The organism is Microbacterium sp. NPDC055521 (assembly GCF_053619695.1).
This window is the reverse complement of sequence record NZ_JBSHJX010000001.1, coordinates 283,078-373,395: the sequence shown is the minus strand read 5'-3', so window position 1 is coordinate 373,395 and position 90,318 is coordinate 283,078. Positions and strand designations below refer to the sequence as shown.

Below are 90,318 nucleotides of genomic sequence, written 5' to 3'. Positions count from 1 at the left end.
GCCCGGAACACCGGGCGGCCGCTCTTCTCATGTCGGCGGACGCCGACTCAGCAGAAGAAGCCGGGGGTGAGGGTCACTGTCGTGCCTCGGGCGGCGCTGCCGGTCGGGTCGTAGCTGCACACCTTGTAGACGTCCCAGTACTTGCCGCCGAGCGGCAGCCCGATGTCCTCGATCGTGGGATTCACCTTGAATCCGGCGCCCTTGAGCGCATCGACCGCCTGCCGGACGGTCTTGCCCTTGACGTCGGGGATCGGCAGCGGCTGCGGACCCTTCGACACGGTCAGCGTCACCGTGTCGCCCGGGCGCCACGGCCCGCCCTCCGGTCGCTCGGCGCTCTGCGCGATGACGGATCCCCTGGCGACCGAATCGCTCCAGTCCTCCGGTCGCTCGTCCGCGACCTTCAGCCGGGCTTCCTCGAGCAGGCGCACCGCCTCGTCGACCGGTCGCCCGGTGACGTCGGGCACCGTGCCGAGGGAGAGCTGGATGAGCGCCGTGTCGTCTTCGAACACCTCGCAGCCGTCGGCGCAGCCGTACGCCTCGCCCTCGTCGCGCGGTGTGACGCGCACGTTCAGGACGAGACCTTTGTCGAGCTCGTCGAAGTACTCCTCGACATCGTCCGAGACGTTGACGCGGTTCTCGGCGAGGAGGCTGCGCACCTCGTCAGCGCTCTTGCCGCGCAGCACCGGCAGCTCGTGCTTGGCGGGGCCGGTGGACACGACGAGCGTCACCGTGCTGTCCTTCTCGACCCGCTCGCCCTCGCCTGGTGCCGATTCGATGATCAGACCGGGGTCGACGTCGATCGATGACTGCTCAGCCCTCTCAGGGACCAGACCCTCCGACGTGACCGAGGCGGCGGCACCCTCATAGGTCATGCCCGCGACCGCCGGGACGGGGATGAGCGAGCCCGGGCCCGACCCGAACCACCAGCCGATGCCGCCGGCGAGCACCGAGAGAAGCAGCACCACCGCGAGCAGCGCCGCCCCGGTCGAGCGTCGACGCGCCGTCCGGCGGCGCAGCCGCGTGGCGTTGTCGACCGACTCACCGGCCTCCTCGGCGGGGCTCGGCAGCAGGGCGGTGGCGGGCAGGATCTTCGTGACCGACCCGGAATCGTACTCGCGTGCTGGCGCGTCGGTCGCGGTGGGCGCGGGCGAGACGCCGATCTCGCGCTCGATCTCCCGCAGGCGCGTGAGCATCGCCTTCGCGTCGAGAGGGCGATCGTCGGGCGACTTCTCGGTGGCCCAGACGACGAGCTCGTCGAGCGGTTCGGGAACCGAGGGGTTGCGTGCGCTCGGTCGCGGCACCTGCTCGGTGGCGTGCTGGAAGGCGATCTGCATCGGCTGCTCGCCCTTGTACGGCTGCTCACCGACGAGCATCTCGTACAGCATGATGCCGAGGGCGTAGATGTCGCTGCGGGCGTCGGCCGTACCGCGGGTGACCAGTTCCGGCGCGAGATAGGCGATCGTGCCGAGCAGCTGGGCGCCGGTGGCCGTGTTCGCGGTCGTCGCCCTGGCGAGGCCGAAGTCGCCGATCTTGATCCGGCCGTCCTCGGCCAGCAGAACGTTCTCGGGCTTCACGTCGCGGTGCACGATCCCGGCGGCGTGCGCGGCCGCGAGACCCGAGAGGATCGCGTCCATGATCGTGATCGTCTGTGTGATGGTGAGCCGCTTCTGCTCGCGCATCAGCTCGCGCAGGGTGATGCCGGGAAGGTACTCCATCACCAGGTACGCGAGTTCGCCGTCCTGCCCCTGGTCGAACACGTTCACCACGTGCGGATCGGCGAGCCGGGCCGCGGCTCTGGCCTCTTGGATGAAACGGCTCTGGAACGCCGAGTCGTCGCTGAGATGCGCATGCATCACCTTGAGGGCGATCCGCCGCTCGAGGCGCATGTCGGTGGCGACGTAGACGGTGGCCATGCCGCCGCGAGCGATCCGCGCGCGAACACGATACCTGCCGTCGACAAGCCGCCCGATGAGCGGGTCGGCCTGCGGAGTGTTCACAGGTCGAGTCTATGAAGAACACGCCGGGTGAACGGGCAACGGCGCACCGCGGGCGGGTTTCGATCCGGTGACGATGGGCGCGTCATCGCAGTGCGGCGAGCCACTGGTGCGCCTGCAGCTCCCACGTCCCGTAGCGATCGGGGTAGGCCGACACCTGCACGGCCTGCGCCGCGGCGGTGAACGGCATGTCCTGCCACCCGGTGATGTCGAGAAGTCCTCGGGTCGTCGCGCCGTTCGGATCGCCGGGGCCGCCGTAGAACACCCGGATGCTGCGGTCGGCATCCATCGCCTGCTCTGGCGCGCCCCAGCCCTGGCTCGGACGCTGCTGGAACAGGCCGAGCGAGTCGCGGTCGCCGTGGTCGAGGTTGCGCATCGACGACTCGACCATCGCAGTGGCGAGCGCGATGGCGATTCCGCGATCCGGCACGCCGAGCTCGCGTCCGACCCGCACGATGTGCGCCGCATGAGCGGTCTGCTCGGCATCCAGCGCTGCCGAGCGCTGCCCGGTCGTCGCCGCCGGTGCGGGGGCCGGGACTGTCAGTCGAAGAGCCTGGCCCGGGTAGATGATGCTGCCATCGCCGAGTCCGTTCGCCTGTAGCAGCCCGGCCACGCTCGTGCCGTACTTCCTGGCGATCCCGAAGAGCGTGTCTCCCGCTGTGACGGTGTGCGAGTCGGGCGCTGCGGCGGCGGGAGGGGCGGCGGGTGCGGCGGCGGAGACCGGCGCGGCCGCGGGTGCCGTGCCGGCCGCGATGCGCAGCGTCTGACCGGGCGTGATCATCGCGGAGCCGCCGAGGCCGTTGAGCGACATGATCGCCGAGACCGTCGTGCCGTACCTCTTCGCGATGGCGAACACGGTGTCTCCACGCACGACCGTGTGCGCGGCCGTCGGTGAGGGAGCCGCGGGAGGTGCGGGAGCCGGCACCGCGGCCGGCGGTGCGGATGCGGGGGAGACGCGCAGTGTCCGGCCGGGGAAGATCACCGATCGCCAGCCCAGGCCGTTCCACGCGAGCAGGTCGGCGGCGGTGACGCCGTGGCTCGCGGCGATCGACCAGACGGTGTCGCCCGGTCGGATCGTGTAGTCGGAGGGCGGTGCGGCGGCCGGTCGAACCGCGGTGTGCGCAGCGCTGCCCACGACCGAGAGGGAGCGCACGCCCGGCGCGTGGCTCGCCGCCGCGGTCGCGCGGACCTCCCCGGCGCCGGCGGGCGCGGCGGTCAGGACGGCTGCCAGGGTGCCGACGACGGCGGCCGGTGCGGTGATCCGCATCGTCGCGGTGCGCGGGTTGGTGATGTGCATGTCGTCTCTCCCAGAAGCGCTTGAGGATCCACGGAAACGCTGACACGCATGTAAACGGATGTCAACAGGTGTGAACCTTGTGACTGGAGTGATGCGTGTCAATTCGTGCGCTGCGTCACGTCGCGGATGAGATAGTGGAGGGGTGTCTGAGAACGCTGCTGATCCCTCCGCCTGGCTGACGATTCCCGAACTCGCCGAGGCGCTCCACGAGACGCCGGGACGCGTGCGCCGGCTGCTCGACGAGCACTACCTGATCGGCTCGCGCCGCAACGGTGCGTTCGCGGTGCCCGCCGTGTTCGTCGTCGACGCGCGCCCGCTGCCGTCGCTGCGCGGCACCATCATGGCCCTGCAGGACGCCTCGTTCTCGGACGACGAGGTCATCGACTGGCTGCTCGCGGAGGAGGAGACGCTCGGCCGCACGCCGATCGCCGCGCTTCTCGCCGGGCACAAGAGCGAGGTCCGCCGCGTCGCACGAACGCTCGCCTGACGGGCTGCCACCGCTCGCCGCCGCGTCGGCTCAGGCCGATCGGGCGATCGCGGCCTCGGCCAGTCCCTGCAGCGCGCGGGATGCGGTCGCATTCAGCTCTGCGTCACGGAGGGCTCGCACCGCGGCATCGCTGTATTCGGCGATCATCTGCTCGACCTGCGCCGCGGCCCCTGTCTCGCGGATCAGCTCCTGAAGCTGCGCGACCTCGGCTGCGCTGAGTTCGGGGTCGCCTATGCGCTCGTCGAGATGCGCACGGGCATCCGGTGTCAGAGCCTCGCGCGCGATCGCGATCAGCGCGGTGCGCTTGCCCTCGCGCAGGTCGTCGCCCGCCGGCTTGCCCGTGATCACGGGATCGCCGAAGACGCCGAGCATGTCGTCGCGCAGCTGGAAGGCCATGCCGACCGGATGCCCGAACGCGCGCAGCCGCGCGAGCAGCCGCTCGTCGGCCCCGCCGAGAGTCGCGCCGAGGAGGATCGGCTGCTCGACGCTGTAGCGCGCGGACTTCAGAGCGACCACGCGCAGCGCGCGTTCGAGCAGGGAGGCGGGCGGGTTGACGCTCCATGCCGACTCCTCGGTCACGTCGAGCATCTGCCCGACGGTGACGTCGCGCCTCATCCGGGCGTATTCCGCCCGCGTCGGTGCGGCATGCGGATGCCCGATGAGGCACTCCTCGAGCAGGTCGTCGCTCCAGGCGACGAGGAGGTCTCCGAGCAGCACCGCCGTCGAGCGGCCGAAGGCCTCGGCATCGCCGTGCCACCCGGCTCGGCGGTGGGCGGCTTCGAGCGCGCGATGCGACGCCGGGCGTCCGCGGCGCGTGTCGGAGTTGTCGATCAGGTCGTCGTGCACGAGCGCTGCGGACTGGAAGACCTCCAGCGCCGCGCCGAGACCCCACAGTGCGGCATCCGTGGTCGCGACATCGCCCGCGGCTGCGAGCCAGCCCGCGTGCGCGAACCTCGCACGAAGGCGCTTCCCGCCCTGCAGCGTGGCGGCGGCGGCGTCCAGGAACAGGTCGGCGTCGGGACCGTACTCGGGGCTTCGCGAGCGGATGCTCTGCACGAACCGGCCGAGCCTCTCGGCGACGGCGTCGGTGACGAGGGAGGAAGACACGATTCCCAGCCTAGATGCAGACAATCGGGCGACGCTCGGCTAGCCGACCGCCCCGCGCGCGGGTAGACTTGAATGACCGAACCGAGGGGGTTGGACATGCCTCTTTCCGAACAAGAGCAGCGCATGCTCGATGAGATGGAACGCCATCTTCTCCAGCACGACGCGGACGTCGTCACGGCGCCGTCCGGCGACCGGTCTCTGAGCTATCGAAACCTGGTCTACGGCGCCCTTCTGCTGCTCGCCGGCATCGGCGGTCTCGTCGCCGCGGTCGCCGCCGGCGGCAGACTCGGAGCGGTCGGCAGCATCATCCTCGGAGTCGTGGCCTTCCTCGCCATGCTGGGAGGGGCGATCCTCGCGTTCACGCCGGTGCGGCGCACCGTGCCGTCCGGTGCGCCGGCGAGCCCCCGCGGTGCGAAGGCGACCGACTCCTCCTTCATGGATCGCATGAACGACCGCTGGGATCGGCGACAGGACGATCGCTGAGCTCACCCGCTGACCTGCCCCACTGAGAGACCCGGATGCCGTGCATCCGGGTTTTTTCGTACCTTCCGACGTCGGCGTGGCGGCGAGCCCTCCACTGGCCCTCCACCCACGCTCCACCGTGCTCCACCGCCCCGATCCGCGGAATCACGCGTGTCGCGGACGACATCGCTGCTGCCCTCGCGAGATCCGCAGGGATTGGTCGTAGGCAAGTGGAGTGAAGTGGAGTAAAGTGGTGCGCACCTCGAGTTGGCCGGACGCAGAGGGGGTGATGGCCGGTGCTGCTGGGTACTCACACGCCGAAGCTGGACGACAAGGGCCGCGTGATCCTTCCTGCGAAGTTTCGCGAGGATCTCGCCGGCGGCATCGTGGTCACCCGCGGTCAGGAGCGCTGCCTGTATGTCTTCAGCACCGCCGAGTTCGAGGCCAAGCACGAGCGGATCCGCGAGGCTCCGCTCACCGACAAGCAGGCCCGCAGCTTCCTGCGCATGTTCCTCTCCGGAGCGAGCGCGGAGATGCCCGACAGCCAGAACCGCATCACCATCCCCGCGCACCTCAGGCAGTACGCGGGGCTGGAGAAGGAGCTGGTCGTCACGGGAGTCGGCGCGCACGCCGAGATCTGGGACGCCTCCGCCTGGAACGACTACCTCGAGAGCAATGAAGAGTCCTACGCCGATCTGGAACAGGAGGTGATTCCCGGCTTGTTCTGACCACGGCTGTGATGCCTCGCCGCTCCGCCCCGACACACTTCCCCGGTGCCGGGTCGAGCGGAGAGGAATCAGAGCCGGAGGTCACGGGAGAAGATCATGAGCATCCGCGACATCCACACACCCGTGCTGCTGGAGCGCTGCATCGAGCTGCTCGCGCCGGCGCTGCAGCAGGACGGCGCGGTGCTCGTCGATGCCACGCTCGGCATGGGCGGTCACTCCGAGGCTTTCTTGGAGCGCTTCCCCGGCATCCGACTGATCGGACTCGACCGCGACACCGACGCGCTCCGCATCGCGGGCGAGCGCCTGGCGCCCTTCGGCGACCGAGTCACTCTCGTGCACACCGTCTACGACGAGATCGGCCTGCACGCGCTGGGCGCCTCGGCGATCCTGTTCGACCTCGGCGTCTCGTCCCTCCAGCTCGACGAGGCGGAGCGTGGGTTCGCGTACTCGAAGGACGCGCCGCTCGACATGCGCATGGACCAGACGAAGGGTCGCACCGCCGCGACCATCCTCGCGGAGTACAGCGAGGGCCAGCTCCGCCGGATCTTCGAGCGCTTCGGCGAGGAGAAGCTCGCCGGCCGCTACGCCCGCTTCATCGTCCAGGCGCGCACCGAGCGTCCTCTCACCCGCTCGGGTGAGCTGGTCGACCTGCTCGTCGCCGCCACGCCGGCCGCCGCACAGCGCGCCGGCCATCCCGCGAAACGCGTCTTCCAGGCGTTGCGCATCGAGGTCAACTCCGAGCTCAGCGTGCTCGCCGACGCCATCCCCGCCGCGATGGACGCGCTCGTCGTCGGGGGGCGGATCGCCGTCATGGCGTACCAGTCACTCGAAGACCGCCTGGTCAAGCAGGCGTTCTCCGCGGCATCGTCGTCGACCGCGCCCGCCGGCCTGCCCGTCGAGCTTCCCGAGCACGCCCCGCGCTTCCGCACCCTCACGAAGGGCGCAGAACTCGCGAGCGATGAGGAGAAGGCGCGCAACCCGCGCGCGATACCCGTGCGGCTGCGCGCCGCGGAGAAGCTGAGGGAGTCGGCATGAGCCTGCAGACCGCGCGCGCGCTGCCGCGCCCCACCCCGCCCGTCGACCCGCCACGCCGGCTGACCCCGGTCGCCGCACCCGCCCCCGGACGCCGGCCGCGGCTCGCGTACGCCGCCCTCGCCGTCGGCGGCGCCCTCGCGATCGGCGCCGCGCAGATGGGCTTCTCGCTCGCCACCACTCAGGACGCCTTCGTGCTCGCGGGGCTGAACACCCAGCAGCACGAGCTCGGCTTGCAGAAGCAGGCGCTGCACGAGCAGCTCATCGGCATCAGCTCGCCCCAGTCGCTGGCGAAGAAGGCGGATGCCATGGGGCTCGTCGTCGCCGGTTCCGCCTCGTACCTGCGCCTCAGCGACGGGCAGATCCTCGGCGCCGGAGACAGCGCGAGCGGGGCATCCACCGTCAACCCCAACGGGGGGACCGCGGTCGGCAACGCCCTCCTCGTACCACCGCCCGCACCTCCCGCCGACACGGTGCCCGACGACGGCATCCTCGCCGACGGGGTGTCCGACGCCACCGTCGTCCCGCCCGAGCCCGCAGGCCCTCCGGTCGTCACCGGCGGCCTTCCCACCCCTGTCACCCGATAACCCACCGCACGGAGACGCGCATGACGACTCGAGCCACTCGTTCACAGCGGCGACGCACAGTCGTCGCCCTCGCGGTGATCCTCATGGTGCTCGGCGCCTTCGTGTTCCGCCTCGTGGACATCCAGGTGGTGCACGCCGACGACCACGTCGCCGAGGGCGTGAACACCGGCAACCTCGGCTCGACGCAGGTGATCGCCGGTGCGCGCGGCGACATCACCGACGCGGCCGGCACCGTGCTGGCCTCCAGCGTTCTCGTGTACGACGCCGAACTCTCCCCGGTCCTGATCCGTCAGTTCGAAGAGCAGACGGACAAGCGGAAGAAGCCCAAGCTCGACTGGGACGCGGCCAGCGAGCGCATCGCCCGCATCGCCGGCCTCAGCGCCGACGACCTGCGCGGCAGCCTCGCCGAGAAGCTCGCGGAGGATCCGGACTCCCAGTACCTCCCGCTCGCCCGCGGGTTGAGCACGGAGCAGTACCTCGAGCTGCGCGCGCTGAAGGCCGATCAGGGGCTCGCGTACATCGCGATGACGCCGCGGTCGGTGCGGGTGTACCCCAACGGTGCCGTCGCAGGCAGCGCGCTCGGCTTCCTCGACGGCTCGGGCGCCGCCCAGTACGGCGTCGAGCGCATCGCCGACAAGTGCCTCACGCCCGAGAACGGCGAGATGACTTACCTCCGCGGGCAGGGCGGCGTGAAGATCCCCGGCAGCGAGCAGATCACCCCGGCCACCGACGGCGGCACGGTGGAGCTCACCATCAACAGCGACCTGAACTGGTACCTGCAGCAGATGATCGCCGAGGAGGCGCAGAAGCAGGGCGCGCAGAGCGGCACGGTCACCGTCGTCGAGGTGAAGACCGGGAAGATCCGCGCGATGGCCGAGTGGCCCACCGTGGACCCCAACGACGTCGACGGCGTGTCGTCGAACCTGTGGAAGTCGCAGATCTTCACCCACACCTACGAGCCCGGTTCGACGTTCAAGCCGATCACCGCAGCGACGCTGCTCGAGGAGAAGGCGGTCACGTCCGACACCACCGTGTCGGCGGCCAGCCGAGAGCGCTTCCCGAACGGCGCCAACATCGGCGACGCGTTCTCGCACCCGCGCTACGACTACACCCTCGCCGGCGCTCTCATCGACTCGTCGAACGTAGCGCTGTCGAAGTTCGGCACGATGGTCTCGCCCGAGACGCGCTACGAGTACCTGAAGAAGTTCGGCGTGGGTGAGAAGACCGACATGCGCTGGCCTGCGGAGGAGCCGGGCGGCGTGGCATCGCCCCAGAAGTGGGACAACCAGACCCTGTACACCACAACCTTCGGACAGGCGTTCACTGTCACGCCCGCACAGGTGGTGCGTGCCTACCAGACCCTCGCGAACGACGGCGAGCGGATCGGCCTGAGCCTGATCGAATCCTGCACCGGCAGCGACGGCGAGGTGCACAGGACGCACAGCGAGCGCGAGCGGGTCGTCTCGGCCGAGACCGCCGCGCAGGTGCGCCGCATGCTCGAGAACGTGGCCGTGCAAGGCGGTCTCGCCGACGCGATCGCCGTTCCCGGCTACCGGATCGGCTCCAAGACGGGCACCGCGCAGAAGCCGGACGGGCACGGCGGGTACAAGGCAGGGGTGTATTTCACGAGCATCCTCGGGGTCGCGCCGATCGAGGATCCGCAGTACGTCGTGATGGTCACTCTCGACGAGCCGACTAGGATTACATCATCCGCGGCCACTGCGCCTGCTCTGCAGAAAGCGCTCACCCAGGTGCTCAAGACCTACCGCGTCGCCCCCTCTTCGCAGCCCATGGACGAGCTGCTCCCGAAATTCGACTAGCCGGCACCCCGCCGCGCAAGGAGATGCAACATGATCGCCCTTCCGCTCGGCGAGATCGCCGAGATCCTCCGCGGCGAGCTGCGCCTGCACGCCGCCGACACGGCTGACACCGTCGTCGACGGCGTCGTCGACACCGACTCCAGGGAGATGGGCCCGGGCGCGATCTTCGTCGCCAAGCCCGGTGAGACCACCGACGGGCACCGCTTCGTGCCGGCCGCCGCCGATGCCGGCGCCGTGCTCGCCATCGTGGAGCGCCCCGTCGAGGCACCGATCACGCAGATCGTCGTCGCCGACGCCGTCGCGGCCCTGGCGGATCTGGCGCGAGAGGTTGTCGCGCGCGTGCGCGCCGCCGGTCGGCTGCAGATCGTGGGCATCACCGGGTCGAACGGCAAGACCACGACGAAGAACTTCCTCGCGCGCATCCTCTCCGACGAGGGCGAGACGGTCGCCCCCGTCCGCTCGTATAACAACGAGGTCGGCGCGCCGCTGACGATGCTGCGCGTGACACCGGACACGCGCTATCTGGTCAGCGAGTTCGGCGCCGCCGGCCGCGGCAGCATCGCGCACCTCGCCGGTCTCGTCGAGCCCGACGTCTCGGTCGTGCTGATGGTCGGCCTCGCACACGCCGGCGGATTCGGCGGCATCGAGCAGACCGCGCTGGCGAAGTCCGAGCTGGTCTCCGCGGCACGCGCCGACGGCACCGCGGTGCTGAACGTCGACGACCCGCGGGTCTGGGCGATGCGCCGCATCGCCGAGGAGCGGGGCATGTCGGTGGTCGGGTTCGGCCAGCATCCGGATGCCGAGGTGCGCGCCGACCGCATCGAGGTGACGTCCGAGGGCACGACCGCGGCCGTCGTCGCCGACGGCGAGGAGACCCCGCTGCGGCTGCAGGTGCTCGGCGCACATCACGTGAGCAACGCCCTCGCCGCGATCTCGGCGGCCCGCGTGCTCGGCGTGCCGGTGCGCGAGTCGATCAGCCGTCTGGAGACGGTGCGGATCGCGGAGCGCTGGCGTATGGAGCCGATGGGCTCCGACCGCGTACGGATCATCAACGACGCCTACAACGCGAGCCCCGACTCGATGGCTGCGGCTCTGCGCACGCTCGCGCAGATCTCCGGCCCCGGCGAGCGGACGGTCGCCGTGCTCGGCGCGATGAGCGAACTCGGCGAGACGGCAGGGGAGGAGCACGACCGCATCGGGCTGCTCGCCGTGCGGCTGAACATCCAGCGCATCGTGGTCGTCGGCGCGGACGCGAGGCGTCTGTACCTTGCCGCGGTCGGCGAGGGATCGTGGGATGGCGAAGCCGTTCATCTGCCCGATCAGGACGCGGCCTTCGACTATCTGAGAGACGAGCTGCGCGACGGGGATCGGGTGCTCGTCAAATCGTCCAACTCCGCCGGGCTCCGGCACCTCGGCGATCGTCTGGGAGAATCGTTCTCGTGAGGTCCTTGTTGATGGCGACTGCGATATCGCTCGCCTTCTCGCTCTTCCTGACCCCGGTCTTCCTCAAGGTGTTCCGCCGGATCGGCTGGGGGCAGGTCATCCGCACCCCCGAGGACATCGCCAACCCGAGCCACGAGGCCAAACGGGGCACGCCCACGATGGGCGGCGTGATCTTCATCCTCGGCACGATCGTCGGGTACTTCGCCGGCAGCTTCTTCGGCGGCACGACCCCCGCCCTGTCAGCCATCCTCGTGCTGTGGCTGATGGTCGGCTTCGGCATCGTCGGCTTCATCGACGACTACATGAAGGTGCGCAGTCAGCGCAGTCTGGGGCTCTCGGGCTGGCGCAAGATCGTCGGCCAGCTGCTCGTGCTCGTGCCGTTCGGCATCGTGGCGCTGAACTTCCCGAACCGCCTCGGCCAGTACCCCGCCAGCGGCTACGTCTCTCTCTTCCGCGACATCTCGTGGCTGAACCTGTTCGCCTTCGGTGCGGTGCTCGGCTGGATCCTCTACCTGATCTGGGTGTCGGTCATCGGAGTCGCCACGTCGAACAGCGTGAACCTGACCGACGGGCTCGACGGCCTCGCCGCGGGAGCGGGCGTCTTCGTCGTGGGGGCGTACAGCCTCATCGCGTTCTGGCAGTTCAAGCAGTCGTGCGTGGGATCGCTGATGGCGCAGGCCGGATGCTACGAGGTGCGCGAGCCGCTCAACCTGGCGACGGTCTCGGCCGCGTTCGCCGGCGGGCTGGTCGGATTCCTGTGGTGGAACGCCCCGAAGGCGAAGGTCTTCATGGGCGACGTCGGCTCGATGGCGATCGGCGGCGTCATCACCGCCATGGCGATCCTGACCCGCACCGAGCTGCTGCTGCTGGTCATCGCCGGCATCTTCGTGCTCTCGTCGGGATCGGTCATCCTGCAGCGCGCCTACTTCAAGATCACGCGCGGCAAGCGTCTGTTCCTGATGAGTCCGTTCCACCACCATCTCGAGATGCGCGGCTGGGCCGAGGTCACGATCGTCGTTCGGCTGTGGATCATCGCCGGACTCCTCGCGGTGTCGGCCGTGGGACTCTTCTACGTCGACTGGCTGATCCAGGCATGAGCGCCCGGCTCGACTCGCTCACCAGCTGGCGCGCCGACTGGTCGGGGCTGCGGGTGGCCGTGCTCGGCCTGTCGATGACAGGATTCTCGGCCGCCGACACCCTCGCAGAGCTCGGCGCCGAGGTCCTCGTGCTCTCGGAGAGCGCGTCGGACGAGTACGCCCGCCTCGTCCCCGTGATCGGCGCGCGCCTCGAACTCGGCTCGCTGACGGAGGTGCCCTCGGCGCTCAGCGACTTCGCCCCCGATGTCGTCGTCGCCTCTCCCGGGTTCGCGCCGTCGCATCCCGTGATCCGCTGGGCGCAGCAGAACGGCCTCGCCCTGTGGGGCGACGTCGAACTGGCCTGGCGGGTGCGCGACAAGGTGCTGCGTGCCGACGGGACTCCGGCCGAATGGGTGCTCGTCACCGGCACGAACGGCAAGACCACGACGACCCAGCTCACGGCGACTCTGCTGCAGGCCGGCGGCCTGCGCGCCGCACCCTGCGGCAACATCGGCATCCCGGTGCTCGACGCGGTGCGCGATCCCGGCGGTTTCGACGTGCTCGTCGTCGAGCTGTCGAGCCACCAGCTCTGGTACATCGGGCAGTCCGCCGCGGCCGGCCAGCTCGAGCCGCACGCCGCTGTCTGCCTCAACCTCGCCGACGACCACCTCGTCTGGCACGGCAGCGCCGACGCGTACCGCGAGGCGAAGTCGTTCGTGTACCGGCACACGAAAGTGGCCTGCGTCTACAACAAGACCGATGCCGCGACCCTGCGCATGGTCGAGGAGGCGGATGTCACCGAGGGCGCCAGAGCGATCGGCTTCGATCTCGGCACCCCCGGCCCCAGTGATCTGGGCATCGTCGACGGGATCGTCGTCGACAGGGCCTTCCACGACGACCGCCGGCACAGCGCCCTCGAGCTCACGACCGTCGCCGAGCTGCGCGAGGTCGGACTCGACGCGCCGCACATCGTCCAGAACATCCTCGCAGCGTCCGCGCTCGCCCGCTCGCTCGGCGTCGCGCCGTCCGCCATCCGCGACGCCCTGCAGGGCTTCGCGCTCGACGCGCATCGCATCCAGGTGATCGCCCAGCATCGCGGCATCCGGTGGATCGACGACTCGAAGGCGACGAACCCGCACGCCGCGGCGTCGTCGCTGCGCGCCTACCCGGGCGCGGTGTGGGTCGTCGGCGGCGATCTCAAGGGCGTCGACCTCGCCGCGCTCGTCGCCGACGCCGGCCGCACGGCCGCCGCCGCGATCATCATCGGCGTGGAACGCGATCCCGTTCTCGCGGCATTCGAGCGACACGCATCACAGGTGCCCGTCTTCGAGGTCGTCCCCGGTGAGACTGGGGAGGTCATGGATCGCGTCGTGGAACTGGCGACGGGGATCATCGACGGTGAGGGCACGGTTCTGCTGGCCCCCGCCGCGGCATCCTTCGACCAGTTCTCGAGCTACGCGGACCGAGGAGAGCGCTTCGCGCAGGCGGTGCGCGCATGGATCGAGCGATCCGGATCGTAGACGGAGAGGGCGGATGACGCAGACGACCAGCCCTCCGCGCACCGGCGACCGCGGTCTCGCCGCCCGAGTCCTGCTCGGCAGGCGGTTCACGCCGCCGACCACGGAGTTCGTGCTCATCGCCTCGACCGCGCTCGTGCTCACCGTCTTCGGGTGGGTCATGGTGCTCTCCGCCACCAGTGCGAGGTCCGATCCCTGGGACGGCGCGCTCAAGCAGGGGATCTTCGCCATGCTCGGCATCCCGCTGATGCTGCTCATCAGCCGGATGCCCGTCGCCTTCCTCGGCCGGATCGCCTGGCCCGCTCTGATCGGCGCCACCGGGCTGCAGCTGCTCGTGTTCGTGCCGAGTCTGCGTGTGTCGTCCTACGGCAACACGAACTGGGTGAACATCGCGGGATTCCAGCTGCAGCCGTCCGAGTTCCTCAAGCTCGCCCTCGCGCTGTGGATCGCCTTCGTCCTGCTGCGCAAACGCGCACGCCTGGGCATCTGGCACCACGTGTTCATTCCGGTGGTGCCGGTCTCGATCATGGTCATCGCCACGGTGCTCGGCGGTGCCGACCTCGGGACCGCGATGATCCTCGTGCTGATCGTGCTCGGCGCCCTGTTCTTCGCCGGCGTCAAGCTGCGGCTGTTCATCCTTCCCCTCATCGGCGGTGTCGTGGCGGTGCTCGGCTACGCGCTCACCAGCGACAACCGGATGAGGCGCATCCTGTCGGCGTTCGATCCCGAGTCGTGCGACCCGACGAAGGAGTGCTACCAGGCGGTGCACGGCATGTGGGGGATGGCCAACGGCGGCATCTTCGGCGTCGGGCTCGGCAACTCGCAGGAGAAGTACGGCTGGCTGCCCGCCGCCGAGAACGACTACATCTTCGCGATCGTCGGCGAGGAGCTCGGCCTGATCGGCTGTGTTCTGGTGCTCGCCCTGTTCGCCGTGTTCGCGATCGGCGTCTTCCGCATCGTGCGCCGCTCGGCCGATCCCTTCGTGCGGGTCGCCGCCGGCGGCATCGGAGTCTGGATCCTGGGTCAGGCACTGGTCAACATCGGCGTCGTGCTGCGCGTGTTCCCGGTGATGGGCGTGCCGCTGCCGTTCATGTCGCAGGGCGGCACCGCGCTCATCTCGGTGCTCGCCGCGTGCGGCGTGCTGCTGGCCTTCGCCCGCACGCTCCCGGCTGCGAAGGCAGCCGACCCCGCTCAGCCGACGCGCGGTCGAGGCGCGGCGGCGCAGGGTAGGGTCACGAGGTGACTTCGTACCTCCTCGCCGGCGGTGGCACCGCCGGCCATGTCAATCCGCTGCTCGCCGTCGCCGATCTGCTGCGCGATCGCGCTGACGGCGACGTGCTGGTGCTCGGCACGAAGGAGGGGCTCGAGGCGCGTCTGGTGCCCGAGCGCGGCTACGAGCTGCTCATCGTCGACAAGGTTCCGTTCCCGCGTCGCCCCGACGGCGCGGCGGTCGTGTTCCCCGCACGCTTCCAGCGTGCGGTGTCGCAGGTGCGCCAGCACATCCGCAGCCGCGGCGTGGATGTGGTGGTCGGCTTCGGCGGTTACGCCTCCGCCCCCGCCTACGTCGCCGCCCGGCGCGAGCGCGTGCCCTTCGTCGTGCACGAGGCGAACGCCAGGCCGGGCCTGGCGAACGTGCTCGGCGCCCGCACCGCCGCCGCGGTCGGCGTCGCCTTCGAGGGCACGCCGCTGAAGCGCGGCGAGGTCGTCGGCATGCCCCTGCGCCGCGAGATCGTCGACCTCGACCGCCGGGCGACGCGGGCCGAGGCGGCCGCGCACTTCGGTCTGGACGCCGATCGCCCCGTTCTGCTCGTCTTCGGGGGATCGCTGGGGGCGCTGCGACTCAACGAGGCGATCGCCGGCTCGTGGGCCGACGTGCTCGCCGCCGGCTGGCAGCTGCTGCACGCCACCGGTGAGCGCAGCGACCTGGTCGACCCTGGCGTGGCGGGGTACGAGATGCGCCGGTACATCGACCGCATGGACCTCGCGTTCGCGCTGGCCGACCTGATCGTCTCCCGCTCGGGCTCGGCCACGGTCAGCGAGGTCAGCGCCCTCGGCATCCCCGCCGTGTACGTGCCGTATGCGGTCGGCAACGGCGAGCAGCGGCTCAACGCAGCGTCCGCCGTCGAGGCGGGAGCCGCCGTTCTGCTCGACGACGCGACCTTCGACGGCGACGTCGTGCGCGAGACGATCGTCCCGCTGCTCGGCGACCGCGCCCGCATCGACGCCATGGCGGCCGCAGCCGAGCGCATCGGCTCGCGCACCGGGGCCGAGGATCTCATCGCGCTGATCGATCGCGCACTCGCCGAAAAGTAGACTGGGAGCGACATGATCAGACCCGACCTCTCCCTTCCGATCCCCGAGACCATCACCTCCGCGCACTTCATCGGCATCGGCGGATCCGGCATGAGCGGGCTCGCGAAGATGTTCCTCGACGCGGGCATCCGCGTCTCCGGTTCCGACCGGGCCGACAGTGCCAGCCTGCGTTCCCTCGCGGCCGCGGGGGCGACCGTGCACGTGGGGCATGACGCCGCTCACCTCGGCGACGCCGACACGGTGATCCACACCGGGGCGATCTGGCCCGAGAACCCCGAGTTCGTCACAGCTAAGCATCGCGGACTGCACGTGATCCACCGCTCGCAGGCGCTGCACTGGCTGATCGGGGGCCGTCGCCTCGTCTCCGTGGCCGGTGCGCACGGCAAGACCAGCTCGGCCGGCATGCTCGTCACCGCCCTGCACGCGCTCGGCGCCGACCCGAGCTTCGTCAACGGCGGCGTGATCGAGCAGCTCGGCGTCTCGAGCGGCACCGGAGCAGACGAGCTGTTCGTGATCGAGGCCGACGAGTCCGACGGCACCTTCCTGCTCTACGACACGTCGATCGCGCTGATCACCAACGTCGACCCCGACCACCTCGACTTCTTCGGTTCGGAGCAGGCCTTCTACGACGCCTTCGTCCGCTTCGCAGACGGAGCACGCGAGGCCGTGGTGATCTCGAGCGACGATCCCGGAGCGCAGCGCGTGCGGGCAGGCCTCAGTCACCGCAGGGTCGTCACGTTCGGGCACGCGGCCGACGCGGATCTGCGCATCGACGACATCGTCACGACCGGGGGCGTGTCCGCGACCCTGGTGCACGCGGGCGAATCCGAGCGCATGCGGCTGGCCGTGCCCGGCGCGCACAATGCGATCAATGCCGCCGGCATCGTCGCCGTGCTGCTCACGTTCGGGCACGGTCTGACCGAGGCGGTCCGCGCGGTGGAGGGCTTCGCGGGAACCGTGCGCCGGCTCGAGCTGCACGGCGAAGCCCGCGGCGTCCACGTGTACGACGACTACGCGCACCACCCGACCGAGGTGCGCGCCGCCCTCGAGGCGATGCGCGGGGTCGCCGGTTCCGGCCGCCTCATCGCGATCCAGCAGCCGCACACGTACTCGCGCACTCAGCACATGTTCCGGGAGTTCGCCGCGGTGCTCGAGGAGCTCGCCGATCACACGGTGATGCTCGACGTCTACGGCGCGCGTGAGGACCCGGTGCCCGGTGTCACGGGAGAGCTGGTCAGCGGCGCGTTCGCCGACCAGGCGAACGTGCACTACGTGCCGGACTGGCAGGAGGCGGCCGACTACACGGCCCGCATCGCCCGCGACGGCGACTGCGTGGTGACGCTGGGCTGCGGAAACGTCTACCAGATCATCCCGCAGGTGCTCGACGCGCTGCGCCGCCCCACCGAGGACTGACGTGCGGCGCCCGGCACCGCTTCCCGCATCGCCCGAGGAGCCGACTCCGGGTGATGATCCCGACATCGCGTCGCCCGAACCTCGCCGGCGCCCTCTGCTGCGCTTCGGCGTCGCGGGGGAGCGGGATGCCCGCGGGCAGGAGTCCGGAACAGCGGATGCCGACGTCGCCGACGGCGACGATCCCGTTGCCGCCGATCGGGGTTTCGACAGCGGCTCGGAGGCCGGCGGACACTCCGCGACCGCGCCGATCGCGGAGGAGGATCGGGATGCCGCGCCCTCCGCCGTGCGCAGCAGCGAGGTCTGGCATGCCGCACGCGCCCGCCGGAAGGCGCTGCGCGCCGAGATCCGACGCTTCACCCAGCGCTCCCGACGGAGACGATTCGCCGTGTGGGGAACGACCGGCGCTCTCGTCGCCCTCGTGCTCGGCAGCGTGATCGCCGCGTACAGTCCGCTGTTCGCCGTGGAGAAGATCACCGTGGCAGGGGCGACGAGCATCGACCCGGCCGTCGTGCAGCAGTCACTGGGCGATCAGATCGGCCGGCCGCTGGCCCTGGTCGACGCCGATCGCGTCAAGTCGGCACTGGCGGAGTTCCCGATCATCGAGTCGTACGCTCTCGAGATCCGCCCGCCCCGCGAGCTGCTGGTGCGCATCGTGGAGCGCACGCCGGTGGGCGCGCTCCGCGACGGCGACGCCTACGCGGTGGTCGACGCCGCGGGGGTGGTGCTCTCGTCGAGCGAGGAGAGGCCCGAGGGCACACCCGAGCTCGACATCACCGGCGGTCTCGGCTCGGCCGCCTTCCGCAGCGCCGGCCTGGTGATGAGGTCCCTGCCGGCAGACCTGCGGGCGACGGTCACCGAGGTGCGGGCCACGTCGGGCGATGACGTGACGCTCAGTCTGGCCGACGGCAAGACCGTGGTGTGGGGGAGCGAGCGAGACTCAGCGCGCAAGGCGGCGGTGCTGGTGCGCCTGATCGCGGCCGCGCCCCAGTCCAGCACCTTCGATGTGTCGTCTCCGACCGTTCCGGTCGTGGGTTGAGAGCAGATCGCGGCGACACGCCGTGTCGGTGCGGGCGCACGCCGATGTTGCGCTTAGCGTCGTTGACGAGAACGCAATACCGGGAAACAGTTTAACCCTCTCGTTGAGGTTTAAGGTTTATCCCTCGTCAGGCTCGAATAACGGAGGCCGGCCATGAGCCAGAACCAGAACTACCTCGCCGTGATCAAGGTCGTCGGCGTCGGCGGTGGCGGCGTCAACGCCGTCAACCGCATGATCGAACTCGGACTCCGCGGAGTCGAGTTCATCGCCGTCAACACCGACGCGCAGGCGCTGCTGATGAGCGACGCCGATGTCAAGCTCGACGTGGGTCGCGAGCTCACTCGCGGTCTCGGCGCAGGCGCCGATCCCGAGGTGGGTCGCCGCGCAGCCGAGGACCACGCCGAGGAGATCGAGCAGGCGCTCACGGGAGCCGACATGGTCTTCGTGACCGCCGGAGAGGGTGGCGGCACCGGCACGGGCGGTGCACCCGTCGTCGCGCGGATCGCGAAGTCGATCGGCGCGCTGACCATCGGCGTCGTGACCAAGCCGTTCTCGTTCGAGGGTCGTCGCCGCCAGAGCCAGGCCGAGGCCGGGGTCGCCAAGCTGAAGGAAGAGGTCGACACCCTCATCGTGGTGCCGAACGACCGACTCCTCGAGATCAGCGATCGCGGCATCTCGATGATCGAGGCCTTCGCCACCGCCGACCAGGTGCTCCTCGCCGGTGTGCAGGGCATCACCGACCTCATCACCACACCCGGGCTCATCAACCTCGACTTCGCCGACGTGAAGTCGGTCATGCAGGGGGCGGGTTCCGCTCTCATGGGCATCGGCTCGGCGCGCGGGGCCGACCGCGCCATCAAGGCCGCCGAACTGGCGGTCGAGTCGCCCCTGCTCGAGGCATCCATCGAAGGCGCCCACGGCGTGCTGCTGTCGATTCAGGGCGGATCGAACCTCGGCATCTTCGAGATCCACGATGCCGCCGACCTCGTCAAGGAGGCCGCGCACCCCGAGGCGAACATCATCTTCGGAACGGTCATCGACGACACCCTCGGTGACGAGGTGCGCGTCACGGTGATCGCCGCCGGCTTCGACGGGGGCCAGCCCGCCCCGCGGCTCGAGCCGATGGTGATCGAGCGTCCGGCCGCCGACCCGCTGCCGGAGGTGCGCCTGGACGAGAGAGTCGCCGAGGAGCGTCCCGAGCCGGTCAGGCCGGCCGTGGCGCCCGCCCCGGTGGCATCCAGCATCGAGCCGGCGTTCTCGGACGACGACATCGACATCCCCGAGTTCCTGAAGTGACGCTCCGCGCGCGGCTGTCGGCGATAGACGAGCGCATCGCCGACGCCGCGCGCCGGGCAGGCCGGGATCCGGGTGAGATCACCCGGATCGTGGTGACGAAGTTCCACCCCGCCTCCCTGGTGCGCGAGCTGCACGATCTCGGTGTGACGGATGTCGGCGAGAACCGGCAGCAGGAGATGACGGCCAAGCGCGCCGCCCTCGAAGGGCTGGACGTGCGCTGGCATTTCATCGGCCAGGCTCAGACCAACAAGGCCTCCGCCATCCGCCGGGACGCCGACGTGGTGCACTCCGTCGACCGGGTGAAGCTCGCCGACGCACTGCACCGAGCGGATGCCGAGGGCGACCCGCTGGACGTGCTCGTGCAGGTCAACCTCACCGAGGATGCAGGACGGGGCGGCAGTGCGCTCGGCGATGCCGAGGCGCTGGCCGAGCACGTGCTCACGCTCCCGTCGCTTCGGCTTCGGGGGATCATGGCGGTCGCTCCGCTCGACGAGGAGCCGTCGCGTGCCTTCGCCCGGCTGCGGGACGTCGCCGATCGCGTCCGCGCGCTCGCGCCCGGCGCCGGCTGGATCTCAGCCGGGATGACCGGAGATTTCGAAGCGGCGATCGCCGCCGGCGCGACACACCTGCGGATCGGTTCCGCAATCACAGGACCCCGCCCCGACCGGGGTTAGCCTTTCAACAGACCAGCCCGAACGTTCGAACCGGAGGACACGATGGGTAACCCGCTGAAGAAGACCATGGTGTATCTCGGCCTCGCCGACGAGGAAGAGGTCTACGAGGAGGAAGTCGCGCAGACGCCGGCTCGAGCCTCCCGTGACAAGCACGAGACGCCCGAGCGAGACGAGGCCGCACCCGCGCCCGTCACGCCCCTGCGTCGTCCGACGGCTGTGCGTCAGCCGGCGGCGGGCGCGGTCAACGAGATCCTCACCGTGCACCCCAAGCAGTACCGCGACGCGCAGATCATCGCCGAGAACTTCCGCGAGGGCGTGCCGGTGATCATCAACCTGTCGCAGATGAGCGACGCCGATGCGCGCCGTCTCATCGACTTCGCCAGCGGACTCTCGTTGGGGCTGTACGGCCGCATCGAGCGAGTCACCAGCAAGGTCTTCCTGCTCTCACCCGAGAACATCGCGGTGTCCGGGCAGGGTGGCCTGGCGCAGGCGGATTCCGCCTCGTTCGACTCCTGACCCGTGGGAGCGATCCTCAGCATCATCGGTGGCATCGCCGAGCTGGTGCTGACGCTGTACGTGCTCGTGCTCATCGCGAGACTCGTGCTCGAGTACATCCCGATGTTCAACCGGTCTTGGCGGCCGAGAGGCGCAGGCCTGGTCGTCGCCGAGATCGTCTACACCGTCACCGACCCGCCGATCCGCTTCTTCCGCAGGATGGTCCCGCCGCTGCGCATCGGCACCATCGCGCTCGATTTCGGGTTCATGCTGACCATGCTCAGCGTGTTCATCCTGATGGCGGTCATCCGCGCTCTCACCTGAGCCTCTGAGCAGGCGTGCATCGCGTCGCTCAGCCTGGGGGACTATGCTTGGCTCCCAGACGCGCGCCCCGGGTACGCGTCTAATGAACCACATCGCCGGCTCTCAGCGACTGGCAACCGAACTCATCGAAAGAGGAGCCACCCATGGCACTTACCCCGGATGACGTCGTCCACAAGGAGTTCCAGCACGTCCGATTCAAGGACGGCTTCGACCCCGAAGAGGTCGACGACTACCTCGACGAGATCGTCGTTGAGTGGCGCAAGACCATCGAGGAGAACAACGAGCTGAAGGCCAGGCTCGCGGCGTTCGAGTCCGGCGAGAACGCTCCGGCTCCCGCCGCCGCGCCGACGCCCGCTCCCGCTGCGGCCGTCGAGGGATCGCCCACCGGCACCTCCGCCGGCATCATCGAGCTCGCACAGCGTCTGCACGACGAGCACGTCGCCGAGGGCGAGGCCAAGCGCAAGCAGCTCATCGACGAGGCCGAGACCGAGGTCGCCCGCATCCGCACCGAGGCCGAGGCGAAGCAGCGCGAGGAGTCGGCACGACTCGAGCGCGAGCGCAACATGCTCGAGGGTCGCATCACCGAGCTCCGCGAGTTCGAGCGCGACTACCGTGGCAAGCTCCGCGCGATGATCGAGGGTCAGCTGCGCGACCTCGACCAGAAGTCTTCGACGGACTCGACCCCCGTCTCCGCCATCGGCCTGTAGGTCACTCTTGGCAGGACGTCGTCCCCTTCGTCGGTCGGCGGCCGGCACTATCGTCGCTTCTCTCGCGGCGATCGTGCTGGCCGCCGATCAGTTCGTGAAGCACCTCACCATCGAGAACCTGCCCAAGCACGAGGCCGTGCCCGTGCTGGGCGAGTTCCTGCAGCTGTACTACGTCCGCAACTCCGGCGCGGCGTTCTCGATCGGCTCGAGCATGACGTGGATCTTCACGATCGCGATGTCCGTGGTGGTCGGTGTCATCGTCTGGAAGACCCTCGAAGTGCGCTCGCGGCTCTGGGCGACCGTTCTCGGTCTGCTGCTCGGCGGGGTGCTCGGCAACCTCACGGACCGCCTGCTGCGCGAACCCGGGTTCGCCGTCGGCCATGTCGTCGACATGATCTCGATGCCCTGGATGATGCCCGCGATCTTCAACGTCGCCGACATCTTCATCGTCTCCGGCATGATCTCGGTCGCTCTGCTGGTCGTGTTCGGTCTGCGACTCGACGGGACCCGAGAGCGGGATCACGCGCAGAGCGCGGACTACGCGACAGCGGACGGCGCCGAGGACGCGGCTGCGTCCGCGGGGGTCTGATCGTGCAGTCCCGCAGCCTTCCCGTCCCCGACGGGCTCGACGGTCAGCGCGTCGACGCGGCTCTGGCGAAGATGCTCGGCTTCTCGCGCACCTTCGCCGCCGAGGTCGCCGAAGCGGGCGGTGTCACCCTCGACGGTGCTGCGCTCGGAAAGTCCGACCGCCTGCGCGCAGGCGGCTGGCTCGACGTGAGCTGGGCACCGAAGGAGGAGCCGCGGATCGAGCCGATCCCGGTGCCCGAGCTCGGGATCGTCCACGACGACGACGACATCGTCGTGGTCGACAAGCCGACCGGTGTCGCCGCCCATCCGTCGCTCGGCTGGGAAGGGCCGACCGTCGTCGGCGCTCTCGCGGCTGCGGGCTTCCGAGTCGCGACCAGCGGAGCACCCGAACGGCAGGGCGTCGTGCACCGCCTGGATGTCGGCACCAGCGGTCTCATGGTCGTCGCGAAGACCGAGAGCGCCTACACCGCGCTCAAGCGCGCCTTCAAGGAGCGCACGGTCGAGAAGATCTACCACGCGGTCGTCCAGGGGCATCCGGATCCCCTCGCGGGCACCATCGACGCGCCGATCGGCCGCCACCCGAACCACAGCTGGAAGTTCGCCGTCGTACCCGACGGCAAGCCGTCGGTGACCCATTACGAGACGCTCGAGGCCTTTCCCGGGGCTTCTCTGCTCGAGATCCATCTCGAGACCGGCCGCACGCATCAGATCCGCGTGCACATGGCCGCGCATCGGCACCCCTGCGTCGGCGATCCGCTCTACGGCGCCGACCCGACCCTGTCGGCGAGACTGGGCCTCACCAGGCAGTGGCTGCACGCGCATAAGCTCGCGTTCACGCATCCGGCGACCGGACAGTGGGCGCAGTTCGAGTCGCCGTACCCTGCGGACTTCCGGCACGCCCTCGACGTGCTGGACCCGGGACGCGAGTGGGACTGAACCGACTCGATCTCAGCGACTGACGCGGCCGCCGCGGAAGGTCGCCGGGTCGTCCTCCGCCATCGCCAGAGCGATCTTGCGCAGATGCGCATCGTCGACGTCGCCCATGGCAGCGAGGTCGTAGAACCCCACCTCGGTCAGCTCCCCGTCGGCGGGGTGCGGATCGCCCGACACCCAGCTGCAGCGGAAGACGAGGTCGAGATAGTCGACCTGGTCGCCGTTGTCGTAGGTCACCCGCGGCATCTGCTGCACCAGGGCGAGCCGGTCGACCGAGACGACGACGCCCGCCTCCTCGAGGCACTCGCGTGCCGCGGCATCCGCCGGCTCCTCACCCGGCTCGACGATGCCCGAGATCGCCTGCCACGACCCGTTGTCGGCGCGCTTGCCCAGCAGCACCTTCTCATCGCGGAAGACGATCGCCGTGGCGCCGACAAGAGCAAGCGGTGCGGTGCCGATGTGCTCGCGCAGAGCGAGGACGAACTCAGGAGTGGCCATGGCATCAGCGTATCGAGGGTGCGTCGACGCGGGTGTCGGAGGGGCCTCGTAGACTCGATGCATGGCCTCCGATTCCTTCGTGCACCTGCATGTCCACAGCGAGTACTCCATGCTGGACGGTGCGGCGAAGATCACCTCGATGACGCAGGCGGCGGCCGATTACGGGATGCCGGCGATCGCCGTCACCGACCACGGGAACACCTTTGCGGCGTTCGAGTTCTACAACGCCGCGAACGCCGCGGGAGTCAAGCCGATCATCGGCCTCGAGGCGTACGTGACCCCGGGAACGCACCGCAGCGACAAGTCGCGGGTGGCCTGGGGAACCGCGGATCAGAAGAGCGACGACGTCTCGGGATCCGGCGCGTACACGCACACGACGCTGTGGAGCGAGACCACCGCCGGCATGCACAACCTGTTCCGGCTGAGCTCGCTCTCGAGCATCGAGGGGTACTACTTCAAGCCGCGCATGGACCGCGAGCTGCTGCAGACGTACGGCAAGGGCCTGATCGCCACCACGGGATGCCCGTCGGGAGAGATCCAGACCCGGCTCCGGCTCGGCCAGTACGACGCGGCGCGCGCGGCGGCGGCCGAGTTCCAGGACATCTTCGGCAAAGAGAACTACTTCGCCGAGATCATGGACCACGGACTCGCCATCGAGCGGCGGGTGATCAGCGATCTGCTGCGGCTGTCGAAAGACCTGAACATCCCGCTCGTCGCGACGAACGATTCGCACTACACCCACCAGCACGAGGCCGACGCGCACGAGGCGCTGCTCTGCGTGCAGTCCGGTTCGACGATGGACGACCCGAACCGGTTCAAGTTCGACGGCGACGGCTACTACATCAAGACGGCGCAGGAGATGCGGCAGCTGTTCCGCGACCACCCCGAGGCGTGTGACAACACGCTGCTGATCGCCGAGCGCTGCCAGGTCGAGTTCGACACCAAGGCGAACTACATGCCGCGGTTCCCGGTGCCGGACGGCGAGACCGAAGACAGCTGGCTGGTCAAGGAGGTCGAGAAGGGACTGCACTACCGGTACCCGAACGGCATCCCCGACAGGGTGCGCAAGCAGGCCGAGTACGAGACCGGCATCATCCTGCAGATGGGCTTCCCGGGCTACTTCCTCGTCGTCGCCGACTTCATCAACTGGGCCAAGGACCACGGCATCCGCGTCGGACCCGGCCGCGGTTCGGGCGCCGGCTCGATGGTCGCGTACGCGATGAAGATCACCGACCTCGACCCGCTCGAGCACGGACTCATCTTCGAGCGCTTCCTCAACCCCGACCGCGTCTCGATGCCCGACTTCGACGTCGACTTCGACGACCGTCGCCGCGGCGAGGTGATCGAGTACGTGACCGAGAAGTACGGCTCCGAGCGCGTCGCGCAGATCGTCACCTACGGCACGATCAAGTCCAAGCAGGCGCTGAAGGACGCGGGCCGCGTGCTCGGATACCCGTTCAGCATGGGCGATCGTCTCACCAAGGCCATGCCGCCGGCCGTGATGGGCAAGGACATGCCGCTCAGCGGCATGTACGACAGCGCGCACCCGCGCTACAAGGAGGCGAGCGAGTTCCGGGCGCTGATCGACACCGACACGGATGCCAAGCGCGTCTTCGACCGCGCGCTGGGGCTCGAGGGGCTGAAGCGGCAGTGGGGCGTGCACGCGGCAGGCGTGATCATGTCGTCGGATCCGCTGCTCGACATCATCCCGATCATGAAGCGCGAGCAGGACGGCCAGATCGTCACGCAGTTCGACTACCCGTCGTGCGAGGCGCTGGGTCTGATCAAGATGGACTTCCTGGGCCTGCGCAACCTCACGATCATCTCGGACGCGCTCGACAACATCCGGATGAACAGGGGGGAGGAGGTCGATCTCGAGCACCTCGGCCTCGAGGATCGCGCCGTCTACGACCTGCTGGCCCGCGGCGACACCCTCGGCGTCTTCCAGCTCGACAGCCCGCCGCTGCGTTCGCTGATGCGGCTGATGAAGCCCGACAACTTCGGCGACATCTCGGCGCTCATCGCCCTGTACCGCCCGGGACCGATGGGGGCGAACTCGCACACCAACTACGCCCTGCGCAAGAACGGCCTGCAGGAGATCACGCCCGTCCACCCCGAGCTGGAAGAGCCCTTGGCCGACATCCTGCAGGAGTCCTATGGTCTGATCATCTATCAGGAGCAGGTCATGGCCATCGCGCAGAAGGTCGCCGGGTTCAGCCTCGGCCAGGCCGACATCCTGCGTCGCGCGATGGGCAAGAAGAAGAAGTCCGAACTCGACAAGCAGTACGAGGGCTTCTCAGGCGGGATGAAGGAACGCGGCTACGGCGAGGGCGCCGTCAAGGCGCTGTGGGACATCCTGCTGCCGTTCTCGGACTACGCGTTCAACAAAGCGCACTCCGCGGCGTACGGTCTGGTGTCGTACTGGACCGCGTATCTCAAGGCGAAGTACCCGGCCGAGTACATGGCGGCCCTGCTCACGAGCGTGGGCGACTCCAAAGACAAGATGGCGCTCTACCTCAACGAGTGCCGGCGCATGGGCATCCGGGTGATGCCGCCGGACGTGTCCGAGTCGATCAACTTCTTCGCCGCCGTCGGCGAAGACATCCGCTTCGGCCTCGGCGCGGTGCGCAACGTCGGCAGCAACGTCGTCGACGGGATCGTCGCCTCCCGCGACGACGGTCCGTTCACCTCGTTCCACGACTTCCTCGGCAAGGTGCCGCTGCACGTCTCGAACAAGCGCACCGTCGAGTCACTCATCAAGGCCGGCGCGTTCGATTCGATGGGCGACACCCGACGCGCGCTGATGGAGATCCACGAGGACGCCGTCGAAGCCGCCGTCGACCGCAAGCGGAACGAGGCGCAGGGCGCGATCGGCTTCGACTTCGACAGCCTGTACGACGGCATGGAGGAGGCCGCGCCCGCGAAGGTGCCCGACCGCCCCGAGTGGATCAAGAAGGACAAGCTGGCGTTCGAGCGCGAGATGCTCGGGCTGTACGTCTCCGACCACCCGCTCGCGGGGCTCGAGGTGCCGCTCGCCAAGCACGCGTCGATCTCGATCAGCGACCTGCTCACCTCGGAGGATCTGCAGGACGGCGACCAGGTCACCGTGGCCGGGCTCGTGACCAGCGTGCAGCACCGGGTGGCGAAGGCCAGCGGCAACCCGTACGGCATGATCACCGTCGAGGACTTCAACGGCGAGGTGACGATCATGTTCATGGGCAAGACGTACACCGAGTTCCAGCACACCCTGCAGCAGGATGCCATCCTCGCCGTGCGCGGACGCGTCTCCCGTCGCGATGACGGGCTCAACCTGCACGCGCAGTCGGCGTTCGCTCCCGACGTCGGATCGTTCGACACCGCAGGCCCGCTCTCGCTGCTGGTCGCCGAGCAGCGGGCGACCGAAAAGGTCATGACCGACCTGGCCGACGTACTGCGCCGCCACGCCGGCGAGACCGAGGTGCTGCTGCGCGTGCACCGCGGCAGCGCCGCGAAGGTGTTCGAGGTGCCGATGCCGGTGAAGGTGTCCGCCGATCTGTTCGGCGACCTGAAGTCGTTGCTTGGCCCCGCCTGCCTGGGCTGAGCGCGCCGGCTCGACACGACGCATCGAACTCCAGGATGCGGTGAGTAGGATCATGACTCGCGTGGCCACCCCACGAACGAAAGGACCCTCGATGAGCTTCGACAGGCCCAGCAGAGCCCACGACGACGCCTCAGCGGACGAGTCCCGTCTGCGCGCGGATGCGCGCGCAGAGGCGGGCATCGGCTCCGACGAGATCGACCCGGACGACGACGGAGTCCTCTACGAAGACCAGGTCCAGCCCGAGTACGGCATCCTCGGCTTCACGCTGCGTGAGCTCATCATCATCGGCGCCTGGTTGGTCGGCTTCGTCGCCTCGTTCTTCCCGGTGGGACCGGTCGGCGACACCGTGTGGACGTCGGGCATCCATTGGATCCTGATGATGGGGGTGCCGACGGCGGCCGTCTTCCTGGTCGTGCTGCGCCGGTTCTCGCCCGACGGGATCCGCCGTGTGGGATCGCTGGGAATCGACCAGTTCGCCTCCGTCGCGGCTGCGGTCGCCGCCGTCTCCTGGGCTCAGGTGCTGTGGCAGCAGGTCGCCGCCACCGTAGAGACCGGTGTCCTGCTCATCGGCTGGGTCGCCGTGGTGGGGCAGCTGGCGACGCTCGTGCTCGTGGCTGCCACGGTGTTCGCCCCTGTGCTGCCGCGACTGCGCGACGACTTCCACGGACGCCTCGAGACCCTGGCGCACCGCAACGCCAACCCCGTCCGTCCCGTGATCGCACGCCCGCGGGCCGAGCGCCAGTTCGTTCCGCCGGCGGGGGAATCGGCCGGTGCAGCCCCGCTGGCTGAGCGCGGCGACTCCGCAGCGGCTCCGCAGCCCGTGGCCGCCGAGCCGCGCGTCGACACCGCACTGACGATGGTCATCCCCGATGCCACCGCCGTTCCGGATGCTCGCGACCGGGCACCTGGATCTGATCACCGCTTCGCTCCGGATGCCCGAGACGCCGAATCGGCGTCACCCGAGGTCGCGCCGTACGCGCCGTACGAGCGTGACCAGCAGCCACTCGAACCGCAGCCCGTCGAGTCGCAGTCCGCCGAGGTGCAGCCGGTCGAGGTGCAGCCGGTCGAGGTGCAGCCGGTCGACATGGTCGCAGCGTCCGACGCGTCGGCAGCGCCTGCGCCGGAGACGGCAGCGCCCGAGGTCACCGCGCCTGAGGTCACCGCGATGGAGGTCACGGCGCCTGAGGTCACCGCGCCTGAGACAGAACGGGTCTCGTATGAGCCCGCTCCGACTTCAGAGCCCGACCCCGATGCATCCGATGCTCTGCCCGTCGCGCCGGACCATCGCGACGACGACAGCGAGGTGCTGTACAACACGGCCGCCGTCGAAGCGCTGCAGAGCATCTTCGCCGACGACGCCGCCGACCCGAGCCGGTCCGTCGAACACAACACCGCGCCCGACGGTCTGACGGGACCCGTGGCGGGCGCTGCCGGCGACGACCAGCCGCTGCGGCGCACCCGCAGCGAGGAGAGCGCAGAGACCCACCCCTACGGTCAGCCCGAGCCGTTCTGGATCCTGGCGCCCACCGAGCGCGATGTGCTCGACGAACGAGGACAGCCGCTGTTCCGGATCGGTCCGACGGCGTGGGCGCTGGCGATCGAAGACCGCGGCGGCGCGTTCGTCGTGCGACATGAGGACGGCCGGATCGGCTACCTCCACGACATCCTCGACATCACGAAAGGCTGAGCGCGTGCGCACGATCGACCTCCGAGGGAAGTCCCTCTCACCCTCCGACATGCTCGCGGCCGTGCCGCGGGCCACGCAGGCGCGCGCCGAGGCGCTCGAGGCCGCCGCCGCGATCGTCGACGCCGTGCGCACCTCCGGCGAGGTCGCCCTGCGCGAGCAGGCTGAGCGCTTCGACGGGGTGAGCGGTCATGCGATCCGCGTTCCCGCCGAGCACGTCGCCGAGGCCGCAGCCTCGGTCGACCCCGTCGTGCGCTCCGCTCTCGAGGCCGCCATCGAACGGGTTCGTCAGGGCTCGGCGGCTCAGGTCCCGAGCCCGCAGACCACTCGGATCGGCCCCGGCGCGAGCATCACCCAGCGGTGGCAGCCCGTGATGCGTGCGGGGGTGTACATCCCCGGCGGCAAGGCGCCCCTCGCATCCAGCGTGGTGATGAACGTCGTCCCCGCGCAGGTCGCCGGCGTCACCTCCATCGCCCTCGCATCCCCGCCGCAGGCGGCGCACGGCGGTCGGGTGCACCCGACGATCCTCGCCGCCGCCGACCTGCTCGGCATCGACGAGATCTACGCGATCGGCGGGGCCGGCGCGATCGGCGCCCTCGCCCACGGGGTCGCCGATCTCGGACTCGACCCCGTCGACGTCGTGTCGGGCCCGGGAAACAACTACGTCGCCTCGGCGAAGCGGATCGTCGCCGGCGTCGTCGGCACGGACTCCGAGGCGGGCGCGACCGAGATCCTCATCGTCGCGGATGCTGCGGCCGATCCCACCCTGATCGCTGCGGACCTGATCAGCCAGGCAGAGCACGACGAGCAGGCGTCCGCCGTGCTGGTGACCGATTCGGTCCTGCTCTCCGAACGCGTCGCCTCGGTGGTCGCGGACCTCGCGGCCACCACCACGCACGCCACCCGCGTCGCCGAGGCCCTCGCCGGCCCGCAGTCGGCCATCGTGCTCGTGGATGACCGCGCGATGGCGGAGGCCTTCAGCAACGCGTACGCGCCGGAGCACCTCGAACTGCATCTCGCCGACGCCTCCGCCGCCGCGGGACGCTTCACCAGCGCCGGTGCGGTGTTCGTCGGCGACCAGACACCGGTCAGCCTCGGCGACTACCTGGCCGGCAGCAACCACGTGCTGCCCACCGGTGGTCAGGCCCGCTACGCCGCCGGACTCGGCGCGTACACCTTCCTGCGACCGCAGCAGGTCATCGAGTACGACCACGCCGCCCTGGCTGAGGTGAGGGCGGGGGTCGTCGCACTCGCGAACGCCGAGATCCTGCCCGCACACGGTGACGCCGTCGAGGCGCGCTTCGCCGACGCCTCGCGGTGAGCCCGAGGGCGAGCGAGTAGGCTGACCGATCATGCACTGCCCCTTCTGCCGGCATCCGGATTCCCGCGTCATCGATTCCCGCACCAGCGACGACGGCCTGTCGATCCGCCGCCGACGACAGTGTCCGGAGTGCGGTGGACGTTTCTCGACGACCGAGACGGCGAGCCTCATGGTCATCAAGCGCTCCGGCGTCATGGAGGCGTTCAGCCGCGACAAGGTGATCTCCGGCGTGCGCAAGGCGTGTCAGGGCCGTCCCGTCACGGAGGCGAACCTGGCGCTGCTCGCACAGAAGGTCGAAGAGGCCGTGCGGCAGACCGGTGTCTCGCAGCTCGACACCAACGAGATCGGGCTGGCGATACTCGGTCCGCTGCGTGAGCTCGACGAGGTGGCCTTCCTGCGTTTCGCCAGCGTCTACCAGGCGTTCGACTCGCTCGACGACTTCGAGCGCGCGATCGTCGACCTGCGCGCCGACCACGTGGCGGCGGAAGCGGAATAAGACGACCGGTAGCCTTGGGCAGTGATGTACTCACTGCTCTTCCGCCACGTCCTCGCGCGCTTCGACCCCGAATTCGCGCACCACGCCGCGATGGCGGTCATCCGCGCGCTCGGGGTGCCGCCGCTCTCGTGGGCGACGCGCGCGCTGACAGCACCTCGTCCGGATCAGCGGGTGCGCGCGCTCGGGCTGGACTTCCCGTCGCCCTTCGGGGTCGCTGCCGGCTTCGACAAGAACGCCGTGGGCGTGCGCGGCCTGGATGCGCTCGGCTTCGGGCACATCGAGATCGGCACGGTCACCGCCATCCCGCAGGAGGGCAACCCGAAACCGCGGCTGTTCCGCCTGATCCCGGACCGGGCCGTCATCAACCGGATGGGCTTCAACAACGAGGGGGCGGATGCCGCCGCGCGGCGGCTCACCGCGTTGCGCCGGCGCGCGCCCCGCGCCGTGATCGGGGTCAACATCGGCAAGAGCCGCGTGGTCGCCGTCGAGGACGCCGTCGCGGACTACGTCACGTCGGCCGTGCGCCTCGCACCGCTCGCCGACTACCTCGCCGTGAACGTCTCGTCACCGAACACCCCTGGCCTGCGCGGCCTGCAGGCGGTCGAGACGCTCGCCCCGCTGCTGCGCGCGGTGAAGCAGGCGGCGGGCGAGACGCCGCTGCTCGTGAAGATCGCCCCCGACCTGCCCGATGACGAGATCGCGGCCATCGCCCGCATGGCGGTGCAGGAGGGGCTCTCCGGGATCATCGCCCACAACACGACCATCTCGCGCGACGGCCTGATCACCGACCCTGCGGTCGTCGAGGCCGCAGGCGCGGGCGGGCTCTCCGGCGCGCCGCTGAAGGAGCGCTCGCTCGAGGTGCTCGCCGTCGTCAGGAGCGCGGTGCCCGCCGACTTCTGCATCATAGCGGTCGGGGGAGTGGAGACCGCCGACGACGTGCAGCGACGACTGGATGCCGGGGCCACGCTCGTGCAGGGCTACACCGCGTTCCTGTATCGCGGACCGCTGTGGGCCAGGCAGATCAACAGAGGCCTGCGCCGCTGAGCGGCACAGGCCTCGGAACAGGACCGGGGTCCCTGATCTCGTCGAAGGGTCAGTCGGGGTACTGACCGCGGCGCACCTGCGGCTTCGGCAGACGCATGAAGCGCATCTGAAGCGACCGCATGGCCGCGTACCAGCCGAGCCCGCGCTCGCGACGCTCGAGGCCGAACTTCGCGGCGACCTTCTTCTTCACCCGCATGCTCAGCAGCACCATGTCGCCGACCGCGAGCAGCATGTATCCCCACAGCCCGACCATCGCCCACAGCTGCACCGCGGGGATGTTGACGAGGCTGAGCACGATGACCAGCAGCATCGCGGCCATCAGCCACTCGGAGATGTGCCACCCGGCGTCGACGTAGTCGCGCACCCAGCGCCGCTGCGGGCCGCGGTCGCGCGTGGGAAGGTACTTGTCCTCGCCGTTCTCCATGCCGATGCGGGCCCGCTGCCGGCGCACCTGCAGGTCGGCCTTCGCCGCAGCGCGGGCCTCCTTCGTGTTCGCGACCAGGGGCCGGCGGTTGGCGGCCTCGCGCTCGGCGCGGGTGGGGGTGGCGCGACCCTTGCCCACGGCGGGCGTCTCAGGGGCGTCGTCGGCGGCGGGGGTGGGGTTGAGCACGTTCGACCTCAGTTCGCAATCGGGTTCGCCTTAAGATTACTCGCATGACATCCCCTGCATCGCCCGCCTCGTCCGCCGCGGAGACCGCACTCCTCGAGGCGGTGGCCCTCGGCATCCCGTCCGCTCTGGCCGATCTGGGAGCGCTGGTGCGCATCCCGGGGATCGCGTGGCCGGCGTTCGACCAGACGCAGCTCGAGCGCTCTGCCGAGGCGGTAGCCGAGCTGGCGCGCGGCACCGGGGTCTTCGACGACGTGCGCGTGCTGCGTGCGCACGTCGACGACACCGACGAACTCGGCCAGCCCGGGGTGCTCGCCACGCGCGCCGCCCGCAACGGGCGCCCCACCATCCTGCTGTACGCCCACCACGACGTGCAGCCGCCGGGGGCGGACGAGCTGTGGCAGGCCCCGCCCTTCGAGCCGACGGTGCGCGACGGACGTCTGTACGGCCGCGGTGCTGCGGACGACAAGGCGGGCATCATGGCGCACATCGCCGCGCTCCGTGCGGTCGCCGAGGTGCTCGGCGACGACCTCGACCTCGGCGTCTCGCTGTTCATCGAGGGGGAGGAGGAGTACGGTTCCCGCTCGTTCGCCCGCTTCCTGCGCGACAACGCCGATGCGCTGCGTGCCGACGCGATCGTCGTGGCCGACTCCGGCAACCTCGACTCCCGCACGCCCGGGCTCACCGTCTCGCTGCGCGGCAACGCCCGCTTCACGCTCACCGTGCGCACTCTCGAGCACGCGTCGCACTCGGGCATGTTCGGGGGAGCGGTACCGGATGCCATGATGGCCGCCGTCACGCTCCTCGCGACGCTGTGGGATGCCGACGGCGCGGTCGCCGTCGAGGGCATGACCAGCAGGGACGCGCAGACGCCCGAGTACACCGAGCAGACTCTGCGCGACGAGGCCGGCCTCCTCGACGGGGTCAGCGCAATCGGTCGCGACGACATCTACGGCCGGATCTGGAACAAGCCGTCCATCACGATCACCGGCATGGACGTGACGAGCGTGGCCGAGGCATCCAACACCCTGCTTCCCGAAGTCAGCCTCGTGATCAGCGCCCGGGTCGCGCCCGGCCAGAGCGCGACCGACGCCTATGCCGCGCTCGAGCAGCACCTGCGCCGGCACGCCCCGTTCGGCGCCGAACTGACCTTCTCCGACGTGGACCTCGGCGACGGGTTCCTCGTCGACACCTCGGGATGGGCTGTCGAGCTCACCCGTGCGGCGATGGGAGACGGCTACGGAGTCGACGCCGTGGATCTGGGTGTGGGCGGATCCATCCCCTTCGTCGCCGACCTCGTCCGCGAGTTCCCGGGCGCGCAGATCCTCGTGACCGGTGTCGAGGACCCGCACTCCCGCGCGCACAGCCCGAACGAGTCGCTGCACCTCGACACATTCCGCAACGCCGTGCGCACCGAGGCCCTGATGCTCGCCAGGATGAACGAGCGCGCCTCCGACTCCTGAGCCGTGGTGGCGGTCACGCCGCCGGATCGGCCACGCTGACACCGGCGGCGGTAGAATCGTGCACGAGCAGCGAGACCGCGCTGCCCGTTGCAAGGAGTTGAGATGAGCGACACCACCCTGACCTCAGAGCCCACCGCCGCCCCCGCCCACGGGGTCGCGCTGACCGATGCCGCAGCCCTCAAGGTGAAGAGCCTGCTCGCGCAGGAGGGCCGTGACGACCTGCGCCTGCGCGTGGCCGTGCAGCCCGGCGGATGCTCGGGCCTGATCTACCAGCTGTACTTCGACGAGCGTTACCTCGAGGGCGACGAGACCGTCGACTTCGACGGGGTCGAGGTCATCATCGACAACATGAGCGTCCCGTACCTCGAGGGCGCGTCGATCGACTTCAAGGACACGATCTCGGAGCAGGGCTTCACGATCGACAACCCCAACGCCGCCGGCAGCTGCGCTTGCGGCGACAGCTTCCACTGAGACGCGTACCTGCGTGGTTGGCATGAATCGCGTGTGAGGTTGCCCTAGACTTGAGTCTGCTCCTGTCCGAGATCTGAAAGGTGCATCGTGCCCTCGAAACGCCGCCTTCGTTGGGCCGCGCTCCCGCTGGGAGCAGCGGCAGCTGTGGCCCTGGCGGGATGTACTCCCACCGAACTCAATGGATTCCTTCCGGGCTTCGTCGAAGACGGCACCCCCGCGACCAACCAGACCGAGACGGTCTCCGGTCTGTGGGTCACCTCGTGGGTCGTTCTGCTCGCCGTCGGCGTGATCACGTGGGCGCTCATGGGATGGGCCCTCGTCATGTACCGCCGGCGCACCGGCCAGACCGGTCTTCCGGTTCAGCTGCGGTACAACATGCCGATCGAGATCCTCTACACGGTGATCCCGCTGATCCTGGTGCTCGGCATGTTCTTCTTCACCGCGCGCGATCAGACAGACATCGAGACGCAGTGGGACGAACCCGACGTCGAGGTCACGGCGATCGCCAAGCAGTGGGCCTGGGACTTCCAGTACGGCGCCGAAGACGAAGAAGACGCCGTGTGGACCATGGGCGTGCAGGCCAATCCCGACGAGAACGGTGACCTCGAGCGCGAGAAGCTCCCGACGCTCGTGCTGCCCGTCGACAAGAAGGTCACGATCGACCTGCAGTCGCGTGATGTGATCCACTCCTTCTGGATCATCGACTTCCTGTACAAGAAGGACATGTACATCGGCAAGGACAACTCCTGGTCCTTCATCCCCACGCGCGTCGGCGAGTACGACGGCAAGTGCGCCGAGCTCTGCGGTGAGTACCACTCGATGATGCTCTTCAACGTGAAGGTCGTCGAGCAGGACGAGTACGACGCATACCTCGAGACCCTGCGCGAGCAGGGCAACACGGGCGACATCACCGACGCCTACGACCGACTCAGCAATCTCCCCGGGAACGGCGCGAGCACTCATCCCGAGGAAGAGGAGTAAGCCATGACCACCACAGCTGAACCCACGACAGCGCCGGGCGCTCGCCCGACCACGCTGCCGCCGCGTCAGGCAGCCCTGCTCACCTCCTCCCGCGTGGAGCAGAAGGGCAACATCGTCGTCAAGTGGATGACCTCCACCGACCACAAGACGATCGGGTACATGTACCTGATCGCCTCGGTGCTGTTCTTCCTCCTCGGCGGTGTGATGGCGCTGATCATCCGCGCCGAGCTCTTCGCTCCCGGCATGCAGATCGTGCCGACCAAGGAGCAGTACAACCAGCTGTTCACGATGCACGGCACGATCATGCTGCTGATGTTCGCGACACCGCTGTTCGCCGGCTTCGCCAACGCGATCCTGCCGCTGCAGCTCGGAGCGCCGGATGTCGCGTTCCCGCGACTGAACGCCTTCGCGTTCTGGCTGTTCACCTTCGGCTCGGTCATGGCCATCGCCGGCTTCCTCACCCCGCAGGGTGCGGCCTCGTTCGGATGGTTCGCCTACCAGCCGCTCGCCAACTCGTCGTTCTCGCCGGGTGTGGGCGGCAACCTCTGGATGCTCGGCCTGGGCATGTCCGGCTTCGGCACCATCCTCGGCGCGGTGAACTTCATCACGACGATCATCACGATGCGCGCGCCCGGCATGACCATGTGGCGCATGCCGATCTTCTCGTGGAACACACTGATCACCAGCCTGCTGATCCTGATGGCGTTCCCCGTGCTCGCCGCGGCCATCCTCGCGGCGGCGGCCGACCGTGTGCTCGGCTCGCACGTCTATGACGTCGCGAACGGCGGCGTTCTGCTGTGGCAGCACCTGTTCTGGTTCTTCGGTCACCCTGAGGTCTACATCATCGCGCTGCCGTTCTTCGGCATCGTCTCCGAGATCTTCCCGGTCTTCAGCCGCAAGCCGATCTTCGGATACAAGACGCTGGTCTACGCGACCATCGCGATCGCCTCGCTCTCGGTCGCCGTGTGGGCTCACCACATGTACGTGACCGGCGGTGTGCTGCTGCCGTTCTTCGCCCTGATGACGATGCTCATCGCGGTTCCGACAGGCGTGAAGATCTTCAACTGGATCGGCACCATGTGGCGCGGCTCGATCACCTTCGAGACTCCTATGGTCTTCGCCCTCGGCTTCCTCGTCTCGTTCGTGTTCGGCGGACTGACCGGCGTGATCCTCGCGGCCCCGCCGCTGGACTTCCACCTGAGCGACTCGTACTTCGTCGTCGCCCACTTCCACTACGTGGTGTTCGGCACCGTCGTGTTCGCGATGTTCGCCGGCTTCTACTTCTGGTGGCCGAAGTGGACCGGTCGCATGCTCAACGAGCGTCTGGGCTACATCCACTTCTGGATGCTGTTCATAGGCTTCCACATGACGTTCCTCGTGCAGCACTGGCTGGGCGTCGACGGCATGCCTCGCCGTTACGCGGACTACGCCACCCACGACAACTGGGAGTGGGGCAACCAGGTCTCCACGATCGGTGCCATCATCCTCGGCGCCTCGATGCTGCCCTTCTTCCTCAACGTGTGGATCACTGCGCGCAAGGCTCCGAAGGTCACCGTCGACGACCCGTGGGGGTACGGTGCATCGCTCGAGTGGGCCACCTCCTGCCCGCCCCCGCGTCACAACTTCACGTCGATCCCGCGCATCCGCAGCGAGCGTCCGGCATTCGACCTGAACCACCCTGAGGCCGCGGAGCACCCGGTGGGCGTCGCAGCGGGAGAGGTCAAGTAAGTCATGCGCAGCAATGTCATCCTCTGGTGGATCATCGCGACCTTCTTCACGATCGCGTCCGCCATCTACACGGTCTGGAACCTCGTCGATCCGTTCCACGGGTACGTGGAGTGGGTCGGCACGGTAGCCCTGCTGTTCGTGGCGTTCATGGGCGCCATGATCGCCATCTACCTGCAGCGCACCTACAAGGCGCAGGGCGGGGAGCTCCCCGAGGACGTCCTGACCGCGGACATCGACGATGGTGACCCCGAGCTGGGCGAGTTCGCGCCCTGGTCGTGGTGGCCGCTGGTTCTCTCCGGGTCCGCCGCCGTGTTCCTGCTCGGCCTCGCGGTCGGCCACTTCCTCCTGCCGATCGGCCTGGCGATCTTCGTCGTGGCGATCGTCGGCTGGGTGTACGAGTACTACCGCGGACACTTCGCACGCTGACGCGTCGATCAACTGCGAAGGGCCCCTGGATTCGTCCAGGGGCCCTTCTGCTTGCCGGGGCGGTCGTTCGTGTGCCTGTGGGGCGGTCGTCGTGTGCCTCACGGGCGGGTGCGCACGCGTGGTACGCCGGTGAGCGGGTCGATCGGCCGACGGTGGATGCCGTCGTGGTCCTCGACCGGATCCCCTCGCGCACCCAGTACTCGAAACCGCCGATCATCTCGCGCACCTGGTAGCCCAGCTTCGCGAACTCGAGCGCACCCTTCGCGCCGGCGTTGCAGCCGGGGCTCCAGCAGTACACGACCACTGACGCGTCCGACGGGATCTCCTCGGGGGCGCGGTCGGCGATCTCGCTGTAGTGCATGCGGATCGCTCCCGGAACGCGTCCCTGCGCCCACGCCTCATCCGAACGCACATCCGCCACAATGAGCGGCGTGCCGGCCTTCTGAGCGGCATAGACGTCGCTCGCGTCGGTCTCGTACTGCAGCTTGGCGGCGAAGAAGTCCTGTCGATCCATCATGGTCACAGGCTACTCCGCGGCGTGCGCCAGGCTGCGGAGGATGACGATGATGCCAGCCGGCCGCCATTCGGATGCCTCACCAAGACGCCCACGGGAACGACTGAGGGCCCATCCGAATCGGACGGGCCCTCAGTCGTGGGGGAGTGCGGCTTACTCGCCGTCCTCCGGCTTCTTCTTCTTGCGCGGCTTGGCCGGCTCCTTGGCGATCACCGAGCTCGGGGTGTTCGGCGTCTCGTCGACGTGCAGGTCGGTCGCGGCGATCTGGTCGTCCGAGGTGACCCCGGCACGCGCGTGAGCACCGGCGACCTCCGCAGCCTCGATCTCGGCGTCGTGCGCCAGCGTGTGCTGCTGGTGCGCGTCGGCTGCCGCGATCTCGGCCTGTGTGAGCGGCTGCAGGCGGTCCTCGTAGAACCAGCGCGAGATCGAGCTGCGCAGGTTCTCGTGCCACGGGATGCGACCCTTGGCGTTCGGCCGCACGACGAGAGGCTCGTAGGTGGCGTAGTCGATGAGCTTCCAGCGGTCGTAGACGTCGACCGGCTGGTGCACCTCGATGAACTCGCCGCCGGGGAGGCGGACGATGCGGCCCGACTCGTAGCCGTGCAGCACGATCTCACGATCCTTCTTCTGCAGCGCGATGCAGATGCGCTTCGTCACGAAGTATCCGAGGATCGGTCCGACGAACAGCAGCGCCTGCAGGGCGTGGATGACGCCCTCCATGGTGAGCATGAAGTGCGTGGCCATGAGGTCGGACGAGGCCGCAGCCCACAGCACCGCGTAGAAGATCACTCCGGCGACACCGATTGCGGTGCGGGTCGGGGCGTTGCGGGGGCGGTCGGCGAGGTGGTGCTCGCGCTTGTCACCCGTGATCCACGCCTCGAGGAACGGGTAGATCGCCACGACGACGATGAACAGCCCGAGGACCAGCACCGGGATCACGATGCCGAGCGAGAGCGTGAAGCTGCCGATCATGACGTCGAGGTTCGGGGGAGCGAGACGCAGCGCACCGTCGGCGAAGCCGATGTACCAGTCCGGCTGCGTGCCGGCCGAGATCGGGGACGGGTCGTAGGGACCGTAATCCCAGAACGGCAGGATCTGGAAGAACGAGGCGATCAGCACGATCACACCGAAGACGATGAAGAAGAAGCCGCCCATCTTCGACATGTACACCGGCATCATCGGGTAGCCGACGACGTTGTCGTTCGTGCGACCTGGGCCGGCGAACTGGGTGTGCTTGTTGATCACCATCAGCATCAGGTGCAGCCCGATGAACGCGATCACCAGAAGTGGCAGCAGCAGGATGTGCATCGTGTACAGGCGGCCGACGATGTCGTCACCGGGGAACTCGCCACCGAAGATGAGGAACGAGGTCCAGGTGCCGATCAGCGGCAGACCCTTGATCATGCCGTCGATGATGCGCAGACCGTTGCCCGAGAGCAGGTCGTCGGGCAGCGAGTAGCCGGTGAAGCCCTCGGCGAGAGCGAGGACGAACAGCACGAAGCCGATCACCCAGTTGAGCTCGCGAGGCTTGCGGAACGCGCCGGTGAAGAACACGCGCAGCATGTGGATGCCGATGCCCGCGATGAACACGAGGGCTGCCCAGTGGTGGATCTGGCGAACCAGGAGGCCACCACGGATGTCCCACGAGATGCGCAGCGCCGACTCGAATGCGGCGGTCATCTCGACGCCGCGCAACGGTGCGTACGCACCCGTGTAATGCGTGGGTGCCATCGAGGCCTGGAAGAAGAACGTCAGGAACGTGCCGGACAGGAAGACGGCCACGAACGCCCAGAGCGCGATCTCGCCCAGCATGAACGACCAGTGATCGGGGAAGATCTTGCGACCGAGCTCCTTGACGAAGCCCGACAGGCTGGTGCGCTCGTCGAGGTAGTTCGCCGTCGCGCCGATGAAGCGTCCGCCCAGGGGCTTCTGCTTGGTGTCCTCTTTAAGAGTTGCGGTGCTCAATGACGCTCCCAGAAGCTCGGGCCGACGGGTTCGGTGAAGTCGCTCTGCGCGACGAGATAGCCCTCATCGTCGACGGCGATGGGCAGCTGCGGCAGCGGACGCGCTGCCGGGCCGAAGATGACCTTGGCGTGATCCGTGACGTCGAACTGCGACTGGTGGCACGGGCACAGCAGGTGGTGGGTCTGCTGCTCGTACAGCGCGACGGGGCAGCCGACGTGCGTGCAGACCTTGGAGTAGGCGACGATCCCGTCGTACGACCAGTCCTTGCGGTCCTCGGCCTCGATCAGCTGCTCGGGGCGCAGACGCATGAGCAGGACGATGGCCTTGGCCTTCTCCTCCATGTAGCCCTCTGCGTGTCCCAGCTCGGCGAGCGGCTCGGGGATCACGTGGAAGGCGGAGCCGAGGGTGACGTCGGCCGCACGGATCGGGGTGCCCTCGGGGTCGCGCGCCAGACGCATGCCACCTTCCCACATGGTGTGCTTCAGCAGCGCGACCGGGTCGCCCGCGATGGGGTTGCCGTTCGCATTGTTGTGCGGTGCGAGGCCGCGGAACAGGGTGAGCCCGGGCAGGATCGAGGCGACCACGGCGGCGATCAGCGAGTTGCGGATCACGGCGCGACGGCCGAAGCCCGAGTCCTCGTTCGCCTCCGAGAACGCCTGGACGGCGCCGGCGCGGGTCGCATCCTTGCCTCGGGTGGGGTGGCGGTGCTCGATGTATTCCTTATCGGACATCAGCGCCTTCGACCAGTGGATCGCGCCGATGCCGAGCGCCAGCAGCGCGAGTGCGATGCCGATGCCGATGTACATGTTGTTGTGGCGGATGTCGATCGCCAGGCCGCTCTCGATCGGGAACAGCATGTATGCGGCGACCGCCCAGATGCTGCCGGCGAGCGATAGGTAGAACAGGGTGTAGACCGTGCGGACCGCTGCCTTCTCGGCGCGTGGATCCTTGTCGGTCATCCGCTCACGGTGTGGCGGCAGTCCCGGGTTCTCCGCAGGATCGCTGACTGCGACGCCCAGCCCCCGCGAGGGCTGGTAGGCCCTGTCAAGAGCCTGCGTGTCGTCGTCGTGTGCCATGGTGCTCCTCGTACGTAACTCTTCGATGACAGTGCGTCAGTTGGACTTCGCCGTGATCCACACGGTGAGGGCGACCAGTGCGCCGATTCCGAAGATCCAGATGAACAGGCCCTCCGACACCGGACCGAGCGATCCGAGCGTGAAGCCGCCGATCTGCACGGCCTCCTGCTGGTAGACGAGGGCGGCGATGATGTCGCGCTTGTCCTCGGTGCTCAGGTTCATGTCGCCGAAGACCGGCATGTTCTGCGGGCCGGTGACCATGGCCGCGTAGATGTGCAGCGGGCTGGTCGAACTCAGCGCCGGGGCGTACTTGCCCTCGGTGAGCGCGCCACCGGCCGCGGCGACGTTGTGGCACATCGCACAGTTGATCCGGAACAGCTCCGCACCGTGTGCGATGTCGACCTCGTCGCCCGCGCTGTCGGGGTTCTGCTTGCCGGCGGTCACCCACTCCTCGGGGTAGCTCGGTCCGGGAGCGACGCTCTGCACGTACGCGGACATCGCGCGGATCTGCGCGTCGGTGAACTGGGCGGGCTTCTGCGGCGCCTGTGGTCCCTGCATCTGCAGCGGCATGCGGCCGGTCGCCACCTGGAACTCGACCGACAGCTCACCGACGCCGATGAGGCTCGGGCCCTCGCTCGTGCCCTGCATGTCCATGCCGTGACAGGTCGCGCAGTTCGCGGTGAACAGCTTCTCGCCGTCCTCGACGGTCAGCTCCGCCGCCGCGCTGGTCTGCGTGCTCGCGGTCGACGCCATGGCGGCGGACGCGCCGGCGTAGACGCCGCCGGTGAGCAGCAGGCCGGCGCCGACCAGGGCGGCAGCGGCGAGGGGACTGCGGCGACCGCGCGAGCGGTGCTTCTTCTCTCGTGCCATTTCGAAAAATCGCTCCGCTCTTATTTCAGGAAGTAGATGACGGCGAACAGGGCGACCCAGACGACGTCGACGAAGTGCCAGTAGTAGGACACGACGATCGAGGAGGTCGCCTCCTTGTGGCCGAAGTTCTTGACCGCGTAGGCACGGCCGATGACCAGCACGAAGGCGATGAGGCCGCCGGTGACGTGCAGGGCGTGGAAGCCGGTGGTGATGTAGAACGCCGAGGCGTACGAGTCTGCGGTGATGGGCAGGCCCTCTGCCACGAGCTGGGCGTACTCCCACACCTGGCCGCTGACGAAGATCGCGCCGAGGATGAAGGTGAGCCAGAACCACTCGACCATGCCCCAGCCGAACAGACGGCGACGGCCGAACGCGTTCACCTTGCCCTTGTCGATGCGGTAGGGCTGCAGGTCTTCGGCGGCGAACACGCCCATCTGGCAGGTGAACGACGACGCCACCAGGATGACCGTGTTGACGAAGGCGTACACCACGTTGAGCATCTCGGTGCGGTCCGCCCAGAGCTCGGGTGAGGTGCTGCGCAGTGTGAAGTAGATCGCGAAGAGTCCCGCGAAGAACATGACTTCGCTGCCGAGCCACACGATGGTGCCGACAGCGACCGGATTGGGGCGCTTGATGGTTCTTGCCGCCGGGGCATACGTCGCTGAGGTGGTCACCAGACCATTATGGCCGATTCCGTGCGTGGATTCTCGCACCGACATGACCGGTCGTGCTGTCCGGCGACTTAGGAGAACCTAAGAAGCACCTGCGAATGTGCCGCATTCCCTTGCCGAGCGCGGTGTGCGCGGCGAGAACAAGCCGTCATCTCGAAACGACGGCATCCGCCGCACGATTAGGATCGCAGTCATGGCTGACACCCTCACCTGGCCCGATCTTCTCTCGACCCTCCTGGATCGCCGCGATCTGAGTGTGTGGGAGTCGACCTGGGCGATGCGTCAGGTCATGCGCGGGAAGGTGACGGATGCCCAGCTCGCCGGCTTCCTCGTGGCGCTGCGCGCCAAGGGAGAGACGATCGACGAGATCGTCGGCTTCCGCGACGCCATCCTCGAGGCAGCCGTGCCCCTGCCCGTCTCCTCCGACGTGCTCGACATCGTGGGCACCGGCGGCGACCGCATCGGCACCGTGAACATCTCCACCACCGCGGCGGTCATCATCGGGGCATCCGGCATCCCGGTGGTCAAGCACGGCAACCGCGCCGCGAGCTCGTCGTCGGGGTCGTCGGACGTGCTTGCCGCCCTCGGGCTCGACATCTCGCTCGACCCGGAGCGCGTGGCCGCGGCCCTCGAGCGCACCGGCATCACTTTCGCGTGGGCCGCCGCGTTCCACCCGGGCTTCAAGCACGCCGGCGTCGCGCGGGCCGAGCTCGCGGTGCCGACCGTCTTCAACATGCTCGGCCCGCTCTGCAATCCGGCGCGCGCCGAGGCCAACGCGGTCGGCGTCGCGCAGCTCGACCGCGTGCCGCTGATCACCGGCGTGTTCCGCACCCGCGGCGCCACCGCGCTCGTCTTCCGCGGCGACGACGGGCTCGACGAGCTCACCACCACGGGGCACAGCCGCATCTGGGAGGTCACCCGTGGCGACATCCACGAGCACGACCTCGATCCCCGCGACCTGGACATCCCGCTCGCCGACCTCGCCGACCTGGTGGGCGGCTCACCCGAGCACAACGCATCCGTCCTGCGTCGCACCCTCGGCGGGGAGCCGGGGGCGGTGCGCGACATCGTGCTGCTGAACGCCGCCGCCGGCATCGTCGCGTACGAGCTCTCGCACGATTCGACGCTGACGCAGGTCCCGATGGTCGAACGGCTGCGCGACGCGTACACGCGCGCCGCCGCGGTGATCGACGACGGACGCGCTTCCGCCAAGCTCGAACAGTGGGTGCAGGTCACCAGGGAGCCGCTGCCCGCCTGAGCGGCGCGGATCGATCGTGGACGCCGCCGACGCCCTCCTCGAGATCGCCTCGCTGCTCGAACGCGAGCGCGCGTCCCGCTATCGCGCCAAAGCCTTCCGGCAGGCGGCGGCCGTCGTGGCCACGCTGCCGCAGGACGTGCTGAACGACCCCACCAGGCTCAGAGCGCAGAAGGGCATCGGCGACTCCACGTTCGCCGTCATCCGGCAGGCGCAGGAGGGCCGGACGCCGGACTACCTCGTCGAGCTGCGCGGCGAGGTCGAGCCCGAGCGCCGCTCTGCGCTGCGCGCGCGGCTGAAGGGCGACCTGCACAGCCACACGGACTGGTCCGACGGGACGACGCCGATCGAGACCATGGTGGCGGCGGCGCGCGCACTCGGTCACGAGTATCTCGTCATCACCGACCACTCGCCGCGGCTGACGGTGGCTCGCGGTCTGTCGGCGGAGAGGCTGCGGGAGCAGATCCCGCTGGTGCGTGCGCAATCCGGCGACGGGCTCACCGTGCTCGCCGGCATCGAGGTGGACATCCTCGAGGACGGTGCGCTCGATCAGACTCCCGAGATGCTCGACCAGCTCGACATCGTCGTCGCGTCGGTGCACTCGAAGCTGCGGATGGAGTCCGCGCCGATGACCGCGCGGATGCTGGCCGCGGTCGCGGACCCCCGTGTCAACGTGTTGGGGCACTGCACCGGGCGTCTCGTCGAAGGGGCGAGAGGCACGCGTCCGCAGTCTCGGTTCGACGCCAGGACGGTGTTCGCGGCGTGCGCCGAGAACGGCGTCGCGGTGGAGATCAACTCGCGACCCGAGCGTCAGGATCCGCCCGACGACCTGATCGCGATCGCCCTCGACGAGGGGTGCCTGTTCTCGATCGACTCCGACGCGCACGCGCCGGGTCAGCTCTCGCTGCTCGACCACGGAGCCCAGCGCGCCGAGGCGGCAGGGGTGCCGGCGGAGCGCATCGTCACGACCTGGGGTCTCGATCGTCTGCGCGCCTGGGCGCGCAGCTGAGTCAGCCGTCGGCGCCGGTGGAGGCCAGCGCGCTGAGCGCCCGGGACATCGATGAGCCCAGGTTCCATCTCTCGGCGAGGGCGTCGGCGGCATCCCGAGCGGCGGCGTCCAGGCCGCCCAGCGGGGCTCCGGGCGCGGAGATGTCGAGATCGGTCGCGACCTTCACCACGGTGGGAGCCACGTCGAGGTAGTCCGAGGCCTCGGCGAACCGCGCCGCCACGGTAGCCGTGAGACGACCGTCGGCGGCAGCGGTGCGGATGCCCGCGAGGTCGGCGTGCGCGCGCAACAGGCTCGCCGCGGTCTTCTCACCGACGCCCTTCACGCCGGGCAGACCGTCGGAGGCATCGCCGCGCATGGTGGCGAAGTCCGCGTACTGCGCGGGGAGCACGCCGTACTTGGCGACGACCGTCTCGTCCGTGACGACCGCGAGGTTGCTCATGCCGCGCGCCGTGTAGATGACACGCACGTCCCGGCTGTCGTCGACGAGCTGGAACAGATCGCGGTCACCCGTGACGATGTCGACGGGAAGAGCGGCACCGGTGGCCAGGGTGCCGATGACGTCGTCGGCCTCGTGCTCGGCCGCGCCGATGATCGGGATGCCGAGAGCGCCGAGCGCCTCGCGGATCAGCGGGATCTGCTGCTGCAGGGCATCCGGAACCTCCTCGACGTCGGGAGCGGCGGTGACCTCCTCGACCACACGATGCGCCTTGTAGCTCGGGATCAGGTCGACTCGCCACTGCGGACGCCAGTCGTCGTCCCAGCAGGCGATGAGCTGCGCCGGCTGGTAGAGCGTCACGAGCTTGGCGATGATGTCGAGCAGTCCGCGAGTCGCGTTCACCGACGTCCCGTCGGGCGCCTTCACCTTGTCGGGCACGCCGAAGAAGGCACGGAAGTACAGGCTGGCGGTGTCGAGCAGCATCAGTCGGTCGGTCACCGCTCCAGCTTAGGAGGAGAGGGGGAGCGGCCCGTCGGCGGATCTGATAATCTGAAGCGTCACTCGTGGCAGGCCTGTGCCTGCCCTCGTGGCATCGCATTCAACAGCCAACCGCTTCGAGGATCCACCCGGCGTGCGCGCCGGCCGTCGAAGCCCGATCATCCATCTACAAGGACAACCCACTACATGACTAGCGCAACGACCGCCCCGGCCACCAAGCAGGTCGCGATCAACGACATCGGCTCTGCTGAGGACTTCCTGGCCGCGGTCGAGAAGACCCTGAAGTTCTTCAACGACGGCGACATCATCGAGGGCACGATCGTCAAGATCGACCGCGATGAGGTTCTGCTCGACGTGGGCTACAAGACCGAGGGTGTCATCCCCTCGCGCGAGCTCTCCATCAAGCACGACGTCGACCCCAACGAGGTCGTCGCCGTCGGCGACCAGGTCGAGGCCCTCGTTCTCCAGAAGGAGGACAAGGAAGGCCGTCTGATCCTCTCGAAGAAGCGCGCCCAGTACGAGCGCGCCTGGGGCGACGTCGAGAAGATCAAGGAGGATGACGGGGTCGTCACCGGCACCGTCATCGAGGTCGTCAAGGGCGGTCTCATCGTCGACATCGGCCTGCGTGGCTTCCTGCCCGCCTCGCTCATCGAGCTGCGCCGTGTCCGCGACCTCACCCCGTACCTCGGTCAGGAGCTCGAGGCGAAGATCCTCGAACTCGACAAGAACCGCAACAACGTGGTGCTCAGCCGCCGCGCCCTGCTCGAGCAGACCCAGTCGGAGTCGCGCACCACGTTCCTGAACAACCTGCACAAGGGTCAGGTCCGCAAGGGCGTCGTCTCGTCGATCGTCAACTTCGGTGCGTTCGTCGACCTGGGTGGCGTGGACGGTCTCGTGCACGTGTCCGAGCTGTCGTGGAAGCACATCGAGCACGCATCCGAGGTCGTCGAGGTCGGCCAGGAGGTCACCGTCGAGATCCTCGAGGTGGACCTCGACCGCGAGCGCGTCTCCCTGTCGCTGAAGGCGACGCAGGAGGACCCGTGGCAGGTCTTCGCCCGCACCCACGCGATCGGCCAGATCGCACCGGGCAAGGTCACCAAGCTCGTTCCGTTCGGTGCGTTCGTGCGCGTCGCAGACGGCATCGAGGGCCTCGTGCACATCTCCGAGCTCTCCAGCAAGCACGTCGAGCTGGCCGAGCAGGTCGTGTCGGTCGGCGAAGAGGTCTTCGTCAAGGTCATCGACATCGACCTCGAGCGTCGCCGCATCTCGCTGTCGCTGAAGCAGGCCAACGAGTCGGTCGACCCCAACGGCACCGAGTTCGACCCGGCCCTGTACGGCATGCTCGCCGAGTACGACGAGAACGGCGAGTACAAGTACCCGGAGGGCTTCGACGCCGAGACCGGCGCCTGGAAGGAAGGCTTCGACGCTCAGCGCGAGGCTTGGGAGCAGGAGTACGCCGCTGCGCAGGCTCGCTGGGAGGCCCACAAGGCTCAGGTCGTCAAGGCCGCTGAGGCCGAGGCTGCTGCGGGCGACGACTTCGGCGCTCAGTCGTTCTCGACCGACTCGACCGGTGCCGGCACGCTTGCCGACGACGAGGCTCTCGCCGCGCTGCGCGAGAAGCTCTCGGGCGGCAACAGCTGATCACCGCGCACGTCAGAACGGGCCGTCACCTTCGGGTGGCGGCCCGTTCCGCGTATCCGGGGCCTGGTGGCCGCGTGACAGGATGGGCGGATGCCACTCATCGCCCTCACCGGAGGCATCGCCTCGGGCAAGTCGACCATCGCCGGGCGCCTCGCCGAGCACGGGGCCACGGTGATCGACGCCGATGCGATCGTGCGCGACGTGCAGCGGCCGGGCAGCCCCGTGCTCGACGCGATCGGTGCGGCATTCGGCGCGGAAGTGATCGCGGCTGACGGTTCGCTGGATCGCGCGGCACTCGGTGCACGGGTGTTCGGTGACGACGCCGCACTGCAGCGGCTGAACGCGATCGTGCATCCGGCCGTGCGTGCCGAGTCTCAGCGGCGCTTCGACGCCGCCTTCGCCGCCGATCGGGCGGCGGTGGTCGTGTACGACGTGCCGCTGCTCGTCGAGGCGCGGGTCGACGACCCGTGGGACCTCATCGTCGTGGCGGATGCCCCGGCCGACGCGCGCGTGCAGCGCATGATGCAGCTGCGTGGCATGACGGAGGAGGATGCCCGGCGCCGCATCGGCGCGCAGGTCTCGGATGAGGAGCGTCGTGCGATCGCCGACGTCGTGATCGACACGTCGGGGACCATGGAGCGCACTCTGGAGCAGGTCGACGGGCTGTGGCGTTCGCTGACGGCGTCGACCTGATCTCCTGCTGACCCCCACCCCCGAGCCCGGTGTCGGTGGCTGCTCGTAGGCTGGACGGATGCAACCCACGCGCAGCGTCCGCCCCTTCGAGGTCGTCAGCGAGTACATGCCGGCGGGCGACCAGCCGCAGGCCATCGCCGACCTCGCGGCGCGCATCAACGCCGGTGAGACCGATGTCGTGCTGCTCGGAGCCACCGGCACCGGAAAATCGGCCACCACCGCCTGGCTCATCGAGCAGGTGCAGCGGCCGACCCTGGTCATGGCGCACAACAAGACGCTGGCCGCGCAGCTGGCGAACGAGTTCCGCGAGCTCATGCCGAACAACGCGATCGAGTACTTCGTCTCGTACTACGACTACTACCAGCCCGAGGCCTACGTGCCGCAGACCGACACCTTCATCGAGAAGGACTCCTCGGTCAACGCCGAGGTCGAGCGGCTGCGTCACTCGACGACGAACTCGCTGCTCAGCCGCCGCGACGTCGTGGTGGTCTCGACCGTCTCGTGCATCTACGGTCTCGGTGCGCCCGAGGAGTATCTGCGGGCCATGGTCGCGCTGCAGGTGGGGGAGCGCTACGACCGCGACGCGCTGATCCGCCAGTTCATCGCGATGCAGTACAACCGCAACGACGTGGACTTCTCCCGAGGAAACTTCCGGGTGCGCGGCGACACGATCGAGATCATCCCCGTGTACGAAGAGCACGCGATCCGGATCGAGCTGTTCGGCGACGAGATCGAAGCGCTGTACTCGCTGCATCCCCTCACCGGCGAGGTCATCGCCAAGCTCGACTCCGTGCCCATCTTCCCCGCGTCGCACTACGTCGCGGGCACCGATGTCGTGCAGCGGGCGATCGGCACCATCGAGCACGAGCTCGAGCAGCGGCTGGCCGAGTTCGAGCGTCAGGGCAAGCTGCTCGAGGCGCAGCGGCTGCGCATGCGCACCACCTTCGACATCGAGATGCTGCAGCAGCTCGGCTTCTGCTCGGGCATCGAGAACTACTCGCGTCACATGGACGGGCGAGCCCCCGGCGATCCGCCGCACACCCTGCTCGACTTCTTCCCGGACGACTTCCTGCTCGTCATCGACGAGTCGCACGTCACGGTGCCGCAGATCGGCGCGATGTACGAGGGTGACGCGTCGCGCAAGCGCACGCTCGTCGAGCACGGCTTCCGGCTGCCCAGCGCGATGGACAACCGACCGCTCCGGTGGGACGAGTTCAAGAACCGCATCGGTCAGACGGTGTACCTCTCGGCGACGCCGGGCAAGTACGAGATGGGCATCGCCGACGGCGTGGTCGAGCAGATCATCCGGCCCACCGGCCTCGTGGACCCGCAGATCATCGTGAAGCCGTCGAAGGGTCAGATCGACGACCTCCTCGAGGAGATCCGTCTGCGCGTCGCCCGCGACGAGCGTGTGCTCGTGACGACGCTCACCAAGAAGATGGCCGAAGAGCTCACCGACTTCCTCGGCGAGCACGGCGTGCGCGTGCGATACCTGCATTCCGACGTCGACACGCTGCGCCGTGTCGAGCTGCTCAGCGAGCTGCGCGCCGGGGTCTACGACGTGCTCGTCGGCATCAACCTGCTGCGTGAGGGACTCGACCTTCCCGAGGTGTCGCTGGTCGCCATCCTCGACGCCGACAAGGAGGGCTTCCTGCGCTCCGGAACGTCGCTCATCCAGACGATCGGCCGTGCGGCGCGAAACGTCTCGGGCGAGGTGCACATGTACGCCGATCGCATGACCGACTCGATGGCGAAGGCCATCGAGGAGACCGAGCGTCGTCGCGAGAAGCAGATCGCGTACAACAAGGAGAACGGGATCGATCCGCAGCCGCTGCGCAAGCGGATCGCGGATATCACGGAGGTGCTCGCCCGCGAGGCGGCCGACACCGCGGCGATGCGGTCGGCGCGCAACAAGAGCGGCAAGGGCAAGTCTCCGACGCCGATGCTTCGCACGGGCATCGCGGCGGAGGGCGCAACGCAGCTCGAGGAGACGATCGCAGATCTGTCCGACCAGATGCTGGCCGCCGCGAGCGAGCTCAAGTTCGAGCTCGCCGCCCGCCTGCGCGACGAGGTTCAGGACCTGAAGAAGGAGCTGCGGGCGATGGAGCGAGCCGGGCACGCCTGAGTCGGCGTGCAGCGAGGGGGATGTGAGCCCTGCACGATGAGTCCGCGCCGGCTGGGCGTCGACGCCGCGGTGATCGAGGATGACGACGCGCTGCTCGGCTGGATCGATGCGGCCCGGACAGCAGTGTCGACGCCGCGTCCGAGTGACTTCGCCGCTCCGAACGACCGCTCACGCTGCAGGCGGACTTCGGCGATCAGGGACAGTGCATCAACGGCTTCGGTCCGCTGCGGTCGATCGTGTGCTGGTTCATCGCGCTGCCGCAGAGCGGGCAGGCACGCTGCGCGCGCTCCTCGGCGCTGGGCGGAAGGGTGGGCTCGTACGGCCCCACCGATGCTGGCCCGGCGTACTTGATCAGGTTGCTGTTGAACCACGCATAGAGGCCGCCGGCCTCGCGGATGCGGGTGCGCAACGGGACGTGGGCGGGGTTCTTGACCATATCTTTAGTGTACTGAACATCTCTGTACATAGAATCGGTTGCATGACTTCCGACGATGAGCTGCTGCGACTCGAGAACCAGCTCTGCTTCGCCATGGTCACCGCGGCGCGCAACGTGGTCGCCGTCTACCGGCCCATCCTCGAGCCGCTCGGTCTCACGCACCCGCAGTACCTCGTGATGCTCGCCCTGTGGGAGCGCTCGCCGCGTTCGCTCACCGACCTGTCCACAGAGCTCGCGCTCGAGCCGGCCAGCGCCTCGCCGCTGGTCAAGCGGCTCGAGAAGGACGGACTGGTGGAGCGTGCGCGCAGCACCGCCGACGAGCGACGTCTCGACATCACCCTCACCGATGCCGGCCGTGCGCTGCGTGACCGAGCCGTCGAGGTGCCGCACGCGGTCATGGCAGCCGTCGGCACGGGCATCGAGGACGTGGCCTCGCTCCGAGACGCGCTGAAGCCGTTCGCCGGTCGTGACGCTCGTTCGCCCTCGGCTGATGCGGAGCCCAGTGTCGGTGGTCGCTCGTACACTTGAACGGTGCCCATCGTTCCTGTCGCCTCCTCCGCAAAACTGAGTGTTCGCGGTGCCCGCGTTCACAATCTGAAGAACGTCGACATCGACATCCCCCGCGACTCGCTCGTCGTCTTCACCGGGCTCTCCGGGTCGGGCAAGTCCAGCCTCGCGTTCGACACGATCTTCGCCGAGGGGCAGCGACGCTACGTCGAATCGCTCAGCGCCTACGCGCGCCAGTTCCTCGGTCAGGTCGACCGCCCCGACGTCGACTTCATCGAGGGTCTGAGTCCGGCGGTCTCGATCGACCAGAAATCGACCAACCGCAACCCGCGATCGACGGTGGGCACGATCACCGAGATCCACGACTACATGCGTCTGCTGTGGGCGCGCATCGGCATCCCGCACTGCCCCGAATGCGGTGAGCGGATCCAGCGTCAGACGGTGCAGCAGATCGCCGATCAGCTCGTCGAGCTGCCCGATCGCACGCGCTATCAGATCGTCGCGCCGATCGTGACGCAGAAGAAGGGCGAGTTCGTCGACCTCTTCAAGGAGCTCGGCGCGAAGGGCTACTCGCGCGCGATCGTCGACGGCGAGCTGGTCCAGCTCGCCGAGCCGCCGACGCTGAAGAAGAGCTACAAGCACGACATCGCCGTCGTGGTCGACCGGCTCGTGGCATCCGATGACATCCTCGCCCGCGTGACGGACTCGGTCGAGACGGCGCTGGGCCTTGCCGGCGGGATCATGCAGGTCAACTTCGTCGATGAGGAAGGCGACGCCGCCTGGCAGTCCTTCTCCGAGAAGCTCGCCTGCCCGAACGGGCACCCGATCGCGCTCACCGAGATCGAGCCGCGCACGTTCTCGTTCAACGCGCCGTTCGGCGCCTGCCCTGCCTGCGCGGGGCTCGGCACGCGGATGTCGGTCGACGTCGACCTCCTGCTGGGCGACGAGGACCTCTCGATCAGCGAAGGCGTCATCCTCCCGTGGACCACGCAGGGCAAGGGCCTGTTCCAGTACTACGAGCGCCTGCTCGACGGGCTCGCCCGCGATCTCGACTTCTCGCTCGACACGCCCTGGAATCAGCTGCACTCGGACGTGCGCGAGGCAGTGCTGCGCGGCGACAACTACAAGGTCAGCGTCAAGTGGAAGAACCGCTACGGGCGCGAGATGCGCTACACGTCCGGGTTCGAGGGCGTCGTGCCGTACATCGAGCGGCAGTACCAGCAGGCCGAGTCCGACACTCAGCGCGGCCGCTGGGGCGAGTACCTGCGGGAGGTGCCGTGCCCCGTGTGCGACGGCGCGCGCCTCAAGCCCGAGGTCCTCGCGGTCAAGGTGCACGGTCATTCGATCGCGGAGGTCTCGAATCTCAGCCTGGCCGACGCCAGCACCTTCATGCACGAGCTCGAGCTCACCGCGCGCGAGGCGAAGATCGCCGCGCAGGTGCTGCGTGAGATCCGCCTGCGCCTCGAGTTCCTGCTGCAGGTGGGCCTTTCGTATCTGAACCTCGGACGTTCGGCCGGTTCTCTCTCCGGCGGTGAAGCGCAGCGCATCCGGCTCGCGACCCAGATCGGTTCCGGCCTGACGGGTGTGCTCTACGTGCTGGATGAGCCCTCGATCGGTCTGCACCAGCGCGACAACCGCCGCCTCATCGAGACGCTGGTGCGGCTGCGCGACCTCGGCAACACCCTGATCGTGGTGGAACACGACGAGGAGACGATCGAGGCTGCCGACTGGGTCGTCGACATCGGCCCGGGCGCCGGTGTGAACGGCGGCGAGGTCGTGCACTCCGGCCCCTACTCGGCGCTGCTCGCCGAGTCCGGATCGATGACCGGCGACTATCTCGCCGGTCGGCGCGAGATCGCCCTGCCCGACAAGCGCCGCAAGATCGACAGGAAGCGGATGCTGAGCGTCGTCGGCGCCAAGGCGAACAACCTCAAGAACGTCACCGCCGACTTCCCGCTGGGGGTGCTCACCGCGGTCACCGGCGTGAGCGGCTCGGGCAAGTCGACTCTGGTCAACGACATCCTCTATCAGGTGCTCGCCGGCCGGCTCAACGGCGCCCGCACGGTGCCGGGCAAGCACACCAGGGTGACCGGTCTCGACAACCTCGACAAGGTCGTGCACGTCGACCAGGCGCCGATCGGGCGCACCCCGCGATCGAACCCCGCCACCTACACGGGCGTGTTCGACCGCATCCGCACGCTGTTCAGCGAGACCCCCGAGGCCAAGGTGCGCGGCTATCTGCCGGGCCGCTTCAGCTTCAACGTCAAGGGCGGGCGCTGCGACGCCTGCTCGGGCGACGGCACGATCAAGATCGAGATGAACTTCCTGCCCGACGTGTACGTCGACTGCGAGGTCTGCCACGGCAAGCGGTACAACCGCGACACGCTCACCGTGCACTACAAGGGCAAGAACATCGCCGAGGTGCTCGAGATGCCGATCGCCGAGGCAGCGGAGTTCTTCGAGCCGATCCAGGCCATCCACCGGTACATGAAGACGCTCGTCGACGTCGGCCTCGGCTACGTGCGCCTCGGACAGGCGGCGACCACGCTCTCGGGCGGCGAGGCGCAGCGCGTCAAGCTGGCCACCGAGCTGCAGCGGCGAAGCAACGGACGCAGCATCTACGTGCTCGACGAGCCGACCACCGGTCTGCACTTCGAAGACGTGCGCAAGCTCCTCGAGGTGCTGAACGGCCTCGTCGACAAGGGCAACACCGTCATCGTCATCGAGCACAACCTCGACGTCATCAAGTCGTCCGACTGGGTGATCGACCTCGGCCCCGAGGGAGGATCAGGCGGCGGGCAGATCCTCGCCACGGGCACCCCCGAGCAGATCGCCGAGGTGGCGGAGAGCCACACGGGCGCCTTCCTCGCCGAAGTCCTCGGGCAGGAGCGCGACTCGCGCAAGGCCGGCTGATGGCGGACGTCCTCCCGTACAAGCCGCGCGCGGGGGAGATCCCCACCGACCCCGGTGTCTACCGCTTCCGCGACGCCGACGGCCGGGTGCTGTACGTCGGCAAGGCGAAGAACCTCCGCCAGCGCCTGTCGAACTACTTCGCCCCGCTGCGCACCCTGCACGAGCGCACGCGACGGATGGTCACGACCGCGGCATCCGTCGAATGGACCGTCGTCGCGACCGACGTCGACTCGCTGCAACTCGAGTACATGTGGATCAAGGAGTTCGATCCGCCGTTCAACGTGCGCTACCGCGACGACAAGTCGTATCCGTTCATGGCGATCACCCTCGCAGACGAAGCGCCGCGCGTGATGGTGACGCGCAACCGGCGCATCCCCGGTGCGCGGTACTTCGGCCCGTACCCGAAGGTCTGGGCCGTGCACGAGACCATAGACCTGATGGTCAAGGCGTTCCCGATCCGCACGTGCAGCGACTCCAGCTATCGACGTGCCATGCAGACGGGCCGACCGTGCTTCCCCGGCCAGATCGGCAAGTGCGGTGGCCCGTGCTCGATGAAGGTCACGATCGACGAGCACCGCGCGATGGTCGACGACTTCGTGGCCTTCATGGCGGGCGGTGACGAGCGCTTCACGCGCGATCTCACGAAGCGCATGCAGGCGGCCTCCGCCGCGATGGACTACGAGGCGGCGGCGCGCTTCCGCGACAAGCTCACCGCGATCGACGCCGTGCTCGGCAAGAGCGCCCTCGTGCTGCCGTCGGATGAGGATGCCGACCTGTTCGGCATCGCCGAGGACGAGCTGTCGGCGGCGGTGCACCATTTCGTGATCCGCGGCGGTCGCGTGCGCGGTGTGCGGTCGCTCGCCGTCGACAAAGAGCTCGACATCAGCCGCGGAGAGCTCGTCGACCAGATCCTGCAGCGCGTGTACGGCGACTCGTCAGACATTCCGCGTCGCGTGCTCGTGCCCACCCTGCCCGACGACGCCGCCGAGCTCGAGGAGTGGCTCCGCGCCCGCCGCGGACGCCGGGTCGAGATCGCCGTCGCTCAGCGCGGGCAGCGCGCCGATCTCATGCGCACCGCCACCCTCAACGCGCAGCAGACCCTGCTGCGGCACAAGACCCGGCGCACCAGCGACTATGTCGCTCGCACGCAGGCGCTCACCGACCTGCAGGAGGCTCTCGGCATGGCCGAGGCGCCGCTGCGCATCGAATGCTTCGACATCTCGCACCTCGGCGGCACGAACGTCGTCGCATCGATGGTGGTCTTCGAAGACGGGCTGCCGCGCAAAGATCAGTACCGCTCGTTCAACATCGCCGAGACGACCGACGACACCGACTCGATGTATCAGGTTCTGATGCGTCGTCTCGCCCGGGTGGATGCGAGTCCTGAGCAGGTCGAGGAGGACGAGGACGAGGGAAGACGACGGCCGCGCTTCGCCTACCGGCCGCAGCTGCTGGTCGTGGACGGCGGTCAGCCTCAGGTGCAGGCGGCCGCGAGGGCACTGCGCGACAGCGGACGCACAGAGATCGCACTGTGCGGCATCGCCAAGCGGCTCGAGGAGATCTGGGTGCCCGACGATGACTTCCCGGTCATCCTTCCGCGCACCAGCGAGGCGCTGTACCTCGTGCAGCGGCTGCGTGATGAGGCGCATCGGTTCGCCATCACCCACCAGCGCAAGCGCCGCCGTCGCGACATCCAGACGGTGCTCCGCGAGATCCCCGGGCTCGGCGACGCACGCATCAAAGCGCTGCTCACCCACTTCGGGTCGGTCACGGCGCTGCGCGCGTCGACCCCCGAGCAGATCAGCGAGGTGGCGGGCATCGGGCCGGTGCTGGCATCCACCATCCACGCCCATCTCGCGGGCGGACAGGCGCCCGCGACTCGGTAGGCTTGTCTCAGCGAAGGGAGCACGGATGGCGGCCGCAGAAGAGGGCGAGTTCCTCATCGTCACCGGGATGTCGGGAGCCGGCCGCACCACAGCGGCGAACGCACTCGAGGACCTCGGCTGGTACGTGGTCGACAACCTGCCCCCGCAGATCCTGCGGCCCCTTCTCGAGCTCACCGACATGGGTGCCGGGAACCTTCCGAAGATCGCGGCTGTCGTCGACGTCCGCGGTCGCGGGCTGTTCGACGAGCTGCCCGATGTGTACCGTGTGCTGCGCCGCCGCGGCGGGGTGAAGGTGCTCTACCTCGACGCGTCCGATGACGTGCTCGTGCGTCGATTCGAGGCGGTGCGCCGGCCGCATCCGCTGCAGGGCGACGGCACCCTGCTCGACGGCATCCGCACCGAGCGCGCTCGTCTGGCCACCATCCGCGAATCGGCCGATCTGCTCATCGACACGTCGACGCTGAACATCCACCAGCTGGCGATGCAGGTCACCGAAATGTTCTCGGAGGAGGGCACGGCCCGGCACCGCCTCACCATCCTCAGCTTCGGCTTCAAGTACGGTCTGCCCACCGACGTCGACCTCGTGGCCGACATGCGGTTCCTGCCGAACCCGTTCTGGAACGAGGAGCTGCGCGACTTCACCGGGCGCGACGAGCCGGTGCGCGAGTACGTGCTGGGCCTGCCCGGCTCCGAGCAGTTCCTCGACGCGTACGCCGCGGCGCTGCGCCCGGTGCTCGAGGGGTATCAGCGCGAGAACAAGAGTCACTCGACGGTCGCCATCGGCTGCACCGGCGGCAAGCACCGCTCGGTGGCGATGAGCGAGGAGCTGGCTCGCCGCCTGGCCGACGTGCCCGGCGTCGCCGTCAACGTGCGCCACCGCGACCTCGGTCGGGAGTGACCGCCGATCCGGTGGCGTCCGCCCGGCGGGAGGCAGCCGCTCGGGTCGGTGCGCGGCCTCCGGGCCTTGTAGGCTAGTCCCTTGCGTCGCGATCCGACGCCTGGATCATGAGGAGTCCCGTGGCACTAACCACCGACGTCAAGGCCGAGCTCGTCAGCGTGCGCAACGCACCCCCGACGGTGCGCGTCGCTGAGGTGACGACCATCCTGCGTTTCGCGGGCGGTCTGCACTCCATCGCCGGTCGGGTCGCGGTCGAGGCCGAGGTGGATGCCGAGCTGCTGGCGCGTCGTGTCAGCCGCGACCTCGCCGAGATCTATGGTGTGCGTCCCGAGATCGCGCAGGTCAAGGCCAGCGTTGCGAGCACGAGTGGATCCACGAGCGGCGCCCGCTGGGCGGTTCGCGTCATCGCGGCGGGGGAGACCCTGGCACGCCAGACGGGTCTGCTCGACGCGCGACGCCGGCCGGTGCGCGGCCTGCCCAACCGTCTCACCACCGGCTCTCCCGAGGAGCTCGCCGGCATCTGGCGCGGGGCGTTCCTGGCATCCGGATCCCTCAGCGAGCCCGGACGATCGGCCATGCTCGAGATCTCGTGCCCGTCCGGCGAGGCCGCGATGGCGCTCGTCGGCGCCGCGCATCGCCTCGGCGTCGCGGCGAAGGCCCGCGAGGTGCGCGGCCTGCCGCGCGTGGTCGTGCGTGAAGGCGAGGCGATCCGTGCCATCCTCACCGCGATGGGCGCCCGCCGCACGGCCGTCGCGTGGGAGGAGATGCGCCAGCGCCGCGAGGTGCGCGCGGGCGTGAACCGCCTCGTCAACTTCGACGACGCGAACCTGCGTCGATCGGCGCAGGCGGCCGTGGCCGCATGCGCTCGCGTCGAGCGCGCACTCGAGATCCTGGGCGACGACGTGCCCGAGCATCTGCGCACCGCGGGAAGCCTCAGGCTCGCGCATCGCGACGCGAGCCTCGACGAGCTGGGGCATCACGCTGACCCGCCGCTGACCAAGGACGCCGTGGCCGGCCGCATCCGACGGCTGCTCGCCATGGCCGACAAGCGCGCCCAGCAGGAGGGCATCCCCGGCACAGAGGCTGCTGTGCCTGCCGGTCTCGACGGCTGAGGTCGCGGCGAGTCCGTCATTCGGAACATCCGGCCGCCCGCGGCGTTGTCGTCAGTAGGATGAAAAACGTCTGCTCTGCGAGGCACTTCGGCGTCGCAGAGGATCGGCAAGCGCCGTGGCGCGGCGCGGATTGGATGAAATCGACATGGCGACCTACACGCTCCCCGACCTTCCCTATGACTTCGCGGCACTGGAACCGCACATCAGCGGCAAGATCATGGAACTGCACCATGACAAGCACCACGCCGCATACGTCGCCGGTGCCAACGCGGCACTCGACGGCCTGGCCGAGGCCCGCGAGAGCGGCAACCTCGCCAACGTGAACAAGTTCGAGAAGGACCTCGCGTTCAACCTCGGCGGTCACGTCAACCACTCGATCTTCTGGACCAACCTCTCGCCCGAGGGCGGCGGACAGCCCGAAGGCGAGCTCAAGGCCGCGATCGACGAGTTCTTCGGCTCGTTCGAGAAGTTCCAGGCGCACTTCGCCGCAGCCGCGGCCGGCATCCAGGGCTCGGGCTGGGCGGTGCTCAGCTGGGACCCGATCGGTGCTCGCTTGATCATCCAGCAGCTGTTCGACCAGCAGGGCAACACCGCGCAGGGCACCATCCCGCTGTTCCAGCTCGACATGTGGGAGCACGCCTTCTACCTCGACTACCTCAACGTGAAGGCCGACTACATCAAGGCCGCGTGGAACATCGCGAACTGGGAGAACGTGGCGTCACGCTTCGAGATCGCACGCGAGAAGACCTCCGGTCTGCTGGTACTGTCGTGAAAGACCGGCGTCCTAATGGGCGCTCGGCCCATTAGGACGCCGTTGTCCGTGCATTCCGTAAGAATTACGCATTTCCCCGAGTAAGAACCAGGAGACTTTCGTGTCTGTCAAGATCGGTATCAACGGCTTCGGTCGTATCGGACGTAACTTCCTTCGTGCGGCGCTCGCACAGAACGCTGACATCGAGATCGTCGCGGTCAACGACCTCACGGACAACGCCGCACTGGCGCACCTGCTCAAGTACGACTCGGTCGGCGGTCCGCTCGGCGTCGAGGTCACCCACAAGGGCGACGTCATCACCGTGGGCGGCAAGGACATCAAGGTGTTCGAGGAGCGCGACCCCGCAGCCCTGCCGTGGGGGGAGCTCGGCGTAGACATCGTCATCGAGTCCACCGGACGGTTCACCAAGGCCGCCGACGCCTCGAAGCACATCGCCGGCGGTGCCAAGAAGGTCATCATCTCGGCGCCCGGTACCGATGTCGACGGCACGTTCGTGATGGGCGTGAACGAGGACACCTACGACTCCGCCACGATGAACGTCATCTCGAACGCCTCGTGCACCACGAACTGCCTCGCGCCCCTCGCCAAGGTCTTCAACGACAAGTTCGGCATCGAGCGCGGCTTCATGATGACCGCGCACGCCTACACCGCAGACCAGAACCTGCAGGACGGCCCGCACAGCGACCTGCGCCGTGCCCGCGCCGCCGCGGTCAACATCGTGCCCGCATCGACCGGTGCAGCCAAGGCCATCGGCCTCGTGCTTCCCGAGCTCAACGGCAAGCTCAGCGGCTCGTCGTACCGCGTGCCCGTTCCCACCGGCTCGATCGTCGACCTCACGATCATCGCCGAGCGCGACGGCCTGACGGTCGACGAGATCAACGCCGCGTACCGCGAGGCGGCAGCCGAGGGGCGCCTGCAGGGCATCCTGGAGTACACCGAGGACCCGATCGTCTCGAGCGACATCCAGCTGAACCCGCACTCGTCGATCTTCGACGCGGAGCTGACCAACGTCAGCGGCAACCTCGTCAAGGTCTCGAGCTGGTACGACAACGAGTGGGGCTACTCCAACCGCCTCGTCGACCTCACCGAGTACGTCGCCGAGCGTCTCTGAGTCATGGCGCTGCGCACTCTCGAGTCACTGGGGTCCCTGGCGGGCAGACGGGTCATCGTCCGCTGCGACCTGAACGTCCCGCTGAAGGACGGCGTCATCACCGATGACGGTCGCGTCAGGGCCTCGCTGCCCACCCTCACCGCCCTCACCGATGCCGGCGCACGCGTGATCGTGTGCTCGCACCTGGGGCGGCCTGACGGAGCTCCCGACCCCCAGTACAGCCTCGAGCCGGTCGCGCAGCGGCTGTCGGAACTGCTCGACGCCCCCGTCGCCTTCGCGACGGACACCGTGGGCGATTCCGCACGCGAGATCGTCGCAGGTCTCGAGGACGGCGCGATCGCCGTCCTCGAGAACCTGCGGTTCAACCCCGGTGAGACCGCGAAGGACGACGCGGCTCGCGCGGCGTTCGCCGGGCAGCTCGCCGAGCTCGGCGACGCTCTCGTCTCAGACGGGTTCGGCGTCGTGCACCGCAAGCAGGCCAGCGTCTACGACCTGGCCGAGCTGCTGCCGTCCGCCGCGGGACTGCTGATCGCCGCCGAGCTGGACGTGCTCGACCGGCTCACCGAGAACCCCGAGCGCCCGTATACGGTCGTGCTCGGCGGATCGAAGGTGAGCGACAAGCTCGGCGTGATCTCGCACCTGCTGCCGCGCGTCGATCGGCTGCTCATCGGCGGCGGGATGCTCTTCACCTTCCTCGCGGCGAAGGGCCACTCTGTGGCCGCCAGCCTGCTCGAGAAGGAACAGCTCGACACTGTGCGCGGCTACATCGCCGAGGCGAAGGAGCGCGGCGTCGAGCTCGTGCTGCCGACCGACGTCGTGGTCGCCTCCGGATTCGCCGCCGACGCCGATCACGAGATCGTGGCGGCGGATGCCATCGAGCAGAGCTCGTTCGGGGCATCCGGGATCGGGCTCGACATCGGCCCCGACACCGCGGCCGCGTTCGCCGACGCGGTGCGATCGTCTGCGACCGTCTTCTGGAACGGGCCGATGGGCGTGTTCGAGTTCCCGGCCTTCGCGGCAGGGACGAAGACCGTCGCGCAGGCGCTCACCGAGATCGACGGCCTCGGCGTGGTCGGCGGCGGGGATTCTGCGGCCGCCGTGCGTCAGCTCGGATTCTCGGACGATCAGTTCGGACACATCTCGACGGGCGGAGGCGCCAGCCTCGAGTTCCTCGAGGGCAAGAAGCTACCGGGCCTCACGGTCCTCGGATGGGAGTGAACCCTGTGACCAGCGCGCAGAACCGCCGCACCCCGCTCATCGCGGGCAACTGGAAGATGAACCTCGATCACCTGCAGGCGGTCGCGACCGTGCAGAAGCTGCACTGGACGCTGAAGGACGCCGGGCACGAGGGCGACTCCGTAGAGGTGGCGGTGTTCCCGCCGTTCACCGACATCCGCAGCGTGCAGACGCTCATCGACGCCGACAAGATCCCGTTCGCGCTCGGCGCGCAGGACCTCTCGGCTCACGACTCGGGGGCCTACACCGGAGAGGTGTCGGGCGCATTCCTGTCGAAGCTCAACGTCGGCTACGTGATCATCGGTCACTCCGAGCGTCGCGAGCACCACCGCGAAGACGACTCGGTCGTGAACGCGAAGGTGAAGGCCGCGCTGAAGCACGGCCTCGTCCCGGTGATCTGCGTGGGCGAGACCGCCGAGGACCTCGAGAAGTTCGGTGCCAGCGCGGTGCCGGCAGGCCAGCTCGAGAAGGCGCTCGAGGGTGTTCCCGCGTCGGCGGAGATCGTCGTGGCGTACGAGCCGGTCTGGGCGATCGGCTCAGGTCAGGCGGCGACCCCTGCTCAGGCGCAGGACGTCTGCGCTTCGCTGCGCGGCGTGCTCGCCACGGTGCTCGACGAAGACGCGGCTGCTCGTACCCGCGTGCTCTACGGGGGATCGGTCAAGTCGAGCAACATCGCCAGCTTCATGCGCGAGCCCGACGTGGATGGTGCGCTGGTGGGCGGCGCAAGCCTCGTCGTCGACGAGTTCGCGGCGATCGTGCGCTTCCAGAAGCACGTCGGCGTGTGAGTCGGGGCGGGGCGCGCGAGCGCCTCGTCCTATAATTGACCGCTAGACGGGCATTCCGGCCCCGGCGAAAGGCTTTCCTCGTGCAGGTTCTCGAGTTCGTTCTGCAGGTGCTCACTGGCGTGACCAGTGTGCTGCTGACGCTCCTCATTCTTCTCCACAAGGGCCGCGGTGGCGGCCTGTCCGATATGTTCGGCGGGGGGATGTCGGCTGCGGTCGGCTCCTCGGGTCTCGCTGAGCGCAACCTCAACCGTTTCACGATCGTGCTCGCCCTGATCTGGTTCATCTCGATCGTCGCGCTCGGTCTCATCACGAAGTTCCAGGTGATCTGATGGCTACCGGAGGCAACGCGATCCGCGGCACACGTGTCGGCTCGGGTCCCATGGGCGAGCAGGACCACGGCTACCACGCCGACCGCATCCCCGTGTCGTACTGGGACGGACTCGGCAATGAGACCGTCCGCTACTTCGCGGCCGGTCTTCCCGATGAGGAGATCCCCGAGACCATCGACCACCCGCAGAGCGGCCTGCCCGCAGGGCGCGATCGGCAGAACCCGCCGATGCTCGCCAAGCCGGAGCCGTACAAGACGCACCTCGCGTACGTGAAGGAGCGCCGCACCGACGAAGAGGCCGAGCAGCTTCTCGAGGATGCCCTCACGCAGCTGCGCGAGCGCCGCGGCGGCAACTGAGAGTCGACGTGCAGAACCCCTGGAGTCACCGACTCCGGGGGTTCTTCGCGTCACGGGCTCTGCGCGGGCCGGCGGTCGCAGCCGGATGCCGGGACCGCCCGCGCATGCGAGAAGGCCCCCACCGTGAGGTGGGGGCCTTCGTCAGGAGAGGGGATGACGGGAATCGAACCCGCGTCATTAGTTTGGAAGACTAAGGCTTTACCATTAAGCTACATCCCCGGAATTCCGGCGGTGTCTCGCCTCTCAGGCGCCCGCCGAGCGGAGCACCTCGTAAAGCATAGCGGACGGAGCCACGTGTTCCGTCCGTTAGACTCGTCAGGGCCGTTCCCGTGTGCGCGGGTTCAAGCCGGGGCGTAGCTCAGCTTGGTAGAGCGCCCGCTTTGGGAGCGGGAGGTCGCAGGTTCAAATCCTGTCGCCCCGACCACGGTCGAAGACTTCACGACCGCGTCGTCAACGCGGAAACCACAAGGAGACACATCAGCATGGCCAACAGCACCGTCGAGAAGCTGTCCCCGACCCGGGTCAAGCTCACCATCACGGTCACCCCTGAGGACCTCAAGCCCAGCATCGCGCACGCCTACGAGCACATCGCTCAGGATGTGCAGATCCCCGGCTTCCGCAAGGGCAAGGTTCCCGCTCCGATCATCGACCAGCGCGTCGGCCGCGGCGCCGTCATCGAACATGCCGTGAACGAGGCCCTGGACGGCTTCTTCCGCGAGGCTGCGGCCGAGCACAACGTCCGCATCGTCGGCCGTCCGGCCGCCGACATCACGCAGTGGCCGAACGAGAAGGACTTCTCGGGTGACCTGCTCGTCGACATCGAGGTCGATGTGCGCCCCGAGATCGAGCTTCCCGAGCTCTCGGAGATCACCCTCACCGTCGACGCCGTCGAGGCCGACGAGGCCGCGATCGACGCCGAGCTCGACAGCCTGCGCGCGCGCTTCGGCACCCTGATCCCCGTCGATCGTCCCGCCGCCACCGGCGACTTCGTCGAACTCGATCTCGTCGCCACCATCGACGGCGCCGAGATCGACCGTGCCGAGGGCGTGTCGTACGAGATCGGCTCCGGTGAGCTGCTGGAGGGCATCGACGAGGCGCTCGACTCGCTCACCGCGGGCGAGGAGACCACGTTCCGCTCTGCTCTCGTGGGCGGCGACCACGCCGGCGAGCAGGCCGAGGTGTCGGTCACGCTCAAGGCTGTCAAGGAGCGCGAGCTGCCCGAGGCCGACGACGACTTCGCTCAGATGGCGTCGGAGTTCGACACGGTCGCCGAGCTGCGCGACAGCCTCGCCGAGCGCGTCGCACAGCAGGGCGTCTTCACCCAGGGTGCCGCCGCTCGCGACCAGCTCATCGAGACGCTCCTCGAGCAGGTCGAGATCCCCGTTCCGGCGCAGCTCATCGAGGACGAGGTGCACGCGCACCTCGAGAACGAGAACCGCCTCGAGGACGACGAGCACCGTGCCGAGGTCGCCGAGGCCAGCGAGAAGCAGTTCCGCACGCAGGTGCTGCTCGACACGATCGCCGAGAACGCGAACGTGCAGGTCTCGCAGGAGGAGCTCAGCCAGTACCTCATCCAGTCGGCCGCGCAGTACGGCATGGCTCCGCAGGAGTTCGTCGAGGCGCTGCAGGGCGCAGGCCAGCTGCCCGCCCTGGTCGGCGAGGTCGCCCGCAACAAGGCGCTGGCGGCGACCCTCGGCAAGGTGAACATCGTCGACAGCAACGGCAAGAAGGTCGACCTGTCGGAGTTCATCGGCGACGCCGAGGACGACGACGCGGCTGCGGCTGAGGCTGAGGCTGAGGCTGAGTCTGTCGAGGACAAGCCCGCGAAGAAGAAGGCTCCCGCGAAGAAGAAGGCTCCCGCGAAGAAGAAGGCTCCGGCCGAGAAGGACGCCGACGCCGAGGGTGACGCAGAGAAGCCCGCGAAGAAGGCTCCGGCCAAGAAGGCAGCTGCGAAGAAGGACGAGGCCGAGAAGGCCGAGTGATCATCGCATGATCGAACGAAGGGCGGATGCTGCGGCATCCGCCCTTCGGCGTATGAGGAGAGACGACATGGATCATCTGCCCGACCAGTGGCAGTCGCGCGTCGACGCGGTGTGGGACGACGACGCCCTGGACGACCGAGAGCGCATCGCCCGGATCGACGAGATCGCCGCGGAGCTCGACGCAGGGCATCCGGTCGCACTGTTCGAACGCGCCGGTGCGCGCGACAGCGCGGGGGAGGAGGAGGCGGCCGAGCCGCTCTATCGGGCCGCGCTCGACGCCGGCCTGGATCCCGATCGGCGCACGCAGGCGGTCATCCAGCTCGCCAGCACCATCCGCAACCTCGGCAGAGTCGACGAGTCGCTCGCGCTGCTGGCCGACGAGTACGAGCGCACGCGCGGACAGGCGCTGGCCGACGAGGCGGCGGCGTTCTACGCCCTCGCGCTGGTCTCGGCGGGTGACGCGACGCGCGGGGCATCCATCGCCCTGACCGCCCTCGCCCCGCATCTGAACCGCTACACGCGTTCGGTGACCGGGTACGCCGCCGAGCTGCTCGAGGGGCCGAGGGCATGAGCGCCGTCCCGCCACGCTGATATGCCGACGGCGAACACGGCCGGGGGCGCACGCCGCCGCCGGTAGATTCGAACCACCGACACACGGAAACAGGAGCTGACATGGCTGAACCCCTGATGGCGACGAGCGTCTTCGACAGACTGCTCAAGGACCGCATCATCTGGCTGGGCTCTGAGGTGCGCGACGAGAACGCGAACGAGATCTGCGCGAAGATCCTCCTTCTCGCCGCCGAGGACTCGGAGAAGGACATCTACCTCTACATCAACTCTCCCGGTGGGTCGATCACCGCGGGCATGGCGATCTACGACACCATGCAGTTCGTGCCCAACGACATCGTCACGGTCGGCATCGGCATGGCGGCCTCGATGGGACAGCTGCTGCTGACCAGCGGCACCAAGGGCAAGCGCTACATCACCCCCAACGCCCGCGTGCTTCTGCACCAGCCGCACGGCGGCTTCGGCGGAACCGCGAGCGACATCCAGACCCAGGCGCAGCTGATCCTGTCGATGAAGCGCCGCCTGGCCGAGATCACGGCGGGTCAGACCGGCAAGACGGTCGAGCAGATCAACGAGGACGGCGATCGGGACCGCTGGTTCACCGCCGACGAGGCCCTCGAGTACGGCTTCGTCGACCACATCCGCGAGCACGCCAGCGACGTCACCGGCGGCGGCGGCACCGGCGCAGACCAGTAAGGAAGGCACACACACATGCACACCCCCACCTTCCGCGCTGCCGGAAACCTGCCCTCCAGCCGCTACGTGCTGCCCCAGTTCGAAGAGCGCACGGCCTACGGCTTCAAGCGCCAGGACCCGTACAACAAGCTGTTCGAAGACCGCGTGATCTTCCTCGGCGTGCAGGTCGACGACGCCTCGGCCGACGACGTCATGGCACAGCTGCTCGTGCTCGAGAGCCAGGACGCCGAGCGCGACATCACCATGTACATCAACTCGCCCGGCGGATCGTTCACGGCGATGACGGCGATCTACGACACCATGCAGTACGTCGCGCCGCACATCCAGACGGTCGTCCTCGGACAGGCCGCCTCCGCGGCATCCGTTCTGCTCGCCGCGGGAACCCCGGGCAAGCGACTTGCCCTGCCCAACGCCCGCGTGCTCATGCACCAGCCGGCGATGGGCGAGGCCGGCCACGGCCAGGCATCCGACATCGAGATCCAGGCAGCCGAGATCCTGCGCATGCGCACCTGGCTCGAGGAGACCATGGCTCACCACACCGGCAAGGCGGTCGAGCAGGTCAACCGCGACATCGACCGCGACAAGATCCTGTCGGCGAGCGAGGCGCTCGAGTACGGCATCGTCGATCAGGTGCTCACCTCGCGCAAGCGCGCCTGACGCCCCTCGACGAAAGAGCGGCCCGGACACTCGTCCGGGCCGTTCTTTCGTGCGCGGAACGCTCATCGAGCCCTGCGCGCTGCTCGCACCGCCAGCGGCCGCGAGTACGCTGGAGTTCCCACCATTCCCCACCTGGAGGCCTTCGTGACCGCATCGCTCGCCCGGCACATCGATCACACACTGCTCAAGCCCGAGGCGACGAGCGCCGACATCGTCGCCGCGATCGCGGAGGCCGCCGACCTCGGAACCTACAGTGTGTGCCTGTCACCATCGGCTCTGCCCGTCGACCTGCGCGGCGAGTTGAAGCTCGCGGTCGTGGTCGGCTTCCCCAGCGGCAAGCATCACTCGTCGATCAAGGCGGCCGAAGCGGCTCTCGCGGTGGAGCAGGGTGCTGATGAGCTCGACATGGTCATCGACATCGGCGCGGCTGTCGAAGGGCGCTACGCCGACGTCGAGGCAGACATCCGCGCCGTGCGCGACGCCGCCCCGCGACCCGTCGTGCTCAAGGTGATCATCGAGTCGGCCGCGCTGACCGACGAGGCCATCGTGGCCGTGTGCCGTGCGGCGGAGAGCGCGGGCGCCGACTTCGTGAAGACGTCCACCGGCTTCCATCCTGCCGGTGGTGCCACTGTGCACGCCGTGGCCCTCATGAAGCAGACGGTCGGCGACAGGCTCGAGGTCAAGGCCTCAGGAGGCATCCGCACCGCAGCCGACGCCGACGCGATGATCGAGGCGGGCGCGACACGGCTGGGACTGTCGTCATCACGCGCCATCCTCGACGGCGCGAAGGCCGCAGAGGGCTACTGAGCAGCACGCGAGCGAACGGCGCGCTCCAATGCGGCCCTGTGTCGGTGCGTGCGGTTAGGCTCGATTGACGGCATCAGGACCCTGCCTGGCCGAATGCTCGAGGAGGACGCGCATGGCACGCATCGGTGAAAGCGCTGATCTGTTCAAATGCTCTTTCTGCGGCAAGAGCCAGAAGCAGGTGCAGCAGCTCATCGCCGGTCCCGGTGTCTACATCTGCGACGAGTGCGTCGAGCTGTGCAACGAGATCATCGAAGAGCGCATGGCCGAGGCCGGCACCGGCCCGGTGGCCGACTTCGAGCTGCCGAAGCCCCGAGAGATCTTCTCGTTCCTCGAGGAGTACGTGGTGGGCCAGGAGCCGGCGAAGCGCTCGCTCGCCGTTGCCGTGTACAACCACTACAAGCGCGTGCGTGCCCGGGGCACGATCCAGTCCGCCGAGCAGAAGGCGGAGGAGGTCGAGGTCGCGAAGAGCAACATCCTCATGCTCGGCCCGACCGGCTGCGGCAAGACGTATCTCGCGCAGACGCTCGCCAAGCGCCTGAACGTGCCGTTCGCGGTCGCCGATGCGACGGCTCTCACCGAGGCCGGCTACGTCGGCGAGGATGTCGAGAACATCCTGCTCAAGCTGCTGCAGGCGGCCGACTACGACACCAAGCGCGCCGAGACGGGCATCATCTACATCGACGAGATCGACAAGATCGCCCGCAAGGCCGAGAACCCCTCGATCACCCGCGACGTCTCGGGTGAGGGCGTGCAGCAGGCGCTGCTGAAGATCCTCGAGGGCACGGTCGCCTCGGTTCCGCCGCAGGGCGGGCGCAAGCACCCGCACCAGGAGTTCCTGCAGATCGACACGACGAACGTGCTGTTCATCGTCGCCGGCGCCTTCGCCGGGCTGGAGGAGATCATCTCGGCCCGCGTCGGCAAGCACGGCGTCGGCTTCGGCGCTCCGCTGCACGACAAGGGCAAGGACCTCGACCTGTTCAGCGAGGTGCTGCCCGAGGACCTGCACAAGTTCGGGCTCATCCCCGAGTTCATCGGCCGTCTGCCGGTCGTCACCTCGGTGTCGCCGCTCGATCAGGATGCCCTGGTCGACATCCTCACCGGGCCGCGCAACGCGCTCGTGAAGCAGTATCAGCGCATGTTCGACATCGACGGCGTGCAGCTGGAGTTCGAGGACGACGCACTGCGTTCCATCGCCGACCTCGCCGTGCTGCGCAAGACCGGCGCGCGCGGCCTCCGTGCGATCCTCGAAGACGTGCTCGGCCCGATCATGTTCGAGATCCCGTCGGCGGAGGATGTGTCGAAGGTCGTGGTCACGAAGGCCGCGGTCGAGGACGGCGCCCCTCCGACGGTCGTCCTCTCGCGCAAGCGCAAGAGCGCCTGAGCGGCGTGACAGACGAGCACCCGCAGGCCTGGCGCGTCGCCGACGGCACGCAGATCGTCAAAGATCGCTGGATCGACCTGCGCGCCGACACGTGCGTGGACGGTCGAGGCCGCACCATCGCGCCCTACTACGTCCTGAACCCGGCCGACTGGATCACCGTTCTCGCCGTCGACGAGTCCGGTCAGGCGATCGTGGTCGAGGAGTACCGTCACGGTGCCGGCATCGTCGCGATCGGACTGGTAGGCGGCGCGGTCGACGAGGGGGAGAGCCCCAGGGATGCCGCGCTGCGCGAACTGCGGGAAGAGACGGGCTATGTCGCCGGCGAGATGATCGACCTCGGCTCGACCTGGGCGAACTGGGGAAACCACACCAACCGGTCGCACCACTTCCTCGCGCGGGGCTGCCGCCGGGTCGCCGCGCAGTCGCTCGACGACAGCGAGATCATCACCGTGCACCTGGAGCCGGTCGACTCCCTCGGCGATCGACTCGAGCAGAGCTACCACCTGCTCACCTGGATGAAGGCGATGCCGCGGCTGCACGGGGCTGCAGCCGACTGAGCAGGGCATCGCCGGGGTCGTGCATCTTTCCGAAGTGCGGCCGCAGCCGGAGCCGAGCCGCAGCCTGAGCCGGCGCCGGGCCCTCAGCCCTCGAGTCCGCGGCGCTTCAGCAGCGGGGCGATCTCGGCATCCCGACCGCGGAAGTCGCGGTAGGCCTCCAGCGGATCCTTCGAGCCGCCCACGCCGAGCAGGCGCGAGCGGAAGCGGTCACCGTTCTCGCGCGTGAGTCCGCCGTTCTCGCGGAACCACTCCACGGTGTCGGCGTCGAGCACCTCGCTCCAGATGTACGAGTAGTACCCGGCGCTGTAGCCGCCCGAGAAGACGTGCGCGAAGTACGCCGACGAGTAGCGGGTGGGCACGACGGGGTTGAGCAGCCCCACATCGGCCAGCGCCGCGCGTTCGAACTCCGCGACGTCAGCCACTGCTGAGCCGGCACCGGCCCGGTGCCAGGCCTGGTCGAGCCAGGCTGCCGCCAAATACTCGCTGGTCGCGTGTCCCTGGTCGAACGTCTCCGAGGCGCGCAGCCGCTCGACGATGCCGGCGTCGAGCGGCTCGCCGGTCTCGTGGTGTCGTGCGTAGCTGCTCAGCACCTCGGGCCACAGGATCCACATCTCGTTGACCTGACTGGGGAACTCGACGAAGTCGCGGAACACGTTCGTCCCCGAGAAGTGCGGGTAGGTGACGCGAGCGAACAGCCCGTGCAGCGCATGCCCGAACTCGTGGAACAGCGTGGTGACCTCGTCGAGGGTCAGCAGCGTGGGCATCCCGTCGGCGGGGCGTGAGACGTTGAGGTTGTTCGCGACCACCGGCAGGGTGCCGCGCAGAGCCGACTCGCTGACGATCGGGTTCATCCACGCACCGCCGCGCTTGGTGTCGCGAGTGTACAGGTCGAGCACGTAGAGCCCGACCGCCGAACCGTCTTCATCATGCACCTCGAAGACCCGCGCATCCGGATGGTACGACGACAGATCCGAGCGCTCGGTGAAGGTGATGCCGTACAGCTTCGTCGCGGCGAAGAAGACACCGTCGCGCAGCACCCGTTCGGCCTCGAAGTACCCTCGAAGCTCGGCCGTGTCGATGTCGAAACGGGCCTGACGCACCTTCTCGGTGTAGAAGGCCCAGTCGTGGGCCTCGAGGGCGAACGGCTGGGTCTCGTTCTCGTCGATGATCTGCTGCAGCGCCGCACCCTCGCGCTGAGCGTTGCGAGCCGCCGGAACCGCGAGCTCGCGCAGCATCCGCTCCACCGCCTCAGGGGTGCCCGCCGTCTCGTCGGCCGTGATGTACGCCGCGTGCGATTCGTATCCCAGCAGGGCAGCCCGCTCGGCGCGGAGCGCGACGATCTCGGCGAGCACCGCGCGGTTGTCGTTCTCGTTGCCGCGTGAGGCACGGGCGAGCGACGCGTGCATGATGCGGCGGCGGCTCTCGCGCGCGGTGAGGGATGCCAGGTACGGATGCCCGCTGAACAGCGGCAGCGAGACGAGGTACCTGCCCTCGAACCCGCGCTCGGCAGCGGCGCGGGCGGTGGCGCTGAGCTCTCCCGCGGAGAGACCGTCGAGGTCCTCGGCGTCGTCGAAGATCACCGCGAGATCGTTCGTGTCGCTCAGCAGGTTCTTCTCGAACGTCGTGCTGAGGGTCGACAGGCGCTGATTCAGCGCGGTCAGCCGCGCCTTCGAATCGTCGTCGAGCGCCGCCCCTGCGTGCGTCATCTCGCGGAAGTGCCGCTGAACGAGGTAACGCTGCTCGTCGGTGAGGTCGAGCCGGTCGAGCATCGAATGCACCTGCGCCACCCGCCAGTACAGCGCACCGTCGAGGCGGATCGCGTCGTCGTGCGCGGCCATCAGCGGGGCGAGCTGCTCATCGATCCGCTGGATCTCGGGCGTCGCATCCGCCGAGCTGACGGTATAGAAGGCGTGGGCGACCCGATCCAGCGTCTCGCCGCTGCGCTCCAGAGCCTCGATCGTGTTCTCGAAGGTCGGCATCGAGCGCACCACGGTGATGGCGCGCACCTGGGTGAGGTGCTCGTCGAACGCCATCGCGAATGCCGGCAGGTAGTGCTCGGGCCGGATGCTGGCGTAATCCGGCATCCCGTACGGAAGCGTCGAGGGGGACAGCAGCGGATTAGAGGCCTCGGTCATGAGCCGAGTCTATGATCACACCGTCAGCGGCTGAGGCGGCCCATCACCCGCTGCAGTCCTTCGACGACCAGCCGAACGCTGCGTCGACGCAGGGTCTCGGGGCGGGCGAGCACATCGATCAGCCGATGCGTGCTCACACCGAGCAGGGGGATCCGCACGATCTCGCTCTCGTCGGCACTGCGCGAGGTGAAGCGGGGGAGCAGCCCCACGACGTCGCCCGCGGCGACGGCGGCGGCCACCGCCCCGTAGTCGTTGATGCGATGCTGCACACGGGGGGCGATGTTCGCGACGGCGGCGATCGCACCCAGCACGTCATCGGGGGAGTAGCCGACCCGGCTCGTCACCCAGCGCTCGGCGGCGATGTCCGACGGTGACACCGACGAGCGGTCGGCGAGCGGATGCGATGTCGCGACCGCCACGTCGAGCGGTTCGCGCACGAGGGTCAGACTGCGCACGCCCTGCGACGGCCACGGTTCGGAATGCTCCATCCGATGCGCGAGCACGAGATCGTACCGCGCGGTGAGAGCGGGGAACTCGCTCTGCGCGACATCCTCGTCGGTCAGCTGCACGGTCGGCGAGTCGTCGCTCTCGGCGAGGTCGCGCAGCAGAGCACCGAACAGAGCCTGACCCGCACTGTGGAATCCGCTCACCGTGACCACCCCTGCGGCATCCTGCTCGAACGCCTCCAGCGCCCCGCGGGCGGCTGCCATGGCGTCGAGTGCGGCGCCCCCCGCCTCGGCGAGAACTCGACCCGCAGCGGTCAGCACGAGAGTGCGCCCCTGGCGGCGGGTCAGCGGCGTGCGTACGCCGCGCTGCAGAGCGGCGAGCTGCTGCGAGACGGCCGACGGCGTCACGCGAAGCGCATCGGCCACCGCGGTGACGCTGCCGAGGGCGCCGAGCTCGCGCAGGATCTGCAGCTGATGGAGTTCCACGCTCTCATCCTAGTTTCAGAGGAACTTAATGAACCGTGCAGAAAGAGGTCGTTGCTCTACAACGTGGTGTGGAGTGGGATCGAAGCATGAAGGCACTGTTCAAGCGCGAGCCGCGTGCCGGCTTCGAGCTCGTCGATCGACCCGATCCGGTGGCGGACGCCGGGGAGGTCGTCATCCGCGTGCTGCGCGCCGGCATCTGCGGCACGGATCTGCACATCCACCGCTGGGACGACTGGGCCGCGTCTGCGATCTACACGCCGCTGATCCCCGGGCACGAGTTCTACGGCGAGGTCGTCGAGGTCGGCGACATGGTGCACGACATCTCGATCGGTGACCGCGTGTCGGGCGAAGGGCACATCGTGTGCGGCACGTGCCGCAACTGCCGCGCGGGGCGTCGGCAGATGTGCATCCGCACCATCGGTCTCGGCCTGCAGCGCGACGGCGCCTTCGCCGAGTACCTGTCCCTTCCCGCCACCAACGTGTGGGTGCATCACGACGACGTGGCGCCCGAGCTCGGCGCGATCTTCGATCCGCTCGGCAACGCCGTGCACACCGCGCTGATGTACCACGTGGTCGGCGAGGACGTGCTGATCACGGGATGCGGCCCGATCGGTCTCATGTCCATCGCTGTCGCGCGCCACGCCGGCGCGCGGTTCATCGTCGCAACCGACGTCAGCGCGCCGCGGCTCGAGATGGCGACGCAGATGGGCGCCGACGCGGTCGTCGACGTCTCGCGCCAGGACATCCGCGAGGCGCAGCGTGCGCTCGGAATGCGCGAGGGCTTCGACATCGGCTTCGAGATGAGCGGCGCGCCCTCGGCGCTTCCCGCCATGATCGACAACATGAACCACGGCGGGCAGATCGCGATGCTCGGCCTTCCCAGCGCGGGCTTCGACATCGACTGGGGCAAGCTCGTCACCCACATGCTCACGATCAAGGGCGTCTACGGACGCGAGATGTTCGAGACCTGGAACGCCATGGGCGCCATGCTGCAGACCAGCGCGACCCTGCGCGAATCGATCACCCGCGTGATCGCCGACGTGATCCCCGCGCGGGATTGGGAGCGCGGCTTCGCTGCCGCCGAGTCGGCCGGCACGGGCAAGATCATCCTCGACTGGACCGAGCTGTGAGAACCGATGTGAGAACCGAGCTGTGAGAACCGAGCTGTAAGGAGCTGTCATGTACGCGACATTCAAGGATCACCTGCAGGCCGAGCTCGCCGGCATCGACGAGGCGGGACTCACCAAGCGGGAGCGCGGCATCAGCGGACCGCAGCAGGCCCAGATCGTCACAGGCGGGCAGGAGGTGCTCAACTTCTGCGCGAACAACTACCTCGGCCTCGCCGACGATCCGCGCATCCTCGACGCCGCCCGCCGCGCCCTCGACGAGTGGGGATACGGCCTCGCGAGCGTGCGTTTCATCTGCGGCACGCAGGAGCAGCATCTCGAACTCGAGCGTCGTCTGGCCGCCTTCCTCGGCACCGACGACGCGATCCTGTACTCCTCGTGCTTCGACGCGAACGGCGGCGTCTTCGAGACGCTGTTCACAGCAGACGACGCGATCATCTCGGACGAGCTGAATCATGCGTCGATCATCGACGGCATCCGGCTGTCGAAGGCGCGCCGCCTGCGCTACCGCAACCGCGACATGGCCGATCTCGAGGAGCAGCTGACCGCCGCGGCGGATGCCCGATTCCGGGTCATCGTCACCGATGGCGTCTTCTCGATGGACGGCTACATCGCCCCGCTGCAGGAGATCTGCGACCTCGCCGAGCGCCACGACGCCCTGGTGTTCGTCGACGACTCGCACGCGGTGGGCTTCGTCGGCGAGAACGGACGGGGCACGCCCGAGCTGTGCGGCGTCTCCGACCGGGTCGACATCTACACCGGCACCTTCGGCAAGGCGCTCGGGGGTGCGTCCGGCGGCTACGTCGCCGCGCATCGCGACATCGTCGCCCTGCTGCGCCAGCGCTCGCGGCCCTATCTGTTCTCGAACACGCTGGCGCCCGCGATCGTCGCGGGCACGCTGACCGCGCTCGACCTCGTCGAGGGCTCGGCGGATCTGCGCGCGCGGCTGACCGGGAACGCCGAGCTGTTCCGCCGCCGGATGACCCAGGAGGGCTTCGATCTGCTTCCGGGGGAGCACCCGATCGTGCCGGTTATGTTCGGCGATGCCGCGCTCACCGCTCGCATCGCCGACGAGATGCAGCGGCAGGGCGTGTACGTGACGGCCTTCAGCTTCCCCGTGGTGCCGCGCGGCAAGGCGCGCATCCGGGTGCAGCTCTCCGCAGCGCACACCGCCGAGCAGGTCGAGCGCTGCGTGGCAGCCTTCGTCGCGGCGCGGGAGGCGGTCAGCTGACCGCGCCGGGCCAGTAGCGCCGGCGCCGGCGCGACCATCGGATGCAAAGAAACCCTTGCAAAGGTTTGTTTGCAAGGGTATCTTTGTATCCATGACCACGAACGACGCCTCGGGCCGCACCCTCGAACCGAGCGCGCTGAAAGCCCTCGCGCACCCGCTCCGGGTGCGGATCTACGATCTGCTCAGCGAGCGCGGTCCGCAGACCGCCAGCAGTCTGGCTGCACTGATCGGTGAGACCTCCGGGGCGACGAGCTATCACCTGCGCGCCCTTGCCGCGCACGACCTCATCCGGGAGGTGCCTGACCGCGGCACGGCACGCGAGCGGTGGTGGGAGCGACCCAAGGGCCGCATCAACATGCCCGGCCCGGCCGAGACGATGTCGCCGTCGAACCGCGCCGCGGCGCAGATCGTCACGACCGAGTTCCTCCGCCTGCGTCATCAGACGCTGATGGACTACATCAATCGTCCCGAGTCCGCGCAGCCCGACGGATGGCAGGATGCCGGACTCATCATGACGACCACGCTCGATATCACGGCCGAGCAGATGGCCGCGCTGCAGCAGGAGCTCACCGCGGTCGTCGACGCGGCGGTCGAGCGCTATCGCGGGCAGGAATCGCTGCCCGGGACTCGGCGCGTGTCGCTGCGCGCCGAGGTCTTCGATCTTCCCGTGGCGAACAGCCTCGGCACGACGAACCAGGAGTGACCATGACCACAGCGACCCTTCGCCTCGTCTCGCCCACACCGTTCGAGCGACTGCTGCAGCAGATCGCCACAGCACTCACCGGCCACGTCGAGCGGCGCATCGCCGCTCGGGCCGAGCGCCGCGAGCTCGCGCTCGACCTGCTCCGCGAGCAGCAGACCAGACGTCACGACCCGCGCGAGGTCGACCACCTTCTCGCGACGCTCGGGATCACACACCGCTGATCCTGCCCCTGAGGCGGTGGAAGCGGGGGGTCAGTCCTCGAAGGGGCGGGCGACGATCTCGCCGGATGCCGTGAGGAAGACCTCCCACCCGGCGTCCAGCTCCGCGATCGGGCGCCCCTCGAGCCAGGTGAGGGTCCAGTGACCGCCCAGCCCGCGCGCCTCCACCTCGGCGATCGCCGGGCGCAGTGCCGCGGGGACGGAGGCCGGCGGCTCGGCGCCGGCCTCCCACCTCGTGCCCAGCTGCATGATCAGGCGTCCACCGGTGCCAGCTCGATGGCCGTGACCGCCAGCTCGTCCGCTTCCGCGAACGACAGCTCGGCGATCCGGCCCACGGCGCGCAGATCGTCGGCAGCGGCGCGCAGCGCCTCGATCCTCTCCGCGGGTGCGCCGATGGTCGCCGACGCGACCGGGGTCTTCTGCGACGCCTTCGCCTCGGTCTTCGCACGGCGGATGCCGATCAGGGCGGCACTGGCGGCGGAGAGCACGGCAGCGTCACCGTCGATACCGAGCGGCTCGGGCCACGCGGCGGTGTGGATCGAGCCCTCCTCGAACCACGACCACGCCTCCTCGGTCGCGAACGACACGATCGGGGCGAGCAGGCGCAGCAGGGTCGACAGCGCGAGACGCAGGGCGAGCGCCGCCGAGGCCTGGTTCACGTCGGTCTGGTCGTAGGCGCGCTCCTTGACGAGCTCGAGGTAGTCGTCGCAGAACGTCCAGAAGAACGCCTCGGTGACCTCGAGCGCCTTGGCCTGGTCGTAGTTCTCGTACGCCGTGGTCGCCTCGCGCACGACCTGGTCGAGAGCGGTGAGCATCGACGCGTCGAGCGCATGCGAGATCTGCGCACCCTCGGGCACGGGGAACGAGAGCACGAACTTCGCCGCGTTGAGGATCTTGATCGCCAGGCGGCGACCGATCTTCACCTGGGTCGGATTCTGCGGATCGAAGGCGGCATCCATGCCGAGACGGCTCGAGGCCGACCAGTAGCGCACCGCGTCGGAGCCGTGCGTGTCGAGGATATCTGCGGGCGTGACGACGTTGCCCTTCGACTTCGACATCTTCTTGCGGTCGGGGTCGACGATGAAGCCGCTGATGGCGGCGTTGCGCCACGGCGAGCGCTGATCCTCGAGCGTCGAGCGCAGCATCGTCGAGAACAGCCAGGTGCGGATGATGTCCTGGCCCTGCGGACGCAGGTCGAACGGTGCCACGGTGCCCCACAGCTCTTCGTCGCGCTGCCAGCCACCGGCCAGCTGCGGAGTGAGCGACGACGTCGCCCAGGTGTCGAAGATGTCGGCCTCGGCGTCGAACCCGCCGGGCACACCCCGCTGGTCTTCGGTGTACCCCTCGGGCACGTCGGTGGTCGGGTCGATGGGCAGGCTCTCGCGCGACGGGGTCAGCACGCGGTCGTAGTCGCGCTCGCCGTGCTCGTCGAGGGTGTACCAGACGGGGATCGGCACGCCGAAGAAGCGCTGACGCGAGACGAGCCAGTCGCCGGTGAGGCCGCCCACCCAGTTCTCGTACCGCACGCGCATGAAGTCGGGATGCCAGCTCAGCTCGCGGCCGTTCTCGAGCAGCTGCTCGCGCAGCTGCGGGTCGCGGGCGCCGTTGCGGATGTACCACTGGCGCGTCGAGACGATCTCGAGCGGCCGGTCGCCCTTCTCGAAGAACTTCACGGCGTGGCTGAAGGGCTTGCCGACCTCGAGCAGGTCGCCCGATGCCTGCAGCTGCTCGACGATGCTCTTGCGGGCGCTGAAGACGGTCTTGCCGGCGAGCTCCGCGTACGCGGCGCGGCCCGCCTCCGAGGTGATCGCCTCGGGGGCGTCGGCGAGCACACGGCCGTCCTTGCCGAGGATCGTGCGGTTCGGCAGATCGAGTTCGCGCCACCAGATGATGTCGGTCACGTCGCCGAAGGTGCAGATCATGGCGATGCCGGAGCCCTTGTCGGGCTGGGCGAGGTGGTGCGCGAGCACGGGCACCTCGACGTCGAAGATCGGGGTGCGCACGGTCTGGCCGAAGTACGGCTGGTAGCGCTCGTCGTCGGGGTGCGCGACGAGGGCCACGCAGGCGGGCAGCAGCTCGGGGCGGGTGGTCTCGATGTGGATGTCACCCGAGCCGTCGGTCTTGCGGAAGGCGACGCGGTGGAAGGCGGCCTGCTGGTCGCGGTCCTCGAGCTCGGCCTGCGCGATCGCCGAGCGGAAGTCGATGTCCCACAGGGTCGGTGCCAGCGACTGGTACGCCTCGCCGCGCTCCAGTCCGCGCAGGAACGCCAGCTGGCTCTGGCGGATCGTGTCGTCGGAGATGGTGCGGTAGGTCTGGGTCCAGTCGACGCTGAGGCCGAGCTGGCGGAACAGCGCCTCGAACTGCTTCTCGTCCTCGACGGTCAGTTTCTCGCACAGCTCGATGAAGTTGCGGCGGCTGATCGGCTGCTGGTCGGCGGCGCGCGACGACTTGTTGTCGCCGCCCTCGAAGGGGGGCGTGAAGTCGGGGTCGTAGGGCAGCGTGGGATCGCAGCGCACGCCGTAGTAGTTCTGCACGCGGCGCTCGGTGGGCAGACCGTTGTCGTCCCAGCCCATCGGGTAGAACACGTTCTTGCCGCGCATGCGCTCGAAGCGTGCCTTGATGTCGGTGTGCGTGTACGAGAAGACGTGCCCGATGTGCAGGCTGCCGGATGCCGTCGGCGGGGGAGTGTCGATCGAGTAGACGCTGTCGCGTCCGGATGCCGTGGCTTGGGCGCGATCGAAGAGGAAGGTGCCCTCATCCGACCACCGCTCACCCCACTTCGCTTCGAGGCCTTCGAGCGCGGGCTTGTCGGGGATGGTGGACATGACGGACTCCTCGAACGATGTGTGCGGCACTGTGTGAGCGTGCCTGAGTGTGGGTTGTCCGGCGAGTCTACCGGTCGCCGCGCCACCGTCCCTAGATCGACTCCGTCCAACAATCGCCGGTAAGATGGAGCGTTCCCCTTCTCCCGCACCCATCGAGGTTTCCGTATGCCTTCCTTCCCCGTGCGTCGCCTCCTGCCGCTGGCAGCCCTGGCCGCGGCATCCGCCCTTCTGCTCAGCGGCTGCGCAGGGCCGGCCGGTGATGCGACCGGCTCTGACGCCGAGCTCGTCTGGGCCATCGAGGGTGCCAACCTCTCGGCCGGCCACATGGATCCGCAGACCAGCCAGCTCGACGTGTCGGGCATGGTGCAGCGTCAGGTGCTCGACTCCCTCGTCTTCCAGGAGGCCGACGGCTCGTTCTCGCCGTGGCTCGCCAAGAGCTGGCAGGTCTCCGAAGACGGGAGGACCTACACCTTCGACCTGCGCGACGACGTGACGTTCTCGGACGGCACCGCGTTCGACGCCGCCGCCGTGAAGGCGAACTTCGATCGCATCGTCGACCCCGCCACCAAGTCGGCGCAGGCCGCGAGCATGCTCGGCGGCGAGCTGTACGCCGGAACCGAGGTCGCCGGCGAGCACACCGTCGAGGTGCGCTTCACCCAGCCGTACGCGCCCTTCCTGCAGGCGGCGAGCACCGCGCAGCTCGGCTTCTGGTCGCCCGAGGTGCTCGAGAAGTCCGCCGACCAGCTCGCCGCGGGCGGACCGGACGTCACCGTCGGCACGGGTCCGTTCGTGCTCAGCGAGTACACGGCCGACCAGGAGATCGTCTACACCCGCAACGACGACTACACCTGGGGCCCCGACGGCGCGACGGCGCCGAAGATCAAGACCCTGCGCGTGGAGCTGCTGCCCGAGGCGTCCGTCCGCGCCGGCGTGCTCTCGTCCGGCGAGGCGGATGTCGCGACCCAGCTGCCGCCGAACGTCGTCGCCGACCTCGGCGACGACGTCACCGTCACCGCCAAGGAGTACCCGGGCCTGCCGTACTCGCTGTTCCTCAACGAGAAGCACGGTGTGTTCGCCGACCAGAAGGTGCGCCAGGCGTTCTCGCTGGCCATCGACATCGACGCCGCCGTCGACGAGATCTTCTTCGGCGAGTTCCCCCGGGCGTGGAGCATCCTCGGCCCGACGACCCCCGGCTACGACGAGAGCCTCGAGGGCAGCTGGCCGTTCGACGCCGACAAGGCGAACGCCCTGCTCGACGAGGCGGGCTGGACCGAGCGCGATGCCGACGGCATCCGGATGAAGGACGGCCAGCGCCTCTCGGCCCGCTGGATCGCCTGGACGCCGATCTCCGACGACCGCACCGCGCTCGCCAACGCCATCCAGTCGGACCTGAAGGACGTCGGGTTCGAGATCGTGCGCGAGAAGCTCGAGCCGGCCGCCTACAACGAGCAGTACGGCCCCAAGACCTACGACCTCACCGATTGGGACTTCTCGGGTGTCGATGCCGACCTCCTGCGCAGTCATCTGGGCACCGACGGCTTCCAGAACGCCTCGCAGGTGAGCGACCCCGCCGTCGACGAGCTGCTCGAGCGCGGGCTGTCGACCTCCGACACCGATGAGCGGGCGAAGATCTACACCGAGCTGCAGCAGTGGAACGCCGAGCACGTCGCCATCGTGCCGCTGTACGTCTCGTCGCTGATCACCGGATCCGCGACCGGCGTGCACGGACTGGAGTACGACCTGTACGGGCGCCCGCTGTTCTACGACGCGAGCGTCAGCCGCTGACGTGCGGCGCGCCCTGACCCGGCTCGCCGGGACCGCCGCGTCCGCCGTCCTCGTGCTGTGGGGGGCGGCGACGGTGGCGTTCCTGGCGTTCCGGATCATCCCGGGCGACGCCGTCTCGGTCATGCTCGGTCCGCAGGCCAAGGTGAGCGAGGCGGTGAAGGCCGGCGTGCGCGCCGAGCTCGGCCTCGACCGCCCGCCCCTCGAGCAGTACCTGTCCTACATCGGCGGACTGCTGCGCGGCGATCTGGGGACGTCGTATCAGCTCCGGATGCCGGTGAGCGAGGTCATCGGGCGTCAGCTCAGCCCCACTCTGCAGCTCACGGCGCTGGCGCTGCTGATCGCGGTGCTCATCGCGCTCGCCGTGGCGCTGCTCGCGCGCCGCGGGGTCGCGCGGGCCGTGCTGGTCGCGGGTGAGCTGATCGTGCTGTCGTCGCCGGTGTTCTGGATCGGGATCGTGCTGCTGGCCGTCTTCGCGTTCGGGTTGGGATGGTTTCCCGTCGCGGGCACCCGCAGCCCCGCGACCGTCGTGCTGCCGGCCCTCACGCTCGCCCTTCCGGTGTCGGCGCTGATCAGCCAGGTGCTGCGCGACGGCATCGACGAGGCCGAGCGGCAGCCGTTCGCCGAGACCGTCCGCTCCCGCGGCGCCGGATCGTCCCGCCTCGTGCTGCGGCACTCGCTGCGCCACGGTGCGGCGGGCGCGCTCACCCTCACCGCGTATCTCATCGGCTCGCTGCTCGGCGGAGCGGTGCTCGTCGAGACCGTCTTCGCGCGACCGGGGCTGGGGCGGGTGACGCTGACCGCGATCGTCGACCGCGACCTTCCGGTCGTCGCGGGTGTGATCATGCTCAGCGCGCTCGTGTTCGTCATCGTGAACGTGGTGGTCGAGGTGGTGCATCCGATCATCGACCCGAGGCTGCGCGCGCGGCCGGGCGTGTTCGAGGCGCCGACACTCGAGGAGCGCCGGTGATCGCGCGCCGGGTGGGGCTGGGGTGCGCCGTGGCGTTCCTCGCGGTGGTCGCGCTCGCCGCGCTCTTCCCCGACCTGCTCGCCACCCACGACCCGCTGCGCACCGATGTGCGGGCGGCGCTCGAGTCGCCGGGAGCGGCGCACCTGTTCGGCACCGACCAGTCCGGACGCGACGTGTTCTCCCGCGTCGTGCACGGTGCGGGTCGCTCGGTGGGCATCGGCCTGCTGGCGACGGTGCTCGCGGTGCTCGCCGGTCTCGTGCTCGGCTCGCTCTCGGGCGTCTCACCGCGGGTGGTGGATGCTGTGGCGATGCGCGTCACCGACATCCTGCTCGCCTTCCCCGAGTTCCTCATCGCGCTGATCGTGGTGGCGGTGCTCGGCCCCGGGGCGGTGAACGTCGCCATCGCGGTGACCATCGCGGCGGTGCCGGTGTACATCCGCCTCGCCCGCACGCAGACCCGCACCCTGCGCATCGCCGAGCACGTCGAGGCCGCTCGGATCCTCGGCGTCGGTCCGGTGCGCACCTTCACCCGCCACGTCGCGCCCGGGGTACTCGGCTCGCTGAGCGTGCTCGCCACGATCGGCATCGGCTCGAGCATCCTCGCTGCCGCCGGTCTCAGCTTCCTCGGGCTCGGCCCTTCCGAGCCGGCTCCGGAGTGGGGCCTCATGCTGTCGGGCGGGCGGAACGTGCTCGGCCGCGCCTGGTGGATCTCGGTGTTCCCGGGGCTCGCCATCACACTCACCGTGATCAGCGCGACCGTGATCGGCCGCGCCCTGCGCGCCCGAGCCGAAGGGCGGCGCGCATGAGTGCGGTGCATGTGCGCGGGCTGCGCGTCGGAATCGACGCACGCGCCGTCGTCGACGGGGTCGACCTCGACGTCGCCGCGGGGGAGTGTGTGGCGATCATCGGCGAGTCCGGTGCCGGCAAGTCGCTCACCGCCCGTGCCCTGCTCGGGATGCTGCCCGACGGTGCCCGCGTGACGGCGGACGAACTGCGGATCGACGGCGTGGATGCCTCCGGTCTGAGCGAGTCCTCCTGGCGATCCCTGCGCGGCCGGCGGATCGCGCTGATCTCACAGGACGCCCTGGCCGCCCTCGACCCGCTGCGCCGGATCGGACGCGAGGTCGCCGAGCCGTTGGAGATCCACCGCCTGCACACCGGACGCCGGAGGGAGCAGGTCGTGCAGTTGCTGGCATCCGTCGCCCTGCCCGAGCCGGAGCGCCGGGCCCGCAGCCGCCCGCACGAGCTGTCGGGCGGGATGCGCCAGCGCGCCCTGATCGCGTCGGCGCTCGCCGCCGACCCCGCAGTGCTCGTCGCCGACGAGGCGACGACGGCGCTGGATGCCACGGTGCAGGCGCGCATCCTCGCGCTGCTGCGCTCGATCGCCGACGACGGACGAGCCGTGCTGTTCATCAGCCACGACTTCGCGGCCGTGCGGAAGGTCGCCGACCGGGTGCTGGTGATGCGCGAGGGGCGCATCGTCGAAGACGGACCGGTCGCTGAGGTCATGACTTCACCGCGCCACGAGTACACCAGAGCCCTCGTCGAGGCGAGCGCGCCGCGCCCGCGCACACCGACCCGCGAGCCGGGCGAGACGCTGCTGCGGGCGCGCGACGTGTCGAAGCGGTTCGACCGGCCGGCGGTCGTCGGCGCATCGTTCAGCGTCGGATCCGGACGCACGCTCGGCATCGTCGGCGAGTCGGGCTCGGGCAAGACGACGCTCGCGCGGATGCTGATCGGCGTCGACCGTCCCGACAGCGGATCAATCGAGTGGGCGAGGGCGCAGCGGGTGCAGCTGGTGCACCAGAATCCCCTGGGTGCGCTCGACCCGCGGTGGACGATCAGCCGGTCGATCGCGGAGGCGCTGCAGGCCGCGGGGGTTCCTCGCGGCGAGCGCCCCGGTGCGGCGGCTGCCCTGCTCGTCGAAGTGGGTCTCGATGAGGCGCTCGGTCGTCGACGCCCGCGGCAGCTCTCCGGCGGGCAGCGACAGCGCGCGGCGATCGCCCGCGCGCTCGCCGCAGACCCGCAGGTGCTCGTGCTCGACGAACCCGTATCGGCTCTCGACCCCACGGTGCGGGGCCGGGTGCTCGATCTGCTCGCGCGCCTGCAGACCGAGCGGCAGCTCACGATGGTGTTCGTCTCGCACGACCTCGCGGTGATCGCCGCGGTGTGCGACGACGTGCTGGTGATGCGCGACGGGGTGATCGTCGAGCAGGGACGAGTGGCTGATGTGTTCGCCGAGCCGCAGCATCCGTTCACCCGGGAGCTGCTCGCCGCCGGAGGGTGAGCAGCGGAGCCGGCGCGGAAGCCGCGTCGGCTCCCAGCTGAATCCCAGGTTCGATAGGGTGAGGAGCAGCAGCGACGACGAGGCCGCTGTCGGAAGGAAGCCCACAATGACTCCCGTTCTCCTCATGACCATCGGCTTGGCGATCTTCGCCGTCGGGTACCTGTTCTACTCGCGATACCTCGCCAACCGGGTCTACCGACTCGACGCGTCGTTCGCCACCCCCGCTCACGAGCTCAACGACGGCGTGGACTACGTGCCGACGAACAAGTTCATCCTCTGGGGCCACCACTTCACCTCCGTCGCCGGCGCGGCGCCGATCGTGGGACCTGCCATCGCGGTGATCTGGGGATGGGTTCCCGCCTTCCTCTGGGTCACGCTCGGGACGGTGTTCTTCGCCGGCATGCACGATCTCGGAGCGCTGTGGGCTTCGACCCGCAACAAGGGCCGATCGATCGGCGCCCTGTCGGCGCGCTACATCGGCAAGCGCGGTGCCGGCCTGTTCCTCGTGGTGATCTTCCTGCTGCTGCTCATGGTGATCGCCGCATTCGCCGTGGTGATCAAGAACCTGCTGATCTCGACGCCCAGCGCGGTCATCCCGACCTGGGGAGCGATCGTCGTCGCCCTGCTCGTCGGCGTCGCCGTCTACCGGCTGCGCTGGCCGCTGCTGCCCGTCACCATCGTCGGCGTCGTCACGCTGTACGCGCTGATCGTGCTGGGCGACCAGATGCCGGTCGTGCTGCCCGAGGACTTCCTCGGCATGGGGCCGGCCACCTTCTGGATCCTCGCGCTGTTCGTCTACGGTGCGATCGCCTCGCTGCTGCCGGTGTGGGTGCTGCTGCAGCCGCGTGACTACATCAACGGCGTGCAGCTCTTCGTCGGGCTGATCCTGCTGTTCGGGTCGGTGCTCACCGCGACGCTCTTCTCGGGCGCCGCACCCGAGATCGTCGCGCCCGCGATTAACACCGCCGTTCCCGAGGGGACACCGAGCATGGTGCCTCTGCTGTTCGTGACGATCGCCTGCGGTGCCATCTCCGGGTTCCACGGGATGGTGTCATCGGGCACGAGCTCGAAGCAGCTCGACAAGGAGACCGACGCGCGGTTCGTCGGCTACTTCGGCGCGGTCGGCGAGGGGCTGCTGTCGCTCGGGACGATCCTCGCGGTGATCGCGGGGTTCCGCACCGTCGCCGAGTGGGACGAGGTGTACAGCGCGTTCGGCGCAGGCGGCGTCGGAGCATTCGTGACCGGTGGTGGCGCGCTGATGCAGGCGGGCATCGGGCTGCCCGCCTCGCTCAGCGCCACGGTGCTCGCCACCATGGCGGTGCTGTTCGCGGCGACGACCATGGACACGGGCATGCGCCTGCTCCGGTTCGTGGTTCAGGAGATCGGCGACTCGGTGAAGCTGCGGATCACGAAGGTGCCCGCGACGATCGTCGTCGTCGTGGTCGGTCTCGGGCTCACCTTCTCGCAGGGGCTCGGCGGCGACGGCGGTCTGCGCATCTGGCCCCTGTTCGGAACGACGAACCAGCTGATGGCCTCGCTGACTCTGTCGATCATCGCGGTCATGCTCATCCGCAAGCGCCGCAACCCGCTGCCGGCGCTGATCCCGCTGGTGATCGTCTTCGTGCTGTCGTTCTGGGCTGCGATCGAGCAGCTTGCCTCGTTCGCCGACCCCGCGAAGGCGGACTGGCTGCTGTTCGCGCTGGATGTCATCATCATCGCCTCGAGCGTCTGGGTCGCCGTGGAGGCGGTGCTCGCGATGCGTCGGGCCGCACTCGAGGAGCCCGAGCACGAGCACGCGGACGCCCAGCTCGAGGCGGTGCGCGAGGAGGTCTGACCGATGCGTCGCACCGAGGCGGTCCAGCGGCTGCGCGCGCGCTGGGCCGCCTTCAGCCGGGGACTCGCGGAGTACTACGCGGGTCCCTACCGTCAGATGCTCGCTCGCGAGCAGCGCGATGCAGACGACCTGTTCACGCTGATCGTCCTCGGCGAAGCGCTCGGGGTTCCTGATCCGGCCGCCTACTACAGCGTCGAGCTCATGCCGCTCGTGTCCGGTGACTTCCACCGCTGGCACCGCCGGATGGGCATGCCGCGCTCACCCCTGGATCACGTCTCATGCTGTTAGAGATCCTGCAGCGCGATCTGCTGTTCGTGGGTGGCAAGGGCGGCGTCGGCAAGACGTCGCTCTCGAGCGCACTGGCGCTGGGGCGGGCGCGCACCGGAGCACGGGTGCTGGTGGTCTCCACCGATCCAGCGCACAGCCTGGGACATCTCTGGCGGCGCACGATCGGTGATCAGACCATGCAGCTCGCGCGATTCGACAACGGCGGAGCGCTGCACGGCGTGGAGATCGATCCCGCGGCGACGGTGGACCGCCACCTCGCGGCGGTGCAGCAGACCATGCTCCGTCTGCTGCCCGAATCACAGCACGGCTCGGCGCGCGCGCATCTGGAGCGGGCGCGCATCGCGCCCGGCAGCCATGAGGCCGCCGTGCTGGAGCGGATCGCCGAACTGGCCGAGCTCGGACGCCGTGACTACGACCTGGTCGTCTTCGACACCGCGCCCTCCGGGCACACCCTGCGACTGCTCGCCCTGCCCGGCCAACTGGCGGGATGGACCGACGCGCTGCTGCGCAACCGGGATCGTTCGGAGCGATACGCGGCGGCGATGCGGGGACTGACCGGTCGTGGTGACGCGCAGGCCGAATCCGAGGCCACCCTGCGACGCACTCTCGAGCTCCGTCGTGCGCGTTTCGATGCGCTCGGCACCGCGCTGTCCGACCCGATGCGGACGGGATTCGTCGTCGCGTTCGTCGCCGAGGTGCTGCCGGTCGCCGAGACCCTCGATGTCGTCGGCGCGCTGCGCGCCCTGCAGGTCGACGTGGGTGCGCTGATCGCCAATCGCCGATCCCCGGCGGATGCGGGCCCGCTGCTCAGCGCACGACGCGCGGCCGAGGACGTGCAGCTGGAGCAGGTGCGCGAGCAGGTGCCGGACTCGCCGATCATCGAGGTCCCGCTGATCCCGGGCGAGCTCACCGGCCGGGACGCGCTGGAGAGGCTGGCCGATCTGCTGCTGGCGCCCCCGACCTGACCGCACCCTCTGAACGTACGGGGGCTGATGGTTGACCGGAGATGACCGCACTGATAAATTGCTAGCATGCAAGCAAACGAGCCCAAGGTGCAGTTCAACGTGTACCTGCCGCAGGACCTCGTGCGCGCGGCGAAGCATCGTGCGGTCGACGACGGCTCGAGCCTGTCGGCCCTCGTCGAGCGCGCCCTGCGAGCACATCTGGATGGAGGGGAGTCGTGATGAGCGCAGAGCAGACGAGCGCAGAGCAGGCCAGCCCCAGGGCGAACAGCACAACGGTGACCAGTACCGTGCAGCAGATCGTGTACACCCGCGATGAGCCTCGCTGGCACGCGCTCGCCGCGGCGCTGGGGCTGGCGGCGTCTTTCCCGGCCGAAGCGGGTTGGGCCGAGTTCGACGGTGGGGGAGTGCTCGCCGTGCATGCCGAGACGCCCGACCATGCCGACGGCACGTGCGATCTGCACCTGCTCGTCGACGACCTCGATGCTGCCGAGCGGGCACTCGCGGGGCGCGAGGTCGAGCGGATGAACCTGGACGGCGTCGGCGACCTGCTGGTCATCCGCGCGGCATCCGGCGTCGTCATCAGCGCTTCGGCGGGGACGCGCGCTACGGCTGGGCCGGTCTCGGTGCAGCCGATCTGGTTCCAGGACGACGTCGAGGAGGCGCGCGAGATCCTCACCGCGCTCGGGCTGCGCGCCGACATCGCCGCGGACCGCGGCGGGTGGGTCGAGATGCGTGCCGCCGGTGGCGGCACGGTCGGCGTGCACTCGGCTTCCGGGCGCAGTGAAGGATGCGGCGCGGGCGTCGGGCTGAGCTTCCTCGCCGAGGGAGATCTCGAAGCGCTCGCCGAGAGGCTCTCGGATGCCGGATTCCCGGCTTCCGTCGTCGATGAGTCGTACGCGCGCACGATCCGCATCGCGGATCCGGACGCGTGGATCAACGGCGCCCAGGACGACCTGTACGGATATCACCGGGTGAGCTGACGGCTCTGACGTAGACTGTACGCACAGGCGTCGATCCGGCCATCACCGGGGAGCTCTCGGAAGAAAGGTCTTCGGACCGACTAGAACCGAGCGGGGCAGGCCCGTCATCGCCGCAGTGAGAGTGGTCCCCGGCCGAGCGGTCGGGGGCACGTGAGGTGGTACCGCGGTCCGCGCGTCAGCACAGGTCGTCCTCGCAGCAGCATCCGACACGATCACTGCGAGACGAATATGACCTACCCGCGCCCGTCGACAAGCTCAAGGACCCAGTCCGCCTTCGGTCCTGCCGCCGTCACCCCGAGCCCGCGCTTTCCCGAGATCGAGCGCGAGGTGCTCGACTTCTGGAAGGCCGACGACACCTTCCGCGCCTCGATCGCCCAGCGCGACGGCGCCGATGAATGGGTGTTCTACGACGGTCCGCCGTTCGCGAACGGACTGCCGCACTACGGGCACCTGCTCACCGGCTACGCGAAGGACGTCTTCCCGCGCTTCCAGACGATGCTCGGCAAGAAGGTCGATCGCGTCTTCGGCTGGGACACGCACGGTCTTCCTGCCGAACTCGAGGCGATGAAGCAGCTCGGCATCACCGAGAAGAGCGAGATCGAGCAGATGGGCATCGACGTCTTCAACGCGAAGGCGCGCGACTCGGTGCTCACCTACACGCGAGAGTGGCAGGACTACGTGACCCGCCAGGCCCGCTGGGTCGACTTCGAGCGCGGCTACAAGACGCTCGACCTCGGCTACATGGAGAGCGTGCTCTGGGCGTTCAAGACCCTCTACGACAAGGGCCTCGCCTACGAGGGCTACCGCGTGCTGCCGTACTGCTGGCGCGACGAGACCCCGCTGTCGGCGCACGAGCTGCGCATGGACGACGACGTGTACAAGGACCGTCAGGACCCGTCGGTCACCGTGACCTTCCCGCTGGTCGGCGCCAAGGCCGAGGCGCTCGGCCTCACCGCCGTCCGCGCCCTCGCGTGGACGACCACCCCCTGGACGCTGCCCACCAACCTCGCCCTCGTCGTCGGCCCCGAGATCGAGTACGTGGTGCTGCCCGGCGGCCCGACCGGCGCCGCCGACATCGTGCCGGGCGACGACCCGGCCGAGAGCGACGCGCACCGCTATCTGCTCGCCCGCGACCTGCTCGGCGGGTACGCCAAGGACCTCGGCTACGAGTCCGCCGACGACGCGCTCGCAGCAGTACAGCAGAGCGTGCTCGGCGCGGAGCTGGCCGACGTCGCGTACGACCGGCTCTTCGACTACTACGCGGATGCCGAGACCTGGGGCACCGAGAACGCCTGGCGCATCCTCGTCGACGACTACGTGACCACCACCGACGGCACCGGCATCGTGCACCAGGCGCCGGCCTACGGTGAGGACGACCAGCGGGTGACGAACGCCGCCGGCATCCCGACGATCATCTCCCTCGACGACGGCGGACGCTTCCTGCCCTCGGTCACCGACGTCGCCGGTCAGCTGTGGATGGACGCGAACACGCCGCTCATCCGCCTGCTGCGCGCGGCGGGGCGGATGCTGCGTGAGCAGAGCTACGTGCACTCCTACCCGCACTGCTGGCGCTGCCGCAACCCGCTGATCTACAAGGCCGTCTCGAGCTGGTTCATCCGTGTGACGGACATCAAGGACGATCTGCTCGCGAACAACGAGCAGATCACGTGGGTGCCCGAGAACGTCAAGCACGGCCAGTTCGGAAAGTGGCTCGAGGGCGCGCGGGACTGGTCGATCAGCCGCAACCGCTACTGGGGCTCGCCCATCCCGATCTGGAAGAGCGACGACCCCGAGCACCCGCGCGTCGACGCCTACGGATCGCTGGAAGAGCTCGAGCGCGACTTCGGCACCCTGCCTCGCAACCCCGAGGGTGAGGTCGACCTGCACCGGCCGTACATCGACGACCTCACGCGTCCGAACCCGGACGACCCCACCGGCAAGAGCACGATGCGCCGCATCGAGGACGTCTTCGACGTGTGGTTCGACTCGGGCTCGATGCCGTACGCGCAGGTGCACTACCCGTTCGAGAACCATGACTGGTTCGACTCGCACTCGCCGGCCGACTTCATCGTCGAGTACATCGGGCAGACCCGCGGCTGGTTCTACGTGATGCACGTGCTCTCCACCGCGCTGTTCAACCGCCCCGCGTTCACCGGCGTGAGCTGCCACGGCATCGTGCTCGGCAGCGACGGCTACAAGATGTCGAAGTCGCTGCGCAACTACCCCGACGTCAGCGAGGTGCTCGACCGGGACGGGTCGGATGCCATGCGGTGGTTCCTCATGTCGAGCTCGGTGCTGCGCGGCGGAAATCTCGCGGTCACCGAGGAGGGCATCCGCTCGGGTGTGCGCGAGTTCCTGCTTCCGCTGTGGAACTCGTGGTACTTCTTCGCGACGTACGCGAACGCTTCGACAGGCTCAGCGGGGGCCGCGACAGGAGGATACGAGGCGACGTGGCGCACGGACTCCAGCGACGTGCTCGACCGCTACATCCTCGCCCGTCTCGGTGATCTCGTGCGTGAAGTGCGCACCGACCTCGAGGGCCTCGACTCCACGACGGCGTCCGCGCGTCTGCGCGACTTCGCCGAGGTGCTGACCAACTGGTACATCCGCCGGTCGCGTGACCGCTTCTGGGAGGGGTCGTCGACCGAGGCCTTCGACACGCTGTACACGGT

The 90,318-nt window shown here is 68.9% G+C and carries 81 protein-coding genes, 2 tRNA genes and 2 pseudogenes (1 of these 85 only partly in view); 68 read left to right on the top strand and 17 right to left on the bottom strand.

Translation table 11 applies throughout. The features are described 5' to 3' along the window. Window positions 1–47 precede the first annotated feature (47 nt). Window positions 48–1,997, bottom strand: coding sequence for a Stk1 family PASTA domain-containing Ser/Thr kinase (pknB, locus tag ACWGSM_RS01785; protein WP_452321258.1), 1,950 nt, complete (start codon window positions 1,995–1,997; stop codon window positions 48–50). An 82-nt stretch (window positions 1,998–2,079) separates the two neighbouring features. Then, window positions 2,080–3,291: a LysM peptidoglycan-binding domain-containing protein gene (locus ACWGSM_RS01780; RefSeq protein ID WP_452321257.1), complete on the bottom strand. Its 1,212-nt coding sequence runs from the start codon at window positions 3,289–3,291 to the stop codon at window positions 2,080–2,082. Window positions 3,292–3,433: 142 nt separating this feature from the next. On the opposite strand from ACWGSM_RS01780, the gene ACWGSM_RS01775 reads away from it, so the two are divergent. Beyond that, complete coding sequence (locus ACWGSM_RS01775; protein ID WP_313358053.1) at window positions 3,434–3,778, top strand: Rv2175c family DNA-binding protein; 345 nt, start codon at window positions 3,434–3,436, stop codon at window positions 3,776–3,778. 30 nt (window positions 3,779–3,808) lie between these two features. On the opposite strand, the gene ACWGSM_RS01770 is transcribed toward ACWGSM_RS01775, so the two are convergent. Beyond that, on the bottom strand, window positions 3,809–4,885 hold the full coding sequence (locus ACWGSM_RS01770) for a polyprenyl synthetase family protein (protein WP_452321256.1): 1,077 nt from the start codon (window positions 4,883–4,885) through the stop codon (window positions 3,809–3,811). Window positions 4,886–4,981: 96 nt separating this feature from the next. Here ACWGSM_RS01770 and ACWGSM_RS01765 point away from each other — a divergent pair, with 96 nt between their 5' ends. From ACWGSM_RS01765 to ACWGSM_RS01675, 19 genes are all read left to right on the top strand, one after another. Further along, window positions 4,982–5,368, top strand: a complete 387-nt coding sequence (locus ACWGSM_RS01765) for a DUF3040 domain-containing protein (protein ID WP_452321255.1) — start codon at window positions 4,982–4,984, stop codon at window positions 5,366–5,368. 275 nt (window positions 5,369–5,643) lie between these two features. After that, the gene (mraZ, locus tag ACWGSM_RS01760; protein ID WP_313358047.1) at window positions 5,644–6,075 is read left to right on the top strand and encodes a division/cell wall cluster transcriptional repressor MraZ; all 432 of its coding nucleotides are present in this window, start codon (window positions 5,644–5,646) and stop codon (window positions 6,073–6,075) included. Between the two features lie 96 nt (window positions 6,076–6,171). Continuing rightward, window positions 6,172–7,110 carry a 16S rRNA (cytosine(1402)-N(4))-methyltransferase RsmH gene (rsmH, locus tag ACWGSM_RS01755; protein ID WP_452321254.1) on the top strand — a complete coding sequence of 313 codons (939 nt, stop codon included), beginning with the start codon at window positions 6,172–6,174 and terminating at the stop codon, window positions 7,108–7,110. After that, on the top strand, window positions 7,107–7,694 hold the full coding sequence (locus ACWGSM_RS01750; protein ID WP_452321253.1) for a hypothetical protein: 588 nt from the start codon (window positions 7,107–7,109) through the stop codon (window positions 7,692–7,694). The genes rsmH and ACWGSM_RS01750 overlap by 4 nt, the downstream gene beginning before the upstream one ends. A gap of 20 nt (window positions 7,695–7,714) precedes the next feature. Then, window positions 7,715–9,514: a peptidoglycan D,D-transpeptidase FtsI family protein gene (locus ACWGSM_RS01745; RefSeq protein WP_452321252.1), complete on the top strand. Its 1,800-nt coding sequence runs from the start codon at window positions 7,715–7,717 to the stop codon at window positions 9,512–9,514. A 30-nt stretch (window positions 9,515–9,544) separates the two neighbouring features. Continuing rightward, window positions 9,545–10,957: a UDP-N-acetylmuramoyl-tripeptide--D-alanyl-D-alanine ligase gene (locus ACWGSM_RS01740; RefSeq protein ID WP_452321251.1), complete on the top strand. Its 1,413-nt coding sequence runs from the start codon at window positions 9,545–9,547 to the stop codon at window positions 10,955–10,957. Then, window positions 10,954–12,054 (top strand): phospho-N-acetylmuramoyl-pentapeptide-transferase, encoded by a 1,101-nt coding sequence (gene mraY, locus ACWGSM_RS01735; protein ID WP_452321250.1) that lies wholly within the window; start codon window positions 10,954–10,956, stop codon window positions 12,052–12,054. The genes ACWGSM_RS01740 and mraY overlap by 4 nt, the downstream gene beginning before the upstream one ends. Beyond that, window positions 12,051–13,553, top strand: coding sequence for a UDP-N-acetylmuramoyl-L-alanine--D-glutamate ligase (gene murD / locus ACWGSM_RS01730; RefSeq protein ID WP_452321249.1), 1,503 nt, complete (start codon window positions 12,051–12,053; stop codon window positions 13,551–13,553). Before mraY ends, murD begins: the two co-directional genes overlap by 4 nt. 13 nt (window positions 13,554–13,566) lie before the next feature. Continuing rightward, on the top strand, window positions 13,567–14,793 hold the full coding sequence (locus ACWGSM_RS01725; protein ID WP_452321248.1) for a peptidoglycan glycosyltransferase FtsW: 1,227 nt from the start codon (window positions 13,567–13,569) through the stop codon (window positions 14,791–14,793). Beyond that, the gene (locus ACWGSM_RS01720) at window positions 14,790–15,863 is read left to right on the top strand and encodes a UDP-N-acetylglucosamine--N-acetylmuramyl-(pentapeptide) pyrophosphoryl-undecaprenol N-acetylglucosamine transferase (protein WP_452321247.1); all 1,074 of its coding nucleotides are present in this window, start codon (window positions 14,790–14,792) and stop codon (window positions 15,861–15,863) included. The genes ACWGSM_RS01725 and ACWGSM_RS01720 overlap by 4 nt, the downstream gene beginning before the upstream one ends. A 12-nt stretch (window positions 15,864–15,875) precedes the next feature. Next, window positions 15,876–17,276, top strand: coding sequence for a UDP-N-acetylmuramate--L-alanine ligase (murC, locus tag ACWGSM_RS01715; RefSeq protein ID WP_452321246.1), 1,401 nt, complete (start codon window positions 15,876–15,878; stop codon window positions 17,274–17,276). 1 nt (window position 17,277) lies between these two features. Then, the gene (locus ACWGSM_RS01710) at window positions 17,278–18,312 is read left to right on the top strand and encodes an FtsQ-type POTRA domain-containing protein (RefSeq protein ID WP_452321245.1); all 1,035 of its coding nucleotides are present in this window, start codon (window positions 17,278–17,280) and stop codon (window positions 18,310–18,312) included. Window positions 18,313–18,465: 153 nt separating this feature from the next. Next, a complete protein-coding gene (gene ftsZ, locus ACWGSM_RS01705; protein ID WP_452321244.1) occupies window positions 18,466–19,608 on the top strand; it encodes a cell division protein FtsZ in 1,143 nt (380 codons plus the stop codon). Continuing rightward, complete coding sequence (locus ACWGSM_RS01700; protein ID WP_452321243.1) at window positions 19,605–20,282, top strand: YggS family pyridoxal phosphate-dependent enzyme; 678 nt, start codon at window positions 19,605–19,607, stop codon at window positions 20,280–20,282. Before ftsZ ends, ACWGSM_RS01700 begins: the two co-directional genes overlap by 4 nt. A 42-nt stretch (window positions 20,283–20,324) precedes the next feature. Next, entirely contained in the window at window positions 20,325–20,798 is a 474-nt protein-coding gene (locus ACWGSM_RS01695; RefSeq protein ID WP_313356482.1) for a cell division protein SepF, read from the top strand. Window positions 20,799–20,801: 3 nt separating this feature from the next. After that, entirely contained in the window at window positions 20,802–21,101 is a 300-nt protein-coding gene (locus ACWGSM_RS01690) for a YggT family protein (RefSeq protein ID WP_452321242.1), read from the top strand. Window positions 21,102–21,244: 143 nt separating this feature from the next. Beyond that, on the top strand, window positions 21,245–21,808 hold the full coding sequence (locus tag ACWGSM_RS01685) for a DivIVA domain-containing protein (RefSeq protein ID WP_452321241.1): 564 nt from the start codon (window positions 21,245–21,247) through the stop codon (window positions 21,806–21,808). Window positions 21,809–21,881: 73 nt separating this feature from the next. Further along, the gene (gene lspA, locus ACWGSM_RS01680; protein WP_452321240.1) at window positions 21,882–22,397 is read left to right on the top strand and encodes a signal peptidase II; all 516 of its coding nucleotides are present in this window, start codon (window positions 21,882–21,884) and stop codon (window positions 22,395–22,397) included. A 2-nt stretch (window positions 22,398–22,399) separates the two neighbouring features. Continuing rightward, on the top strand, window positions 22,400–23,332 hold the full coding sequence (locus tag ACWGSM_RS01675) for an RluA family pseudouridine synthase (protein WP_452321239.1): 933 nt from the start codon (window positions 22,400–22,402) through the stop codon (window positions 23,330–23,332). A gap of 12 nt (window positions 23,333–23,344) precedes the next feature. Here the strand turns inward: ACWGSM_RS01675 and ACWGSM_RS01670 are convergent, their stop codons facing one another. Beyond that, window positions 23,345–23,827: an NUDIX hydrolase gene (locus tag ACWGSM_RS01670; RefSeq protein WP_452321238.1), complete on the bottom strand. Its 483-nt coding sequence runs from the start codon at window positions 23,825–23,827 to the stop codon at window positions 23,345–23,347. 61 nt (window positions 23,828–23,888) lie between these two features. On the opposite strand from ACWGSM_RS01670, the gene dnaE reads away from it, so the two are divergent. The 5 genes from dnaE to ACWGSM_RS01645 all read left to right on the top strand — a co-directional run bounded on the left by dnaE (window position 23,889) and on the right by ACWGSM_RS01645 (window position 31,952). Continuing rightward, a complete protein-coding gene (gene dnaE / locus ACWGSM_RS01665; RefSeq protein WP_452321237.1) occupies window positions 23,889–27,407 on the top strand; it encodes a DNA polymerase III subunit alpha in 3,519 nt (1,172 codons plus the stop codon). 91 nt (window positions 27,408–27,498) lie between these two features. Next, entirely contained in the window at window positions 27,499–29,094 is a 1,596-nt protein-coding gene (locus ACWGSM_RS01660; protein WP_452321236.1) for a hypothetical protein, read from the top strand. 4 nt (window positions 29,095–29,098) lie between these two features. Further along, on the top strand, window positions 29,099–30,412 hold the full coding sequence (hisD, locus tag ACWGSM_RS01655) for a histidinol dehydrogenase (protein ID WP_452321235.1): 1,314 nt from the start codon (window positions 29,099–29,101) through the stop codon (window positions 30,410–30,412). A gap of 31 nt (window positions 30,413–30,443) precedes the next feature. Continuing rightward, on the top strand, window positions 30,444–30,908 hold the full coding sequence (gene nrdR / locus ACWGSM_RS01650; protein WP_452321234.1) for a transcriptional regulator NrdR: 465 nt from the start codon (window positions 30,444–30,446) through the stop codon (window positions 30,906–30,908). Between the two features lie 24 nt (window positions 30,909–30,932). Then, window positions 30,933–31,952, top strand: coding sequence for a quinone-dependent dihydroorotate dehydrogenase (locus ACWGSM_RS01645; protein ID WP_452321270.1), 1,020 nt, complete (start codon window positions 30,933–30,935; stop codon window positions 31,950–31,952). A 49-nt stretch (window positions 31,953–32,001) separates the two neighbouring features. Here the strand turns inward: ACWGSM_RS01645 and ACWGSM_RS01640 are convergent, their stop codons facing one another. Continuing rightward, on the bottom strand, window positions 32,002–32,562 hold the full coding sequence (locus ACWGSM_RS01640; protein WP_452321233.1) for a DUF3043 domain-containing protein: 561 nt from the start codon (window positions 32,560–32,562) through the stop codon (window positions 32,002–32,004). A 44-nt stretch (window positions 32,563–32,606) separates the two neighbouring features. On the opposite strand from ACWGSM_RS01640, the gene ACWGSM_RS01635 reads away from it, so the two are divergent. The 5 genes from ACWGSM_RS01635 to ACWGSM_RS01615 all read left to right on the top strand — a co-directional run bounded on the left by ACWGSM_RS01635 (window position 32,607) and on the right by ACWGSM_RS01615 (window position 37,628). After that, window positions 32,607–34,022 (top strand): M20/M25/M40 family metallo-hydrolase, encoded by a 1,416-nt coding sequence (locus ACWGSM_RS01635; RefSeq protein WP_452321232.1) that lies wholly within the window; start codon window positions 32,607–32,609, stop codon window positions 34,020–34,022. A 102-nt stretch (window positions 34,023–34,124) separates the two neighbouring features. Further along, window positions 34,125–34,493: an iron-sulfur cluster insertion protein ErpA gene (gene erpA, locus ACWGSM_RS01630; RefSeq protein WP_452321231.1), complete on the top strand. Its 369-nt coding sequence runs from the start codon at window positions 34,125–34,127 to the stop codon at window positions 34,491–34,493. An 87-nt stretch (window positions 34,494–34,580) separates the two neighbouring features. Next, entirely contained in the window at window positions 34,581–35,474 is an 894-nt protein-coding gene (gene ctaC, locus ACWGSM_RS01625) for an aa3-type cytochrome oxidase subunit II (RefSeq protein ID WP_452321230.1), read from the top strand. A gap of 3 nt (window positions 35,475–35,477) precedes the next feature. Then, window positions 35,478–37,202 carry an aa3-type cytochrome oxidase subunit I gene (gene ctaD, locus ACWGSM_RS01620; protein ID WP_452321229.1) on the top strand — a complete coding sequence of 575 codons (1,725 nt, stop codon included), beginning with the start codon at window positions 35,478–35,480 and terminating at the stop codon, window positions 37,200–37,202. 3 nt (window positions 37,203–37,205) lie between these two features. Further along, complete coding sequence (locus tag ACWGSM_RS01615; protein WP_452321228.1) at window positions 37,206–37,628, top strand: cytochrome c oxidase subunit 4; 423 nt, start codon at window positions 37,206–37,208, stop codon at window positions 37,626–37,628. Between the two features lie 98 nt (window positions 37,629–37,726). Here ACWGSM_RS01615 and ACWGSM_RS01610 read toward each other — a convergent pair. From ACWGSM_RS01610 to ctaE, 5 genes and pseudogenes are all read right to left on the bottom strand, one after another. Further along, window positions 37,727–38,145: pseudogene (locus ACWGSM_RS01610) on the bottom strand (rhodanese-like domain-containing protein). Window positions 38,146–38,295: 150 nt separating this feature from the next. After that, the gene (gene qcrB, locus ACWGSM_RS01605; protein ID WP_452321227.1) at window positions 38,296–40,107 is read right to left on the bottom strand and encodes a cytochrome bc1 complex cytochrome b subunit; all 1,812 of its coding nucleotides are present in this window, start codon (window positions 40,105–40,107) and stop codon (window positions 38,296–38,298) included. After that, window positions 40,104–41,183, bottom strand: a complete 1,080-nt coding sequence (gene qcrA, locus ACWGSM_RS01600) for a cytochrome bc1 complex Rieske iron-sulfur subunit (protein WP_452321226.1) — start codon at window positions 41,181–41,183, stop codon at window positions 40,104–40,106. The genes qcrB and qcrA overlap by 4 nt, the downstream gene beginning before the upstream one ends. Before the next feature lie 36 nt (window positions 41,184–41,219). After that, complete coding sequence (gene qcrC / locus ACWGSM_RS01595; RefSeq protein WP_452321225.1) at window positions 41,220–42,053, bottom strand: cytochrome bc1 complex diheme cytochrome c subunit; 834 nt, start codon at window positions 42,051–42,053, stop codon at window positions 41,220–41,222. A 20-nt stretch (window positions 42,054–42,073) separates the two neighbouring features. Next, the gene (gene ctaE / locus ACWGSM_RS01590) at window positions 42,074–42,772 is read right to left on the bottom strand and encodes an aa3-type cytochrome oxidase subunit III (protein ID WP_452321224.1); all 699 of its coding nucleotides are present in this window, start codon (window positions 42,770–42,772) and stop codon (window positions 42,074–42,076) included. Between the two features lie 145 nt (window positions 42,773–42,917). Between ctaE and trpD the strand changes: the two genes are divergently transcribed. Further along, on the top strand, window positions 42,918–43,982 hold the full coding sequence (gene trpD / locus ACWGSM_RS01585; protein ID WP_452321223.1) for an anthranilate phosphoribosyltransferase: 1,065 nt from the start codon (window positions 42,918–42,920) through the stop codon (window positions 43,980–43,982). A 16-nt stretch (window positions 43,983–43,998) separates the two neighbouring features. Then, window positions 43,999–44,988, top strand: a complete 990-nt coding sequence (locus tag ACWGSM_RS01580) for a PHP domain-containing protein (protein WP_452321222.1) — start codon at window positions 43,999–44,001, stop codon at window positions 44,986–44,988. 1 nt (window position 44,989) lies between these two features. Here ACWGSM_RS01580 and ACWGSM_RS01575 read toward each other — a convergent pair whose 3' ends face one another. After that, window positions 44,990–45,922, bottom strand: a complete 933-nt coding sequence (locus ACWGSM_RS01575) for a 5'-3' exonuclease (RefSeq protein WP_452321221.1) — start codon at window positions 45,920–45,922, stop codon at window positions 44,990–44,992. A 186-nt stretch (window positions 45,923–46,108) separates the two neighbouring features. On the opposite strand from ACWGSM_RS01575, the gene rpsA reads away from it, so the two are divergent. The 3 genes from rpsA (at window position 46,109) to uvrB (ending at window position 50,381) form a co-directional block, all read left to right on the top strand. Further along, window positions 46,109–47,563, top strand: a complete 1,455-nt coding sequence (gene rpsA, locus ACWGSM_RS01570) for a 30S ribosomal protein S1 (RefSeq protein WP_452321220.1) — start codon at window positions 46,109–46,111, stop codon at window positions 47,561–47,563. Window positions 47,564–47,653: 90 nt separating this feature from the next. Beyond that, entirely contained in the window at window positions 47,654–48,256 is a 603-nt protein-coding gene (gene coaE, locus ACWGSM_RS01565) for a dephospho-CoA kinase (RefSeq protein WP_452321219.1), read from the top strand. Window positions 48,257–48,314: 58 nt separating this feature from the next. After that, complete coding sequence (gene uvrB, locus ACWGSM_RS01560) at window positions 48,315–50,381, top strand: excinuclease ABC subunit UvrB (RefSeq protein ID WP_400839715.1); 2,067 nt, start codon at window positions 48,315–48,317, stop codon at window positions 50,379–50,381. 193 nt (window positions 50,382–50,574) lie between these two features. Here the strand turns inward: uvrB and ACWGSM_RS01555 are convergent, their stop codons facing one another. After that, window positions 50,575–50,817, bottom strand: coding sequence for a hypothetical protein (locus tag ACWGSM_RS01555; protein ID WP_452321218.1), 243 nt, complete (start codon window positions 50,815–50,817; stop codon window positions 50,575–50,577). 42 nt (window positions 50,818–50,859) lie between these two features. On the opposite strand from ACWGSM_RS01555, the gene ACWGSM_RS01550 reads away from it, so the two are divergent. From ACWGSM_RS01550 to ACWGSM_RS01500, 11 genes are all read left to right on the top strand, one after another. Continuing rightward, window positions 50,860–51,345 carry a MarR family winged helix-turn-helix transcriptional regulator gene (locus tag ACWGSM_RS01550; RefSeq protein ID WP_452321217.1) on the top strand — a complete coding sequence of 162 codons (486 nt, stop codon included), beginning with the start codon at window positions 50,860–50,862 and terminating at the stop codon, window positions 51,343–51,345. A gap of 3 nt (window positions 51,346–51,348) precedes the next feature. Further along, window positions 51,349–54,237, top strand: a complete 2,889-nt coding sequence (gene uvrA / locus ACWGSM_RS01545) for an excinuclease ABC subunit UvrA (RefSeq protein WP_452321216.1) — start codon at window positions 51,349–51,351, stop codon at window positions 54,235–54,237. Next, on the top strand, window positions 54,237–56,123 hold the full coding sequence (gene uvrC / locus ACWGSM_RS01540) for an excinuclease ABC subunit UvrC (RefSeq protein ID WP_452321215.1): 1,887 nt from the start codon (window positions 54,237–54,239) through the stop codon (window positions 56,121–56,123). The genes uvrA and uvrC overlap by 1 nt, the downstream gene beginning before the upstream one ends. Window positions 56,124–56,148: 25 nt before the next feature. Then, window positions 56,149–57,021, top strand: coding sequence for an RNase adapter RapZ (gene rapZ, locus ACWGSM_RS01535; RefSeq protein ID WP_452321214.1), 873 nt, complete (start codon window positions 56,149–56,151; stop codon window positions 57,019–57,021). 119 nt (window positions 57,022–57,140) lie between these two features. Next, complete coding sequence (gene whiA / locus ACWGSM_RS01530; RefSeq protein WP_452321213.1) at window positions 57,141–58,133, top strand: DNA-binding protein WhiA; 993 nt, start codon at window positions 57,141–57,143, stop codon at window positions 58,131–58,133. Window positions 58,134–58,278: 145 nt separating this feature from the next. Continuing rightward, entirely contained in the window at window positions 58,279–58,905 is a 627-nt protein-coding gene (locus ACWGSM_RS01525; protein ID WP_452321212.1) for a superoxide dismutase, read from the top strand. 100 nt (window positions 58,906–59,005) lie between these two features. Beyond that, the gene (gap, locus tag ACWGSM_RS01520) at window positions 59,006–60,016 is read left to right on the top strand and encodes a type I glyceraldehyde-3-phosphate dehydrogenase (protein ID WP_452321211.1); all 1,011 of its coding nucleotides are present in this window, start codon (window positions 59,006–59,008) and stop codon (window positions 60,014–60,016) included. Window positions 60,017–60,019: 3 nt separating this feature from the next. Then, window positions 60,020–61,234, top strand: a complete 1,215-nt coding sequence (locus tag ACWGSM_RS01515; protein WP_452321210.1) for a phosphoglycerate kinase — start codon at window positions 60,020–60,022, stop codon at window positions 61,232–61,234. Next, the gene (gene tpiA, locus ACWGSM_RS01510) at window positions 61,225–62,037 is read left to right on the top strand and encodes a triose-phosphate isomerase (RefSeq protein ID WP_452321209.1); all 813 of its coding nucleotides are present in this window, start codon (window positions 61,225–61,227) and stop codon (window positions 62,035–62,037) included. The genes ACWGSM_RS01515 and tpiA overlap by 10 nt, the downstream gene beginning before the upstream one ends. Before the next feature lie 80 nt (window positions 62,038–62,117). Then, window positions 62,118–62,366 (top strand): preprotein translocase subunit SecG, encoded by a 249-nt coding sequence (secG, locus tag ACWGSM_RS01505; RefSeq protein WP_071643096.1) that lies wholly within the window; start codon window positions 62,118–62,120, stop codon window positions 62,364–62,366. Next, complete coding sequence (locus ACWGSM_RS01500) at window positions 62,366–62,722, top strand: RNA polymerase-binding protein RbpA (RefSeq protein ID WP_313356094.1); 357 nt, start codon at window positions 62,366–62,368, stop codon at window positions 62,720–62,722. The genes secG and ACWGSM_RS01500 overlap by 1 nt, the downstream gene beginning before the upstream one ends. 148 nt (window positions 62,723–62,870) lie before the next feature. Here the strand turns inward: ACWGSM_RS01500 and ACWGSM_RS01495 are convergent. Continuing rightward, window positions 62,871–62,941, bottom strand: a tRNA-Gly gene (locus ACWGSM_RS01495). Between the two features lie 128 nt (window positions 62,942–63,069). On the opposite strand from ACWGSM_RS01495, the gene ACWGSM_RS01490 reads away from it, so the two are divergent. The 8 genes and pseudogenes from ACWGSM_RS01490 to ACWGSM_RS01455 all read left to right on the top strand — a co-directional run bounded on the left by ACWGSM_RS01490 (window position 63,070) and on the right by ACWGSM_RS01455 (window position 69,369). After that, window positions 63,070–63,146: transfer RNA gene (locus ACWGSM_RS01490), tRNA-Pro, on the top strand. Window positions 63,147–63,204: 58 nt separating this feature from the next. After that, the gene (gene tig, locus ACWGSM_RS01485; protein WP_452321208.1) at window positions 63,205–64,704 is read left to right on the top strand and encodes a trigger factor; all 1,500 of its coding nucleotides are present in this window, start codon (window positions 63,205–63,207) and stop codon (window positions 64,702–64,704) included. Between the two features lie 67 nt (window positions 64,705–64,771). Continuing rightward, the gene (locus ACWGSM_RS01480) at window positions 64,772–65,275 is read left to right on the top strand and encodes a tetratricopeptide repeat protein (RefSeq protein ID WP_452321207.1); all 504 of its coding nucleotides are present in this window, start codon (window positions 64,772–64,774) and stop codon (window positions 65,273–65,275) included. Between the two features lie 89 nt (window positions 65,276–65,364). Beyond that, window positions 65,365–65,967: pseudogene (locus tag ACWGSM_RS01475) on the top strand (ATP-dependent Clp protease proteolytic subunit); the annotation flags it as partial. 15 nt (window positions 65,968–65,982) lie between these two features. After that, window positions 65,983–66,624, top strand: a complete 642-nt coding sequence (locus tag ACWGSM_RS01470) for an ATP-dependent Clp protease proteolytic subunit (RefSeq protein WP_452321206.1) — start codon at window positions 65,983–65,985, stop codon at window positions 66,622–66,624. Between the two features lie 144 nt (window positions 66,625–66,768). Beyond that, window positions 66,769–67,431, top strand: coding sequence for a deoxyribose-phosphate aldolase (gene deoC / locus ACWGSM_RS01465; protein ID WP_452321205.1), 663 nt, complete (start codon window positions 66,769–66,771; stop codon window positions 67,429–67,431). 112 nt (window positions 67,432–67,543) lie between these two features. Beyond that, complete coding sequence (gene clpX / locus ACWGSM_RS01460) at window positions 67,544–68,812, top strand: ATP-dependent Clp protease ATP-binding subunit ClpX (protein WP_452321204.1); 1,269 nt, start codon at window positions 67,544–67,546, stop codon at window positions 68,810–68,812. Window positions 68,813–68,817: 5 nt separating this feature from the next. Beyond that, the gene (locus ACWGSM_RS01455) at window positions 68,818–69,369 is read left to right on the top strand and encodes an NUDIX hydrolase (protein WP_452321203.1); all 552 of its coding nucleotides are present in this window, start codon (window positions 68,818–68,820) and stop codon (window positions 69,367–69,369) included. Window positions 69,370–69,452: 83 nt separating this feature from the next. Here the strand turns inward: ACWGSM_RS01455 and ACWGSM_RS01450 are convergent, their stop codons facing one another. Next, window positions 69,453–71,504: a M3 family metallopeptidase gene (locus ACWGSM_RS01450; RefSeq protein WP_452321202.1), complete on the bottom strand. Its 2,052-nt coding sequence runs from the start codon at window positions 71,502–71,504 to the stop codon at window positions 69,453–69,455. A gap of 23 nt (window positions 71,505–71,527) precedes the next feature. Continuing rightward, the gene (locus ACWGSM_RS01445; RefSeq protein ID WP_452321201.1) at window positions 71,528–72,436 is read right to left on the bottom strand and encodes a LysR family transcriptional regulator; all 909 of its coding nucleotides are present in this window, start codon (window positions 72,434–72,436) and stop codon (window positions 71,528–71,530) included. Between the two features lie 86 nt (window positions 72,437–72,522). On the opposite strand from ACWGSM_RS01445, the gene tdh reads away from it, so the two are divergent. The 4 genes from tdh (at window position 72,523) to ACWGSM_RS01425 (ending at window position 75,718) form a co-directional block, all read left to right on the top strand. Further along, window positions 72,523–73,566 (top strand): L-threonine 3-dehydrogenase, encoded by a 1,044-nt coding sequence (tdh, locus tag ACWGSM_RS01440; protein ID WP_452321200.1) that lies wholly within the window; start codon window positions 72,523–72,525, stop codon window positions 73,564–73,566. A gap of 49 nt (window positions 73,567–73,615) precedes the next feature. Next, window positions 73,616–74,794: a glycine C-acetyltransferase gene (locus ACWGSM_RS01435; RefSeq protein ID WP_452321199.1), complete on the top strand. Its 1,179-nt coding sequence runs from the start codon at window positions 73,616–73,618 to the stop codon at window positions 74,792–74,794. 91 nt (window positions 74,795–74,885) lie between these two features. Then, window positions 74,886–75,497 (top strand): ArsR/SmtB family transcription factor, encoded by a 612-nt coding sequence (locus ACWGSM_RS01430; RefSeq protein ID WP_452321198.1) that lies wholly within the window; start codon window positions 74,886–74,888, stop codon window positions 75,495–75,497. Between the two features lie 2 nt (window positions 75,498–75,499). Continuing rightward, complete coding sequence (locus ACWGSM_RS01425) at window positions 75,500–75,718, top strand: hypothetical protein (protein ID WP_313356577.1); 219 nt, start codon at window positions 75,500–75,502, stop codon at window positions 75,716–75,718. Between the two features lie 30 nt (window positions 75,719–75,748). Here ACWGSM_RS01425 and ACWGSM_RS01420 read toward each other — a convergent pair whose 3' ends face one another. Further along, window positions 75,749–75,964: a hypothetical protein gene (locus tag ACWGSM_RS01420; protein ID WP_452321197.1), complete on the bottom strand. Its 216-nt coding sequence runs from the start codon at window positions 75,962–75,964 to the stop codon at window positions 75,749–75,751. 2 nt (window positions 75,965–75,966) lie between these two features. After that, window positions 75,967–78,540: a valine--tRNA ligase gene (gene valS, locus ACWGSM_RS01415; protein WP_452321196.1), complete on the bottom strand. Its 2,574-nt coding sequence runs from the start codon at window positions 78,538–78,540 to the stop codon at window positions 75,967–75,969. Window positions 78,541–78,705: 165 nt separating this feature from the next. Between valS and ACWGSM_RS01410 the strand changes: the two genes are divergently transcribed. The 10 genes from ACWGSM_RS01410 to ileS form a co-directional block, all read left to right on the top strand. After that, the gene (locus tag ACWGSM_RS01410) at window positions 78,706–80,325 is read left to right on the top strand and encodes an ABC transporter substrate-binding protein (protein WP_452321195.1); all 1,620 of its coding nucleotides are present in this window, start codon (window positions 78,706–78,708) and stop codon (window positions 80,323–80,325) included. 1 nt (window position 80,326) lies between these two features. Next, window positions 80,327–81,292 carry an ABC transporter permease gene (locus ACWGSM_RS01405; protein ID WP_452321194.1) on the top strand — a complete coding sequence of 322 codons (966 nt, stop codon included), beginning with the start codon at window positions 80,327–80,329 and terminating at the stop codon, window positions 81,290–81,292. Further along, entirely contained in the window at window positions 81,289–82,098 is an 810-nt protein-coding gene (locus ACWGSM_RS01400; RefSeq protein ID WP_452321193.1) for an ABC transporter permease, read from the top strand. Before ACWGSM_RS01405 ends, ACWGSM_RS01400 begins: the two co-directional genes overlap by 4 nt. Further along, window positions 82,095–83,579, top strand: coding sequence for an ATP-binding cassette domain-containing protein (locus ACWGSM_RS01395; protein ID WP_452321192.1), 1,485 nt, complete (start codon window positions 82,095–82,097; stop codon window positions 83,577–83,579). The genes ACWGSM_RS01400 and ACWGSM_RS01395 overlap by 4 nt, the downstream gene beginning before the upstream one ends. A gap of 106 nt (window positions 83,580–83,685) precedes the next feature. Beyond that, entirely contained in the window at window positions 83,686–85,413 is a 1,728-nt protein-coding gene (locus tag ACWGSM_RS01390; protein ID WP_452321191.1) for a carbon starvation CstA family protein, read from the top strand. A 3-nt stretch (window positions 85,414–85,416) separates the two neighbouring features. Then, window positions 85,417–85,701: a cory-CC-star protein gene (locus ACWGSM_RS01385; protein WP_452321190.1), complete on the top strand. Its 285-nt coding sequence runs from the start codon at window positions 85,417–85,419 to the stop codon at window positions 85,699–85,701. After that, window positions 85,692–86,666, top strand: a complete 975-nt coding sequence (locus tag ACWGSM_RS01380; protein WP_452321189.1) for an ArsA family ATPase — start codon at window positions 85,692–85,694, stop codon at window positions 86,664–86,666. Before ACWGSM_RS01385 ends, ACWGSM_RS01380 begins: the two co-directional genes overlap by 10 nt. Before the next feature lie 66 nt (window positions 86,667–86,732). Beyond that, complete coding sequence (locus ACWGSM_RS01375) at window positions 86,733–86,885, top strand: ribbon-helix-helix domain-containing protein (RefSeq protein WP_452321188.1); 153 nt, start codon at window positions 86,733–86,735, stop codon at window positions 86,883–86,885. Continuing rightward, the gene (locus ACWGSM_RS01370; protein ID WP_452321187.1) at window positions 86,885–87,646 is read left to right on the top strand and encodes a hypothetical protein; all 762 of its coding nucleotides are present in this window, start codon (window positions 86,885–86,887) and stop codon (window positions 87,644–87,646) included. Before ACWGSM_RS01375 ends, ACWGSM_RS01370 begins: the two co-directional genes overlap by 1 nt. A 228-nt stretch (window positions 87,647–87,874) precedes the next feature. After that, window positions 87,875–90,318: the 5' portion of an isoleucine--tRNA ligase gene (gene ileS / locus ACWGSM_RS01365; protein WP_452321186.1), read on the top strand. Its footprint extends 940 nt past the window's final position; 2,444 of the gene's 3,384 nt are visible here — the first part of the coding sequence; its start codon is at window positions 87,875–87,877; the stop codon falls past the right edge of the window.

Bases quoted from the DNA above. Each gene is read 5' to 3' on its own strand.
- ACWGSM_RS01450 (WP_452321202.1), bottom strand. From the start codon at position 71,504: ATGACCGAGGCCTCTAATCCGCTGCTGTCCCCCTCGACGCTTCCGTAC.
- ACWGSM_RS01480 (WP_452321207.1), top strand. From the start codon at position 64,772: ATGGATCATCTGCCCGACCAGTGGCAGTCGCGCGTCGACGCGGTGTGG.
- murC (WP_452321246.1), top strand. From the start codon at position 15,876: ATGATCAGACCCGACCTCTCCCTTCCGATCCCCGAGACCATCACCTCC.
- ACWGSM_RS01750 (WP_452321253.1), top strand. From the start codon at position 7,107: ATGAGCCTGCAGACCGCGCGCGCGCTGCCGCGCCCCACCCCGCCCGTC.
- trpD (WP_452321223.1), top strand. From the start codon at position 42,918: ATGGCTGACACCCTCACCTGGCCCGATCTTCTCTCGACCCTCCTGGAT.
- qcrA (WP_452321226.1), bottom strand. From the start codon at position 41,183: ATGGCACACGACGACGACACGCAGGCTCTTGACAGGGCCTACCAGCCC.
- rpsA (WP_452321220.1), top strand. From the start codon at position 46,109: ATGACTAGCGCAACGACCGCCCCGGCCACCAAGCAGGTCGCGATCAAC.
- ACWGSM_RS01765 (WP_452321255.1), top strand. From the start codon at position 4,982: ATGCCTCTTTCCGAACAAGAGCAGCGCATGCTCGATGAGATGGAACGC.
- ftsZ (WP_452321244.1), top strand. From the start codon at position 18,466: ATGAGCCAGAACCAGAACTACCTCGCCGTGATCAAGGTCGTCGGCGTC.
- ACWGSM_RS01410 (WP_452321195.1), top strand. From the start codon at position 78,706: ATGCCTTCCTTCCCCGTGCGTCGCCTCCTGCCGCTGGCAGCCCTGGCC.
- coaE (WP_452321219.1), top strand. From the start codon at position 47,654: ATGCCACTCATCGCCCTCACCGGAGGCATCGCCTCGGGCAAGTCGACC.
- ACWGSM_RS01695 (WP_313356482.1), top strand. From the start codon at position 20,325: ATGGGTAACCCGCTGAAGAAGACCATGGTGTATCTCGGCCTCGCCGAC.
- ACWGSM_RS01740 (WP_452321251.1), top strand. From the start codon at position 9,545: ATGATCGCCCTTCCGCTCGGCGAGATCGCCGAGATCCTCCGCGGCGAG.
- ACWGSM_RS01780 (WP_452321257.1), bottom strand. From the start codon at position 3,291: ATGCACATCACCAACCCGCGCACCGCGACGATGCGGATCACCGCACCG.
- ACWGSM_RS01500 (WP_313356094.1), top strand. From the start codon at position 62,366: ATGGCTACCGGAGGCAACGCGATCCGCGGCACACGTGTCGGCTCGGGT.
- rsmH (WP_452321254.1), top strand. From the start codon at position 6,172: ATGAGCATCCGCGACATCCACACACCCGTGCTGCTGGAGCGCTGCATC.
- ACWGSM_RS01660 (WP_452321236.1), top strand. From the start codon at position 27,499: ATGAGCTTCGACAGGCCCAGCAGAGCCCACGACGACGCCTCAGCGGAC.
- ACWGSM_RS01420 (WP_452321197.1), bottom strand. From the start codon at position 75,964: ATGCAGCTGGGCACGAGGTGGGAGGCCGGCGCCGAGCCGCCGGCCTCC.
- clpX (WP_452321204.1), top strand. From the start codon at position 67,544: ATGGCACGCATCGGTGAAAGCGCTGATCTGTTCAAATGCTCTTTCTGC.
- ACWGSM_RS01425 (WP_313356577.1), top strand. From the start codon at position 75,500: ATGACCACAGCGACCCTTCGCCTCGTCTCGCCCACACCGTTCGAGCGA.
- ACWGSM_RS01395 (WP_452321192.1), top strand. From the start codon at position 82,095: ATGAGTGCGGTGCATGTGCGCGGGCTGCGCGTCGGAATCGACGCACGC.
- ACWGSM_RS01385 (WP_452321190.1), top strand. From the start codon at position 85,417: ATGCGTCGCACCGAGGCGGTCCAGCGGCTGCGCGCGCGCTGGGCCGCC.
- ACWGSM_RS01430 (WP_452321198.1), top strand. From the start codon at position 74,886: ATGACCACGAACGACGCCTCGGGCCGCACCCTCGAACCGAGCGCGCTG.
- erpA (WP_452321231.1), top strand. From the start codon at position 34,125: ATGAGCGACACCACCCTGACCTCAGAGCCCACCGCCGCCCCCGCCCAC.
- ACWGSM_RS01745 (WP_452321252.1), top strand. From the start codon at position 7,715: ATGACGACTCGAGCCACTCGTTCACAGCGGCGACGCACAGTCGTCGCC.
- ACWGSM_RS01525 (WP_452321212.1), top strand. From the start codon at position 58,279: ATGGCGACCTACACGCTCCCCGACCTTCCCTATGACTTCGCGGCACTG.
- ACWGSM_RS01555 (WP_452321218.1), bottom strand. From the start codon at position 50,817: ATGGTCAAGAACCCCGCCCACGTCCCGTTGCGCACCCGCATCCGCGAG.
- dnaE (WP_452321237.1), top strand. From the start codon at position 23,889: ATGGCCTCCGATTCCTTCGTGCACCTGCATGTCCACAGCGAGTACTCC.
- ACWGSM_RS01390 (WP_452321191.1), top strand. From the start codon at position 83,686: ATGACTCCCGTTCTCCTCATGACCATCGGCTTGGCGATCTTCGCCGTC.
- tig (WP_452321208.1), top strand. From the start codon at position 63,205: ATGGCCAACAGCACCGTCGAGAAGCTGTCCCCGACCCGGGTCAAGCTC.
- ctaE (WP_452321224.1), bottom strand. From the start codon at position 42,772: ATGTCGGTGCGAGAATCCACGCACGGAATCGGCCATAATGGTCTGGTG.
- ctaD (WP_452321229.1), top strand. From the start codon at position 35,478: ATGACCACCACAGCTGAACCCACGACAGCGCCGGGCGCTCGCCCGACC.
- ACWGSM_RS01515 (WP_452321210.1), top strand. From the start codon at position 60,020: ATGGCGCTGCGCACTCTCGAGTCACTGGGGTCCCTGGCGGGCAGACGG.
- ACWGSM_RS01725 (WP_452321248.1), top strand. From the start codon at position 13,567: ATGACGCAGACGACCAGCCCTCCGCGCACCGGCGACCGCGGTCTCGCC.
- tpiA (WP_452321209.1), top strand. From the start codon at position 61,225: ATGGGAGTGAACCCTGTGACCAGCGCGCAGAACCGCCGCACCCCGCTC.
- ACWGSM_RS01685 (WP_452321241.1), top strand. From the start codon at position 21,245: ATGGCACTTACCCCGGATGACGTCGTCCACAAGGAGTTCCAGCACGTC.
- qcrC (WP_452321225.1), bottom strand. From the start codon at position 42,053: ATGGCACGAGAGAAGAAGCACCGCTCGCGCGGTCGCCGCAGTCCCCTC.
- ACWGSM_RS01380 (WP_452321189.1), top strand. From the start codon at position 85,692: ATGCTGTTAGAGATCCTGCAGCGCGATCTGCTGTTCGTGGGTGGCAAG.
- rapZ (WP_452321214.1), top strand. From the start codon at position 56,149: ATGGCGGCCGCAGAAGAGGGCGAGTTCCTCATCGTCACCGGGATGTCG.
- nrdR (WP_452321234.1), top strand. From the start codon at position 30,444: ATGCACTGCCCCTTCTGCCGGCATCCGGATTCCCGCGTCATCGATTCC.
- ACWGSM_RS01615 (WP_452321228.1), top strand. From the start codon at position 37,206: ATGCGCAGCAATGTCATCCTCTGGTGGATCATCGCGACCTTCTTCACG.
- ACWGSM_RS01635 (WP_452321232.1), top strand. From the start codon at position 32,607: ATGACATCCCCTGCATCGCCCGCCTCGTCCGCCGCGGAGACCGCACTC.
- murD (WP_452321249.1), top strand. From the start codon at position 12,051: ATGAGCGCCCGGCTCGACTCGCTCACCAGCTGGCGCGCCGACTGGTCG.
- uvrC (WP_452321215.1), top strand. From the start codon at position 54,237: ATGGCGGACGTCCTCCCGTACAAGCCGCGCGCGGGGGAGATCCCCACC.
- ACWGSM_RS01435 (WP_452321199.1), top strand. From the start codon at position 73,616: ATGTACGCGACATTCAAGGATCACCTGCAGGCCGAGCTCGCCGGCATC.
- ACWGSM_RS01470 (WP_452321206.1), top strand. From the start codon at position 65,983: ATGCACACCCCCACCTTCCGCGCTGCCGGAAACCTGCCCTCCAGCCGC.
- ACWGSM_RS01375 (WP_452321188.1), top strand. From the start codon at position 86,733: ATGCAAGCAAACGAGCCCAAGGTGCAGTTCAACGTGTACCTGCCGCAG.
- tdh (WP_452321200.1), top strand. From the start codon at position 72,523: ATGAAGGCACTGTTCAAGCGCGAGCCGCGTGCCGGCTTCGAGCTCGTC.
- ACWGSM_RS01670 (WP_452321238.1), bottom strand. From the start codon at position 23,827: ATGGCCACTCCTGAGTTCGTCCTCGCTCTGCGCGAGCACATCGGCACC.
- valS (WP_452321196.1), bottom strand. From the start codon at position 78,540: ATGTCCACCATCCCCGACAAGCCCGCGCTCGAAGGCCTCGAAGCGAAG.
- uvrB (WP_400839715.1), top strand. From the start codon at position 48,315: ATGCAACCCACGCGCAGCGTCCGCCCCTTCGAGGTCGTCAGCGAGTAC.
- ACWGSM_RS01370 (WP_452321187.1), top strand. From the start codon at position 86,885: ATGAGCGCAGAGCAGACGAGCGCAGAGCAGGCCAGCCCCAGGGCGAAC.
- ACWGSM_RS01550 (WP_452321217.1), top strand. From the start codon at position 50,860: ATGACTTCCGACGATGAGCTGCTGCGACTCGAGAACCAGCTCTGCTTC.
- ACWGSM_RS01645 (WP_452321270.1), top strand. From the start codon at position 30,933: ATGTACTCACTGCTCTTCCGCCACGTCCTCGCGCGCTTCGACCCCGAA.